Below are 103,558 nucleotides of genomic sequence, written 5' to 3'. Positions count from 1 at the left end.
GGGAAGCCATTGCCATCTCCGTAACAGGGCAGTGAGAAACCAGTCCGGCTGAATTTATTGGCGGAGGGGTTCACTGAGGCAAGGCTTCGGCGAATACTGAATCCAGATTTTGGTGCGATCGTCGTGTTGCTTCTCCTCTCCGTGGCAGTTCAAACAGTGCGTCTTGAGAAATGCAATCGGACCCGAGGTCTCGCCATCACCAGCGTCTTCCGAGGCCGAAGCGTTGGCACTGCCAATCAATGCAGCGCCCGCAAATGACACCAAGATGCCGAGTCTTCGTAATTCAATAGCCATAAAAAGCGGTTCAGATTTGCTAGTCATTTTCTAGGAGAAATTATCCAAAGTTCCTGTGCTCGTTCCGAATTGGTCAACCTCCAATCCGAAACGCTGAAGCATCGTCAAGTAGAGATTGCACGCCGGCGTCTTTGAGTGTTCCTTCGCCGAGTAAACCTTATGCTCTCCATGCCTGAAGCCTCCGCCCGCCAACATCAGTGGCAATTTCACATTCGAATGCGAACTAGCATTGCCCATCCCGGAACCTGACAAGACCATCGTTTGATCGAGCAAGCTCCGACCCTCCTCAACCTTGACGGCATCCAAAGATCTGATGAAATCCGCCTGAGCCTTGGCCAGGAAGTCCTCAACCTTTCGCAACTGAGACAAACGAGTCTCATCTCTCCCATGATGGGTGAGCGTATGGTATCCCTGATCGACACCGTCAATTCCCGAGGACCCATCCCATTCCGAGATGGCGTACGAAACTACTCGCGTCGAATCGGTCTGCAGCGCCAGCTTTATTAATTCGTAGTAGAGCGGAACCTTTTCAACAAAATGGATCGGCATCGGATCAGGCAACCGGAAGTCCACAACGGGTTTTGCGGTGTTCAGCCAATCCTCCGACATGTTCAGACGTTTCTCCACTTCCCTGATTGACGTGAAGTATTCGTCCAGCTTATCCAGATCTTTAGGGTTAAGACGCTTCTTCAATAAGGCCGCGTCATCCATCACCACATCAAGGATGCTGCTGTTCAATTTGTTCGAACGTGCCAAACGCTTTTTCTGGCTCTCGCTGGTTTCTTGAAAAAGCCCATCAAACACCTGCCGCAAATCAGTGATTGGAGGAGCCGGCACGCCGTTCCGCGTCCACGACATCCGCGTCCACGACTTGATTGACTTCGCCCCACCAATGTCCAACTGCAGCGAAGCAAACCGCGTATCGCTTCCCACATGATCTGCCGCCATTTGGTCGACCGAGACGTTGCGACCCGGGCGATCCTTGGCTTGATTTGCCAGCACTCCAGAAAGAAACGCATGCACGGCAGCATGACCGCCCTTCACGCCGGGATGGTCGAGATTGGAGAAGACCGTGAAGCGGTCTCTCATGTCCATGAACGGCTTCAGATAGCGTGTAGCGGTATAGTTCTTCCCGGCCTCGGAAGGGAAGAAGGCGTCGGGATTGATGCCGTAGTTGTAGCCGATGCACACCATCCGCATCTTGGAAGTTGCGGAAGCAACACTCGCCGCGTTGACGACAGGGCTCGCGATCGATTCAAGGAAAGGCAGGGCAATTGATGCGCCCGCACCTCGAAGGAATGTTCTCTTGTTGATTTTCATGATGGGCAAATTCTTTCCTGTCGATGTTTGACGACTTCGTCAATGACGGACCTGTCTTTCGCTCCCGCGCTAGCGAAAGTTGGACAGAAAGAATCACAGTTTTTGAAATTCGATCAAAAACTGGAGTAGTGGACGAGGCAACGAGTCCCCGCGTTTATGGACTCGTAGCCGCGTCCGCTACGTTTGCACAACTTGTACCTTTCTCACGCTCAAAGAAAGAATCTCAAGTATGGCGAACCATCCGAAATCCGACGCACCATCAACGCCAACTCGAGTAAATGGTAGTCACCCCACATGCTCGATTCGCTGTGGGAGACCTTCGAACCTTCGGGAACATGATCCCAGTGGTTGGGCCAGTGATAGATCGAGTGCAGCAAGAGCCCTTGATGATTCTGTTTCGTTGACAGATAGGGTTCAGCAAACAGAGTCTTTGCAACCGTCAATCCTGCTTGGTAATAGTTTCTACCCCTGTCAGTATTTCCAAGGTAGTTGCCCAATCGAATCAATCCTTGCGCCGCAATGGCGGATGCTGACGCGTCGACGGGTTCAAAATCGTTGTACGGCTCCGCTTCCCGACCACGCCAGTCTCCCATTCGCGACAATCCAGGTGCTCCGTCGTCCCAATAGGTGATTCCATCAAGCGTCGAGACGTCATGAATGTAATGATCGCAAGTTTCGACTGCGTTCCGCTCGTAGACTTTCATGACATCGGATTTGGCGATCCCGCAAGCCGATTGAAAGTCACTGGCGGGAATCGTTTCGAAGAACTCCAGTTCCTCGGCGAACCCCAACATCGCCCATGACAAACCTCGGGTCCAAGTACTGAAGGGACTGTAGCCCTGCTGCGTTGCACGCGAGCGAAACGCACCATCGATCCGATTGAATGTCCCTTCATGCGCGGTCCGACCGCGCACGTCATAGGTGTGTTCGCTATCGCCGTGAAAGACGATGCACTGACTGGTTGTCAAACCATGTAGAACGGATCGCTTCAAGAGGTTCGCCTCGCGATCCCCTTCATGCATCAATTTGTGACCAAGCTGCCAAGCAACCCCAAGGATTCGGGTGGTTCGCATCGTATCAATGAACAGCGAATGCGGCCCATTGAACGAGTAGATGTAGCCGAGCGCGGAAGCGTTAGCGGAGTGCTTTGATTTGACAGGAGGAGTGCCTGACCAACGCGATCCCTGGATCGCACCGGAGGCTGCAATCGCGTTGCTGTAAGTCATTTCTTCCCATTCGTCGGCGACGATTCGCGTCTCTTTGAGAAGTCGCAGTAGATTCCCGTAAGTCGATAGATTGTTGAAGCCATGGTCGTGAACCCCGACATGGGTCACGTGCGGGAGCATGTTGTCAATGGTGCGACGTTTGCCGAGCCCGATGAGCTTGTCGTCACCCAGGCCGTCACCCGCCAGAATCATGCAGCCGTATTGAAATCCTTGGGTCCATTCTGTCCAGCCCCGAGTCGCGTAGCTTCCATCGACCGTAAACACCGGGGTTCCCTTACTCGCATCCCACGTTCGATCGATCACTTCCGCTTTTTGGGCGGCAAGCTCCAGTACATGCTGGGTGTCAACGCGGAGGTCGGACGCAGTAAGTTGGTGATTAATCTGCATGTAGATTGATTACGCTGTCTTTCGTCGGCCTGCGATTGAGCGGCCCCGGTCGGGATTTCTCGCGGGAGGTATGTCGTCGAATGTTCGGTTGGGCGGTGCTGGCATGATCTCTCCTCCGCAGTCACTCAAATTGGACAGGAGCACGAGACAAATTTGAAAAAGATTTTCTTCGAAAGTCCAATTCCGACCAATGCGGGAGTGAACTGAGGGACAATGTCTTCCTCGAAATGCGATCCTGCATCGTTCCAACTATGTTCCGCGTACGCGGTGAACAAAGACAGCTCTGAATCAGGTTTTATGTCAACAAGAAAAATCCGATTGATCAGGCCGGTGCCACTTGCCGCGTTCCTGCTGCTTGCTTGCAACTATTCAGCCATGTTCGCCAGCGATCGCCCCAACGTCATTCTGATTATGAGCGATGATCAGGGCGTGGGCGATTACGGCTTTATGGGCAACACGGTCATACGCACCCCGGCACTCGATGCGATGCACGCGCGAAGCGGGTTTTTGTCGAGGTTTTACGTAAGTCCGGTTTGTGCACCGACTCGGGCGAGCCTCATGACGGGGCGATACAACTACCGCACACGCTGCGTCGATACCTACTTGGGCCGCGCAATGATGGACGCAGACGAAGTGACGCTTGCGGAGTGTCTACGAGACGCGGGCTATCGAACTGGAATCTATGGGAAGTGGCATCTGGGCGATAACTATCCCATGCGAGCCATGGATCAAGGCTTTCGAGAATCATTGTTGCACCGCGGTGGAGGAATCGGACAACCATCCGATCCGATCGGCGCGGAAGGCAAATACACTGATCCAGTGCTGTTCAAGAACGGCGAAGAAGTTGCGATGCAAGGGTACTGCACCGACATCTTTTTCGGCGCGGCAATGGACTTCATCTCCAACAGCGCGGCGTCGAACGAACCATTCTTCACTTATATCGCAACCAACGCTCCTCACGGACCTTTCGACGATGTTCCGACGGAATTGTACGAGGAATACAAAAACACCGATTTGTCGCCGCTGCTAGTCAGTCCGCTTCCCGAAAAGCGTCGCGAGGCTGAGTTCGACAAGCTGGCTCGGATTGCGGCGATGATCACCAACATTGATGACAACGTCGCGCGTTTGTTTGCAAAGCTCGACGAACTCGGAGTGACCGACAATACGATCGTCATCTACTTGAACGACAATGGCCCCAATTCGATGCGCTACGTTGGTGAAATGCGAGGCATGAAGACGCATGTTGACGACGGCGGCATTCGATCGCCCTTGGTGATGCATTGGCCGGCCAGGATTTCCGCGGGTACAATGTCGACCCAACTTTGTGCTCACATCGATGTGATGCCGACCATCCTCGACGCTTGTCAGGTTCCGTTACCAGCGTCACGCAAAATCGACGGTCGCAGCTTTCTTCCGCTGCTGACGAATGGGGACGCCGAGTGGCCAACGCGACAGGTCGTCTTTCAGGCACATCGAGGCAATGTCCCACAACGATTCAATCACTTTGCCATCCACGAAAATCCTTGGAAACTGGTTCATCCGAGCGGATTTGGAAGAGAACGAGTCGCGGGCGAAGCGAAGTTGGAGCTCTACAATCTCGAAGAAGATCCTCGCCAGTTGGATGATGTCGCGGCGAAGTATCCTGAGATCGCGCGACGCCTCACACAGGCCTATGAAGATTGGTTCGCGGATGTGAGTATGTCTCGCCATGACAACTTCGCGCCACCACGAATCGTTATCGGCACGGAACACGAACCGGAGACAGTGCTGACGCGACAAGATTGGCGGCACGTGAGCGGCCGACCTTGGGGAGGGGCCTCGAACGGGTTCTGGCTTTTGAACGCGTCACAGGCGGGTGAATACGAAGTCGAAATCATTCTCGATAGCGGCGACTATCCCAGTGGCACCGCGACCGTCACTGCGGGCAACGCGGTTGGCCAATGCGAGATCGTCGCCGGAAAACAACGCGGCCATCGAACAACCCTTGCCTTGCCCAAGGGAGATATTTCGCTTTCTGTTGAGCTGACGCTGGGCGAGCAAACGTTGGGGCCGCATCAAGTGGTGTTGACGCGATAGCATGATGTTTCCCACTGAAATCATCGCTCGTTTGAGACGCACACGCGTTGTTGCAGGATTTTCCGTTGATAAGGCCGAGCACGCGGTTCCGATCGCGAGGGCGTTGTTGGCCGGTGGAATCGATGCGATCGAATTGCTGCTGCGGACGCCTGACGGCTTGGCTGCCGTGGAGGCGATCTGTGCCGACGTACCCGAGATCTTGGTCGGTGTGGGAACGATCCTCACACCAGATACCATGAGAGACGTCAAGAACGCGGGTGCCGATTTTGGTGTCGCTCCAGGACTGAATGCAAACGTGATTCGTGCCGCAAGGGACGCGGGTTTGCCTTTTGCACCAGGGATCGCTACGCCCTCGGATCTGGAAGCTTCGATCGAATTGGGTTGCCGTTTCGTCAAGCTGTTCCCCGCCGAGTCTCTTGGTGGGATCGGTTATCTGCGAAGCATGTCGGCTCCGTACAGCCACCTTGGCATCGAATACTTCCCGCTCGGTGGAATTAACGCCGACAACATGTCAGCCTACCTAGCCGAACCAAACGTTGTGGCTGTCGGCGGGTCTTGGATTGTCAAGAAGGAACTGGTTGCCCAGGAAGACTGGACGGCCATCTCTGCCCGCGCCAAAGAAGTCACCCAAGCGGTCCAAATCGCTGACCAATGAAACACGTCCATTTTCAAGATTAACAAGCCACATGAATAACGTTGTCGTTACGTTCGGTGAAATCATGGGCCGTCTGGCCGCACCAGCCAATCTGCGTCTTCGACAGACGCGGCAATTCGATGTGATGTACGTCGGTGCGGAAGCGAGCGTTGCCGCGTCCATTTGCAACTTTGGTGGTGCCGCTCGGTTTGTGACGGCCTTGCCAAAGCACGCATTGGCGGATGCAACGATGGATTCCGTTCGTGCGTTCGGGATTGATACCCGGTATATCTTGCGAACCGACAAAGGACGCTTGGGTTTGTACTTTTTGGAAACGGGTGCCAATCAGCGTCCGAGCAACGTGGTCTACGACAGAGCCGATTCGGCGGTCTCGATGACCAGTGCGGATCAATATGATTGGGGCGCGATTTTTCAAGATGCCCAGTGGTTGCACCTGAGCGGCATAACCCCGGCGCTTTCAAGGATCGCGGCGGAAGCAACACTCGTCGCCGCGAGCAAAGCAAAAGACGCCGGCGCCACTGTGTCAATTGACCTGAACTTTCGCAGCAAGCTCTGGAAATGGGACGCGTCAAAGTCCCCTCGAGAATTGGCCCAAGAAACCATGAAGAGCATTCTGCCTTTCGTGGATGTCGTCATCGCCAATGAGGAGGACTGCCATGACGTGCTTGGGATCCAGGCGGGTGACACCGACGTGCATGCCGGATCGCTTGACACCTCTCGCTACCCCAACGTGGCACGACAAGTGGTCCAGATGTTTCCCAACGTTGGCAAAGTTGCAATCACGCTGCGGGAGAGTCTTTCGGCGACGCACAACAACTGGGGAGCGATGCTTCTGGATGCCGCGAGCGATCGCGCTGTCTTCGCGCCTGTCGATTCCAGCGGTGACTATTGTCCCTATGAAATTAAAAGCATCGTCGACCGAGTCGGTGGAGGCGATTCGTTTGCCGGCGGGCTGATTTTCGCGTTGACGACGCCTGAGCTGAGCGTGCCGCAAACAGCTCTGGGTTACGCGGTCGCGGCTTCCTGTCTCAAGCACTCCATTCAGGGTGACGTCAATCTTTCGACCCGCAGCGAAGTGGAGTTGCTCATGGGAGGCTCCGCCTCGGGACGGGTAGTTCGGTAGTGGACGAGGCCACGAGTCCTCCGTCAACGGACTCGTAGCCTCGTCCACTACAATTTCCAATTTTCTTCGAGAAAGTCTCAATCTTGTTGTCCAACTTCAAGTGGTCTGGGAGAGGACTTGGAGAATCCGTCCGCTCATCCATCGATATCCAGATCGCCGGATTGCGAACTCGTAGGGAATGAAAAGATGAAACGAATTGACCGACGCCAATTGCTGCGTGGTACCGGCGCGGTAGTCGCACTGCCGTTCCTTGAGTCGTTGGCGGTTACGAATCGTGCCATCGCGTCAGAAGGCGTAGCTGGTTCGACCGCCGATCAACCCCCAATGCGGATGGTATGCATCGGACTGGAATATGGCCTGTACCCAAATGACTTCTTTCCCTTGCAAACCGGACGCGACTACGAGTTGCCTCGGTTGCTGTCTCCTTTGGCAGCGTTAAAAAACGACTTCACAGTCTTCTCCGACTTGGACCATCCCGGCGTCGCTGGAGGCCACGCTGCGACGCATACGTTTTTATCTGGGATTCGCTCGGACCAAGCCAGCCAGTATCCCGAGGGTAATATATCGGTCGATCAAAACGCTGCCGAGTTCGTCGGAGCAGAAACTCGATATCAATCAATGCAACTGGGGCTAGGCGGTGGCGGTGTTTCTTGGACGCGAAACGGTGTGGAGATTCCAACCATTTCCAAACTGCAGACGATGTTCGACGCTCTGTTCTTGGAGACACCCCCGTCACATCGAAAGCAAAAAGCCAGCACTTTCGCTGTCAACCGAAGCATCCTTGATGTTGTTGGTGACGATGCGGCTGATTTGAGGAAGAGAATCAGTCACAGCGATTCGACGAAGCTTGATGAGTACTTCACTTCGATTCGTGAAGTTGAAAAGCGTTTACAGCAGTCCGAAGCCTGGCTGAATAGACCAAAGCCGAAGTCCGACTACAAGTTGCCCAAGCCTCTGCCGACCAGCTTCGCCGAGGAGGTTGCGCTCTACTATGACCTGATGAAACTCGCGTTGGAAACCGATTCGACTCGCGTCCTCTCGATGGCCATCCACGGATGGACAGGGGAATCCGGGCTCTCAGGTATCTCGATGGGATACCACAATCTGACGCACCACGGAAAAGACGAATCGAAACTTCAGCAATTGGCGGTGATTGAGCACTTCCATACGTCGCAGTTGGCAAGATTCTTGGAAAGCCTCAAGCGATCACAAGCTTCGCCAGATACGTCACTACTCGATCAGACCATGGTGTTGTTCGGAAGTGGACTCGGGAATGCGAGTTCTCATTCCAATCGCAAGTTGCCTCTGTTGCTGGCGGGTGGTGGCTTCCAACACGGCGAGCACAAGGCGTACCCAGAAGGCCATGGTTCGAAAGTACCCGCCTGCAATTTGTATCTATCAATGCTGCAGCGTTTTGGTATCGAGACAGATCGCTTCGGAACCTCGACGGGAACACTGGAGGGGCTGAGCTAGTGAGTTGGTCGCTTCTCTTTTGTAATCTGAAACGATTCGTCGCGATTGGTCTGGCGATCATAGCTTTGAAGCCTCACGTCAAAGCAGACGACACGCAGATTGACACGCTGGCTTACGTCAAGAATCACTGCGTGCGCTGCCACGGCGAGGAAGAACAGAACGCGGATCGCCGATTCGACACCTTGGTCGCGGACCTCTCGGAAAAGGAGACGGCCGAGCACTGGCAGGAGATACTGGATGTCGTCAATCTGGGTGAGATGCCTCCCGAGGATGAACCGCAACCATCCGACAAGGAAACCAAACAGTTCGTCGCCGCAGTCACACGGCAACTTGAACAAGCGCGTGAGTCACTATCAGGCATACACCAACAAGGATTTAGACGACTAAACCGTCAGGAATATCGCAACACGATTCGTGACCTACTAGGCGTGAATATCGAATCGTTCGATCCGACGTCGTCCTTCCCCGCAGATGATCGAGTCGACGGCTTCAGTAATCTCGGCGAGCACTTGGTTCTATCTGACTACCTGATGCAATGCTATCTGGAAGCAGCATCACAAAGTATCGACAAGGCAGTCCAGTCGCGGGCGGTTGTCGAACCCATCAACGAAATTCTGTCACCGAATGATTTCAGCAAGCGAAGGTTTCTGTTCCGCCCAGAGCAGAACTTCATCGTCAATCCAACCGGCCAATATGTCGATGTGGCGCACAGCCATCCAGATCGGGCAAGGCTTCATGCAAGACGTTTTCCCGGCGCTCCGGCCGACGGCTATTACACCATTCGCATCAAAGCCGAAGGTGTGAACCGCAAGCACCCCTATCCGCCGAATGAACTAAAGATTGATCCAGATGAACCAATCAAAATGGAGATCATTGCGACCGATCCGAAGTTGGCCCGACCCGGAGCTGGGCAGAACTCATCTGATCGCATCGTGGCAACCATTCCAGTTGAGGACCACGCGGCGAAGGTCTACGAGCTGCGGATGTGGTTGGACAAAGGATTCGTGCCCGTCATCCGCTATGCCAATGGGCCAATCGACTTCAGAGCATCCTTGGTAAGGCTGGTCAAAAAGTTCCACCCGGAGGCGAAGACCAGCAACTGGCTCGATGTTTTCTCAACGGAGCCCTCCGAGATACTCGACGTCTGGATATCCGACGCTTACGAAGGCCCTCGGTTGCGAGTCCACCAGATGGAGATTGCAGGTCCAGAACCAAGAGATGTCACGAAAGTTGACCTGTTGTCTGACCCAACTTCGAAATCCCTACCCCCTTTCCTTTATCTAGCCTTTCGTAGGCCGCCGCTGAATTCGGAGGTTGAACGTTACGAGGCTTTCTATCAATCTCGATTAGACGCCGGCGAGACTCGAAGAGTCGCGTATCTCACCACCTGCAAGGCCATCCTTTGCTCGCCGAGCTTTCTCTATATCGAGACACCGCCTGGAGCGGATGAGCGAGACGAGGATGACTATCGGCTCGCTTCGCGGCTCTCGTACTTTCTGTGGAGTTCGATGCCGGACGAACAACTGCTCCAAATCGCCGCCAACGGGACATTGCGCGATCCGAACGTGTTGCTTGCCCAGACTCGCCGCATGTTGGACGATCCCAAGGCTGAAGCGTTCATTGAGAACTTTACGAACAGTTGGCTGCATCTCAGCGAACTGGGATCAATGCCGCCCGACCCGCAAAAGTTTGAAAGCTATTATGACCGTCAGCTTGAGCCATTGATGCGGCGAGAGACTCAGCTATTCTTCGCGGAAGTTTTACAAAAGAACCTGAGCATCGATCATTTCATCGATTCCGACTTCACCTTCGCCAATCGTTACCTGGCGGCTCACTACGGTTTGCCGAAGGTCGCGGGGGACGAGTTTCGGCGAGTCCCACTACCTGAGCAATCATTTCGCGGAGGTTTACTCGGCCACGCAAGCGTGCTGACTGCAACTTCGAATGGAGTTGAAACTTCGCCCGTGACTCGCGGCATCTGGGTCTTGGAGAATATTCTTGGGTCACCACCTCCGCCTCCACCGCCGGATGTCGAGCCCTTGGAGCCAGATATTCGAGGCGCGACGACGATTCGAGAACAGCTCGCCAAGCATCGCAACGTTGCAACGTGTGCCGAATGCCATCGTAAGATCGATCCGATCGGCTTCGCTTTAGAGTCTTTCGATCCCATTGGCTCAGTTCGCCATCATTATTCTGGCAGCGATGGAGAGCCTACCAACAAGGTGGACACGTCGGGAATGTTACCGAGTGGCGAGTCATTCGCTGACATTGTCGAACTGAAGCAATTGCTGCTGAAGCAGAAGGATCAAGTCGCGAAGTGCCTAACGCAAAAAATGTTGACCTATGCACTCGGACGAGAACTTGGATTCCAGGACCGGCCAGTCGTTGAGTCTGTTCTGGACGCATTTGTCGAGCGAGACGGCGGACTCCGTGACCTTGTGGAATTGATCGTCACCAGTGACGTGTTCAAGGCAAATTAAGAAATCGAGTAATGACCTATGGCATGTAGCGCCCGTAACACGAAGAACCTCACCCCAGGGCTAAAGTACTGTCTTCTCTGTATTGTTGGGGTCCTCGCATCTTTTGCAGGTAATTTGAATGCAGAGGATTTACCGCCCAACATTGTCTTCATGTTCGCAGACGATCTTGGATTCGGTGATCTAAGTTGTTACGGACATCCCTATGCGAAAACGCCTAATCTGGATCGCCTCGCCAGCCAGGGTACTCGTTTTACCCAGTTTTATGTCACTGGAGTTACCTGCAATCCCAGTCGTACCGGATTGATGACGGGTTTGTTTCCGGCTCGATATCCGAAGTATGCCGCCGACTTTGGGTTCGGCGACCATGTAACGATCACGGAGCTGTTGAAACGAAAAGGTTACAAGACTGGACACTTCGGCAAGTGGCACATTGGGCCCGACGACTCGGACGGAACCTACGGCATCGACGATATCGAAACGCTCGGCAGTAGCCGCGAAAAATCGGAGGGTCGCGACACGATGCTCTACTCTGCTGCGATTGACTTTATTCGTGAAAACAAGGACGGGCCGTTCTATGTGAACGTGTGGGGCCACGCAACTCATTTCCCTGTCAATACACCGGATGCCCTTGCGGCAACGTTTGATGATGTGAAAGTCGAACGCGGTGATTTCTCGCCGACCATGCAGCAGAAATTCGAAGAGTGCATCCAGATCGGGGGCGATATTGATCGATCAATGAGGCAGTATCTAGGCGATGTCTACCAGATCGACCTCAACGTCGGTCGACTTTTGCAGACGCTGGACGAACTGTCGCTAAGCGACAACACGATTGTCGTGTTCTCGAGCGATCACGGTCCCGCACCAGTCATCCTCGCCAACAAGGGAGCGCGCAAATACTCCGACAACATGCTCGGCTACGCGGGAGAGTTTCGCGGAGGGAAGCACACGCAGTTTGAAGGCGGTACAAGAGTTCCTTTCATCGTTCGCTGGCCCGGCAAAGTGCCCGCCGGTCGAGTCGATTCGGGCAGCGTCTGCTCGTTTGTTGATTGGATGCCGACACTCGCTGCAATCGCTGGAGTCAGTGATCTACCCGAGCAGTTGGACGGCGAGGATATCTCTGACATCTGGCAAGGAGCCGAGCGGCAGCGTTCGAAACCCCTGTACTGGAGACTTAGCTCCCCCGGCGCAACGTCGACGATGCGTGATGGCAACTGGAAGCTGCACCTTCCACGGCAAAGGCGTGGGTCACCTGAACTGTATGACTTGTCAATCGATCCGTCCGAGAGCAATAACGTCGCCGAGGCCAATCCAGAAGTGCTAAAGCGTCTGATGCGACAACTACGCGCTTGGAATGCTGAACTCCCGACTGCCTACGAGAAGGCCGGTGAACGCGACAACGACGAATGATTTAAAGAATGCCAAAATAGACCCTCATCTCACAAGAAATCCCACGCATGAACGCAACACTTTTTAATCGAACTGCAAGCCTATCGTTTTCGCTTTTCTTGGCCATTTTCCTGTGCCAGTGTGCACGGGCTGAACGGACAGATTCGGGTAAGCCGAACATTGTGTTGCTTTTCATCGACGACTGGGCATGGAACGGAACGCCTGTAGCGATGGATGACGCACTAGGAAACTCGAAGATGCCGGTGCTCGAGATGCCAAACATCGAACGGTTGGCAAGGGAAGGCATGAAGTTTCGTAACGCCTATGCTTCACCCCAGTGCTCTCCTTCACGCGTTTGTGTTCAGACGGGGCAGTCGTCGCCGCGGAGCGGATACACGGTCTATATGAATTCGCGTGGGCAGGATTACTACGACGAAAGTCGAATGTACAAGAACTTTCCTGTGGTTGGCTGCGTCTCGGACCAGACAATTGATCCGGATACGGTAACGATTCCCGAAGCCTTGGCGCCACTTGGTTATGTCAGTGCCCATGTTGGCAAGTGGCACATGCGTGGTAATCCTGGGGATGAGGGCTATGTGCTGCACGATGGTAATACGGACAACAAGCCCGGCAATACGCTTGCCTCGTTCGCGAAAGAAGGGGAAGCAAAGCCACGACGAATACCCGAGAAACTGACCGATCCGAAGTTGATGTTTAGCACGACGGCGAAGGCGATCGGATTCATGGAACAACAGGTCGCCGCCGGGAATCCGTTCTACTTACAGATCTCGCACTACGCGATGCACGCCGGAAGTGAATGTTTACCGGCGACCCGTGAGAAGTATGCGAATCACCCACTCGTCGAAGATTGGTACAAAGCAAACAACAAAGACAAGGACACCGTCCGTTTAGGCGACGACCCCGCAGTTTGGCTTGGAATGGGCGAGGACCTCGACGGTCGAATCGGAGCCGTGCTCGAAAAGATCGAAGCGCTTGGCATTGAAGATAACACCTACGTGGTACTTGTATCCGACAACGGATATCGGCACAAAGAGCTGCTTCTCGATCCGGAGCTCAAGCAACCTCACCACGGTGCAAAGTGGTGGGTCTGGCAGGGCGGCATTCGGGTGCCGATGATTGTGAAAGGACCTGGGATCAAAGCTGGCTCGGAATTCAACGGCAACGTCGTTAACTACGACTTCCTTCCGACCTTTGTGGATTGGGCAGGCGGTGATTCGAGCATGCTGATGAACATCGACGGTGTTAGCCTTGCGCCGTACATGGCAGGGCAGCCGCCGACCGAGGCGTTCCTGAATCGAAATCTCTATTTCCACTACCCGCACTACCGTACGACCATGCCGCACTCCGCGGTTGTCTCCGGCAATCGCAAATTGTTGCATTTCTACGAGCGTCCAGACATCCCGATGCTCTTCGACCTGAGTGACGACATCGGAGAAGTCCACAACATTGCGGCGACTCACCCGGAAGAACATCGCCGTCTCTATGATGAGATGATGCAGTATTTCGACGAAGTTGGTGCCCGCATCCCGAAACGAAATCCGGATTACGACCCGGCGACCTACAAGGGATCGAAGGAATACTCAGCGCGCGTCCAATGGGGCCCATTTACAGGGAGCCGGCAACTTGAAGCGGACGAGAGATGAAACCACGCCAACGGCTTAAGACCGATGTCGTAAGTACGGCTGCGGCCGCTCATTGAACGTGCGCTACTTTGTGGATTCGATTTGGCGGATGCGGATGGATCGAAACGAAACGTGGCGAGCTTTCTCCGGTGACTTCTTTACGCCGTGCACCTGCAATGCGATCACGCCCGACGGATACTTTTCGTAGACTCCGTCATCCGTAACATCGGCAACTTGTTTGCCATTGATCCAAGATTGAATCCGCGGGCCAACAGCCAGCACTCGCAGTTTGTTCCATTCGCCGTTGGTCATCGTTTCATTCCGGATCAAATCTTCCTTGGGTGTAATCCAGGCACCATTGCCCTGGTTAAAGATATTGCCGGATCTGCCTGGCGATTTGCCTAGATCTACTTGGGGGCCATGAATGACGGGGCGAGCTTTGCCGGCGTCGTTTGTACGCGTCAGCTGAGTTCGAATTTGAATGCCCGAATTCAGGTCCGTGTCATGAAGTTTGACTTCGAGTTCGAGTTCAAAATCGCCGTACGTTTCAACCGTGTGAAGAAAATGAGTCTGGCTGGAACTCGTGCCAACAATGATCCCGTCGACAATCGCAAACTGCGTGTTGTCGCGTGACGGTAACCAGCCGTCGAGGTTCTTGCCATAAAACAGTGTGGTCCAATCGCCAGCAAGGGAGACGCCACAGCAGAAGGAGATCGCAACGAACACAATAGATGCGAAACACCGCCGTGGCGATCGATCAGCAAAAAAGAATGTACCGGAAAGCATTGGAGGTCCTGCGGCTAAACATTGGGAAGGGAAAACTCGGGACGTCGTTCTTTCGTCAGCATCGAATTAGCAGCGTCATCGTCGATGATCTGCTCGTTGGCAGCGTCCCAGTGGATCGTTCGACCAGTCTCGCGACAAATGTTGATCAAATGCGCAATAGTGGAAATCAGGTGACCGACTTCGACTGGAGCATTGGGATCCTCCCGGGTCTGAATGCAATCGAGCCAGTTGGCGACGTGCGATTCGGTTTGTGAACCTGTAAACGGTGCGAGCAGATTCGTTGGATTGCAAGCGAACCGTCCGCGATTGATTTCAATCTTGCCGTGCTCTCCAATAAAAATTCCACCGAACGCGGGTCCGCCGGTGCTTTCCAGCCGAATGACAGTGCCATCCGGGTAATACAGCCACACACCGCGATCCCAGTAGTCCTTCGCGTCAGTCGTCGGTTCGATCCGCGTCGGCGCGACTTGTTCCCACCCCATTGCAAGGTGAACCATGTCCAGCGCGTGCGAACCACGATCACAAATGGGGCCTCCGGTAAAGGCGTCGAAGCTCCGCCACCGACGTTGCAGCTGTTCGTGGTAGTCGAGCAACTTTGCTTGGTCACAAAAACGATTCCAATCCATGCCTTCGGGGATCAGTTGCTTGTCGAGACCCTTTGCAGGCCGAGAGCCTGAGTAGTTTTTAACGAGGATTGTCGAGACTTTGCCCAAGCCACCTCTCCGAACGAATTCACACGCATACTGATTGATTGGCGTGCTGCGTTGTTGTGTGCCGACCTGCAGCACTCGTTTGTGCTTTCGCACGGCTTTGACCAGTGCTCGTCCTTCCGGAATGCTGAAGCTGAGTGGCTTTTCGGCGTAAACATCCAGGCCTTTTGCACAGGCGAGGATTGCCGCCCGCACGCGGACGTGATCGGGTGTCGCGATCATGACGGCATCCAGATCCTCAGAATCGAACATCTGCTCGTAGTTCTGATAACGCATCCAGGAATCACCGGCCTTTGGATTCTTCTTTTCATCAGACGCGAGGGCATCGATCTGCGGAAGAAAGCAATCGCAGACGGCGACCAATTCGGCTCGATGGGATTCGCGGGCCAAGGCGCGAGTCAACCACTTGGCTCGATTGCCAGCGCCGATCAGCCCGACTCGCAACTTTTCATTCGCGGAGGTTGACGGTGCGGCGTAAATCAATGACGGCAACAGTCCGCTCGCTGTCAGCGCCGTGGTCGTACCAATCGATTTCAAAACAGTTCGACGCAATCGTAGGTTTTGAATTGAAGTGGTCATGATTGATCCTGTTGTTTGTGAAAGTTCATTCAGCCGTGGCGGCGGGCCGGAGGGTCTTCTTGAATTCAGATGCAAACATGTTCAAACGGCTCTTCATGCGGGCAGCGATGTCGGTGTGCTGATCAATCATGTTCTTCTCTTCGCCAACATCCTCGCGCAGATTGAAGAGCATCTCGACATCGCCTCGTTTTGCCTGCGCCGCTCTCGTCCGCTCCTTCACAAGTTCATTTCGCTGCCTGCGAGGCAGTTTTTGTTCTTCTGGAGAAAGCTCGATTTCAATCTTCGGCTGGACGTCCCTTGCCGGGACGTTCAAGTATTTCCAATCGCCCATACGGACACCGTTCACCGACCGGCCGCGCAGATAGTAGATTGCCTCATGCGGCGACTTCGCTCCGTTCTCGCCTGCCAGGACCGGCCAGATGTTCTTGCCGTCGATGATGCGATCGCTTGGGGCCGTTCCGCCCGCGAGTGTTACCAGTGTTGGCAGCAGATCCATGACCGCGATGGGTTCATCGGTCACGTGACCTGCGGGAATGTTCCCTGGCCAACGAGCGATGAACGGCACGCGAACGCCACCTTCAAAGGTCGAGCCCTTCGCACCACGAAGCGGTCCAGCACTGGCGCCCTGACCCAAATGTGGCCCGTTGTCGGACGTAAAAATCACCAATGTATTCTCATCCAGCCCGAGTTCTTTGAGCGTCTTCAGGATTTCACCCGTACTCCAATCGAGTTCCTGAATCGCATCGCCGTAAATTCCCAACTTGCTCTTCCCGACAAAGTCCGCCGAGGCATGCACCGGGATGTGCACCATGTTGTGGGCCAGATAGAGGAAAAACGGATGATCCCTATGTTCGGTGATGAAACGGACAGCCTCACGCGTATAACGTTGAGTGAACTGCGTCTGGTCCGCGGGGACTTCAATAATGCTGTTGTCCCGAATCAGCGGGCACTTCGCCTCGGGCATTTTGACGATACTCTCGCGGGTATATTCTTCGCGCCACACGCAATCTTCCGCGTACTGTTGGAGCGTCGGTTCAAAACCCTGGCTATTCGACGCCGGCGTCCCATACCATGAGTCGAACCCATGCTTCAGCGGATGGAACGTGGCTTGATTGCCAAGATGCCATTTGCCAATGATGGCGGTCGCGTAACCTTGCTCCTTGAGCAGCTCAGGAAGCGTCTTTTCTTCGGGATTTAATCCGTGGTTGTTCCTGGGGAAGAGAACGCCGCCGATCCCCACACGCTGGGCGATGCAACCTGTCATCAGTGAGGCGCGGGTCGGCGAACAGACTGGAGAAACATAGAAGCTCGTGAACTTCATTCCTTCTTCCGCCATACGATCGATGTGCGGCGTGGCCAAGTCCAGCACGCCATAACAGCCGAGATCGCCATAACCCAGATCATCCTCCAAGATCACGATCAAGTTGGGCTGTTGCGTAGTTTCGGCGGCAACGGATAAACCGCAGACAATCAAAAGAGCGCAAAGGAAGGAAGCGAGACGGTTCATTGCAGTATTGTTCATGGAGTGGGCGCAGTCGAATGTTGAGAAATGCGGCTATTTTGAACGTTCTGTTTTCGTCTCGCCCTTCTTACTTTTCTTCCTCTCGTTTTGGGTCTTCCGACGCTCCGCGGTCAGAGCAGATGGAACGGGCTGAGCGGTCTCTTCGAAACTCGGAACCAGGGTTCGGAGTTTTTTAACGATGGTGGCGTATTTCGGGTTGGAAATCTCGTTGGTCCATTCGTGTGGGTCTTTCGAGGTGTCGTAGAATTCCTCTTCGTCAGACCCGTATCGGGTATAGCGTCCGAGTTCATGACGGATGCTGACGTAGGCTAGGTCCGTTTTGCTTTTGTCGCACAGTCCGGTGATGGCCGTGCTTTCCCAGGGAGCCATCGGGTCTTTGAGCAGGGGGACCAGCGATCGTCCATCGATGGTCGCAGGAGGCGAAAGTTCGCAGAGTTCGGCCAGGGTGGGGTAGATATCCAAAAGAGAGACGAACCGTTCAGACACGCCACCGGCTTGGGTAACTCCCGGCGCACGAAACATCAACAACGTGTGCGTCCCCTCTTCCCAGAGAGTCGTTTTTTGCCAGTGATGTTTTTCGCCCAGGTGAAACCCGTGATCAGTCAGGAAAACGACAATCGTGTTGTCCTTGTACGGGCTCTTTTCAAGGGCATCGAGCACACGACCAAACTGAGTGTCGACATAGGTGGTCGTGGCCAAGTAGGCCTGCACCGCCTCTTTGTGTTTGCCGGACCGGATGACCTTGTCGGCAAAGCTCCCGAGCCCATCACTCACCGCTTTTGCAAGTGGCGGAAGGTCTTCCAAGTCGTCCTCCTTCAGCTCGGGAAGGACGATCTGATCCAAGGGATACATATCGAAATATTTCTGCGGTACGTACCATGGCATGTGAGGATTGAACGAGCCGTAGGCTAGGAAGAATGGCTTGTCGTGTTGTTCCTCTAGGACCGCGATGGCCTTGTTGGCTCCGAGGGTGTCATTCATTTGATCCTCGGTGAGATGGATTTTTCCCCAATCCTGCTCGCCTCTGCTCAGTCCAGCCAACGGCGCACCAGGAGGAGCCGGGTCTCGCTTGTGACCGACATGATCGTCCCAGTGCTGTTTCTGATCCCAGCCGTGAGTGATCTTGCCATAACCAAAGGTTGCGTAGCCGCTCTTCCTGAACAATCCGGCCAGTGATAACACCGCATCTTGATTCAGTGCCGTACTCGTGCTGATGCTCTGCGCGTTGTTGTAGATACCTGATTTCCAAGGGGCCACGCCGGAGAAGAAAGCAGTTCGAGAGGGGCTGCATACGGGTGCCGAGGTATAGGCGTACTTGAAATTCACACCGCTTTGAGCCAACGCCTTCAGGTTCGGGGCGATGACTCTTCCAACATAACGTTCTGGGTTTTCCAGCAGCCAAGAATTCAAATCGTCTGAGATCAACATCAAAACATTCATCGGCTTTTCCGCCGCTGCGTTCTGCGTGGAAAACACGCATAGGAACAGGAGAACCGCGAGCCTATTGATCACTTGTTGATTAGGTTTCATATCAATTCACTTGTCGCTTTTGTTCTTCCTGGTCTTTGTGCCAGGCTTTGCACTGTCCTTGTTGTCGCCTTCCAGTCGGCCGATGGGACGAGAGTGGTTTGCCAGTTCCTGCTCAAAGGCTTTCGCAGCAACGCGCAGACTCTGAACCACATCAGGATTTTCAGCGGCGACATCGGTGGTTTCGCTCGAATCGGTCTTCATATTGAAGAGCGTGCCTGCCGCCGTTCCCATCCGCTCGCCGCCATTTCTTCCGCCAGGCTTCTCTGCTTTCAGGAACAGCTTCCAGTCACCCATACGGATCGTCGAGCCGTCCATGATGACGCTGTCGCGCGGAGGAGTTGATTCTTGCTCGCCCAGCATCACGGGAAGAATGCTCACGCCGTCGAGCACGCGGTCATGCGGCGGTGCCACTCCAGCGATGTCACAGAACGTTGGCAGCAAGTCCCAGATTCCGGCGATCCGCTCGGTGGTCACATTCGCCGGAATGTGCCCCGGCCATCGCATGAGCCAAGGAGTGCGGATGCCGCCTTCGAAATTCGTCCACTTGCCGTCTCGAAGGGGAGCATTGGAGGGACCGGGGCTGTTCAGCGGGGCTCCATTATCGGAGCCGAAGATCACCAGCGTGTCCTGGCTCAGTTCGATTTCGTCGAGCTTCTGCAGGATGCGGCCGACTTCAAAATCCAATTCTTGAACGGCATCACCGTAGCGATTGGGTCGGGTCGACGTGCCAACAAACTTCGGGCTGGGATTCCAGCGTGAATGTGTGCCGCGGCTCGCATAGTAGAGCATGAAGGGCCTGGACCGGTTCTCCTCGATGAATCGCAGCGCGCCGTTGACTTCCTCGTGCTCGGTCTCGCCGCACTTCCGGTAGGTCTCTGATACCGTGGTTCGGTTCTCCATGAAGGCACCTTCCCTTTCGGCCGATTCTCCATCATCCGCAGCAACATGCCACGCGCCCTTGAAGTAGTCAAAGCCGTGATTTAGCGGATGAAAAGGTTCCCAGTCGCCGAGATGCCACTTACCGACGATCCCGCATGTGTAGCCGGCTTTCTTCAAAAGCTCCGGCGCGGTGATTTCCGCCGGGTTGATACCCATGCGATCTCGCGGATAGATCACTTTCGTCGTACCAACGCGGTGCGCGTAACAGCCTGTCATGAACGCAAGCCTGGAGGGAGAGCATCGCTGGTGTACGTAAAAGCTGGTGAACTTCATCCCGTCCCGCGCCAGTGAATCGATGTTCGGAGTGCGGATATCCGTCGCTCCGAAACACCCGAGGTCACCGTAGCCCAGGTCGTCCGCGAGGATAACGATGAAATTCGGCTTATGTTCCTGCGACCGGGCGTCCGAAAGCGGGATGGCCAGGCACAAAACAATCATTGCAAGGATAGGTCGATTCACTTGTCTTGCTGCTCCTTTATCGTTGATCGTCCGTCAACGCGATGTTTCTCAAGCAATCCGGCCAATCGCTCTGCAACGTCGGGATGCTTATCAATGAGGTTGTTCTCTTCGCCTGGGTCGTCGCGCAGGTTGTAAAGCTGAGGGTGAAGTTCGTCGCGTTGTGGAGTCCGCTTTAGTGTTGGGCTCGGCTTGCCTTCGATGTATTTCCATGCTCCGCTTCGAATCGCAAAGTTGCCGTTGGGGCTGTGCACGAGCATCGATGGCCGTAACGGTTCTTCGTACGAAGAGTCAAGAATCGCTGGCAGGACATTGAAGCTGTCCTCGGCCAGGTCTTCCTCTGCTCGAATAGGAAGATCGACCAACGCGGCCAGCGTTGCGTAGGTGTCGACGAGATTGATTGTTTCGTCGCAGACCGTTCCAGGCTGAACGCGCCCGGGCCAGCGTACGAGAAATGGAACTCGGAAACCGCCTTCGTAGATGCTGTGTTTACGTCCACGCCAGTCGCCGTTGCAACGAAAACCAGCTCGATACGCTTCCGCTTCGGGTCGTGGTCCCTCCGTCATCAATACGCCACCGTTGTCGCTGGTGAAGATGACGAGCGTATCATCGGTCACATTCATTCGTTCTAGCGTGTCTAAGATCCGACCGACGGAGAGATCCAACTCATGAATCCAGTCACCATAAAGGCCGATCCCACTGTCGCCCTTGGTCTTGTCTGATGGTGTGTAGGGAAAGTGGATTGCGACGGTTGCAAAGTACAGAAAGAAAGGCTGTTCGGCTGATTGATTCTCAAGCCAGTCAACGGCTTCCGTCGTCAGCTCATCCATCACGTGTTCATCAACGCGCTGCGGGGCATCGATCCCCATAAAGTCTCGACCATAGGGTGACTTACCAACCGAAATACTGCGGTCGGAACGCAAGCCGACGACATGCTGATTTCGGACGTAAATACCCGAAGCATCGCCGTGGTTCTGAGGCACGGCAAAGTGATAGTCGAATCCGAGGTCCAGTGGTCCGGGCGATAGTGGTTTCGTGAAGTCAGCCTTCTTGGTGCCATACCCAAGGTGCCACTTACCGATTGCGGCCGTACGATAACCCGTCGACTTCAGCAGCGATGCGATCGTCGAGCGCGACGTTTCGATGTGCAGTGGGTCGGTCGTGCTGATGACGCCATGCTTCTGATTCGTACGCCAATCATATCGCCCGGTCAGCAATCCATAACGAGTCGGTGAGCAGACGGACGACGGAGTATTCGCGTCGGTGAATCGCCGCCCCTCTTGGGCAAGTCGGTCGATATTGGGCGTCCGTATGTGAGAATCGCTCGCGCCGTAACTATTGAGACTGCCGAAACCTAAGTCATCCGCGAGAATGACCACAATGTTCGGCTTTTCGGCCGCAGAAATCGTAGTCGCCGAGACATTCAGCAGTACGACGAACAGGCTGAACCCACACTGGATCAAGCGTCTAAAGAATGTTTCTTTCATTTCGAGTTTCATTGCGATCTGGCAATCTCCTCTTGAGCGGTAAGGTACAGTGCAGCAACTTCTTCGTCGGTTAGCGCTCTGTCGAACATTGCGACTTCATCGATCCGTCCGTTCCACGCCCGGGTTGAGTTAGCATCGGTGCCGAACCAAAGCGTTTCGGAGTCGCTGACTGCCATGTCTACACAAGGCGTGGAATCAACGAGCTTCCCGTCCTCGTAAAGATGCAAATGATTGCCATCTGCAGTCGCCGCCACGTGCCGCCAGGTCTGTAATGGCAAGACGGAAGTGCCCAGTACCGTGTTCCGAGCAACATCGCTGCGAAGGGTGAACTCCAATATTCCCTGCGAACTAAGTGACAAGCCAAAGTTTCCACGCTTCCCGTCAAAGTTCGTGACAACCACTGCTTGGCGCGCAGGATTTTCTAAATAGACAAACACCGTCAATGAGAATTTCCCCGTACTCAAAGTCGGCGGCGAATCGACGCGTCCTCCACGGCCAGTAGAATCGACTCCAACCCTCAGTGAACCGCCAATAAACACACCGCACGCATGGGGCGGACGCTTGCCTTCGCCAGTAAGGACGACGCCAGAATATTGGGGTGGCTGAGCAACTAAGCCTCGGTCGCGGATTGGCATTCGGTAGTAAACCAAAGGCGATAACTGTTTGATCGCGCGAGCGTAATTGAGCCTTGGTTCGTCAAAGTTGCGAACAAACCTGTCGAATGCAACGGAGATGCCCTCGGGCTCCGTGAATCCATTAGAAATCCGCACAGCCTGAGACGCTTGTAGATCAATGGTTCTTGAGACATCACGTTGTTTGGATGCTCCGGGATGAACGCGCACCAGTCCATCGAACACGTGGACCTCGCTCGCCCCGCCTTCGACATCAACGGAGAACTCCGTTCCGAAGTCAACCACTTCCGCTTCGGGCGTTTCGACGGTGAAACCGATCCCTTCGGGAGGAACCTTGGCCGACATCCGGCCGCCGTGCAGAATCACACGCTTGTGATTGACCACAGCGAAGCGGGCAGGAGCCTCGACGTAGACCATCACTCCACCGCCAAACTGCAGATTTAATAGTCCTTGCTGCAATTCGTAATCACCTGTTGGAATTAGCTTTTCATTCCATTGCGAACCTTCTGCAGTGAGCACCCCGTTTACATTGCTCACGACGGTCGCTGCAAAAGCATCCTCAGAAGTCGGTAACCCGTCGCGTCGATACCACAGCAATGCGATGAAGACGCAAGCGGCAGTTGCAATCCCCGCCACGGTCAGCCGTAGTACTTGACGCGAGAGGACGACCGTAGCGGGGTGATTTACTGGCGATGATGCAGAGTCAGTAACGGTGCCATCTGCGTCTGATTCCAATGCGCGATTTTGAATGTATCGGCGGCGTAATGATCGCCGCAAATCCGCGTGCAACTCGGCACGGAGAGAAAACTGTTCAAGGTTTCCGGGAACCTGTAACCATGCCTGAAAATCCTTGGCGTCCTCTTCGGATGCGTCTCCTTCGAGAATTCGGTCGATTAACTCGTCTGCTTTCAACATCGGACATTCTCCATCGCGAGACGTCGCTCAATGCAACTAGCGAGAACGGTCCGGACGCGAGACAGAAGTACCCGAACCGAAGCTGCCGATGAGTCGAATTCCCGTGCGGCTTCTTCGGCGGATTGCTCCTCCACATACCTCAAATCGAGTAGCCGGCGCGACTTTGGCGGGAGTTCATCGAGACAGGCCTCGAGCGCCTCACGCCGCCCGCTGCGACCATCAGCCTGCTGGACAATCGTATCGGCGAGTTTGCCGAGTAATTCGTCCGAGAAAACAACCCGCTCGCGACCTTGGACCCGGTAAAAGTCAATCACTCGCGATTTGGCGATCCACAAAGCCCATGCAACGAATGGGCGACTTGGGTCGTACTCATCGAACCGGCGGGCCAGCTCCTGGGCGATCCGCTGAACAACATCTTCGGCATCATGGAATCTGGAAACCGACGCAAATACGTAGGCCGACACCGCCGGCTCAGCTTTGAGCCAGAATTCAGTGAATAGTTCTATCTTTTGATCTTCGTTCATTTGCACGGCCGGCATGAAAACCTGTGTGTCTACCGTATGCCGAACGTGGAGAGATATCGTTAACAAGAATCTCTCTAGAATTCACCGATCTTACCGTCGGGCAGCACGTGATGCGCCGAGAACGCTCGACCCAGATTCAATGCGCTTCATTGGCCCCGAAGCAAACCAGTTCCAGGCCGAAATGACAGAACGCACGGTCGCTACAGTCTGCAATTCTTCACGACATAGCAGAGATTATCGGACCTTCAAGCTAATCGCGATCGCTGCGACCGGCAGAACCGGTAAGCTTCTTGAAGCGTCGCCGCTGCTTCTCCCAGTTGGGTTCGGCGGCGATCGGGCGAATTTGACGCTCGGTGATGGGCGCTCGGCCATTGAAATAGGGCTTTTGGAAGAGCAGCTCTTCTTGAAGATCGGGGGCAAGGTTGCAGAGGTTCATGATCTGGCTGAGGCGAGCTCGTGTGACCGACCGACTTGATTCGCTTTCGGATTGGCTTGATTCGGAGTCGCTGCTGCTTGCCGATGAGGCGCTCGAATCGCCGGATGAGGAATCGGAACTTGATGCATCGGAAGAATCAGACTTTGAATCCGATGAATCTGACGAGTCAGAGGATGACGCTGAGCTATCACTGGATGACTGGCTTGACGAGTCCGAGGATCCGCTTGATGAACTTGATTGGCTGCTTTTGGGCGAACTTGAGCCACTTGATGATGAGTTGCTTTCGGATGAAGACGAGCTGGACGATGAGGAACTGCTGGGAGATGAGCTGGATGAATTCGATGATGAACTCGAGCTGGATTCCGACGAACTGACGGAACTGCTGGATGAGCTAGATCCTGATGATGACGAAGAGCTGCTCGATGACGACGAAAGCGAGCTTGATGAAGAACTGGAAAGCGAGCTACTGGAACTCGACGAAAGACTGCTCGAGCTGGATGATCCCAGGCTGCTCGATGAACTTTGGCTGGACGATGCGCTGCTAGAGCTACTGCCGGACGACGAGTCACTGGATGATGAACTACTCGACGAGGAGCTGCTTGACGATGAACTGCTGGAGCTTGAGCTACTGCCATCGCAGCAACGGCACCCAATCGTGAGGTAGGCCGATGTGTCCTCGTGAAAATGGCAAACGATCTGTTGTGACGCAAGCAGCGCGTAATCGCAGACGTTGTAGACCGAAACCTTGACGCCTACTGGCCGCCACTGTGTCCCGTCAAATCGCAGCTCGCGAGCCGTGCCCCAGGATTTCGCCTTGATCCGCCGGGTCGGTTTACAGAGTAGCGTTTGCTTGGGCGGGTCAAGCACCCACGACTGGTTGCCGTCAAAAGTGACCGAGAGATACTGGTCCCCGGAACCTTCGATCGGTCCGCGAATCCGCTGGGCCGAGTGATTTCGTGCAATGATGCGGACCTGTTCGCCGTCGACATCCAACACCGGTTCGATATTGCCGGATTGGTCTAGTCGGTGGAGATCACATGTCCCGCTGCCGGTCGTCGTTCCCTGGCGGGCGCTGATGCCGCCGACTGGAACCTTGACCAAATGTGTGATGTCGGTCGGATGACCAACCCGGACGACCGCCCACTGCAAACCGGTTTCCGTCGGATTTCGTCGCCAAAGGATCTGGGCCGATCCCTCTGGTTTGGATTCCAGATAGAAGCTCGGCGACAGTGATGCGTCGGCAAAGCCATGCCAGGTCTTGGTGATGTTGACTTGAGCCGCGACAACGCCATCGAAAACGACGCGACCAACCTTGTCTTCGCCGATCGGTTCGATCGCGACGCCCACTCGCCTCCCCGAGTGTAACCCCCAGCGTGAGACACTTCCGGGGTTCTCTCTTTCCTAAACCCTGACCCCAAAACAGCTTACGAAGCCAGAGGCCGTTCCGACCAAAAACGGCTCAAACGTCACTCGTAGGAACCAAAACAACAGCCGCGATTGGCAAGCTCCTGTTCCAACCCGCTAACCAACAACGAACGATTCGGGGCGACACATCCGCGAAGCGACTATCGCGTGTAACCACGATCGAACTGCCCGTGCCGGCCCAACTCACCCTCCGCCTCGGATTGGGAGGCAGCAGGCGTCCTGGTTGTTACATATCTTCGAAGTAGTCCGAGTCGATCTTCTTCAGCACAAAAGCCTGGTCTCGCGACACGCCTATGTCGTACTCGATCATGAGCTCCCCCAAGCGTTCACCGTCAATCAAAACCACCTTCTGTGTCACCGCTTCCGCGTACTCGATCGCTGTATTGCGAAAGCTGCTCGTCGTAATGAACACCCCTTTGCTCGCCTGCTTGCCGGCCAACGCGCCGACAAACGCCTGAATCTCCTTTCGTCCGACACTATCTTTCCAGCGTTTGGCTTGGACGTAGATCATGTCGAGACCGAGACGATCCTCGCTGATGATACCATCTATGCCCTCATCATTTGACGCCTTAGTGACCTTCGCTGCTTCCGCTCGTGAACCTCCGTAGCCCATCGCAAACAGCAAATCGATTACCAACTGCTCAAACTTGTACGGGTCCATTTCACGAACCTGCGCTAGTATGTCATCAGCAAGTTTGGCGTTTAATTCCGTGGTCAAACTAGCGATTTGCTCTTCAGGTGTAGACGTGCTGCCGCGTTGATCGCCGTCAGTGGATGCCGGAGATGATGGCCGTTTTTTGTGGTGCCACTCGTAGTGTTCAGCAAACTGATCAAGATCCTTAAGCGTCAGGCCATTGGGATGGCTTGACAGTGAATCTAGTCCACGTTGAGTGATCTTCATCACGCCGCGCCCCGTATACTCGATCAACTTGGCGTGCTTTAGGTGGGTCCGTGCCCATCCGACGCGATTGGCCAGGCGTCGTTGACTACCGCTAGACAACATCTCCTCTCGGTCTTGCCGCGTTAGATCCATCTCATCCGCAATCGCCTCGGTGACCTGCTTGATGGCATGCTCTTCCCCATCCGAGAGTACGCTAAGAAACGGAACGAACATCGATTGAAAGTCTGGAACAGCCATGCCAATAGAACTAGTTAGATAAGAACTCGTGAATGGCCGCATCGACAAAATCTCCCGAAGCGAGTGGAACCTGCGCATAAACACAAACAGGTTCACCTTCGAGTTTTGCTAACAGGTGGCCTTTGCCCAAAAGTTTCTCTGCTCCTTTTTCTCCAAGGGCGATTTCGGACGTGCCCTCGCCATCGACTCGTAGGATGAGACGGTTTCCTAGATTTGATCGAAGTTGCATGGGCATCACGTTGGCATCGGGTCTCTGGGCAGCAAAGATTAGGTGAATCCCCGCGGCTCGGGCTTTGACACCAAGACGCTGCACAGTTGTAGAGACCGCTTCTTTGTACTCTTCCACCATCATCCACTCGGCGAACTCGTCATGAATCAGCCAAATAGTTGGCATTCGGTCAGCAGTGTCGACCTTGTTGTTGTATGACGTTATGTTATTTGCGCGGGCTTGTCTAAATCTCGAGTAACGGGCATCCATTTCGACGACAAGACTTTGGAGACGCTCAATGGCTTTCTGGTCATCAGTTATGACGCCACCGCCGAGATGCGGCAGGTCCTCAAACTGGAAGTAGTCCACACCTTGCTTGGGGTCTATCAACACGATTTCGGCCTGCTTGACGGTATTAGTTGCAGCAATGCCCAACAAGATGTTCTGCATTAGTACCGATTTTCCACTGCCAGTTGAGCCGGCTATCAGCGTATGCGGAGCGTGCTTCTGGCCAGGGTCCAAGTAAAGTATAGATCCATCGTTTTCGCGAACGGCGATTGCTATGCTTTGGTTGCCATCGGATCGCGCGGGACTCCATCGCTTCCAGATCGCCGCGAGATTTACGACCTCACGCTCCCGGCGAGCAACAGCAATGGACACGATTCCTGGTTCCGGTTGAACAGAGATAATGTTAAGTCCATGTGTGGTCAGGAATTCAGACTGACGCTTGACTACCTGATCGACTGTGAGGTGAGAGCTGCCCTCGAACTTCAACAATGCCGCGTTTGGCGTCATCGTTTCGCTCTTCAATTTGGCTTGCAAATTGTACTGCTGCAGACCAGTTTTCGTTCGCTTCACAACCTCTTTGAGCCACTCGATGTCTGCTTCAGATTCCAGTCGTGTCTCCACGTGTGCTTCAATTACGCGTGACAATCCATCAAAAGCCCAGACACTTTCTTTGCTGGTGAGAATCCCCGCTTGATCACTGTTTTGGCCAGATTCTCTCGGGTTTATAGATTCTATCTTGTCCGAAGAAGGATCAATTTCGATTTCCGGCGATTCCGTATCGGTTTTGGCGTGACTCTGCTGGGAGCCAGCCTCGGTCGGTGGGACTGCACGATCAGGCGAATTAGGAAATCGCTTCACAATATCGCTTGAACGCCGTATGGCGGTTGGCGGCAGAAACTCATGTGGAGTATTTGACGGCGGGAAATCAAACTCACGGTTACGAACGGAGGTAGGATCATCATCCTTCCAATACGCTAACATTAGTTCGCGAAGCTCTTTTCGCGCGAACACTTCTTGGTGACAATTCTCGACTTGATCCAATGGAAAGGTGTTTGTATCGGAAGAATCCTGTGAATGTACGAAGACGTGCGAATATCCGCGCAGCATGATCTTGCAGCTGCCGCCTCGGATGTTGCGACGCCAATCGCTAACCTTAGGCGACTGGCCCGCGGAGAAGAGGACACCATCAAGAACCAGATCAGATAGACGAGCTAGCCACAATTCACGGTCAAGCCGATCTGGATTTCCGAACAACGCTTCGTGAACTCGACGTACCGTATCACGCAGTTGTTTCTGACTTTCCTTCTTCTTAGGCGCTAAGTTCGCTTCGTCGATGTATTTCGATTCGGAGACGATTATCGACAAAAGTAATCCATTTTCAGTTTGCTCGGGGCTCACAACCATCAAATCAGCGATCTGCTCTTCTTTCTGTCCCAGCCATTCCGCGTAGTCATCCAAGAAGTACCAACCGAAGTAACGGTCGCCAGTGAATTCATGCCGGATTAAGTACCGGCTCAAGACCACGCCCATCAACTCATAGGCACTACGCCCCCGTTTGGCAGCACGCAAAGCTAAGTCGCCCGAGATTGAATTTGCGTCTTCAATCAACTTCTCTGCAAGCTTCTGATACTCGGCATCGGTCAAATCGAGGTTGAGCCGCCTCAGCCGATTGATGAGCATTGTTCGCAACATGCCAGAGCTGGCAGTCGACGAGATAATAAGATTACGTCCTTGAGTTGCCGACTGTTTGTAACGAATGATGCGAACGCTTTGATTTTGCAGCTGTCGTCTATCGAGCAGTTCGTCGTAGTTTACAACCCAGTTCGCAAGGTTGTGTGTCTCTTCAAAAATCTGACGAGTTTCGTTGTTGCTGAAGTCAAGTTGGCGAACAGGTAGCAATCGCTTCTCAGGATTGCCATCCCAGTCACCGCCACCCTTTCTGAATGTTGTCACTGCGGTTAGGTATGCCCACGTCTCTTTACTTTGAACAGGGCAACAAAGATAGACGATCGACTTCAAATCGTCTTTGGCAGCCGGTCTTCGCCTAGACCAACGCGGTGGAATGAAATGCTCCAATTCTATCGGTGCGAAATCCTCAGAGCACCATTCCAATTCGGCATGTCGAGCAATCACGTCCTGCGAGAAAGAGATGTCGTGCGGCGGGCCGTCTTTTGGGTCAGGCGGTGCGGCTTGATCTACCAGGATGCCAATACGCAGCCTCGCAAGAAAATCTTGAGTTGCCTCGCTAGGGCTGTACGAATCCACATCCTCATCCGCCGACTCGATAATCTCTTGATAAAGATGCCTCAGCCGATTGGGGTTTGTGTGCCGTAAAATGATTTGACAATGAACTTCCTCGTCGTCTTCGTGAAGCGCAGCGATCTTGTCCACGACAGCCTGCGGCAAACGCGACGAATCACTGTTGAACAAAACCAACGATAAGTTGGCACGTTCGTGTGGGTGCAACCTGACGTACTGCCTCAGCAGTTCCATCACTCGCGCGGCGGCAGGACCGGGATTTTCGTTAGTTGCCGCGATTCGCTTTTTCTGCAGAACGGGTGGTTCGTGGAGGCTGTAGTCACCAACAGCGTCGGTGACCGACAAAATGTGAGCCTCGGATTCGGTCCAGCCGACGACGACTTCAGGATAGAAGGGATGCTCAAGCTCTCTAACCATCTCCTTGAAGTACAGTCTTTGATCACCAAATTCGACCTGCTTTTCTGTCAGCAGACGCTTGATTATATCTGCGACGAGCTGAGCTTTCTTCGCTATTGCAGCCATTCGCAACGGATGCCAAGGTGCTACGATGACTGTGGTCACATCAGAATCAATCTCGACAGCGCCTATCTGAAGAAGTGGGCGAAGTAGCAGTTGTCGATTTCGATCCCCTTTCGCGTTGGTGCAGATGGCGGAAAGCAAATCTGTGTAGGACTTAAGCTGCTTCGTCAGCGACTCACTGGTAACACCAACGTCAGGGAAGTGCTCAATTGCTTCGGAATAGTCAGCTGCGAAGTCGTCAAATTTCGACTTTAAGTCGGAAGCGACGGCCTCCGAAATGAAGCCATCTCCTTGCGCAATTGCCAAATTCCCTTGCCACTCAATCTGGATGTCGCGATCTTTCTTGTAGGTCGCGACAAACGAACCCTTTGTTCGATCATACGACGGCTGAAAAGTTTGTACGTCTGACAGACTGACTGTTTGATAAATTCCTTTGGAGCTAATCGGATCTAGGCCTGTTCGGCAGCGAACCAGAGGATGCTTTACCAATCGTCTCCAATCCGCAACAAAAGAACTTGTGACAGCGTTCACATCGTAGGTCCAGACAAGCTGGGTCGAGGTTTTGTCAATAGTTCCTTCGGTCGCCTCCGTCTCGACTTCAAGGAAGAATTTGAGTTGCAAAGCATTCTTAGCTTGCGACGTGTTCAGTCGGTCTAACTTTTTCTTGCTCTCTCGCCATTGTTCTACTAGTTCCGGGAAGTCGAACAGCTTACCCACTTCCCACTTTACGCGGTTGCCTAGCAATGATTTTAGGCCTGCGTAACGAGTTGCAAAATACTCGCCTGCGTGATAGTTCAAGTTTCGCAAGTCACGCTTGTTTGCGCTATCGCAGCGAATCAGCAACGTTCGCTTTTTCGCTTCGTCGACTTGATTGAATAGCGATTCAATACAAGCAGCAAGTCCAATAACAAAATCGGTGCATTCGCGTGGGCGACCATAGATGAACTTGTCCCATCCTGATCGAAGCTTGCGATCTTCTTTTATTTCGTTTCGGTGCGATTCATAAAACTGCTGATCTTCCTCGGTTGCTTCGCCAAGCTTCTTACGCGTAACAAGGATGTCCAAGTAGTCGTTATCAGTTTCACTAAGCAAATCGGGGTTCAATTCGTCATAAAACTGTCGGGTTTCTTCACCCAAATTCAGCTTTACGCGTCGAAGACCATCGAATAGCAAGCGAACATCTTCCCACTCACAATGCGCGAGCGCAGATGCCGCCTCGTTCCAGCCACTTGGGGCGTCAATGAATGTCTCGATCGTTGGGTGCAAGTGTTCGCCGATCTCCGATTTCACCTTATCGAAAGATTTTCTCAAATCGTCTTCGCTTAGGATCAATTGCGACGGCGTGCGTTTTTCGAGGAAGCATGCATTCTTGCCGTAGACTCGCTTGAATTCGCGATTCCAAGCTGATTTATGTGTTCGCGTTCGATCAGCAATTCGATCGAAGAATCCCGAATCCATCGGAAATCGCAGGGCGGGTAGTGATTGCCCCAGCGCCTTCCCGACAGGAAGGCCTTCATCCTCGATCAGCTCACGCGTTTTGACGACATATTCAGCCAATCGCTCGAGCGCTATAACTCGCAAGTCACACAGTCCAGCAAGTGCTTTCTCCCACCAGGTTTTGTGATCGTCCGTCAGCGCGATCCCGCTGCTGGCTGCGTCCACCCAGAGTTTGGGGCTTGCTTTCAGCTCGTCGGCACCAATGCGGACAAACTCTTTAAGCGATTGTTCTTCATCGTCCCCAGTTGCAGCAACAAGAAGAATTGGCCGATCGCATTTGCAATTTCGAAAGTAGGTAGCAGGGTCTGTGGTTAAGACCCTTTCGGGCAAATCAGATTCGCCAACAAACTCTTTGTTGATCTTGAGGTCAACCACGCCACTGAGCGAGCCGTGCAAGAGAATTGCCTTGGCGATAGCGACGGTTTGGCACGCCGAGAGGTGGTCAATCATCAGCCGGGCGGTACCTTCATCGCCTTCTATGTCGATGGATGAAGCCAGATAACGAGTGAATACTTCGCCAATCAGTTCAGTCGGATTCATCGACTCGCCTCGGAATATGGATTCAAGACATATGCGCAGGCGTCTGACAAACGCTTGACCATGCCAAGGCTGCTAAGTCTTTGTTCTAGTCTTGTAGCATTGGCTTGAAAGGACTTCTTGTCAAAGTCTGAGTCGTCCATGACCGTTTCGGCCTCGCGTTCTCCAAGCACGATTCCATACCGATCGAACAGCAAGCGGAGGAATGCTTTAAACTCCATACGGTCTTTTACATTAGCTAGGATTAACGCCTTCAGCAGCGAATCGTTTGGTGCGTATCGGAGCTTGTTCGTTCCCCGTTTGGAGATAAGTCCGACGGCGCGACCGTAAGTGCGGTGAACATTCCCTGCGTGCTGCCGGTGCTTCGTCATCGCCCGTTGACGCAGATTCTTTAACAGTGCATCCGGGTCAGGATTGCCACCATAGTTTGTCTCCTCTCTCGGCCAGCCGACCCTTCGATTCAGTATCTCTTTGCACTGCGGGTACGCATCAGTTGCTGACAATGCTTGCTTCCATTCGTCCGAAGCTGCGATGCGATTGATAAAAGCGGTAATGGCAAGTTCAGATAATTGACTGTTCTCTTGAAAACTTCGGATCGACAGTTCACGAACCAAGGTTTTTTGGGGGGCAACCATTTCACAAACGATGATTGGCCGCTTTGCCGCCGCTACCTCCCTGGCAATCGTCAGTTGGTAAAGCATGACATGGAATGCACCAAGCAGCGTGATGTGTGGATAAGCATCAAACCGTGGAAGGTTTAGATCAAACACGTGGAGCCAATCTTCTCCCAGCAAATCAAAAGTTGAGTGGCTCTTGTATGGGAGAAAGCTTTTTCCTTTGGCGTCGGTTTGGTCGGGTTTGCCAGGTTGCAGTTGTCCGACCAGTGCATTCCATGGATTCTTGCTAGTGACCACACCCGCCAAATGAGGAGTCAGGCTTTTGGATGACTGCGATCGGCAAAGCATTAAGTAGAGCAGTTCGCCTGTTCGGCCGAAATTAATGTATTCACGTGACGGTGTTCCCCCGGCAGTTACCCGCACATCTTCGAAAAGGCACTCTCGCCCAAATGGGAAGAGAAAACGTGAGGACCAACGTCTGTTCGATTCACTCTCGACAGTCGCTGATCGCAGCATCGCAACCAGCTTCGTGAACTCATCAAAGCTTCCAAAGCGTTTGGGAATATAGCTAAAGTCGCGTTCAACTATTCCTCTCGCGTTGTCGTTCATCCACTGCTGCCACTCTTTCCATGCTCTGTTATCATCTGGGAACTTGTCCAATAGGTAAGGCATGATTTGATTGTTGTAGAGCACGTTGCGAAGCATCATGCGTCTTTGCGGATGGAAAATAAGAGGGTAAAACTTTCCACTTTCATCCAGCAACTTGCCCGTGCTATGGGCATAATCGGCGATACCTAGCAGTTCCAGGAACATCAACCAAGGCGTCTGGTTGTCCCAGATGCGATGCCCCCAAATTTGCTCTTCAACCCAGTATTCCAATGAATGATCTTGGAACGCTTTCTTGATTTCTTCCTGTAGCTCATTCATAGATCTAGCTCCACCGTCTTCGGGCGTGGGTACCCCATCTCGTCCAATTCGACGAACCTAAACTCAGTTTGCGACTCTTCATCGTCCTCAGAGGCGTCTTTTCTCGAGTTAGCTGCTGAGAGCAGACGGGACTTGAAAGCGAGCATGTCTTCGTGACACTCCTTGGAAAAGCTGCCGGGAAGAACTCCTTCCGCTACGCGGCTCAGAAACTCGAATCGAGTAAGAGTCAACCTCAATTCGATGATGTTACTCTCGCTAAAAGAAACTCGCAGGACAGGAGAACCTGAGATGTCATTTGCGATATTAACAAACCGGTGGGAATCGCGTGCAACGGAAACACGGTCTTCCAGTACGACACTGACCTTCGCGTTCGACCCTGACAAACCAGTGGTTAGCCACAGTTCCTCATCGGACGAGACAAGCATACCAATAAAGATGCGGTTCAGACCTTGGACTAAGCGTGCGATGACTCGCTTTTCAATCTTCTTGCCGCGGCGAATTCGCTGTAGCACCCGCTCCAAATACTCGCCTGCGAATGTGAATACTGTTAGATCCCAGGGTGATAACTCGCGTTCGATTGATTCCGGAATTTTGAAGAATAGACCCCGACGCTGTGAAACCAAGACCTCTAGGAACTGCTCGGTCTCCTCACCGCCCTCTTCAGCACCTTCGATATACGCCGTCTGCAACGCTCGGTAGGCTTCGTTGGCGCCGTAGAACGTGTCGTCAGTCAAGAAGCGATCAAAGTGCTCTCGTAGTCCGGTGTCCGAATCACCATAGATAAGCAAATTGTCGATTCTGTTTGATGTTTCATGCCCGATTCGGAACCGCCCAAGTTGTTCATAGATATCGTGCGAGTTGCGACGGTGCTCCGTTAGATTGCCTCCAAATATGTTGTTGTAGATACTTGCCTTAGCAACCTGTTGCGATGCAATGATGCGTGGTACGTCCACAGCACGCATCAGTCGATCAGGAACCTTAATTCCACCTGCTTCATTTCCCGAGAAGCCGAGCACGGAATTAGCAAGCAGCATCAAAACTCGACGAATGGAAAGATGCGTGTCATTGTGGTCGCAAAGCTCCAGCAACGCTCGCAGTCGCCCGCGCACTTGGTCGGACTTCAGTAATTCATAATTGCGACGAATGGGGCAGAGACTCCCAAACAGCTGGTCATCTGCTCCTTCCTCGTCGATACAGTGCTGCCAACCTTCGTGTCTTACAAACGCCTCAGCGGCCCGATCAAACAACTCAGCTGACGAAATGCGGCTGAGGTTAAAGAGCTTAAGCCGACTGCCTTCTTCTTCACGCCGGTCATTGAAGAGCAGTTCTTCGAGCAACCTGCCCGTCTCATCGATTCGGTCATTTGTTTGGTTCAGTCGTGCCCACGTATCGACAAGCTGACCATCGTTAGCAGCAATCAGAAAAACGCTGCTTGATGATAAATCAAAAATGGTGTGCGCAAAGAACTCTAAAAGATCTGTTTTCGTCAGGAAGGCGCCGGTCTTCCCTGTTTCGGGAAGTCCAGTCAGGTCACGGACAATGTGAACGGTCGTTTCCCTCCCGGCAATGCTCGCATTGACGTGAAAGTAGACGTCGTCCGATTCCCAAGCTTCAGGGTCACCACCAAGCTGAATCCAAATTTGACGGCAAAGGTGGGTCTTCCCGTCACCGGCGGTGCCCGTGAGAATTACCGAGGTCGGCGATTCAGCATCCTGAGAGAAGAGCGGCAGTAGTTCGTCTTCAATTGGATGCTTGAACAGCAATGGATCGAGGTTGCTGCGAGCTGCCGATGCGCGGATATGCTCGTCGTACATGTTGTCGTTTCGCGCACTGGGGCCGTAGTGCCGCAGAAATCGAATCCACTGTGGTCCCTTGCTTGCCATTGCCCGAGCCTCCGATAATTTGGGCCGTGCGCAATCCGAACCCTTTGAAGCGCAGCGACGTGAAAACCCTTGGCTAAGGCCGCAATACGCAACACAAAGCCGGGTCATTTTGCTATCATCATCTCCAACTTTCTCCCAAATCTCAACTACACAGCCGAAAGGACTCGACGTGAGCGAACCCAACTACCGATTTAGCGGCCACGAATCCTTCACCTGCCGGTATGCGTGGCTTCCAAAGGCGGTTGAAGCCTTGTCCAGCAACCCGTCATTGTTCAGCGAAATCGACGAGGCGATGGTTCAGCTAGGACTGGGAAAGAACATGGTTCAGTCACTTCGGTTTTGGGTTCAGGCAATGCGAGTTGCCGAGCCAGGTGACGGAAATCACCTGCGGCTTACAGGGTTCGGAAAGAGTATTTTCGGGCGCGACGGACTTGATCCGTTCATGGAAGATTCAAGTACCCTCTGGCTTCTTCACTGGCAACTTTGCTCTCATCACGACAACCCTCTCTTTGCCTGGCACTTCCTATTCAACCGATACAACGAACCTGAGATAGTTCGCTCGGAAGTGCTCGAAGCCATCGACACAGAATCAAGGCAGTTAGCCCGTCCACTCGCAAAAGCGACTTTAGCTCAGCATTTTGACGTGTTCATGCATACCTACATGCCTACACGCGGCAAAAAGAATGAAATTATCGAAGATAACCTCGATTGTCCTTTGGTCGAGCTTGGCTTGATCGAGCGAACCGGTGAAAAGTTTAACAAGAAGAGCGTGAAGGAGCCGGTCTACGGATTCAATCGAGAGCCGAAACCCGATTTGACGATGGGCGTATTTGCTTTTGCGATCGATGATTTTTGGAAACGCTGCAAGTCGGATGAGCAATCGCTTTCGCTTAGCGAGCTGACTACTGGGATTGGCAGCCCTGGCCAAGTCTTCAAGCTTCCTGAAGACGACATCAGGCATCGGCTATCCACGATGGGCAGCTGGGGAGAAGACTATGAGTATCGTGAGTCGGCGATGTTCGAGCAACTAGTGCGAGTTAGAAACGCATACACGACGGAGGAGCTAATCGAATATGCCTATGAAGGAGATTTCGCCAATGTCTAGTGCCGCCAAAATCCAAACGGTACTTCAACCGAAACAGCGATTCTCACGATCAGTGCATTTGGAGCGTGACTTTCTTGATTCAACCGCCTTGGATCAATACGTTGTCACCGATCGGATTGAACAACTGAGCCGGAGGTTTGCTTCGGCGTTTGCCGAAGGCTCAACTGAACGAGCATGGCGAATCACTGGCGACTACGGAACCGGCAAATCCTGTCTTGCACTCGCCCTGGCCAGGATATGTGACCCTAAGTCCAAGGGTACTTATTCGCATTTGGGCAAATTGAAGAAATCGCTTTCCAGCGCGCAGGCATTGCCTGTTTTGGTCACTGGCACTCGCGAGCCGATCTCCACCGCGATTATTCGTGGTATTGAAACAACCTTGGGCCGATTAAGGACAAAGAGGCGACCACCGGAATTACGTAAGGCCAAGCAAATATTGCGTGACGCTAGTCCAACCGACCGAGATCGGTATGCGATTGAATTGCTTGAAGCCACAACGCGGTTTGTTAATGAATCGCGTCAATGCAACGGCGTCTTGCTAATTCTTGATGAGTTGGGCAAGTCACTCGAATTTGCGACGCAGCATCCCGAACAGCAGGACATAACGTTCTTGCAAGTTCTAGCCGAATCAGCGTCACGCAGCAACGAAACGCCATTGGTCGTTCTGGGTATCCTGCACCAGGGCTTTTCCGCCTACGCAGACCGAATGGAAGCCAACGACCAGCGAGAATGGGACAAGATTGGCGGACGATTTGAAGAACTTTTATTCGATCAACCGCTAGAGCAACTTGTTTCGCTCGTATCGAGCGCATTGGGCGTGAAAGTGGACCGGTTGCCGCCAGCGGTCAAGCGCGCCGCCCGGGAGAATATGGCCCACGCAATCGACCTGGGCTGGTTCGGCGCGGTAAGCAACAAACAGGCGCTAATGGATCAGGCGCCGTTGATTTACCCGCTCCAGCCGATGCTTTTGCCAGTCCTCGTTCGATTCTTCAGCCGCTTTGGGCAAAACGAACGATCTCTATTTAGTTTTCTGTATTCGGCAGATGCGGGTGCGTTGCGATCATTTGCCGAACAGCACAATGTCGGTGAAGGGTTCTTTGGAATCCATCAACTTTACGATTTCGTGCGACAGTCCATTGGCTATCGGTTGCACACCCGTGCCTTGTCGAGTCGATGGAGCCAAATCGAATCCGTAATCGACGCTTCGCTTTGCAGCTCTCCGCACGAGGTTGCCATGCTGAAGTCGGTGGGCGTTTTGAACATGCTTGACGACCAGAGATTGATCGCGAGTGAAGCGGCTCTTGAAGCGGCATTGGACCGGTCTTGCCTGCCTGGACGAATGAATTTTGACGCGACGTTAAAAACTCTTCGTCGTAAGAAACAGGTGCTGTACTACCGAGGAGCTGCTGGAGGCTACTGTCTTTGGCCATACACAAGCGTCAACTTGGAGTTGAAGTATGCCGAAGCTGAAAGAATTATCCGCAAGGAAGCGAATGTCGTTGACGCTGTAGCAGAGAATCTTGCTGAACGTCCAATCGTCGCGCGTCGTCACTACGTCAAGACCGGCAACCTACGGCATTTCGATCTTGTCTACGTCAGAGCAAGTGAACTGGGCAATGTGATCAGTCAATGGGAGCCAAACGACGCTGACGGTGCCGTCTTTGTACCCCTTTGCCAGACGAATGCAGAGCGGGCGCAGGTAGAAGAATCAGTTTCCAAACTGGGGCTACGCAAGCGAGATGAGATACTAATTGCGCTGCCACAGCCTTTGAGCGGATTCTCAGGGCTTGTGGCTGAGGTGCGAAGATGGGAATACGTCTCAAAGAACACGGAGGAACTTGCCGGAGATAAACACGGCCGAGAAGAAGTGTCCCGTCAAATCGCTGCCGCCAAGGCAGTCTTGCTTGATCGAATCAATCAAGTTCTTGACGTACGCTCGTTTCGACGTGGCCAAGGAATGACCTGGTTTCACAAAGGCAAAGTGATCGAGCTTGCAAACTCCCGTGAACTGTTTGGATTCGTTTCCACTATTTGCGACCGAGTGTTCCCCGAGTCGCCTGTCTTAAGAAACGAATTGTTGAATCGAAGACGCCTCAGCTCGGCTGCTGCTGCGGCGCGGATGCGACTGATCGAACGCGTGCTAGACAACGCAACCGAAGACTTGTTGGGAATGGATCCAACCAGGAAGCCTCCAGAAATGTCGATGTACTTGTCCGCACTCAAGCAGACCAATCTACATACGACGAATCGGCAAGGGTCAACGATTGCAATCCCAAACGCAGGCGACGACACCTGCAATCTGCTCCCCCTTTTTAATCGCTTACGGTCGGTTCTAACAGAGAAGGAAGGCAGCCGCATCCGTGTTTCTGACCTGTTTGCAGAACTAAGGAAGGCTCCAATAGGGGCGAGAGACGGCTTGCTGCCTTTGATGCTAGCCGTGTTTTGTGTTGCTGAATCACAGCACGTCGCACTATACGAAGACAACGTCTTTCTTTACGAGATCGGAGGTGCTGAGTTTCATCGGCTTTCAAAAGTACCTGAATCTTTCGAAATGCAGTACTGCAAGCTCAGTGGCGTTCGATCGGAGGTGTTCAACCAACTCCTGAATGTTGTCGGCACCGAAATCGATGACTCCCGCGCCCCCGACCTGATCGACGTAGTTCGTCCGTTATGTGAGTTCGCAGCCAGTCTCCCAGAGTACTCTCGCAATACGACATCACTCAGCGCGAAGACCCTAGCAGTTCGCGAAGCGTTATTTGACGCACGAGAACCATCAACACTGATCTTTGAGCAGCTTCCTGTCGCTTGCGGATTATCGCGGATCCCTGTGCGAAAGAAATCAGCAGCGACTGACACCAAGAAGTATGTAAGGGACCTTAAGAAGAGTCTTGGCGAACTTCGCAGCGTTTACCCATCGCTGCTTAGTCGAATCGAGAAGGCTGTTGCATCAGCCTTTGAAGTCGTGGCTGAGCATGACAAGTTGAGAAAGCAACTTGAGAAAAGCTCGCACGCCCTGGGAGTGTATGTGACCGAGCCGACGTTGAAGGCGTTTTGCCTTCGATTGGCCGATTTAAACCTAGGGAGAGATGCATGGTTGGAATCCGTCGGCAGTCTCGTCCTCGCGAAACCGCCCCGTCGCTGGCACGACTCCGATGTGCGAAGGTTTGAGGAAGCACTGCAAGACCTCGTCGTTCGCTTTACCAAGACAGCTAGCTTGGCTTTCACACAAGGAAAAGCCACCAATCAACAGTCATTGCGTATCGGCATTTTGAAGGCAAACGGCGAGGAAAACAGCTGCGTCGTACAGGTTCCAGACAACAAGAAGGCTGCTTCATTGAAGCGAAAGATGGAACGATTGTTTGACGAAAACCCAAGCTTGGCAATCGCAGTTGCATCGCAAGTAATGCTGATGCACCTCCCTGAGAACTCTAAGGATTAGAGTTTTATGCCATTCAAAGTTACAGCACGAACAATTCTTCAGCTTGGTGGGGAGTTAATTAGCTCCGACGGGGTCGCATTCTACGAATTGATCAAGAATGCGTTCGATGCGGGATCGAAACGAGTGATCGTTGACGTCGCCAACCGGCTGCCGATCGAGATTGTCGAGTCTCTACTTGAAGACATTTCGAGCGTTGGGGAAACCAAACAAGATAGATTACTGAAAGCGGTGAAGGAAAAGATTCATTACCACGCGGAGTCGAATGCAAGAGGGATCGTCGATTGGCTAAGAGAAGTAGATGCTGCAGCGAAACTGGACGAACTCGCGTCTCTGTTGCTTGATGCAAATACGATTAGCTTCACGGATTTCGGCCATGGCATGTCGCTGGCGGAGCTGGATGCCAATTATTTGACAGTCGGGACACCACACAGAAAACTCGAACGCCTAAACTCAACAAAGACAATTTTAGGTGAAAAAGGGATCGGACGGCTTTCGACGATGCGGCTCGGAAAGCACCTTTGGGTTCAAACAGCTACCGCGGAAGATACTCACTGGAATATTCTTGAAATTGACTGGGGCGATTTTGGCGACGAGATCGGCAAACTAATCGAAGATGTCGATGTCAGTCCCGTGAAAGGGGACATGATCGAAACGGAGGAGAAACGCGGAACCACCGTGTGGATTTCACGTCTCAACGAGAATTGGTCCCGCTCGAAGTTGGCGGAGATTGCCAACGATGACATCGCGAGACTTCTTGACCCCTTCGCAAGCAGCCGACGGATTGCTGTTACGTTGAAGTATAACGGTCAACGAGTTCCCGTGCCGCGAATGAGCGAAATTCTGACCGAACGAGCACACGGGATCCTTGAATCCCGATTTGAGCTTGCAAAAACCAGGAATGGCGGCAAGGACGTTCGATTTAGCGGAGATATTGAATATCTGGTTTCGAGTGCAACTGGCGAGAAGCTAGAAGGTCGGAGGACAAGCTTCGTGCACAATTATGACGACCTTTGTGGCCTGTTCAACGACCAAAAGTCGAGCGACTTCGACATCGATTTGGATACGCTTTACTCGCTGGGTCCATTTACACTCAAATGCTACTGGTTCAATCGCCGCTTGATAAAGAAGATCACGGTGAATGAAGAAGTGCTGGACCTCAAGTCGCTAATTAGACAGTGGTCAGGCGGGCTTGCTCTCTACCGTGACGGATTTCGTGTACCACCTTATGGCAGTGAAGAAGATGATTGGCTGGATCTTGATAGGCGTGCGCTCGCGTCTCAGGGCTACAAGGTAAATCGGGCTCAACTAATTGGCAAAGTAGATATTTCGGCGGCCGCTAATCCTAAGTTGGAAGATCAGACGAACCGTGAGGGGCTTCGGGATTGCCCCGAAAAACGTGCGCTGATCAATCTATGCAAGCTTGCACTAGAAAATGAATTCCGTGGTTATCTAATCGAAGTAGATGAAGAACTTCGGGCAAAAGGAAAACAGAAGGTCGATTTCGGCGAACTTTCTGATCAGCTGTCGGAAGTTGAAGAGAAAATCAATCAGTCACTCGACGCATTGTTGAATAAGCACGACCAAAAGCCGGAACTGGGGCTTGCTACGGTCGAAAAACGTCTCCGATCAGCATACGACACCGTCGTTGATGTTGTTGAAGAAATGCAATCTACCGTTGAAGCAACTGAAGACGAAAAATCGAAGTTGCTGCACTTGGCAGCACTTGGGCTTTCTGTTGAAAAACTGGCACATGAGCTAAACCGAACGACACGTCATGCGTTAGAAGCATTGCACGGAATTCAGAAGGGCAAGGACGCCGATTCGCTTCGAGAGGCTGCTGAAATTCAACTCGTGTCATTGCAAAAACGATTACAGAATCTCGACCCTCAACTTGGCCCCAAGCGCAATCGCAAAGAAGAGTTCGACTTAAGAGATTGCATACGACTTGCCGTCGGCGCATATGAAGGCAAGGCTAAGCGACACGGAGTAGAATTGTCTGTACAGTTTCATCCCAATCGTCCGATTAATTTGAAGACCGTCAAGGCGTGTGTTATTCAGGTCCTCCATAACTTACTGGACAATTCGTTTTATTGGCTCACGGCAAAACGGCGCAAGCACGATATTGTCGATGAACGGCGAAAAATCGAGATTATCGTAAACGCTCAAGATGGAACGTTCAAGTTTTTCGACAATGGGCCAGGCATCGCACCAGAAAATCGAGAACGTGTCTTTAGGGAGTTCTATACGCTAAAAAAAAGTGGCGAAGGCAAAGGTCTTGGGCTGTTCATCGCTCGGGAACTCTTGGAGCTGTACGGGGGCACAATCACGCTGTCTGAAGAGAACGTAAATGAGAATGGACGATTGACCACTTTTCTTGTTGACTTTTCGGGAATGAAAGCGTGAGTGATTTAGAATCGGCTAATGGCAAACCGGGTTTGCGTATCGGAGTCGTTGATGACGCGTTCGCTGCACCAGATCGTGATTCTGTTGAGCTTTCTGATCTAGAGATTTTTTGTGAGGCAGCGGGCGAACATGATGAGTTGAGCGGGCGACTGCTCGACACAACTGGTATTGCTGCGCACGACCCGTCCGCCATCACTGACAGTCAGGTCGCTGCCTTGTTTGAATCGCAGAATCAGTTTAAGGAAATCCAGGTCGAGTTGGAGAGCTTATTTGCCGACTTCAAACGTCGACGTGCGGACCTCGATGCGATTGTGGAAGGAATTAAAAAGTTCCCTGGAGTCAGCGTAGAAAGGTTTGCTTCGAAGAAGGAACTAGAAGGGGTGAATGAGCTAAGTGTCGTCTTCCTAGACTACAATCTCAAAGATGGAAAGAACGAGTCCAAGGCTGTTGCCAGAGACATCTATAAGGCCCATCGTGCTTTCATCGTTCTTATGTCTGACAAACCAGACGCTGAGCAGGACGAAGAGAACTTTCGCCGGGAGACTAGACTCCTGCGAGGATTCTTTCGATATCTCCCCAAGCGCGAACTGGTTAATTCGGAGACCGTCTATCGGACGCTACTTTTTGTTCCCGAGAATTCCGAAGTTTGTCACACTATTCACGACCTTATAGACGCATTGGAGGCAACACTTGGCGGCAACATCGAAGAGTTGGAACGCGACGAGCTACCAGATAATCCTGTAGTTGGCCAGGCGATACGTCGATTCATGAATGTACTGCGGACGCTCCCACTACAAGATTATGCCATACTTTGTGAACTCACATTGTCTGACGAAGGCCACCCACTTGGCGACTACATACGAAGGCTCTTTGGATCTCATCTAGTTCATCAGGTATTTGCCACTCAGGATGTTGCCGGAAGCCTTAGAAAGCTCGACCAATTGCGATTCACAGAGTTTCTACCGGTAGCCTCTGATCCTTCAGATTCATTGAAGGAGTTATATGCGGCGTCGCTAGTGGAACCCATCACAAATCCTTGGGGCGAACATCCTTGGGAAAACGAGAGCACTGACGGGGGGAGTGATGAGTGACGTCCCGGCCGAAGATGGTTATAAGAACGTCCTTCAAACGCTGGGGATGGTCGATGACGCGGAAGAAAACTTACCGTTCGTGCAATTGGGGGACGTTTTTTTTCATAGCAGAGAATGCCTTCTATTTGCGGTTGTGAATGCGTCATGTGACTTGCAGTATGTTCCAAATCATATTTGGCGAGCACGTAACGTAAAACCAAGAGATGCACGGATACGTGATCGGCTCGATTCAATTTTGCTGGTACCCGGAGCGTTTCGCATCGCGACTCATCAACCATCTAGCAAGCTCACAACTGGATTGATCCAAATCGACGCAGAATGGTTGGCAATTGATTGGTTTCCGCAGCAATTGATTTCCGTACCTCATGGCGCGATACGAAATGTTTTTCAGGAACGTGGCTATCGACATGACTGTCGTTTGCAAATGTCACGAGCACTCGAATTGCAGCAGGCATGTTTCTCGCATCACAGTCGCGTCGGTTTGGAAGTGCAGCCACCGCTGCATCGCGACGTCAGGATTAGGCTCTTCGCGAATGTGGGCGGTGCCTTAGCCGAATTCGGGACTGAATACAATATTGGAGCGATTGCATTTCATTCACGGCAGAACCGCGTCGTGGTCCTCAAGTATGATGCATTATCGCACTTGCGTGATGCGGTTGCAGTAATGACTTCAGTTGCAGCTGCAATGAGCGAATTACAATCTTGCTTTTTTCAGCTCCACAAATCACCAATCGTTATCCCCGAGAAGGTAGTTGTCACTGAATCAGTAAAGACAAATGTAACTGCGCTGAAGATTTTGGTAGGGAATTCGTCGAACGCAATTTCTCATTTTGGCATATCACATGGCGAGCCAATTTCTCGGGACAAATTAAATAAAAAATTTTCCGTTGTGCTAGCAATCAACGAAGAGTAGCCTGATGAAAGAAACACGACACATTCTTAGCTTGTCGGGTGGCAAGGACAGCGCGGCTCTCGCGATCTACATGCGTGATCGCGTGCCGGAGATGGAGTACATCTTCCACGATACGTTCAAGGAATTGGACGAAACGTATGAGTATCTTGACCGTCTAGAAGCGATCCTTGGAAAGCCAATTCTCAAAAGCAATCCAGATCGTGGTTTTGATCACTGGTTGAAGGTATATCGCGGGATGATCCCGTCGAATATGCGGCGATGGTGTACCAAGAACCTGAAGCTGAAGCCGTTTGAAAAGTGGATTGGTGATGACCCGGTTGTGAACTACATCGGGTTACGTGCAGACGAAAGTCGCTCAGGGTACATCAGCGCAAAGCCAAACATCACGACTGTGTACCCTTTCCGCGAAGACGGCCTTGTCTACGAGGATGTGATTCGCATCTTAGAAGAATCAGGCTTGGGATTGCCGAAGTACACCGACTGGGGACGAACCCGTTCTGGCTGCTTCTTCTGTTTCTATCAGCAGAAAATTGAATGGGTTCGTTTGAAGCAGACTTATCCAGACTTGTTCGAGCAAGCCAAGGCTTACGAGTTCGACCAGCTGAAGTACAACAAGGATGGCAACGCATTTTACTGGTGCGGTGACGAGACACTTGAAGAACTGGAGCAGCCGGAACGAATGGCTGAAATTGAGCGACAATGGGAAGAGAAGAAGGCCAAGAAGCGAAAATCTCCCAAACTCGTTCAGATTCTCACGGACGTCGAATTTGAAGACGATCCCGGTCGCGAGGACGGCTGTTTAATCTGTCAATTGTAAGACGCATGTTTATTCATGAAGCTGCTGAAAAAGCTCTACGCGAGAAGGGCGTTCCGACGCATGTGTCATCCTTGTGTCGCCACATTGTAGACAAGGGGTATTACAAATTCGGGGCCCAAGAACCTGAAAACGCCCTTGCAATCCAACTCAGTCGCAGATCCAGCAATGTCGATAGAGCAATTGTCAATTGTTGTGTTTTGAAAAATGATCAGGCGGCGACTTGCTCCTGCATGATTCCGTCTTTGAAGGGCCGTCCTTCGATGACGTAAATGATCTTGTCGTGGCTGTTGAGTCGTCTCCATTTCTTGGACGCGGACTGCGCGAGTTTGAACATCATTGCCAGACTCGCACGTCGAGTTCCGTTGCCCTTCGTCCTCCGGTGACGCAGGCGGATCGTGGCGAAGGTGGACTCGATCGGGTTCGTTGTGCGAAGGTGACTCCAGTGCTCGGCCGGAAAGTCGTAGAACGTCAGAAGGACGTCACGATCTTTCTTTAAGCACTCACACGCCGGCGAGTACTTGGCCTCGAACTTTTCAAGGAATTCATCGAACGCTTTCTCCGCATCAGATCTTGTCTCTGCTTGCCAGATTTCATGGAGCGATTGCTTGGCCTTTGGCTGAACGCTCTTGGGCATCTTGTTCAAAACGTTTGCTGTCTTGTGGACCCAACAACGTTGCTCACGGGTCTGCGGAAAGACCTTCCGAAGCGCCTTCCAGAATCCAAGTGCACCGTCGCCGATCGCCAGCTTGGGCGCTTTTGTCAAACCGCGTTGTTTCAAGTCCAAGAGCAGTTCACTCCAGCTTTGTTCGCTTTCGCGGTAACCGTCGAGCACAGCGATTAGCTCTTTCTTCCCGTCGGCCGTTGCACCCATTATCACCAATAAACACTGCTTTTTGTTGGCGTCATCCTCAAGCCGGACCTTCGCGTAAATGCCGTCGGCCCAGATGTAGACGTAGTGCTTGCCGGACAGATCCCGCTTGCTCCATTGGTCGTACTCATCGCACCACTGATCTTTGAGTCGAACAACAACGTTCGCGCTGAGCCCACGAGCCCCTTCGCCGACAAGCGACTGCAAAGCTTCGGCGAAGTCACCCGTGGAGATTCCTTTGAGGTAAAGCCAAGGAATCAGTTCTTCGATTGCCTCAGTCTTGCGAAGATAGGCTGGCAGCACGCTGGGGGAGAAGACGACTCGCCTATCAGGGTCTTTCGTGTTGTCCCGAACGCGTCCCTGCTTCACCGGAATGGCTCCAGCGCCGGTCAGGATCTCTCGCTCTGGAAGGCTTCCATTCTTGACAACCAGGCGTCTTCCCTGCTCGTCACGTCGATCATCATGTTGGTCGATGAATGCTTCGACCTCGGCGTCAATCGCGGACTGCAGCATCCGTCTGGCCCCCTCTCGGACGAGTTCGTCTAGCGGGCTTTTCTGGTCCACCTGCGATGGAAAAGAAACGACGTTCGATTCGTCTACTGGCACGTCGAGCCTGTCTGTCATAGTCTTGTTCATGGCGTATTCCTTTGCCCACTTCGGGCCGTTGGAGGGTTGAAGTTCCAACAGGATGCGCCACCTTTTTCATTCGCTCAAGAACACGACTTTTGACAATACCTCATGTCGATATTGGACATTCAAGTCCTGACAAGCGATTCTATAGAGCGTCGCCAGCAACGTATGGACTCATTGAATGGCTGGAAACGGGCAACGAACTAAAGGGTAATTCTGACCGTTCTTCAGAATTGGACGACGATGTATCCGAAATACTTGGCGGCGAGCAAACGCCAACCGAGAAAGAGCAGCTGGTGCTCGCTCGCGTGGGACAGGGGCAATTTCGAAGTGGTGTTCTGTTACTATGGAGCAACCGGTGTGCAGTGACCGGGACGAGATTCGCTGTTAGGGCGTCACATATTAAACCATGGCGAGATTGCAGTGACGCCGAGCGTCTCGACCCAAATAATGGACTGCCACTTGTTGCGACGCTTGATGCACTTTTCGATTCACACCTTATTTCGTTCAACACTAACGGCGAAATCATGCTTAGCAATAGTTTGCCCGAACACGAGCAGACGGCCCTCGGGATCGCCACTGACATGCGTTTGCTAACTAAGCCGACGTTGGAGACCGAACGATATTTGCAGATGCATCGGGAGTTCCTGCTCACCTAATACGTGGATTCTTATAAGCTTGCTCGGAAATGCTCGACAGCACGGCAGATTGCATCTGCCGCCGAGCGAGTTTCTTGCTCAGTGTTCCCTTTTCCGAAACCGAATCGCAGGGAACACTCAGTCGGCTTGGGATCTACCGGCAACGCATCTAGGACATGGCTCGGTGCGAAATCGGATACGTGGCAAGCAGAGCCAGTACTGGCAACAATTTCCGGCAGCATTGTCAGTAACCCTTCGTCATCCGTTTCGTAGAACGCAATGTTACTGATATGCGGCAATCGATTATCTCTGTCACCATTGATCGAGATATGTTGGAGACGATCGAGAAGTATCGACTCAAATCGATTTCGGAGCGCTACAACTTTGTCGTGCCAACGCTGTTGATGTGCAGCGGCAAGTTTGCAAGCTGCCCCCAATCCAACAATGCACGGCACATTTAGTGTTCCAGCACGAAGTGATTTCTCCTGGCCGCCACCGAACTGGCGTGGTGAAATCATCTGTTGCTTGTTCAGGTCGCGTACAAAGAGGACACCTACGCCTTTCGGTCCGTAAAGCTTATGAGCCGAAAACGTGAGCATCGAAATCGCGACTGCTTCTAGGTCGACCACAATCTTTCCAACTGCCTGTGCTGCGTCGCAATGAAACAGAATGCCGCGAGCAGCGCAAAGTCTCGCGATATCGGCCACGGGTTGAATCGTGCCAATTTCGTTGTTGCCCCACATGATCGACACCAATGATGTGGCATCGGTGATCGCGTTTTCGAGTTGCTGAAGATCGATCAACCCCAATTCATCCACAGACAAATAAGTTACTTCCCAGCCTTTAGACTCCAAGTGACGGCATGGTTCCAATACTGCCGAATGCTCTGTCACTTGAGTAACGATGTGTCGCCGTCCTTCAGGCGTCTGCTCTGCGAGCCCGAGAATGGCGAGATTGTTGGCCTCGGTCGCGCCGCTGGTCCATATCAACTCGTTTGGTCTGCAATTGACGAGCTGAGCAGTTTCCTCGCGTGCTTCCCGAACTGCACGCTGCACAACACCGCCTACTGATGGGTGGGGAGTTCCCGGATTCCCGAATGACTCTCGCAGGAATGGAAGCATCGCATCCAGTACATTTGGATCGAGTGGTGTTGTTGAACAGTGATCGAGGTAGATTAGTTGCGATGATCGGTTTGGGAGTTTGGCTGAATCGTTCATGAGAAGCGGTACTGTTCGGCTTTCCTGGCTTGCGGAGTCCTGTATCCTAGCGGTTTATGCGATCTCCACCCACAACCCCGCGTATCAAGCGTCACAAAGCCGCTATCAAACGGTCGGACTATTCTCGTCCGCTCAAGTGCCTTTGGCGAGACCGCATGATCACGCCAGAGCGTAGTTTCTTCGACTACGGCTGCGGACACGGTGATGATCTCGCAGCTCTTCGCGAAGATGGAGTGGCATGCGACGGTTTCGATCCAAAATTCCGCCCTAACGTAGATCCTCAACCGTCAGATATAGTGAATATCGGTTACGTGATCAACGTGATCGAAGACGTTGAGGAACGAAGGTTGACGCTCCAGAAAGCATGGGCTATCGCGGATCGCGTCCTCTGTGTCGCTGCCCGAGTCGTGATGGGGGAGTCCAGCGGTCGAGAAGTCGAATTTGGTGACGGGCTCGTCACGTCAATTGGGACCTTTCAGAAGTACTTCACGCAAGCGGAACTCCGAGAGTACATAGAAGAGTCACTCGGCTCGGAAGCATATCCGGCTGCACCAGGGGTCTTCTACGTTTTTCGGGACGAAGAGCTTAAGACCCAGTTCCTGTCCGATAGAGTTCGCCGGTCGATTACAGCACCGCGTAAACGAATCGCAGAGGTTCGTTTCGAAGAGCACAAAGCAATTCTTGAACCGCTTGTTGAGTGTGTCTTGTCGCTCGGGCGATTGCCAGCGGAGGATGAATTCGAGTTGACCTCTGAGATTGTTGATGCCTTTGGCTCGTTGAAGCGAGCGTTCGCCCTCATTAAGAAAGTTACTGGCGAGGAAGACTGGGAATCGATCCACGTCGCTCGTGTCGAAGATTTGACTGTGTACATTGCTTTGGCAAAATTTGCGAACCGACCACCGTTTTCGCGGCTGCCAAAGCGGACACAAAGGGACATCAAGGCATTCTTCGGTTCATACAAGAACGCCTGTGACAGCGCGGATGCGATTCTCTTCGAAACGGGTGATGCAACCGCCATCGATGCGGCTTGCGTCAATTCCGCTGTCGGTAGACTGACGTCAAATGCTCTGTGGGTTCATCGCAATGCTGTTCCGTCCCTTTCTCCGATTCTCCGTATCTACGAAGGTTGTGCACGGGCTTATGTGGGTTCCTTGGACGACATGAATATAGTGAAGTTGCATCGCTTTTCCGGAAAAATCTCTTACTTGTCATGTGGCTCATTTGATTACGAAGCCCATCCTCCTCTGACGGCAACCGTCAAAGTAGCTTTGCGGACACTGCGGCTTGACTATTTTGAGTACGCTGCTGCTAAAGATCCGCTACTACTCGATCTGAAGGATTGCATGGTGCCAGCTGACTACCCGTTCCGGGCGAAGTTTGAGCGCCTTTCCAAGCAAGAACTGAAGCACGGAGTGCTGGAAGGTCACAACGACCTTCAATCAAGACTTCAATGGCAGTCAACACTTAGTTTTCTTGGCTTCACTCACCGTGGTCACCGGCTGATCCGAAAAAGGTCATAGTTATGTCACCAGCGGAATCAAAAGTGAAGCTGCCAAGGCGGTCAATTAAGTTTGGCGTGGGAAAAGAGATCGGTGGCAACGTATATCTCCATCGAGATTTTGAGTCGGTGATAGGTAACGAACTTGAGAGTGCCAAGCGAAGCTTGCCAACGGACTTTGGCTACACAGTCGTGAAGCTAAACTTGAATACGCACGCAATCACGTTTACACAGTCGCCTGACTTCGACACTGTTCATGAGCCGATTGTTGGAAAACAGCTACTAGTCCGGGAGGACGGATCAATCAGCATGCGAAAGCCGCCTTTAGATCCGTACATCTATCACCACAAGTGGCTCTTCGTTGACGATGCATATCAAGGATTCGACGTCGAAGAGAGCAAGACGCGATCGTCCGAATGGATGGCTTTGCCTGACGTGGACAGATCACTGATCGGCCGAGCAAGCTATTGGAACAGAGAAGTGGTCCCACGACTCAATCAAATAACCACAGAAAGCTGGCTTCGCAGTGAGGAGGTCCGGAAACGTTTTGGATGGACGACTTGCGAGCTTGCTCATCAACGAGACGCAGGGAACATTCCCTTCAAAAAAGTCGGCAACGCGTTCCTCTATCGCATCGATGACGAGAATGCCTCCAAATGAAGATTTGGTTTATTTCAGACACCCACAACGAACATCTTGGCCTGCAAGTACCCGATGTCGACCTGGTCATTCATTGCGGAGACGAAGCGACTCATGGTAATGCTTGGATGAATGAACCCGAAGCAAGGCGGTTCTTCGATTGGTATTCCACGTTGGAAATCGCAACCAAGGTGTTCGTTCCAGGCAACCATTCAACGGCGGTCGAACAAGGTTTGATCCGAGCGGAAGACTACCCGGCAGTTCACTTCCTGATCCATGATCAGATGGCGTGTCATGGATTGAAGATCTTCGGATCGCCTTGCACGCCACGGTTTCATGATTGGGCTTACATGAAGAAACGTGGCAAGCTGGATCTTGTTCGGCAGTCAATTCCCGACGACATCGCCATTCTCATTACGCATGGGCCGCCCAAGGGTGTCCTCGATCTGACGCACGACATCGAGTCACACGCAATTGTTCAAGTCGGCTGTGCCGCCCTTCGCCGGCATGTCGACGAACGAATCCAACCACGTATTCACGCCTTCGGGCATCTGCATGACGAGAAGGGAATTAGCAACTACGGAATGTTCACCCGCGGTGCGACCCAGTTCATCAACTGCACATGTTGTGATCTCGCAGGCAAACTCAAGAACAACGGTATTGTCGTTGAGGTTTAGCCGAGCAGTTTGCGCATCGCAGATGCGACGCCGAGGGTGACTTCGGTCATCCTGGGATAGTCGAGCGTGTCTGGTGTGTCGGTGGCTTGGTGATAGTTTGGATTGCGCAAGAAGCTGGTGTCGGTGAGCATCAGGGCGGGATAGCCTTGGTCCCAGAATGAGCTGTTGTCGCTGAGACGGATCTCGTGGATCTTTTCGGGTAAGCAGATCGAGAACAGCGGCATGCGGCGCGTGCCGCGTTTGAATCCTCGCCGGAATCTCCAGCACAACTTCCAGGATGGCATGTTGCCGACGGCTGCCAGAAAGTTGCCACGTTGTGGAAAGAATCGGTGCATCCATTTGGGAATTCCCGGCGGAACCGTCTGCGAGCCTCTCGTCAGACTGTAGTAACCGACCATCTCCAGGCACAGCATTCCAATGATGTTGTCGCCGCGCTCGCGTGAGAGGCGGGCGTGGTGCTGGCTGCCCATGGAATCCATGTTGAAATAGGGCGGCTCCTCGCAAGCGAACGCGACGAATCGGACGGTCCGCTTTCCACTGTGCTCGCGCAGTAATCGGCTGACTTCGATCAATACCGCGACGGCGGAGGCATTGTCATCGGCACCAGGTGTGCTGAAGACAGTGTCGTAGTGGGCGCCGAGCAAAACGATCTCATCGGCTCGTTTGGTACCAGGACGCTCGACGATCAAGTTAGTCGCCTCATCGCCCATGGCGTCGTAGCATTCCCGCGAATGACTGTATCCCATCCCGGACCACTGACTTTCGACGTACCCGATCGTGGCCTGAATCGTTTTCGGCTTGCTTAAGGTGCGCGGACCGATCAATCCCGCAAGCCGATCGACATGCAGTCGCAGATTCTTCTCGATCGTGTCGCGGTCGATAGACATCAGTAAGGTGGAGCAAGTCGGCGGAAGCCGTGAAAGAGAACGACGAATAGGAACAGCAGATTGCGGAAAGGCACTACGACTGGATTGACGGTGGGCGAATTCACCAAATGGTCACCAGCGAGCGAGTTAGCCAGAGCGTCACCGAGTCGCCGCATCCAAGAAACACTGCGTGGCCAATCCCAAATGCCGTCGAGCCATTCGCCTGGGATGCCTGCTCGCCCGACACCAGCGCCCACGATGCTACCGACGATCGCGGCGGTCGTGTCCGCGTCGCCACCGCACTCGATGATGCTTGTCACCGCCTTGCGAAAGTCTTTCGGGTTGGACAGCCATGCGTGGATAGCAACCGGAACGGTGTGGTAGGTGTATCCGGTCACGCCTCGATCAAGCCCAAGCGAACCTGCGAACGTCTGGGTTGTTTCGCCGGCAGCAACGCTTTGAATGGCTTGGCGGAGCAAATCAATCAATTCCGCTCCGCCTTCTCCCACCGCATCGACAACTTCGTCGAGCCAAAGGTTCGCATCGACGGTTGTATTGTCGCGTGAGTGTTTGGCTGCCAATGCCACGGCGATCGCACCGTACTCTGCTTTCGGGTCACTGTGAGTTAACCGCGAGGAGGCCCGAACGAATTCCAGGATCGACGGAACGTCGTTCAAGGCAGCTCCGAAGATCGCTGCACGCATGGCAGGACCATTCCCGGCTGAGAATACACCTGACCTCTCGGGACTTGCCCGGAGCCACAACTTGATCCCCGACCGCGCCGTCGCTTTGCCAACCCCGGCCGGCAATGCCAGAATCCACCACCGCAACCGTCTTGCAAAAGTACGCGTGAATTTTGGAACTTCGCCACCCGCGTCAATCAACGATTGAGCGACCATGCAGGTGTGTTCGGTGTCGTCGGAGATCATTCCGCGACGAAAGAAGAATCGGTACCGATCGGGTGGACCAAGCAGCCTAGCAGCTCGCTTTGGCGATACGCCTTCATAGGGTAGACCTAGCGCATCCCCGACCGCAGTCCCCAGAATGCATCCACCGATCGCATCTCGCTTCATTCATTGGCCCCCACCTACAGTCATCTTCAAAAAAACGAATTACTATGCATTCAACCGTACTGAAGTTTCTAATTCCCTCGCGATTCAACGTAAGTTGAAACGAATGACTGCGTCATAACCATGCAGCACTGACGAACCAACTCGGTTTCGTGATTGATGCCGATGAGTTTTTCCTTCAAGTGGTTAACGACAAAGGCGAGGACTGCATGCTCCTGGAATTTCTTCCACTGAGCCTGCGACAATCGCTGGATCTCGCGGGGAGACTCTTCGTCGTAGAATCGAATCATCGCAGCATATTTTTCAAATGAATCCTGCACCGTCTTTTGGCTTACCGTTGGCATGGCTGGGGCAACAGCTTCAAATAGTTCAAAGAGAACCAGTAATACGTAGAGACTCTCCTCGACCAATTCCATTGGCACTTTCAGCGAGCCAAGCTGGACGGCAGCGCCCATCACATTGCCTTGCTTGGCCGCAACATCATCAAAACGACTGATTCTTTGTTCGGTCGAATACGCATTCACCTTTTTGATCGCGGTGGCGACATCGTCGACTGTGATTGTGAAATTAAATTGAGAGAGATCAGGAGTATCCATCAGCCAATCATTCTGTAAAAGTCAGGTAGATCGGTGGGACGGCGTCGACGAGCCAGACTCCGTTGGCGGAGAGATAGAATTGGTGGCCGTCACGATGCATGGTTTCGGCTGCGACTCTCAAGATGATGGGCTTGCCTCGCCGCGATCCAACTTTGGTCGCGGTTTCTTCATCGGGCGAAAGATGGACGTGGTGACGTGATCGCTTTTGCAGACCGGTCGCTCGAATGCTGTCGAGAAATGCCGCGACAGTTCCGTGGTAGAGAACCTCGGGAGGCGTCTGCTGTTCGAGGTTGAGTTCGACACCGGAGACCGAGTGACCCTGGCTGGCGCGGATGCGCAATCCATCGTCGCTCAAGGCGAAACGCTTCTTGTCGTTCGTCGCAACCACTTCGTGAAGCAGTTCCAGCGTTAATGCCTTTCCATGGGAGTTTGCTTGGGCAATCAATTCGTCGATCGCGAGCCAACCTTCAGGGTCTAGCTTTGCACCAATCACTTCGGGCCGATGCCGCAGGACCAAGCTGAGGAATTTGCTGGTGGAGACGAGTTTATCTTTAGATTTCATGACTGAGATTGTACCGTGAGCAAGCGATAACGAACCGCACACAATTTCACTCTCCCTCGAGGGAGAGTCGAGCCTAAGCGAGGAGAGGGTGCCCTCCCCGGCCGCTACCGCGTCCGACCCTCCCGCAAGCGGGCGGGTGATGTAACTTTCACGGATCGAAGGAACTCGTCGCCTCGTCCACTACGAGAAAACGCCCGCGACAGAGATCTCCGTCACGGGCGTTTTGCTATTTAGCCTATCGTCCTACAGTTCAACGGCTTCGACCTCGCGGACGAAACGGTTGGTGTCGGACTCTAGGAAGTTACTAACGACGTTGAACACTGCGTCGCTGAAGCCTCCGATGTTCAGGATGTCCTGGCGATCGGGTGCTTGCGTGTTGCCGTATGGGGCGATGTCGATGCAGACCAACTTCGGATCGGTGGTGCCGTGGCGGCGAGCGTTCGTGACGAACTTCTGCCACTCGGTCATGACGCCAGTCGAACCGCCTCGGCCGTATTCGTTGACACGTCCCGAGTTGATCCAGCTTTCGTTGTCGCTGACCAGGACGATTCCAGCAAACGTACGCTTTGCGTATCGCTTGTTGGCCTCGACCAACGGCAATGACACATCCGTTCCGCCGCCTCCGTACTTTGACAGCCGTGCCGACAGGCTCAGGATCGAATCACTTGGATCGATCTTTGCCGTGTAGGCTTGCGTGTCGAACGGAATGACGACGCTGTCCGGGTTACGACGCAGGATCGCTGCGGCGAACAACGCGGCGACGTCAACGCAACGCATCTTCGACGTGCGGCCTCGACCTTGCCAACCCGTCACCGAGCATCCCATCGATCCAGACGTGTCCAGACCGATGATGACCGGCGCCGGCAACTGCGGGATGTTGCCACATGCAATCTCCGCCGCGTCATGCAACGCTGACTTGATCTTGTGTGGAACCTCGTCCGCAGCGTTCAGGTACGCCGCCAAGAACTGGTATGGGAACTGACGTGAACGTCGAATCGCCTCCGGATCCGCGATGCGGCCGGCAACGTAATCGATCATTGCATCGTCAGGCTTGTTACCGTTCTTGAAAACGTCGTGACGCAACAGCGTGTTCAGGTTCATGCGCAGAGCCTGCGGTCCCATCTGTCGGGCAATTGCCTTCCAGACAATCGGACCCTTGGCTGAATCAGCCAGCAAGTCCCATCGAACTTGCAGGTCGCCCGCGATCAACGCCTGAGCCTCTTCGGTCTCCACAGCACGGAACGCCTTCAGTGACTGAACCTCGGCCGGCAAGTCAGCTTCCGTTGCCGGAGCCCACTTGTCGACTTCCTTATCGGTCAGCCAACCAAACAACGCTCGACGAGCGTCATCCTTCGGCGTCGGACGTGCCATTCGCAGGACGTCGCGCAGGCTCGGATCGTTACCGATCGAGCTTGACAGCAACTTACCCGTCGAAGCCTCGTTCAGCCAACGCTGGAACGCACGCTGAAGCGAAGACGACAGACCCTTGCGACCGAACTGTCCTGAACGAACCATCTGGAACACCGTGCGCAGAACGCGGCCGTTGTCAGCAACTCGGTCAAAGACCTTGTGCATCAGAGCCGTGTCGCGAGTCGACAGCGTGACGAGCAGCGCCGCCGGCATGTCCTTCATGTAAGCACGCTCACGTGAGTAGACAGCCAGCTTTGCCAGGAACTCGTTGTCGCCGACGTCGTCGATCAGCTTTCGCAGTTGGTCAAGCTGATCCGAGGCCGTCGCGTAGAACACGTTTCCGAACGTACCGGTAGCCGCCAGCTGCGCGAGCGCATGCTTTGCCGGGAACTTGTACGCCGGACCGCCGGCTTCGTTGACAGTCGTCGCCCGTGGTAGAACGCTCGTGATGCTCGAAAACAGACTCTTGTTGGCCATCTTGACCTCCTACATGTGATGGATGTTGTTCAACATCCGGGCAGCCGGGGATCTTTAACAAGATCCACGGCGAAGAAACTTGTGTGAGATGAGCATCCGACTTGTCAAATATTGACAGGCCTGATGCTTATCCCACTTTGGTGATTTGGAAAAAGCATTCGACGAAGGTATGGGCAGAGATCCGGCCCGATTGAAATCAAGTCAGCGGGCCGGGCGGGAATCGAACCTGCAAAGCCATGTACTCCACTCCGGCAGTCGAATGTGTTCGGTTATTAGTTGTGATGCATTTGGAAAACAAAACGCGATCGACGAAGTTGTGATCAGAGACTTTATGGTGCTCTGCCACTGAGCTACGGCCCTGCTTTGGTTAAACAGTTGGGCCGGTGAGATTCGAACTCACGACACCCGGGGTATGAACCATGTACTCCGAATCGGCAGTCGATCGTGTGCGCTTGCTATTTCCGTTTCTTCTTCAAGTTCTTCCGCAATCGCTTCCACACCTTGCGACCAGTGCCTCGGTCGAGCCGGACAAGCTGGTGTTTGCGGATGTCGAAGATCGCGGTACCGCCTCTCGCTTGCTTGGTGTAAACGAACGGCAAGCAGACGGTGATGACTTTGCTGGGCTGGCCAGCGTCACGGGCTTTGTAGACCGATCGAACTGGTTCGTCCGCCGCGAGCGTGCTGCTTGTGCAGCACCACAGGAACGATGGCAGTTCGTAGATCTCTGTCAAAGCGGTGACGTAGTCTCCTGGTTTGATGTCTTCTCCAGCGACGCGTGCTGCCACGTTCGTCGCGAAGTTGGTTTCGGTTGTGGTTTCCATGATTCATATCGCTTGATGAAAGTAGTTTTGAATGTGCAGACAGTCTTCGCTCGACGTCCGATTACTCGGCGCCGGATTTCGTAATGGCGAAGAATTGAAATTGCACACGCATGGTTACTCTCAACGAGCAAATGAAAATGAAAACGGCTGACGAAGTGATGTGTCAGAGATAAGCTCTCCCAATTGAGCTACGGCTCGGCTTGGCCAAACCGACGGGACTCGAACCCGCATCCTTCGATTAAAAGTCGATGTACTCCAACTCGGCAGTCAGTCGTGTCTTGTTTGAGCGGGCCACGCTGGGCTTTCGCTCATGGATTTGCAAATACGATCAACGAAGTTATCGATCAGACAGTTCGATGCTCTACCCACTGAGCTACAAAGCGAGCCAACGGTTCGCTTTGGCGGGATTCGAACCCGCGACCGTCGCGTGATGTAGTCCAACCTGGCAGTCAATCGTGTATGGTCGGCGACGAGGTTGTCGTTCAGAAGCATCAGATAGACGACCAGCGATGCTGGACGGGACTCGAACCCGCTTCTCGTGCAGGCACGTGTCTTAATCCATGTATTCCAAACTGGCAGTCGCCATGTTCGTGTTCAAAAGCAACCGACGAGGTGTTGACCAGAGGCTTTTTTCCGCGTGTCTTCCAATTTCACCACTACGATCGTGGATCGCAGACGGGATTCGAACCCGCAAGGTCTTTCGACCACAGAACCCTATGTACTCCGAATCGGCAGTCAGTTGTGTATGGTTGGCGACGAGGTATTGGTCAGATCACAAACGTGTGGGAATCGAACCCACCAACGACGCGAACGTCGTTGCCAGACTCACTGGACGGCACATTGGTTAGCATGTATTCCGAACCGGCAGTCGCCGTGTTTTATACTTGAACGAGGTGGTTGTTGAGTCGTTTAAGAGCGTCCGTTCTCGGCTTTCGCCGATCGTTGACTGGCACCTTTGTCTGCGAGAGACTCCGGTGACGTTCACTAGCCGGTCGCCCGGCATCGCTACCTTAGGCTCCTCATATGTAGACCCAAACGGCAGTTCAAGCATTGTTGGTTTGCGACGGATCGACGAGGTAGCAGCTCAGATGGGTCACATTAGCAATATGTAATCCAGGCCTGCAGTCGATTCGTCAGAAACGCTGGTGGGAGTCGAACCCACTTCGACCGGGTTGCAGCCGGTTGCCTGGCCATCTGGCTCCAGCGTTTTGTTGTCCGCCGATGCGACGGACATGTTTCAATCCTTGTCCCTAAAAGTAGTCGTCTCGATTGGAGCCATCAAAAGTGGCCCGATTTGAGGCAACATCGTTTGAATCGCAGGCCGCTTCCGCATGGGCAGGGATCATTGCGTCCAAGCTTTTCTTCGAGTGTTTTGTCGCCGTGGACGATTCGCAGTCCACACTTGACGTGAGTCTCCGAGGGGAAGCCGCGTCGGCGTTTACTCATCGGCTCGAAAGCAATGGTCTTCGTTGTGCTCATTTTCGTATTGCATCGGTCCGCTCCAAAATCTGCGATTGGCTTCGGATGTAAACAAGTTGACGATTAAGACTCATGGCAAGCGATTGGGTTCGCTAATTTCCACCACGGCTCAACTGATCGACTCGCTTCAATATTGTTGGAAGTCGATGTGGGCCATGCATGGCACCTATATTCAACACTGCTTGAGCGATTGGGATGCCCACGGCCGTAACGTAGAGCGGCCGATCGCTTGTGCCTCTGCGGAGCTCAGTGGCGTGGTCCGTTTCTTTGAACGGATTCTTCGCCACGCCGATGATTGGAATCTTGCGATCAAGCGTCTCGTAGAGGTGAGCACCCAATCCCGGACGGTCATTTCCATCCAGCCAAACGTAGCCGTCGACCACGATGCAAGTCGGTGGTTGATCGAGTTTTGCCAGCACCACTTGGATGCACGGCAGTTCTCGACGATAGAATTCGCCGGGCTGATACTCTTTCAGCTCATGGATTTTCGCCACATGTTCGGCGACTGGGCGTGAGGCTCGCCAATTGTCGATCACAACGCACGCAGCTCGCGCTGCACTATCCGTGTAGCCTACATCGATACATGCAATCGTTTGGGTTTGCGTCGTGTTCTCCATTTGTATTGGCGTCAATTATATGTGCAAAGCGTCCTCGCCAGGAATCGAACCTGATCTACGACCTTCGGCACATCGCGGAGCGATCCTCAGGATCGACGTCGTGTGCTGTCCGGCACACTCCAAGGACGAAAATCCGCAGAACCGATGAACGGGGCACCGGTCCTGCTTGAATCGGATACACGATTTGCTTCCATCACGAATCGTGCTTTCCAGAATCCGTTCCGTTTAGACTGACTCGGTCGAGACCGAGGTACAGTCGAGCGTTGCCGTTCTTGGCCAGTTCACGCAGCGTTTCGAGTTCGGCCAGTCGCAGCAGTGCCGGGTGGCCTTCCAGCGCCTCGGCTGCCTTGAGACGTTCCGCGTACGCTTGCGTTTCGGCTTCCGCTTTCGAACGCGTTGCTTCCGCTTCGGCCTGCTCACGCAGTCGTCGTGCTTCGGCATCTGCCTGGGCATCGCGTCGCGTGATTTCAGCTCGAGACTCCGCCTCGATCTGCTCGACCTCCGCACGCGTTCGTGCTTCGACCAGCTGAGCCTGGCTGTGTCGTTCGGCTGCCAGAACGCGGTTCATGATCTCCTGCAGGTTTCCCGGGAAGATCAAGTCCTTCACGTCGGCTCGTCGGATCGTCACACCGTAGCTGCCAGCCGATTCGGTGACGTCGGACAGAATATCCTCACTCAGCCGGTTTCGGTTCGTCAGGATTTCCTCCAGCGTCATCGACGCCAGTGAACGTCGCGCTGCTAGCTGCACGTCGCTGTAAAGTCGGTCCTCAAAGCTATCGACCGTGTGGATCGCAGCCTTCGGATCGGTCACACGGAACTGCACCAGAATGCTGACTCGGATAGCCACCTTGTCAGCCGTCAAGATTTCCTGGCCCTTGATCGTCAGCTCTCGCTCACGAACGTCGACCAGCATGCACTCGACGGTCGGTAGCTTCTTGAAGAATCGCTTTCGCGGCGGAATCTTGTAGTGCCCCGCCTCGAGGATCTTCGTCAGCTTACCGTCTTCGTAGTACAAACCGCGGTGGGTGTCCTTAATGATGAACTCTCGTCGAGCACCGCTAATCATCATGATGCACCTCCTGTCGGTTTGCGTGATTGATGATTTGAAATGGTTAAGTGAATGGAGCCTCGGAGCGGAGTTGATGTGAAGTACGAGCTGTCAGATCAGGACAATCTGAGCGATCATTTCGAATGGTGAACGCAGGATCCATTTGTTCGCTCGCTCCTAACGCCGCCGAGGCAAGTAACCCGCCCAGGAATCGAACCTGGTCCGACAGTTTCGAAGACTGTCATGCTATCCAGCACACCCGCGAGTCATGTAACTAAGCGTCCTCGCCAGGAATCGAACCTGGTCTACGACCTCCGCAAAGTCGCGTGCGAATCCGGCACACTCCAAGGACGAAAAAATCAGAGCCGACGACTGGATTTGCACCAGCATCAACCGCTTTACAAGAGCGGTGCCTTTCTCAGTCGAGCCACGTCGGCGAGTCGTCAGGGTGACCGAAGGGATTTGAACCCTTACCTCTTGCTTCACAGGCAAGTGTGCACAAACCGAGTACACCACGGACACCGTATGAAACGGCTCGCCACCGTGGTGGAGAGCCGCGGGTTAATCGGTGAACGCGACGTGTCGCATTGCAATCGATTCGTTTTCTGTGTTCATCAAGACTTGGTGCCATCCGTTCAAGATGATCGTCTTGTGATCCGGATGACGCACTCGTCCACGAACGAACACACTTGGGTTTCGTCGTTGAGCCACCCAGTGCAGATGACGAAGTTCAGGTCGACGACTTATCATTTGTCGACGCTGGATCTCGGTCACACCGTTTGGGTATTGGTTGCTGACGTAAACCAGTTGTCCTCCCTGCCGAACGACCTCTTCGCACATGTGTGGCTTTCCGCTGCCACGTGCAATTGGCTCGTTTCGCAATACCAGTCGCTTATCGACAAAGCTCGGGTTTTCGACGGGAACGAAGAACCATTCACCTTGACGGATAAACGCTTCGTTACGTCGACGGTTTCGCTTTCGCGGCTTCACGCCGAGACGGTTTTCGAGTGCTCGCACCGCCGTCGGCTTGAGCGCGTCGAACGCTGTCTTGACCGAAGAAACCGAGGCTCGCTCTGGAACGGCCGCGACGAACCAGTGACGTTCATCGTGTCCGCACAGGAACTTGTGCTTTCCGTCGTCTTGACGCGACATCAACAGCAAGTGCCGCATTGAAGGCTGTACGTCGATGACTTGCGTTTCAGCGACCAACTTGGGCTGAATCGCAAGATCGAAGAACTCGCCCTCGGCGTCGTTGCCGATGTCGATCGAAACTTCGGGAGGTGTTCCCCAGCGTCTGGCGATCGGAGGGTGGACTTTTGCTCGAGCACCAATCCGCGTGAATTGACGCTCGATACTCTGCATGCTCATGACAATGCCTTTCAAAAGTGTCAAAGAAGCGGAATGATGCCGGCAGCCAACGTGACCGCGATATTCGGCAGTAGCCCGACCAGGAATCGAACCCGGAACTTCTGGTTAGAAGCCAGAGATGATGTCCGTTTCACCATCGAGCCGTTACAAACAAGCGGAAGGAGAGGGAGTCGAACCCTCAAGGCACCATCAAGATGCTCGCCCGGCTAGCAACCGGATACCGTCGCCGATCGGATTGCCCTTCCGTTAGTGAGTGGACCGGAAGGGAATCGAACCCTCCCACCGATCTTGCAAGAATCAGTCGCCCCCTTGGAACATGCCAGCCCATATCAGAGGTCCGTCCGGGAATTGAACCCGGTCTTCGTCCATACCACAGACGCGTGCTGCCGCAACACTTACAGACCTTGTGAATCAGTGATCGCGGATGGAATCGAACCATCGATCTTCTGCATGTCACGCAGACGTCTTCGCCGCTGGACCACGCGATCGTTTTCTAACCAGTAGTCGAGATAGGAGTCGAACCTACAAAATCACAAGCCTCTCATGCTTGCCGCTTTGCCTGTTTGCGTACTCGACCTTGGAAGTAGCGGATCCGGGGGTCGCACCCGGCGGTCCTGGCTTATGAGGCCTGGCTGAGCACTGGCCCATCCGCGTCGTTGTTTGCACTGAAGTTGCAGGTCTCGGTATCGAGCCGAGCACACCGACCTTATGACGGTCAGTTGGACACCTGTCGCACCTGCAATGATGTTCTTGAAAAGTAGCCAAGGCGAGAGTCGAACTCGCACGCCGCGATGGGCACGATCGTCTGAGAATCGCGTGTCTACCGGTTCCACCACTTGGCTGTTTTGGAAGTAGCGCGGGAGGGAATCGAACCCACAGACATTTCACGGAGGTTTGAGCTCCGCCGCTTTACCGGTTTGCGTACCGCGCCGTTTGGATTGAAAAAGCGTCCCCGATCGGATTTGAACCGACGACCTCTTGCGTGACAGGCAAGCGAGCACTCCGCTGCTCCACGAGGACGATTGAATTGGAAAGTACGGGTACTCGGATTCGAACCGAGACTAATTGGTTGGAAGCCAATCGTGCTGGCCGTTGGACACTACACCCGTATGATGTTTGCAGTAGCTCGAGTGGGATTCGAACCCACAGCATCTCTGGTTCTAAGCCAAAGTGGTCTTCCGGTTGCCTACCGAGCCGTTTGAATCAACTAAGTGGAGCACCGGGGAATCGAACCCCGATTTTCTGCTTGCAAAACAGACGTCTTCCCGTTGGACGAGCGCCCCATGTGTTTCGTGTTTGAAGAGTACAATGCTTGGCTAGTGGTTCGCCTCTTTCATAAGTTTTCAGTACCCAGAGCAGGGATCGAACCTGCAAACACTCGGGTTTAAGCCGAGTCGCTCTGCCGATTGGCGTACCTGGGCATGCAAGTAGTCCTGGATGGAATCGAACCATCGTTTCCTGTGTGTAAAACAGGCGTCGTAGCCGTTGGACCACAGGACTGTGTTTGTCGATCCGGAGAGCACGTCCCCAAGGATTTGAACCCTGACTTACTGGTTTGGAATCAGCAGTGCTACTGTTACACCAAGGACGTGAGTGAAGTGGGAACGCAAGGAATCGCACCTCTCGCCGACTACCACACAATTAAAGGCAGAAGGGTTACAACCTCCCGTGTGGAAACGCTCCCAAGTTGAAGCGGAAGCCGTGGGACTCGAACCCACAACGGTTTAACCCGCAGCTGTTTTCAAGACAGTGTCCTCATCCGGCCGGGTGACTTCCGAGTGTTGCGATCGCTCGCAGCGACGTGAGCGGGAATCGAACCCGCGAACTCCTGGATGAAAACCAGACGATTCTGCCAACAGAATCTACCACGCCGTTTAATTGCTTCATTCGAAGCGAGTACCGCATAGGAGTATCGATCTCCTTCCTGTTGCCTGAGAAGCAACTGACCTAGCCAGTAGTCGAATGCGGCGTTGAAAGGGTGACCAACCGGAATTGAACCGGCGACAAACTCATTCACAGTGAGTCTCTGGAAACCAGCACCAGATCTGGCCACAGTCGGGTATCAGTGAGTCGCACACTGTCCATGCGTGGTCCCAAACCACACCGCTTACTCCAAGCTATACCCGCAAAATTTCAACAAGCGCCGAGGACAGGAATCGAACCTGTGTTTGCCTGGTTCAGAGCCAGGTGCAACGACCAACAGTTGCCGCCTCGGTGTAAATCGAACTTCAGCACTCCGTCCGGGAATCGCACCCGATCAGCGGGCTTCAAAGGCCCACGTCGCGTCTACGCGCCGGAGAGAATTGCAATACTGCAAGCTCCGGTGGATGGGCTCGAACCATCAATCGTCTCCTTAACAGGGAGCCGCCCTACCGATTGGGCCACACCGGATTCTTAACTCAACAGTCAGGATGGCTGGATTTGAACCAGCGTTCTCGTGCACCCGAAGCACGCGGATTGCCAAGCTTTCCCACACCCTGATAACAAAGAGCGCCCAGTGGGAGTCGAACCCACACTTCCGCCATGGCAAGGCAGCAGGCTACCGCTACATCATGGGCGCAAAATTGCATCACAACCAAATTGTCAAAGATCAGGGATGCACGAAGCATCCAAAGAGCACCGAGTCGGAATTGAACCGACGTCCCCTCGTTACGACGGAGGTATCTTGCCGCTAGACGATCAGTGCTTGTTGTACTTCAGTGGGACCGGTGAGAATCGAACTCACATCGTTCGGTTTAAGAGACCGATGCATTACCTTGTCTGCCACAATCCCAAATTACTTTTCGTTGTTCCGTTTCAGTCGGCGTGGCGGGAATTGAACCCGCGACCGTCGCCTTATAAGGACGCCGCTCTCACCCCTGAGCTACACGCCGTGGGTAGCAAGTGGGGCCGGAGAGGATCGAACTCTCACCGAACGGATTAAAAGTCCGTCATGCTGCCAGTTACACCACAACCCCAAGAATGATTCGGGGTATGCGTTTCAATCGCTGAAGCATGTTTGGTTCTCCTTCGTGTTCGTTGTCATAAGTGGTAGCCCTGGGAATCGAACTCAGCGCAACTCGGTTATCAGCCGTGTTTGGGCAACCAGCCCTCGACTACCGTTTTGTTCCCATTCAAGTCGGACACCTGAGAGTCGAACCGCCGTCGCGGAGCGACCCACAAATAAACGCAGTCTCCTGCTCCCAAAGCAGGCGTGCTTCCATCTGCACCTGTATCCGATGTGTTTTGCCGATTCCGTCGGCGCATATCTTCCTTGTCAGTGGGCCGGGAGGCGCTCGAATCCTCGTCTGCGGTTCTTCAGACCGCCGCTAGACCGTCTCAGCTACCAGCCCAAGTTGGCTTGTTGGGTTCGTCCGGCATGGACACGAAAAAAGGCTCGATGTCTGCGTGACACCGAGCCTTCATATAGAAAGCAGTTCGCTTAGAGCGAGTGTCACGTGAGCAATCGATACGGGGAATTACCGGGCAGGAACGTACTGGCTAAAGACCAATCGCTACCGCCGAAGGCAATCCCTTCGTGTATCCGTTCGAGTTGATTTGATTGCTGTTTGGTAAACATCAGAAAGCTCTGCTCGCTTCTCTGGGTGTGACTTTTGTGCTCCGGCTTGGCCGGTTCTGGGGTAATAGACGCTATGGGATCTGAATGGTTCGCGAAAAAACTCGCTTTCACAAAACTAGATGCGCTAGGTCGCGAGATTATTTCATGCTCGCAAGAAAAACTTTGCCATCTCTCGCACGAAAGTCAAACGATTCGTCCATGCTTTTGTACTCGCAGTTCGCGAGATTTTATCTGTCGGCCAATTAAGCAGACTGATCGTGTGCTCGAAGATGTCGGAGATGGTGAGCAGCATGAGCTGTGTGGATTTCCAGAATCTTCTCGCGTGGCAATCGGCCGAACCCTGGATGCGGAGCGAAGCTGCCGGAGTGATTCAGCAGTCGTGTAACACTTGCCGCAAAAGCTTCCACCTCGGTTGCATCTTCCAAGTTATCGGGCGGAACGAACATTGGAGCCGTCCGTATCCCGCGAGGAGAATCACCGCTCAGCACTTTGGGCAACAGCAGTTGTCGCACCAAAGGTCGCAATGGCGCAAAGAGCGACATCCAAATCGGATAGCCATCGACGCTGGGATCTTGAACCAAAACCAAGTGCCGACAGATCTGCCCAAGCGACCAATTTGCGTGCCGGACATGACCGCTGGCCAACAATTGCCGAGCGTCATCAACGGCGGCTTCAAGATTGTTGAACTGCAATTGACGGAGGTTACTCATATGTCTGCGGCATCTCGGTAGAATCTGAATCTTTCGAGGCACATTATGGGCGACACGCCTGAAGATTGACACCAGCGATGAATTCCCACGCCATTCAAGTCCGACCGGCTCGCAGCGATGATCGTGATTGTATTCTTGTAGTGCATCTGAATGCATTCGGCGGGGACGAAGGTCCTGCGATAGTGAGCTTGCTACAAGAGATGCTCGACGATCCGACAGCGAAACCGATCCATTCATTCGTTGCCGAGTCAAATGACGAGATTGTCGGTCACGTGCTCTTCACGTCTGTAACGATCAAGTCGGCCAGCGTCTCTACCGATGCTACGAATGCCCAAATCTTGGCGCCCTTGGCTGTACCCAGCGAACTGCATGGCAAAGGTATCGGCACGCATCTCGTCAAAGAGTCATTGCAACAACTTGCCGCAGTCGGCGTGCAACTTGTTTTTGTGCTCGGTTACCCAGGCTACTATTCTCGATTTGGTTTCGTGCCCGCCGGTGCTCGCGGTTTGCAAGCTCCTTATCCGATACCTAGGCTCTGTTTGAAAACGCCTACTGACATGTAGTTTTCAGGAATCGCTCAATCATCGCCATCTTGATCATACCGCAATAGTTGATGGCTGTTTTCTCGAAACGGGAGAAGACGCGACGGCATTCCTTCAACCAACCGATCGATCGTTCGACAATGTTGCGATTGCGATAGCTCTCGCGATCAAACTCGATTCCGCGTGCGTCCCGGTCTTCATTCGACTTGCAGGGAATGACAGGATGAATGCCAAGCTCCGCAAGATGCTCGTCGATCCACGCCGCCCGATAACCTTTGTCGCCAGCCAAGTTCACAGGCCATGCGATTGGATCGCCTTTGCCGTCACGAAGATTCTCGTCAGCTGCATGGAGAACCGCCTCAAACGCGGTTGCCTCGTGTGCTTGGCCACCAGTGATAACAAAGGCAAGGAGATGGCCCAGCCCGTCGACCAAAAGATGAATCTTCGTCGAAAATCCCCCGCGGGATCGTCCTAACGCATGGTCAGCTGGTTCGTTCGGATCCCCTTTTTTCCACCCCCTCCGGCACAACGATGTGCACGAGTGACGCTTCCGTCGATGCACCAAAGGTCATTGTCGATCACCTCGCCATCGATATGGGCCGTGCGAAGACGGTCGAGAATCGCGTCGAGTGTGCCATCGCCATTCCACTTGTCGAACAACCCGTAGATCGTTCTCCAATGGCCAAACTCTTCAGGCAAATCTCGCCACGGCGAACCCGTGCGGAGAATCCAAAGGATACCATTGAAGGCAACCCGCGCGTCTGTTGGTGGCCGCCCAGTTGCTTTGCGTTCCGGGAACAGGTCCTTAATACATTCCCATTGATCGTTGGATAGACTGTGTCGCGCCATCGATTCCTCCTTGATCGGCGATCAAGGAAACATCGCAGATCAAGGCGAAACAGCCAACACCAGTTTTCAAACAGAGCCTAAGAAGAACGCAGACGCTTGGATGGTTCTGGAATTGGAAGCTGATGCGGCCAAATCGTTCGACGGCACGGTCAAGTGCTGCGAAGCTTTGAACCACCAAAAATACTGGGTCGAGTGATGGGCGGTGCTGCATCACTACAGCTTAGACCGTTCAGACCACAGGACGCAGAAACGTGCTTGGCATTGTTTAGGGATTGCGTCCATCGTGTTAACTCACGTGACTACACGCCCGACCAGATCGAGGCGTGGGCTTCACGAACGGTTGATCTTGAAACATGGCGTGCACGGTTCCATGATCGTTTCGCTTACGTTGCAACCGAAGATGGTTGTATCGTTGGCTTCACCGATATGACACGAGAAGGACATCTCGATCGCTTGTTTGTATCCGCCGACCATCAGGGCCGCGGGATTGCTCGTGGACTTGTTAGAAGACTCCTGAAAGACGCGAACGATCATTCAATCGAAGAGATCACGACGGACGCCAGTATCACCGCAAAACCATTCTTCGACCGAATGGGCTTTAGCGTCGTGCGCGAGCAGTCCGTCGAGTGCCGCGGAGTGTGGATGACCAACTATCGAATGCAGCGAGCCGTTAAAGCCGAAGCTAGTTGACCCTGCAAGTTCCATCGTCGCAGCGTCCCGTCCATCGCAAGCGGTTCTTAGCAAAGACGCGATAGCCGAACTCGAGGCCGTGCGAGATGCCGGGCAAGCGAGTGAGCGAGACAATCGGCTTCAGGCCAACGGCAGCATACAACCGACGAAAGACCTCGACGCCTGTGATCCACTCGCCACTGGGCAACCGACCTTGGATCTCATCCATGAAATCGTTCGTGGTCATCCCGTAGCTTGCCGAGCTGAACGAAGGATCGGCGATGTCGGTAAAACGGATTCGATGCTTCCGATCGAGTCGACGAAGCAGTTTGATCTCGCGCAGGCAAAGCGGACACTCGCCGTCGTAGAAAACTTCCACCTGCCAGTCGTTGTTCATTTCGCTGCTCATGAGTCCTGCGCCGTCTCACTGCTAGATTCCGAATCGCCTTTCTCGGTTTCCTCAACCGACGTTTTCAGGCGGATCAGGATCTCGTTCCGGCGGAGTGCTGCTGGAGTGAACGGCGGATCGTAGCCAGCCGCCTCGGCCGACTCCTCTCCTTCCAGGCCTTGACTCTTCATCCATTCTCGCAGCTCGGTTTCTTTTTCTTTGGCGAGCTTAGAATCGAGCTTGCCGGGAAAGCGAACCACGGCGAACCGGCCGCCCTTTCGCTCTCGCAGTTTCACGCCTTCACCCTTCGGATCGGGAGCTCCCTTTGCCGCGACGTCCTTTGGCATCACAAAACCCATCGAGACATCCGACTTGCCGATTTCGCCTTCCATGAAAACCGGCGTCGTCATCGCGATCTTCTGCTCGGCTTCGTTGGCCCCACTGATGTACTGGAAGAGTCGCATGAAGCTGCCGTCCCGACCTTGAGAGTCCATCTTAGAATCGGTCGCGACCAGCATCAGGTCCGGGTATTCGCGGACTTCAAAGCTGCCGTCCGACTCGATCACTTTGTACTCCGCTGACTCGTACCCCGCTCGAGTGGTCATCGCCAGGGCGAACGTGCCGACCAGAGCGACTCCGAGGAATCCCGCGAAATAGATCATTGCTCGTTTCATCCGTCCCAACTCCATCGTTTTGAACTTTCTTGACTGTGTTACTGTAGGCACTCGGCTAGCAACGGCCATGCTGCCATTGACACTTGCCAATCCTGCCCTGGAGCAAATCGTTTGGAGTCCGAAGTCTTTGGAGAAACATTGATCGGCGAAGGCCAACCCGAACTATCGAGGGGCGAGATCGATCGTGTCATCATGATGGCCTGGGAAGACCGCACCAGCTTTGACGCCATCCAGGACCAGTTCGGCCTGTCTCCAGGCGACGTCATTAAGTTGATGCGTCGCGAGATGAAGCCCAGTTCCTTCAAGCTTTGGCGGAAGCGAACTCAGGGGCGAGTCACCAAGCATGAGGCCAAGTTCGCCAAAACCGTGAACGGCGACGAACTCCGGCGGTTCCGAGCGTCGTCTCAGCGAGGATAACCACGTTGGCGAAGATCAAACGAGTCAGGACAAAGCCCTGCGGTCGCTGCAATGAAACCAACGATGTTCTCTACCGGGTTCGCGTCGAGGAAGACGGCGACTGGATTTTCGTTTGCCCGACCTGCCTCGGCAAAGTCAAACCTGACAATCCACACTATCAATACGGTGGAACCTGGAAGAGCAAGAAGCGTCATTGACTGGTGAAGCTTCCATCTCCAGTCGAGCCTTCCGGTTCATCCGGTACCGGGTGAACGACTGGATACGGCGGCATGCCAGGATAGTACTCACCGGGGTGACCGGGCGGCAGGTTGTCCGGCGCGGAGTAGCCAGGCGGTACGTGGTACGGATGGTCGGGCGGCAGTCGCGGCCAAGTGTGGATCGGCGGCGGGGCTTCGATCACGACGGGTTCTTCGGGTTCCGGCGGCCACGGCCAATCCTCGGGCCACCAGTCGGGCCGCGATCCCGAGCTGGAGGTTTCGTCGTCGGTGCTGGAGCCTTCCGGCGGATCGGGATCGGCGGGCAACGATGGCGACTCGCTCCCCGGCGGATCAAACGGTGGAATGAATGGAGGCGGTGGCATTTCGGGTTCGAAGGAATCATGTGGGGTCATCGCAGGGCACTCCGTTGCAATGGATTTGGATGAACAAACATGGTGCGGTTCGCTGGACACAGGCCGCACTGGGGGATCGCTTTCGTTTGCAAGAACCGGCGAACTTCATCGTCGCTCGCGTCGGGCGGGCAGGCTTGGTAATCGCGGAACGGTTGCCACTGAGGCAGATGGTGCAAACTCAGCTTTGCTTCGAGTTGCGCGTAGTACGCGAGCGCCGGACATTTCCAAAGCTTCCCTTGATAAAGTTGCGTGCATGTCTTCTGCATACATACTCGATAGGCCGATTCCGGTTCTGAATCGAAGGGAACCGGCTTTCCGTCTTCAACGTTGTATTGCCGCATCCAACCGCGATGCGACTGGCGGATCTTGATCTGAATGCCGGGATACTCTTCACGCCATCGCCAAACAGTCTGTTTCACCTCGCGGAATCGTTCGAGGTATGTCTGGTGGGTACCATGCTGACTGACCTCAAGCCGGCAATTGATTTCGACAAGAGTTTTGGGAAGCTCGGGATGCCGAGCAAAGAAAAACCCGTTGGTTACCAACATCAGATCTGAGTGAGGCCAACACTCGCGAGCCAGCTGCAAATGCTCGATTAAGTTTGGGTTCAACAGCGGTTCGCCACCGAGCAATGCGAATCGCTTCGGTAGGATGCGATGATTCCAGACTTCGTATTCCGCTTTCGCATCCGCGGGCGTTGGCATCGTGCCCGCCAAACGAAAATTGCTGTAATGACTGCACTGCTGACACGATAAATTGCAACCGTGTGCGAGGTGATACTCCAACGCCGGTAGTTCGATCATCGCCAAATCACCTGTTCCAAACCGTGTTTCTCCAGCCCGCGTTTGAGGAATTGCGGGCGATGTCGCTGGTAGCCGGGCGGATCGATGTGTTCATGCTTGAATGAATGGGAGACTTCGCAGGCCACATTGACGCCAGCGACTTTGCATCGCCAAAAGAAGTCCCAGTGCTCTTCAACTTTGAGCGATTCGTCCCAACGGATCGCCTGCAAAATATCGCGGTAGGCGACGAAGCAATTACCGACGTAGTGGCACCAGCGAATCGAGCCTCGTTGTTTCAAAACGCCGCGATGGATACGGAGACGACGACCGTTACTTCTCAGTAATCGCGGACGCTCTTCATCGTTGCTCAGGGCCGCGAGCAGATCGATGTCGTTGTGCTTATTGAGCTTGGCGACAAGTTCCGGCAGTTTTGTCCGCTGGGTCACCAAATGGTCATCATCGGTGAAGACGACGATTGGCGTCTTGCCCGCGTCGAGCAATCGATTGCGCCCGGCGGATAATCCAATGTCGAAATCTGTCTCGATCAATTGGTCCACCATTGCCGCTTCAGTCGGGCAATTGGAGGAAAATCGCAGTTCCGGCTTGCCATCGTCAAGCACATGGATCGCCGGGCGATTGGTTCCGTAGTTTTCGTGGATGCTCCTCACGAGTGCGGCACAGCACTGCGGTCGATGAATGGTCTTGATACAGAAGGTGACTTGATCACGCATGGACGATGCCGCCTCCGGGATATCGCATTGAATGGAATCCATGTTTGCGAAGGCCGAGCTTCCTGAACTTTGGCCGACATCGCAGATCACCGTAGGGTTTCGCTCCAACGTGGGCATGAACGACCATGCAGTCCTCCGCGACGGCGATTTTCAGCTCCTCCACGTGGCTGGCCCGATAGAAGAACTCCCAGTGTTCGTACGTCTTGATCTCGGGATCCCATCGCAGCTTGGCGATCGCGTCCCGACGGGCGAGAAATGCGTTGCTGGACATGTCGCACCAGGCCAGCGGGCCAATGCGCCGGTGTTCGCCTCGGAACATCCAGATTCGCCGGCCATTCATCAGGGGCGCAAACAATAGTGGCCGACCGCCAGCGCCCTGTCGGACGCCGAGGATATCGATGTCGTGCTCCTGAAATCGATCGTAAACTCGATTGAAGTGCAGATCCGGAGTGACGACGTGATCGTCGTCGAGTAAGAAGATGAGCTCGGTTTCTGCGGCGTCGATCGCCGTGTTGCGGCCAACGCCAACTCCGACGTCGTGCCGGTCGAGGTTGATCACATGGCAGTGCTTGGCCATGTCGGAATATTTTTCCGAGAATCGCAATTCTGGCCGGCCGTCATCGACGACCACGATCTTGGGCTGGTTGAAGTGCTTTCGTAGCGACTGAACCAATCGATGGCATGCCCAAGGACGATGGATCGTCTTGATGCAAAAGGTGATGTCGTCGGGCGTGAATGGTTTTTCTGCGGCCATTGGCTCACCCGTGCTTTCGAAGGTCTGGGTTGACGTGCGCAATGGCCGAGGCGATTTCGTCCTCGGTCGGTTCAATGCCGAGGAATTCAATCAATTCGCCAATGATGCGATCTGGCTCAGCAGTCAGGTCGGCGAACTCGATCTTGAACACCGGAACCTCCGGATGCGATTCAACGAATCGATCACGATGTTCAAGAAGACTCCGCTGCAAACGTTCGCAAGACTCATCGTCGGCAGCGAACCACTGACCGGCGTGCTTGCGGGATCGATCTTGCAAACTGCGAATAGAGGCTTCAATGTCTCGGTTCACGACGATGATGCGGAGTGAATCGCCGAGTGCCGTGTGCAGATGCTCCGCGAAACGGCAGAGATGCGGATACTTCCCGCCGGCAACAGTTTTGTCACGATTGGCTTCTGACTTTCTCGTGACAACCCAAGATTTCAGTTGCTGGGTGAGTTGCTGATCACTGATCACCGGGTCTGTCGCCGGAAACCGCATGGCTTTCTCGCATAGCTGCGCAAGTCCAACGGCTTCGCCGCCGCCGGTCGCCTCGTAGCCACCGAGTTGGTTGCCCATGTGAACGCCCAGATGATGCATGACCATCGCAACACATGAAGTGCCCGCACGATGCGGCCCGAGAACAGCAAAGAATGGTGCGTCAGAATGGTCAGCGTTTCGGGCGTCGTTGAAGAACCGCGTCTGATTCCACTTGCGACCACAGATATTGGACTTGGTTGGCAATTGCCCCACCATCCAACGGTCCGGCGTATAAACCGCGATTGATTCCTTTTGAATGTTCTTGCCCTGGACCAGCGCTTCGTATCGGCGTTGAATGAAGCGACCGAGGTGATGATCGATGTGGTGTTTATGATGCCAATCGTTCCATGTCAGGTGCCGGTACAAACCTTTCATGTTCTCGCGACCGCGGACCATGAAGGCGTGAGTGCGATTGACGTTGTAGGGACGATAGACATGTTCGCTGACCTTCTGTGGCGGATGCTTGCCGGCGTAGAGGTGTTGGCCGCCTAGGTAGGCCAGACCCCAATCGGCCGGCAACTCATCGACGAATGCGGTGAAGCGTTCAGCAAAGTCGTCGGTGAATCCCGCGTCGTCTTCGAAGACTACATACGAATCGATGTGTTCGGTCAGGCACTTTTCCAAGATCAATAGGTGCGAGCGATAGCAGCCCCACGCTCCGTTGCCGGCTCGCCATTGCGGCGGTGTGGCGACGTGCCGGCCATCAATCGCTGGGAATCGCTCGGGTTCGGGCAATGGCCACGGATCGGGCAACTGTTCGAGCCATTCCCGCAGGCGATCTGTCCGGCGATCAAGGTTGATCAAAAAGCAGCGATCAACGATCGACTGTGTCTTCAAGATCGTCGTTCGGCTCGGATGGCCCTTCGGGGAACTTTTGTTCGAACTTGCGGATGGCGGTGTTGACGAGTCCGCGGGCGATTCGAGCCGTAAACCTTCCATGGGGCAGACCTCTTAATTGGGCTTCTTCAAGTAACCAGTCGACGATGGTGTCGATGTTGCGGCGACAGCCTTCCGCACCCCAGTCGTTCATCGTGTCGACCCGGGTTTCGCAGTTGCAGGTTTCGCTGGGTTTGGCGAACCAGGCCAACATGCGTTTCAGTTCGTTGCCAGGACCGGGGCGAAAACGATCGATCTTGATCGTCTCGGGTTCATCACGCTCCGGTAGATAGTTGCGAAGCAGTGACTCGAGTTCGCGCGTGTCCTGTTTGCGGCGTTTCTTGTTGACCAGCGCCATGCCGATCGTGACCAAGTTGATTGCCCTCGGGTTGTCATTGGCTTGGCAGGCGTTGCAGGCTGAAGGTGTCGTTCGAACCTTGCAGCCAGCCATTTGCCCTGCGACTTCGCAGGCGTTGTCTTGGGTCAAGTGAGGACAGTGAATCATGCGGTCATCCCTGCAACTTGACCGTCGTAGGCTCCGGAATTGCTCGGTGGCTCGCCGGGATCTTCGCAGTCGCTATCGACTAATTCCCAACCGCAGGACCAGATCCAGGTGCTGTTGCACGGTTCACTCGATCCGCTGCTATCCTCGGACGGCGGTTCACTGTCGCTGTGGCTCGGTCGTTCGGATCCTTCGCTGGATTCAGATCGGCTTTCGCTCGGGCGATCGGAACTGTGGTCGCTGCTATGGCTCGGTCGATCGGAGTCGGAAGTTGATTGATGGCTTTCTGACGGTGGTTCACTATCGCTGGCCGATGAATCACCGACGCTGGGATCATCAATGCTGTCGCTGGGGCGGTCGCTATCGGAGGCGGATTGCGATCCGCTTTCTGATTGCGATTGTGAACGGCTGTCAGACGCTGATTTGGAATCACTATCTGACTCGGATTCACTCGTTGATTGCGAGGCGGAACCGCTAAGTGAACCGGACTCGCTTTGAGATCCACTGACGGATGCCGAGCCGCTCCCCGAGTCGAACTGGCTGTAGGAATACGACTCGCTGGAGGACGATTCTCGCGAGTAGCTTGGTTCGCTTATCGATTCGCTTGTTGATTGCGAATGCGATTCACTCTCTGATTTGGATTCCGATTGGCTTGATTCCGATTTACTGTGACTGCTTGCTGAATCGGAGTAAGAACGTGAATGGCTGGGCTGAGAATACGATTCGCTTGTGGAGACACTGTGTGAGTCGCTTCCCGACTCGCTTGATGCGGACTTGGACCCAGATGACGCAGAGACCGACTCACTGACACTCGATGTCTCGCTTTCACTGGCTGAGCTGTCCGAGTCGCTATCCGAATCACTCGAGTCCGATCCCGACGAACTCGCCGACTGAGATCCGGAAGATGAGTCGGATGAGTTTGATGAGGAACTACCGGAAATCGAAGGTCCTGAGTAACTCGGCTCGCTGTAGGAGCGGCTCGAATCGCTTTCGCTTTCGGATTGGCTTGAATCGGAGTCACTACTACTTGCCGATGACGCGTTCGAATCGCTGGATGACGAATCGGAACTCGAGGCATCGGACGAATCAGACTTCGAATTGGATGATTCTGACGAGTCAGAGGATGACGCCGAGCTGTCGCTGGATGACTGGCTCGATGATTCTGAGGATTCGCTTGATGAACTCGATTCGCTGCTTTTGGACGAACTTGAATCGCTAGATGATGAGCTGCTGTCAGATGAGAACGAACTGGATGATGAGGAACTGCTGGATGACGAGCTTGATGAACTCGATGACGAACTCGAGCTGGATTTAGACGAACTACTGGAAGAGGAACTGCTGGATGAACTGGGACTTGATGATGACGAGGAGCTGCCGGATGACGACGACGAAAGCGAGCTTGATGAAGAACTGGATAGCGAGCTACTGGAACTCGACGAAAGACTACTCGAGCTGGATGATCCCAGGCTGCTCGATGAACTTTGGCTGGACGATGCGCTGCTAGAGCTACTGCTGGACGACGAGTCACTTGATGATGAACTACCCGACGAGGAGCTGCTTGACGATGAGCTGCTGCTGGAGCTCGACGATGAACTGCTGGAGCTTGAACTACTGCCATCGCAGCAACGGCACCCAATCGTGAGGTAGGCCGAGGTGTCCTCATGGAAATGGCAAACGATCTGCTGCGATGCCAAGAGCGCGTAGTCGCAGACGTTGTAGACTGAAACGTTGACACCGATCGGTCGCCACTGCGTCCCGTCAAATCGCAGCTCGCGAGCCGTGCCCCAAGATTTGGCTTTGATTCTTTTGGTTGGTTTGCAGAGTAGCGTTTGCTTGGGCGGGTCAAGCACCCACGATTGGTTGCCGTCGAAGGTGACCGATAGATACTGGTCCCCGGCACCCTCGATTGGCCCGCGGATCCGCTGGGCCGAGTGATTCCGAGCAACGATGCGGACCCGTTCGCCGTCGACATCCAACACCGGTTCGATGTTGCCGGATTGGTCTAGTCGGTGGAGATCACATGTCCCGCTGCCGGTCGTCGTCCCCTGGCGGGCGCTGATGCCGCCGACCGGAACCTTGACCAAATGTGCGATGTCGGTCGGATGACCAACCCGGACGACTGCCCACTGCAAACCGGTTTCCGTCGGATTTCGTCGCCAGAGGATCTGGGCCGAACCCTCTGGTTTGGATTCCAGATAGAAGCTCGGCGACAGTGATGCGTCGGCAAAGTCATGCCAGGTCTTGGTGATATTGACTTGAGCCGCGACAACGCCATCGAAGACGACGCGACCAATTTTGTCTTCGGCGATCGGTTCGATCGCGACGCCCACGCGACCCGTGGAAGCACTCGCTCCAGGTTTGCCAACTTTGATTGTCGCATCACGGACGAATCGAGCGAGTTCGACCGGACCATCGAGCGGGTCGGTCAGTGGCTGAACGAATCCAGCCGCGCCACCAATCGGAATCGTCTGCGTTGTGATGTTGTGAACGCGAACCGTCGCCGCGTTCTGCAGGTATGTCCGTGGTCCGCCTCCACCGGGCAACCGATTCTTGTGCAGTGCATCGGCCGCCGCCAACAGCCGGTTGTACTCGGTGGCGGTGATATTGTACTGGTCGCCGGGGCGAACTCGTCGTGTCATCAGTTGATGCCCAGCGCGTTAAAATTGCCCTCCGGATAGACTTGCTCGACGTAGGCCGCGGCCGGACGGCGTAGAACGCGATCGCCGACCACCTCTTCATCATGCCGGACCCACAAGTAGTCCCATCCCCGCTTACTGATTCCCGAGATCGCGCCGACGGACAACGCCGGTTGGTTGGGACGCGCGGCGAAGTGATAAGTGATGTCGACCCAATTCTGTTCGTCTTCGCCACCGTCGGCTCCGAGAAACAGAGCTTCGCCGGGAGCGAAAATGGACCAGTCGGTCGAGTTCGTGCGGCCAGTCATTGCCACAACGGCCAGCAAATAGGCGGTCGAAACCCACTCGAACTTCTTTCGCACCGAGAACTCGAATGCCGGTACGGTCACGTCGACGCCTTCGACACCGGAATCGCTGACGCCGATCGCGCCCTGGTAGATCGGAGCGACCTTGCCCGGTGCGGGATAGATTCCGCGGGTGCCGAGGGATTGATTGAGGTGCGTGGTTGCTCCGGTCGTGTTGAACGAGACCGGATCGAGCTTGGTCTTATTGATGGTGACGCTCACCAACGCGTGCTTGGCGTTGATGAACTCGGCGTCGATCTGCAAATACGGAATCAGGTCCGGGAAGTTGGCTTTGTAATAGCCGTAGGCGGCGCTGGCAGCCGCCGCCGGATCGACTGCGCCACCGTTGGTCGCAACATAGGCGACGAAGTCCGAATGCGATTTTCCTCGCGATGCCTTCTCGGAGAGCGCCGCGGTCTCGAAATTGTATCCGCCGGCCGAAAAGGTCATCAGCTAAACACCAAGCCTCCGGACTTCGATCGTTCGACCAACCGACGTGTGTTCTCTGCGGTCGCGATGATCGCCCGTTTCATGTCCTCCGTAATGCCATCGCCGGACGAAACGGGGAGTTGCAAGCGAGACGTGGCACCACTGAGTGCCAGGTCGAATTCGGTGAGCGACTGACGGACCGAGGCGAAAGCTTCGTTGATCGACGCAACATCCAGTGCCGGTTCGTCAGCTTCCGGCTCCACTTCTGCCAATGCCTCGACGACAGGTTTATCTTCCTCCGGAATTTTCAGCTGCGGCGCCGCGATTACCTCCTCGTCCAACGGTTCGATTGGATCCAGTTTCAGAGGTTCCAGCTTTCTCGCACTGCTGCCGAGTCCCAGTCCTCGCGAATCGAAGTTGCCTGCCGACTCGACTTGCGCCGTGCTGTCGGGACCATCCGCGAATCGATCGATTGATGCTTGAGCATCAGGATCGATTCCGAGCTTTAGATCCTTAGGGTTCGGAGGCTGCAATTCGGGATCATCGATCCCGGGGAGATCGACGGGGGGAATATCGACCTCATCAGGATTGACCAGTTCAGGCAACGCCGGCGGTTTCGGCGGCTCGGCAATGTCAGGTGGGGAACCAGGTTCATCGGTACGGTCGGATGGTGCGGTTGCATTGTTTGCACGATCAATGGCGGCCTCGAAGTCGGCTTGCGCTGCGGCAACCTTCTCGTCTCGTTTCCGCTGGCGATCGCCTAGCTCATTCGCACGTGCTGCCTCACGAGCCGCCTTGGACTCCGCCCGCATTTGGTCGAGGGTAGATTGGACGCCGGCCGTAGTGTCGTCGATCAGTTGCTGTCGTCGAGCCTGAGCCGAATCGTTTTCCCGGAACTGTTGCTGTTTCGACTGATCGACGACCGTATTCTTAGCATCGGTCTCCGCGTCGATGGCTTGCATTTCTGCATCGAGATCACGACCTTCACGGGCTTTACGCCGTGCTTCGAGTTGAGCCGCGATGCCCTTTTGCATCTCGATGCGGTTGGCTTCGATCTCCTGTTTCCGTTTCGATCGTCGCTGTTGCCGCTCAATGATTGCCTGGTTGCGACGTTGTTGCTCCGCCACCTCGGCCGCGCGGGTATCGGCGTCGATCTTGGCCATTTCGACGTCGACATTGATATCGTCGTCGAACAGAGCTTTGAGTTTGATCCAAGCCTTCTTGAGGAAGCCGACCGTCGAATTCCACATCGACTTCACCTGCCCGACAAACACGGTCCACGTGTCGGCCAGATAGTCGACCGTTTCGACCCACGCTTTCTCAACGCCGGCAAGAGCGTTGATCAGTACGCCACCGATTTGCACGGCGACGTCACCGGCGATATCGACCAGTTCATGAAGCTTGAGAAATCCCTTCTTCAAAAAACCGATCGTATTGTTCCAGCCTTTCTGGACCGCGGACGTCAGAATGGTCCAGCCGTCTGCCATGAATCCGAGCGTTTCGTTCCACACGCCCGCTAATCCAGATAGTGCACCGATCAGCACATCACCAATGGCATAGGCCGAGTCCGCCCAGACATCCGCAATGTACTGAGTGAACTCGCCCCATTTGGTTTGCAGAAAGGTCGTGCCTTTGATCCACTGCAGTTTCAGATATGACCAGAGTACGTCGGTGGCCGCGGTGATATCACCAGCCGCCAGCGCGTTGGCGATTGCACCGAAGGCGGCCAACGTTTCCGCTTTAAGGACTTCAAAGACGCTGCCCAGATACTCAATAGCCTTGCCAGCGATGCCGGTTGAATACAGGAAATAGCCACCGAGGGCCGCGATAGCAGCGACGACCAGCCCCAGCGGTGTGAACAACATCCCGACGGCACTGACAATGACGCCGATGGAGGCACCAATGAAACTAAAGATGCTGGCCAAGCCTCCAACGGCGAAGGATGCCGCGGCGGCAAACGAACCAAGCGTGAACAGTGCGGCGCCGATTCCGATGATGGCGACCGCACTTGCCGCCGCAATCTTGACAATCTTTTGATTCTTATTGATCCACTCGATCACCCCTGAAGCAGCGCGGCTAAACGCATTGACCATGTTGGTGACGCTGCCTTCGAGCGATTCACCGATTGCGATGGCGACGCCTTCGATCGAAGACTTGAGAATCCGAAATGCGCCGCCCAGACCGCCTTCCATTTCCTCGGATGTCTTCGCCGCAATCCCGCCAGCGTTCTGCAGTTCTTGGTAGAGCTCACGCGTATCAGCAACCGACTTCCCGATGGAACTGGCGGCCGTGATGCCCAGCAACCCGAAGACTTCGTTGAGCTTTTCCGCCTTCTCGGCCGTGCCCATGTTCGCGGTGGCCGCAGCGACTTCGCCCAGGATGTCGACCAGCGATCGGGCGTTTCCTTTGGCATCCTTGGTTGCCACACCGAAGACGGCTTGAAACTTCTCCGATTCCGCAGCGCTGATCGTCAGCAGGCGACGCATCGCGTTACCGGCCGATGAGCCTTGGATGCCCATGTTGCCAAGCGTTCCAAGCACCGCCAGAGTTTCTTCCAGACTCATGTTGGCATCGGCGGCCACGGGGCCGGCATAGGACAAGGCTTCGCCGAGCGACTCCACCGTGTTGAACGACTTGTTCGCCGCGGCGGTCAATCCATCGGCAACGCGAGTTGCTTCGCCGGCTTCCATGCCAAATTGCCGGATGGTGGCGGCCATGATGCCGGATGCCTGCGTGGCATCGGTGCCGGTCGCGCGAGCCATATTCATCACCGCGGCGGTCATTCTCTCGATCTGTTCCGGCTTGAAACCGGCACGACCGAGTTCCGTCATCAGGGAGGCAACTTCGCTGGCAGAGTAGCTGGTTGTTGCACCAAGCTTTTTGGCGGTACTGCGTAGCGACTCCAGCTGTGTTTCCGTCGCCTGTGTGATCGCCGCGACACCCCGCATGGCATCGTCGAAGTTGGAGAATATGGCAACGCTACCTCCCAGAGGGGCCGCCGCGGCGGTGCCGAGTCCCATGAGTTTCGTGCCGAGCAAGCGAGTTGATTGCCCGAACGATTGCAGTCGCTTTTGAGCCGATCGAAGCCCCTTCACGAACGCTGCATCCTTGGTCAGCAGTTCGACGTAGGCGGCTCCGGCTCTGACTTGCGACATGGGTGGTAAAATCTCTTCATGGACGTTCTGTCAAGACCGACCAGTCTTTGCCGTTGGTAGTGACGATCCAGAACCTTCGTTTTGATCCATTGCGGATTCTGGTGAAGCCGACCTTTTTCACGCCAAGCTTCCAAGCTTCATCGCGAATCGCATGGCACATGGCTTTCGTCACCGGCTTATCAACACCGATGACTTCCATCGTTTCGCAGTCGATCCACCGGCAAGTTGCTGACCAGTCGTAGGGATCACCGTAAACGGAGTCTGGCTTGGACCAGACGCGTAAGCATGCCGCGATCGGTTCGATATGAACTTTCATGGGTTCATGCGGGATTCAGCGGTCTCCCGAGAAGGCTTGCCAGTTGCGGCACGGTGATGGGAGCCGGCTTCGTAGTCACCCGAACCAATGGATTGAAGTCGTCGGGCTTGAAAGGTTTGCGACGGCGCCGACGATCGCGGTTGATCTCGGCAGTCAGCGCCATCACGCTTGAAGCGATGTTCCAATCATGTCGCCGACGCGCGTCGGCCATTTGGATTAGTTGGCGGAGGGTGAGCGGTCCTGGGTCGACTCCGACAATTCCGGCGAGTTCGATGACGATCCGTTCGACATCGGCACCCCGAGTTTTTGTTCCAGATCGCTGACGATCGAGTCCACCAGCGTCGGATCGTCCAGCCTCCGTTCGATCGCTTCCAGTCCCCGGGTCTCGATCATCCGCTGTTTCTCGGCCGCCTTCCGTAGAAGACGGCGACGGGACTCCGGGAAGTAGGCCACCAACGCATCAACGACCGCCTTGCAAGCTTCATCGATCGCGTCGCCCGCCAAGCCTTCAGCAAACGCTTCATCGTCAACGTCTTGCTGGTCCGCCTGCGGTTTGCAGATCGCGAACAATACGTCGCCGAGCAGCAATGGATCGGTTGCCAGCCGATTGATCAAATCGCCATCGATCGCATCGAGCAAGCGAACGTCGGTGAGTGTTTTTACGCGGCGAAGCGTCGTGTTGTCGATATCGACGATCCAAACCCGGCCGCGGCGATCAATGAATTTCTGCATGTGTGTATTGAGTTGAAGAGTTCGGAGCGAGTAAGCAGAGCCGAAGTGCGATTGCGATGCTTAGGTAACGACCGGGACGTTGATTCCGCCACCGGTTGCCGATTGGGTAGGTTTAAGCGTCACGTCTGCCGAGACCACCTCTTCAAGGTTTTGGTTGACATTGAAGTTCATGACTTCGCAGGTCAGCGTGAGAGAACCACCGGCATCACTGATATCGACGTCGCAGGGTGTGCCGCTGCTCCACAGTCCCTGCAGCATGCCGAACGAGGTATCGCCGTTTTTGTTGAGCACGGTGAACTCGATCGAGGCATCCTTCAGCGTCCCCACGGTGGCCCGCCAACCGTTGTTGGCTCGCGTTGATGCATCCGCCTCGGCCTTCTCAAGATTGACGGTCAGGTCTTTGACGTTCTTGATCTCGGCACCATCGATGGTAAGGACGGCGTCGAGACCGAGGACTACTTCTGCTGACATATTGATTCTCGCGAGTTACTTCACACTGTCACGCCAAAACTTGGGCAAGCGTGACTGATTGGCTTCGAGGGCGGGCCGCATAAATGGGCGTTTGGGATAGCGACGCGGCTTTGAAGCGCCGCGCCTCTCGTTTTCTGCTTCGATCAGTCGGGTGGCACGGTTGGCTTGGGCTCCGGTCAGCAACCTCGTCCGAGCAAACGTGCCCGGCCGGATGACTCGGATCGGACCGTGCTGGCCAACCCGGAAGCGATGGCGTTTGAGTTTGCGGCGTTTGTGGGAAACGCCACCGAACTCGTGCAGGTTCCAAAGTCGGCCAGCAATCTCGTTGACCGGCCCAACGACGGCTTCTTCGCGATCGCGATTTACCTCGTAGCGAATCACGCGACGAAGCATGCCGGTCTGCGTGTGAGGTGGCGATCCGGGGCTGGACGGTTTCTTACGTTTGCGGATCGACCGTTTGGCAGTCAGTCGAATCGTTCCGGCCGCGTGCCCGAGCGATCGAAAGTTGGCGGCCTGGACCTTCTTTTGAAGCTGGGCGTGGTTGAATCGGACACGTGTCCGGATCTGGATCACTTCGCCAATTCAAAGGTGAGCGTCAGCAGACTGGTGAATTGGTTCAGTTGCGTCCAGTGTTCGACCGAGTACAGCACCGCGTTTTCGACTTTCACGCATCGGGCGGCGACGAACGAGTTGAGTCGCTTGAGGCGGAAGTAGTCGGCCAATTCCTCGACGAAGAAGACGAGTGGGTCGATCTCTTTGGCGTCGCCTTTGGAAAACTTCTTCTGGACCGCCACGTCGATCGTGGCATGAAATTTGTTGCTGGCTCGGTCAAGCGGTAAGTACTCCACTTCGCGCGGCACCACGGTGACTCGCAATTCCTTCATGTCCTCGAGATCGAAGTTGGGAACGTAGAGTCGTTGGGCCGCCAGATTCGTTTTGCTGAAGTCGCCGGCGTTGATTTCGGCGACAACGCTCTCGGCGATTTGTATGATGGTGGCGGGAGTCGCGGTCATGAAAGGGTATCGACCAGTTTGGTGTGGATGCGGAGTTTGACCCGAAAGGGATCGCTGTATCGCCACGGCGGTTCATTGCCGATTGACATCAACTCGTAAACGAACGTCGTATCACCGTCCGTTTCAAGAATGCGGTCACCACGGCGAGGCCAGGTGCCGATGTCGCTGCTGAGCAGGTCTTTGGAATTGATCAAAAAGTCACGGACTTGAGCGCGGGTGATAATCCCTTCGCCGTCGTCCTGCTCGTATTCCGACTTTCCGATCGTGGCCGCCAACTCGACGGATAGCTCGTCGCGTTGATAAGTCACCAATCGTGATGCGTGCTTGGTCAGATTGTCCGACAGCCAGGCTTGACCACGCTGCAGCAGGTCGCTCACGATTTGGAAGACCGTGATGTGGTTGCGGGCTTCGACTTGAGCAGCGTCGCTGCCTTCTCGCCCAACTCTTCACGCCACGCGTCGTCGGCCCGCCTTTGATATTCGTCGGCAATCGCCTCGGCTTCTTCGTTGAGCTGTTGTTGCCGGAAGTTGGTCGGCCGGACGAACGGCTGGGTGAAGTTGAGATTGTTACCATCTCGGTCGCGTTTCTTTGTCGGCAGCAAGGCCACGGCAACGAGCACCAGGACGACAACAGTTGCAATTCCAAGAATCATGAGCCTTACATGCCTCGCTTGATGAGAATGAATCCGAGCAGAATGACCGCGACGACAATCAACGCGAGCGTCGCCAATTCGCCAGCACCTGCCCAAATCAGGGCTTTTCGGCCGTCGGAATCACGGTCAAACAGTGGCTCGCGATCACGGTCTCGATCGAAGGGCCGCCATGTGGGCTCGGTCGGTTCGATCGGACAATAGCCGTCTGGGCAATCTTCGGGAGAGAGTTGGAGCGTTGGCGAGATTGCTGAGTCCCAGGAATAGCCACGCGACTTGAGGGCACCAGTCTTCTGAGCTTGCCGCGTTTGCTGATAGAGTTCGTAGCCGTAACGCAGATCGTCATAGAGTTCTGCCGGAGTCGATGGCAACATCGTGTAGCCAGCCGCGTGAACATGACCGCCGCTTGAATCCTGGAAAAGAACGACAGGGAACTGGCTGGCGGGAACGATGTCGGCAAAGCGGGTCTTGTAGAGAGCGTTGCTCTGGGTGTAAACCTGGAACTCGCAGCTTTGCCGGAGTTTCGAGAGCTTGGCATCCTCATTGAACCAGTCCAGCAACTGCTGGCTCCTTGCGTCATTGCCGACGAACAAAGCGATCTGGTATCGTTTCGACGTAGTCTCGGGAACCGCGCTACCGCTTGGATTGGAGGGCGTGACAATGATCGGCGCCGGCACGGTGGGCGCAGGCACGGTCGACGGCGTGGGAGTGGATGGCTTAACGGCCGGCCTGGTGGGAACGACGCGATACGGTCGAATCGTGGGCCGAACAACCGGTGGACAAGACGGCGGGCAATAGCCAGATTGCTGTTTGAGTTCGCCTTGAGCTTCCAGGTTCACCTGAGCCGGTTCGGGCAGCTTTTCGATTTGCCGTCCAACTTGTGGAGTCGGCCGCGCTGTCGGTAGTTGCCACTCGTCTTTCGGCTGTGGCTTGGGTGTCCGATGCAGCGCAGAGAATACTGCACCGAGCAGGACCGCATGCAGCACCGCGACAACGATCAGGCCGACGCTCAGCCGGATCCGAATTTCATCCTTCATATTTCACGTTGCTCCAAGCAGAAAAAGTGTATTGCCGATCGTTGGTTGCACGACGCTCGACTTAATACGCACCGTCGAGAATTTCGTAACTTCGGTAGGGCAAGGAACTGGCCGGGTCTTCCATGACGGTCAGGGCAAATCCGCCGTAGCCCGCCCAGAGTCGTACGAATTGTTCTCGCGGGGTGAGTTCAAACCTGCCGGGATAGTTGTTGTCAAGAATCGCGGCGTACTGTTGACCGTTGCGTTCGACCCAGCCGACGAAGGTGCAACAGTGAGCCGGCTTCCACCACAGAATCGCGCCGCGACGCGTTGCATTGGCCCAGTCCAGAAACCTCGGGTCGGCTTTGACCGTGTAGCTGTAGTCGATGTCGGCAGCATCGAGTCGGTTTCGCAGCCGCGTGTCCCACTCGCCATCGCTGTAGGTCGCGCGCCAGCGTTCGCCAAGCTCGTATTCGTTGAGCCAACGCAGGTGATTGACCAGCGACGCATGGACGCAGCTGCCTTGATTCAGCCGGCCAGTCCAGTTGCGTTGGTGCAGCTGCGGCGGAAGATTGGCGACAGGTCGTTCCGCCGGTGGTGCAGGTAGAGGACGGACCCGTACTGACTGCTCCGGCAAACATCCCGTCAGGAGTAGAAGCAAAAATGCAGCGGCAATCGCATGCTGAAAACCTTTCACTCGGCTTTCCTCTTCAATGGGCTCGAGGACTATTGCGTCAGCAGAACGCGAACGTAAGAACTGCCCGGGGCCGCCGGCAAAATCGACTTACCAAGCAGCGGGTGTTCGCTGGCCGTCTTGACCACATGCCAACTGACGGTCGACCAATAAAGTCGCGTACCGACGGCGATGTCGGTCGACGGATCTTTCAAAACGTCAAAGACACCGCGGACAGCGATCGCGCCGGTACGACCTGCGGCAACGAAGAATCTGCTAACACCAACAAGTTCCTCCAATACAACGATCGAACCGGCGGGCACGTCCGCAGCAGGGACGAAGTCAACGGTCGATCCGTTGTGCAGGAAGGCTGCGGGCATCGCGTGTCAGCGTCCTATCGCTATTGGCTCAGCCGGACACGCACGCTTTCATCGCCGGCTGCAGCCGCCAACACCGCCTTGCCGAGTAGCTTGTTTCCGGTCGCTGTCGTCTGCGGCTCATTGCTTCCGTCAACGTAAACCTTTTGGCCGGCGGTGAAGGCAACCGCAGCGACAGGATCTTTGGGCACGTCAAAAACACCCTCAACGGCAATCGATCCGAGCGTGTCCGCTTTGATTGCACGCCGGGTAATGCCGACAAGATCGCCCTGCACCACGATCTCTCCTGTTGCAAGGTCGGCGACGGGTGTGTGATCGATGGCCGATCCATCGTGAACAAACTCTGCTGCAGACATAGGAACCTCAAATAAATTTAATCGCGTAATTTGCTACTTCGGGAAAGACAAGGCCGCCAGGGATTACGCTTCGCCGGTGACTTTCACCGCTGCGCGGTGGTCTTGGCTGTTGACGCCGAAGTCGATGTAGGAGCGGAAGCCCATGCCGAGCGTGTTCGGCGGCATCTCGACACGTTCGATCACCGGCGTGCGGCGGCCGTTGAGGAACACGATCTCGAACGCCGGCAGGACTCGCGGATTGGCGAACAGATACCAGGCTGTGCTAGACGCACCTTGGTAGTACGAGTCCGACAGATGCGGCGTTGAAATGATGCGGTATTTGTTGCGGTGCGGGTTGTCGACCGGAATTTTGGTCGGGGACCCTTGCGCGTCGATCATCAGCTGGGCCGAGCCCATCAACAGTTCCGCTTCGGTTTCCAGTTCGACCGGCACAACCAGGTACTCGGGACGAATGTTGATCGGCTTCTGGTCTTTCGGCTTGCCGCCCGGGCCAGCCTTCTGCTTGCGGAAGGTCGTCTTGGCAACGGTGAGGCTGTCTGGCCCGAACTTGGTGTCGACCCCTTCCAGCAAGTTCGCGTTACCCGACGAGAAGAAGCCAGAATTCTTCAGCAGCAGCGTGAAGAACAGGTCATCGATCGACTCAGCGCCGCTACGTCCCATTTGGCGTGGGATGTCCATGAAAGCGTTGAGATCATCGTTGATGATGTCGTGCCGAGTCAGTGTGAGGATCTGACCGTAGGTGTCGGCCTTGTTCGTGAACTTCTGGTCCGACAGTTTGCCATGCTTCAACTCGCCGTCGGGAGCAACCTGTTCAAAGCCGCCGGTGCCAAGCAAGCGATAGCGTGACACCTCTTTGAAGTCGGAGACGGTGCCGACACTGCAAAGATCGAAAGCGGCAATCGGAGTGTTCTGGTAAGCCGCGAGCAACGTCTTGTTCATGACGTTTTCCATGATGCTCGGCAGGCTCATGGATGAGAAACCGGCGCGGATGGTTTCGGTGCCGTCGCCGAAGACGCGCGGCACATCAATGCCTTCGCTGCGAGCACACTCAGCGACCAATTCCTTCAGTCCAATGTGGCGGAGTGGGTTGGCGGCTTCGAGTGTTCGCTCGCCATAGCTGGCGAGCAGTGTCTTTTCGTCGATACCAACCGACAAACAAGCGGCCGCTTCGAGGACTTCGCGGTTGTATCTTGGCGAGTGTTGCGATTGATCGGGAGCTTTGGGGCGTTCGCTGCGTAACACGGTGAGCTCCGTTTTCGTGACCGACCAGCCTTGCTCGATCGCGTCGGCTTCGATGGTGGGATGCTTGTCGCCGCAGAGTTTGCGAATGCCGGCGATACGACGTGATTCGGCGGCGGCCTCGGCACGCATCTGTTCGACGGCCGAAAGCGATTGAGATTGTGGTTTGGCTTTCGGCTTCGTGGTCATTTCGAGACTCGCGTTGACAGGTTCGAGGTTGACGGCGGTTTCGTCATCGCCGGTTTCCGGATCGTCCTCATCGGCTTGGCCGGCGGCAACGCGAGCTTCGGTGTTGTCGTCAGCACCGAGAGCGACAAAGGAGACTTCGCCAAGGGTGGACTTGCGAGCAATGTAGAGTGGGCCGTTGTGATCACGCCCATTGGCTTTGGCTGTTTTGCCTTCTGGAATGAAGACAACCTTGTCGGCACTGGCTCCGAGCGACGCCTGCCAAGGGAAACCGTTTTCACTGGTTGCAATCACTTCCTGAGCCGTCGCGCCGACTCCCGAGATGACACCTGCAACCTCAAGTGATCGATCGCTGATCTTGATGTCGTCGGTGTGACCGACGATTGCTCCTCGGTCATGGTCTTTCAGAATCGGGCGTGACTTTCGAGTCACACGGAGACCAGCCAAGTCAACGACAACTGGATAAGGCCAACCGCCCAATCTCATCGCGCCGCCTGTGTAAGCCACCATCGAAAACTTGCGAAGCGCCGGCTTGTCGTCGCCTTCGATCGGCGGATCAGCCGCTGCGAGCGTGATCGTCGCGGCATCATCGCAGACGATACGCAGCGAACTGGGGACGGATTCGGCTTCCGCTTCAAGCGGTTTGGGGTTCAGCGTCTTCGGCATGGTCTTCCGTGACTTCGGGTTCGGATGAAGAATCAGTTTCGGACTCGATCGTCAGACCGAGGTCACGCATCTGGGCGATTTCCTTCGCACGTTGTTTGAGTTCCGTCTCCCAGTCACGCCCCTGCCGCGCAAATTCGATAGCCAGAGTTGTCGTATGACTGGCGAGACGGATCTTTTGGGCATTGGCTTCTTTGGCGGGATCGACATGTTCGTGTCCGTCCCAGAACCATTGGTGCTCGAACGTGGAGTCGAGCGTGCGAAGCGAATTGGGCAGATAGCCCTCGATGAGAATGGCTTCGCGAAGCCAAGCGTGCAGGATGCGGTCGAGCACCACGCGAGCGAGTTGCGACTGCTCGACACGAATCGATTTGAAATAGGTTTGATGGTCGAGTCGCCCGCTGGCGTAGTTGTAGCCCGACGAATTCCCAGCAGCGACATTGAACGGCATGTTCAAGCAACGCGCGATCTCGTTGAGGATTTCTTTCTTGAACTCCGCGTATGTGGTCGATGGCTGCTCACTCTTCATTTGAGCCATCTTCCATCCGCCGGGCATCGTCAGCAGCATCCGTTTTTCAAGCTCGATCGGCTCAAAGGGTTCGGCCGCATCTGCTTCGCCATTCGCGGGTGCATCCGTGTAGAGAATGCCAGCGAATTCAGCTGCCGTTTCCGCTGCGGCGAGCACCGCAAGGGTGAATCGTCTCAGTTGTGCGAAAAGTGGTAATGCCGGCGTGATGTCTGGGATGCCGCGAATCTGTCCGGGGCGATCGCAGCGATAATAGTGGACGACGTCGGCGGCCGGCACCGTGTCGTATTCATCATCAAGGATAAAGAAGCCATCGCCTGGATGGTTCTTCAAGACGTCGTATGTGATCGGATTGCCGTCGGCGTCGAATTGGATGCCATCGAGGTAGCGACGTGTGTCGGGTGCGAGCGTCGGCGAAGCAACTTGATCGGCTTCGATCAGACGCAGATCCAGATTCACCGGAGTCTCCAGTCGCCCATTGCTCGTAAGCAACCCGAACGATTCACCATCTGCGACCCGAGCCAATCGCATGGTTCGCAGCTTTTCCGAAAGACCGACCGCTTCGCACCAAGCGAAGAACTCTGCCTCGACAAACCGATTCGCCGCATCATCTGCGGTGAGCATCTGCAGTCGCGGTCCGGTACCAACGACATCGTTGGCGAGTGTCAGTGTGATACCACGTGCGTAGCTGTTGTTGGCGACTTCGTAGCGCGATCGATTGCGAAGTGTTCGTCGGACATCGGGACTGTTCGCTGCGGAGGCTGACAGTCCGTCAGCTCGCGACCAATGTTTGAGATTGTCGAGTGTCGTGTTTGCTGCGTCGTATTTGGCACGCAGGCGAGAAAAGAAGGGCTGCCGGGGCGAGCGTCCAGAGGCGACGGAGCGATGGAGTCCTCCGCCGCGCAATTGCTCGATGATCCCTGACAAACGTTTCAGCATCCGTGCTGTTTCCTGTTGCCGTCCCCGGCAGCCCTTGTGGATGGGAGATCGAAAGAACGATCAGCCAGCCGCCGGCGGCACGATCTTGTTAAAGCGAAGCCCACGATGCGGCTTGGCAACGGCATTTTTGCCGGCGAGATGTTTGTCCGCCGCAATCTGATCGGTCAGCTTGTGCTGTTCCACCGACCCAGCATCACCCGAAGCCTTCGCCGGCCCCGAGGCGTTCTCACGAATCTCATCTTGAAGGTCATCCGCCACAGAAGTCTCACTAGGAAAGACATGTTTCTTCTGCGAATACACCTACCCGGTTGAATCCCTTGCCGACGATGTTGTCCTAAGATTTTCGGGACCTAACAGCATTCCCACACGCATTGGGAACTATAAAAACCGCACAGCGACGGATCATCCGAATGCGTACGAGAGCGTTAAACGCCTTGCCGCCTCCACTACTCGCGTCCAAAATCATGGTCTCAACACAAATTCAACTTGTTCCGAGACATGTCAGATGAAAGTCATCGTAGATCTGTGCGTCGTTCCAATGGGCGTGGGCGTTTCTGTCAGCAAATACGTCGCTGAATGCCAGAATGTGCTTCAGGAAGCAGGACTGGAGCACCAACTTCATGCGTACGGAACCAACATCGAAGGCGATTGGGACGAAGTGTTCGCCGCAATCAAGCTTTGCCACGAACTTGTTCACGCGATGGGCGCACCGCGAATCACGACTAGCATCAAAGTTGGTACGCGCACGGATCGGGAACAATCGATGCAGGAAAAGATCGACAGTGTCGCATTAATGTGAAAGCCACACTCTGGAAACGGCGTTTTCAGATTTTCGAGAATAGGGTACGACGCGTGTCCCCCGGAGTCGGCCGCCGGAGCTCAGTAGGGCCAATAAACTTTAACCCTTCGGTCTCGTTAATCTCAGAAGTTGTTTCGGTCTTGAAGAAGGCACCAGCTGCAGGTCTTCGCTTGGCAGCATGACGAGATCCACCGCGATACAATGTTTTCTCTAAACCTAAAACCATCGATCTTCCGTATGATCACGCATGACGCCGGAATCGCACGCACGGCACACAAAGGTGTCAGTCGGGACTTCGCGCTGCAGGTCTCTTTGGCGCACCTGAAGAACCAGCGTTTTCAGAAGATCGACTACATTACCTTCAGCATTGCCCACATAGGCGCAGGCCGCATTGCAGGTTTCGACTTTCCCTTATCGCCAGTGGATGAGCAGTTCGAAATCGTACGCGTCGTTGAAGAGCGGCTCACAGCGATCAAACAATGTGAAAAAATACTTGAAAGTGAACCTTCGCCGATCAAACCAACTGTGGCAGACGATCCTTAAGTCAGCTTTCTGTGACCATTTGCCTGAAACAGGATGCATGTCAAACGCCGCAACGCAAGTTGTTTGCAAATTGAGAGATTAAGAAATGAGATTATTACCGTCCGACCCTGATATTCAGACCATTGTTGGTCGTATCAGGCATGGAGACATTGACCTTCAACCGGACTTCCAACGAGGTGAAGTCTGGAGCGTTATCAAACAGCAAAAGCTGGTGGATAGCGTGCTTCGTGATTGGCATGTACCGCCAATCCACCTTGTTGAGCATTTTGGCAGTAAGAAAACCGACGTTCTGGACGGTCAACAACGACTCGTGGCGATATGCGATTTTGTAGACGGCCACTTTCCGGTCAACGGCCACACGGAACCATACGATGAGCGAATAGCATCGTTAGACGGATTGACGTACGACCAACTGCCCCCGGATAGTCGGCGACAATTCGGGCAATTCACAATTCGCATGTTTCGGATCGTTGATTTCCTGCCGGATGAACCTGCCGAGTTGTTCTTTCGGTTGAATCAGGCCGTTGCGCTGACGTCTGCCGAACAACGAAACGCATTCTTTGGCCCCGTACGCGACCAAGTTAAGGAAATCGTAGATCTGTTTGCTGGTGCACCAATTGGATTTAGCAACTCAAGAATGTCTTACGACGACGTCGTAGCGAAACTCTGCCTTAGTGTTGAATGGCGAACAATCCGAGAGAAAATGTCTAGCGGCCAACTTGCTGACAAGTATAGGTCAAGAGAGCCGTTTTCTGCTGAAACGATGGATCGCAGCGCTCTTGGTGTCAGGTGTTTTGCCAGGAGCGCAGAGAACTGGGGGTCAAAGGTGAAGCTAAACAAGGCAACGCTCTATAGCTGGTTTTGGCTATCTGTGAACTCAGCAGTCTATGATGAACCAGCAACTATCGAATTACTGTCAGAGAGTGTTCCGATGGTCGAATCGTTCCGTCGGATTAAGCTTGAAGAGCTACCACATTCCATCGAAACTGCCAAAGGAACAACGTTACCTTTAGACAAGTTCTTTCCGCTTGTACAGATGTACTACGATCGCAGTTCTTCGCGCGTATCTGATGTTTCGTCTGTGGTGGGTCGCGACTTTTTTCTCTGGCTCAACCTTTCAATCGTGTCGAGCAGCAGGTGCATAAAGTTCAATCATCCGGCATTCACGGACCTTGAGGGCCACTTAAAGGAGTATCTCGCCGACGAGGAATCCGACACGAGTGATCTGCTGCACGCGCTACTTGAGGAAAGCGAATGGGGGCATTTAGCGTGAAACGCATACGTGCCTCTGACCACTGGAGACGCGTCGTCGCGCCCAGGAACAACAGGCCATTGCGCCTGATTTCACTTGAGTATTCTGGTTTGCTCGGTCTTGGCGACGGGAAAATTCCGCTGCATCCAGTGTTAACCGTAATTTGTGGCGCGAACGGCGTCGGCAAATCAACTCTCTTGACTGCATGTCGTCTATGCATTGATTTTGAGAACGCGGCAACTCGGTCAAAATCTCGTCATGGTTCCTGCAAGATCGAGCTATCGCTCGCTGTATCAAATGGAAATCAGCACAATTTCAAATTGGACACGGGGATTCATACCAAGCCAGATGACATTGAGTTTCCGGTCTACCGAATTGATGCGGGTGAGGAATGGTTTAGGATCAAGAACCTCGTGCGAAACGAAGAAAACTGGCAAGAAGTTTTGGACGCAGTCGACCCGCGTGTCTTAAATCCAGGAGACCTAAATCGTCTATCGTATCTCACGCAAAAGACCTACTCAGAGTGTCTTGTTTATGAGATTGAGGATTTTGCTGGCCTACCTACGTTTCCTTACGTTGAGGTAAAAGTCAACGGAACGCAGTACAAGTTTGAGGAAATGGGAGCAGGCGAAGGTGCTCTATTCTTGATGTGGTGGCATTTTGATCGTATCCAACATCCTTGCGTTGTCCTTCTAGAAGAGCCCGAAACACATACAACCGGGCATTCTCAACGAGCACTAATGGATTGTCTGGCGGAGCAATGTGAATCACGAGTATGCAGTATCGTAACAACACACTCTACCGAAATAATTTCTCATGTACCTAAAGAGTGTTTGCGTTTGTTTGTGAGGAATGGAAACAACGTAGACGTAACACAGTCGCCGAATAATTCTCTTCTTGGCATGACACTCGGAGTAGATGTCAGAGCTGAACTGCTTGTCCTAGTAGAAGACCGATGTGCTCGAGAGCTGGGCAAAGAGATTCTGAGGCGATATCGACCGGATGTGTTAAGCAACGTCGTTTTCAAAGATGTCGGCTCAAACGATGTCGTGTGTGCGAATGGAAAAGTGTTTCCGCCCGTTGAATTCTTAAATATCCTTTGCCTCTTGGATGGAAATGAACGGGGGAATTTTGACATTTTGGACGGTGTGAAGCGTCCGGTGGAGTTTCTGCCATCGAACCTCGCGCCAGAGGAGTTCTTGTGGCAGTATTGCGAATCAAAGAAAGCCCAGATCGCCGAAGCACTCGATTCGGATGCAGCGACTGTCAACGCCATCCTCGCGTCAATTAACGGCTTCGATCACCACGACTGGTTTTGCGATTTGGCCTCGCGACTCGGGATCAGCTACGAACGACTGTTAGCTGTGTTACTCAGGATTATCGTCAGCGTAGAAGCTGAGATTGCCGAAGCGTGTCAGGAGCTTGCGGATGGTATAGCTCTTCATGTGAAATCGAATTAATGCCTGATCCCAAAAAGATCGTCGACAAAACTTGGAACTTGGTCCCTGTCCTGCGTGATTATGGCCAAGTTTTTTCGTGGCCGAGGTTCCTTCGTTTGATGCAGATTTCAACGTGCGAGAACTCGCGTATGCGAACTGACCGACGCGACTCCGGCTTCATCGACCGGATGTCCCGCTGCTAGCTGCGTTTCCTCCGCTGTAGATCCCGAAAGCTGACGCGTTCGCGTTTTGGTAAAGTCAACATATCGGTACCAAAAAGTAACGCGCCTTGCATTGATGCTGCGACCGCGGAGCCGACGAGGCAGTCGAACCAGTGGTTGTCGGGTTGTTCGGGGCGGGCCTTCCATTCGTCGACCGTTCGGCCGCGGCCTTCGGTGTGGACGTAGTACTCGGCGGTGACTTGCTCGGCGAACATGCGGTGTTGGTCGGGGCGGTCACCGAAGATGGAAAGGCAGCCTCGGTCGCCCATGGCTACGGCTAGCCGCGCATGCGTGAAAGACTTCCACCAGTTCGTGTCGTAGATCACGTGGCGGATGGCTCGTTTTCCGTGGATGGTTGGGACTCGCCAGTTGAGTCCAACGCGATCACCGGGCCGGCGTTTGTATTCGCTGAAGGGGTTGGACGAGGCGCCGACGAACCGGCCGTGCGATGGCAACAGGATCGAAGCGTGGGAGCTTTGCCGGCAGAATTGGTATACGACGTTGGTCGAGTGTCCCCAGTTGGCATCGATCAAGCAGCGACCGATTTTCATGGCGGCGCCGTCATCGCGTTGCCACTCGCGACCAAGTAGCTCGTTCGTCAAAGATTCGAGGCCGGCGTAGATGCTGCCTTCGAGTCCGGTTCCTTCGGCGGCCGTAGCCAACGTGTAGCGCGCGTCGCGGAGCGTGAAGTAGGTTCGTTGTTGATCGGGGTAGGTTCCGTAATCGACGATGTAGCCAGTGAAATCGTCTTCCCAAGCGGCGACGACGTAAAAGAGTAGTTTGCCTTGGACGTCGATGAACGCTGTTAGATGATTGCCGGCGATCGGGACTCGGTTCCGCGGCATGTTATTGATTTTGGCGGCGACTTGGTCCGCGGTCAGTTGATCGGCGCCGACGGTTTCTTCCGGAAGCGGTTCGTTTTGGTATTCGGCGAAGAAGGCGGCTTCGTCCTGAAGCTTCAAGTTCATCGCATGTTGGATCGCCGATAGTTCATCGTGGTTGAAGCGTTCTTTCCATGAGACGTCTGCGCCGGCATCCATGGCTTCACGGTTCTGACGATAGAATTCTGTGCCGGCCGCTCCGCCATCCCCGGCACGTAGACCTTCTGCACGGATTTCGGCGTAGCGCTGCCAGAGCGTTTCGTTGGCCGGAAACGTATTGACCATGCGAGTCCGCTCGCCGTTCCATTCCGGGTGAAGGTCACGGTTGAGAATATTGTCGGCCATGTCGCCAGGACGAATGACCGTGCAGGGCATGATGCCGGAGATTTTCTTGCCGGGGCCTGCCAGTCCGAGCACCGCGCCGGCGAGGATTGCTTCGCGGTTGGCGCATTGCGACAGCGATCGAGCGGATTCGTCGGTTTGCGGGTCATCGAGGACGACTAAGGACGGTCGGACCGTTTTGCCGTCCGGACGCTTGAACTTCATGCCGCGGATGCGACCGGTTAGCCCGGCGACCTTGATGATCGCGCCACTGGCTTTACTGCCGGCGATGGTTGGCAGGACGATTTCTTTGGCGGTCCATCCGATCTGTGTTCGCTTACCTTCGAAGAGCTGCCCGTTTGCTCGGTTAGCGATTCCATCGAGGGCCTGGATCGGAAAGCAGACTTCCGGGTAGTCGGCGGCAAGCAGATCGTTACTATCGAGTTCGGTCTTGATCGAGTCGAGCATGTCGCAGGAGTGTCCTTCGTCGCTGCCGATCAAACAAACGAAGTCCCGATACCCGTTCAGCACCGCCCAGATGCAAGCGACTTCGGCGAGCGAACTTTTGCCGGAGCCGCGAGCCATGGCGAGCGAGAAAAGGCCGCCACGAATGACGGCTTCCTCGATCTTGTTGATCACCTTCAAATGGTCCGGCGACCATGAGAGATGAAACGTCAAGCGGAAGTACGCCTCGCAGAATGCTCGGAATGAACCGGCAGCCGCAGCTTTGCGTTCAGCATTCTCGACCGCCGGCAATTCTCCGATATCGCGACCGGCAAGAGCGATGGCGGCGTTGCGTGCGCGGGCACTCTCTTTGAGCTTTGCATACGGATCGACATCGGAAACCGGTTTCGGTGTGTGCCGTTTCTCATGCAGCCAATCGGCGTACGCCAGTAGATCAACATGCCGGCCGTCTCCGATGCGGTTACCCGCTTCGACTCGGTGCCGATGCAATTGCCGTTCATTGATGACGGTACCGAGCGGCGTCGAGTTGAGTAGCCGGCAGCACTCACTGGGCTTTAGTTTGCGCGGATCATTCGCCACGACCGGCCTCCTTCAGCATCCATGCAGTGTAGTTCAACAGGTTCAAGCGACCGGCGGCGTTCGTCGGCGCACCGGCCTCGATATCGGCTTCAATCTCGGCAACTGGGACCTTTCGCTGGCGCAACTTGGAGAACAGCGCGGCCGTTTGTTCGGCGGTCATCGCATTCGGGTTCAGTTCTTCGTTACTGCCTTCCATGGCGGGCTCCGTGGGTGGGATTGCGACTGCGCAAACACGTCGGCGACTGTCGCGAGCATGTGCATGTTTGCGGTCCGCGGCCGCATGTTTTCGGCGGCGACGTGGGGCCAAAACTGGCCGCCTGTGGGCAAGAAAAGAAAGCTGCGAATTACTGGAACATTACTTTCGAACTTCGCTTGAGGTGTCTCAAAACGCATGGCTCATGTGTGTCAACGCAAAACGAATTCCACGCTTTTCGGAGACACAAACATGCACGCCAACGACATCGCCTTCGGTATCGAAATCGAAACCCACATGCCCGGACACGACCGTACGCCGATTGGCGGCTACCACAACGGCCTTCCGGTTTCCTGGCTACCCGCGGGTTGGAAGGCGGAACGCGACGGCAGCATCCGCACGCCGGCCGGCCGCAAACCTTGCGAGTTTGTTTCACCGGTCCTTCGCGGACGCGAGGGTCTGCAAAACGTCGAGACCGCGGTCGACGCGATCAAAGAACGCGGCGCCCGGGTCAACGAATCTTGCGGGCTGCACATCACCATTTCTTGGAACGGCGACGCGGCGGCCTTGGCCCGACTGATTTCCTTGATCGCCAACCACGAAAAGGCCATCTACGCATCGACCGGAACGCGACGCCGGGAACGAAACCAATGGGCGAAGCAAATCAAAACCTACGGCAACAAGGACGCGGCGAAGACACGCTGCGAGGCCGACCGCTACCATCTCTTGAACCTGACGCACCTGGCTCGCGGGCGACAACGGATTGAGATCCGGGCCTTCGCCGGAACGCTTAACAAAACCAAATTGATCGGCTACATCCAAATGATCCTGGGCTTGGCCGAACTCGCGATGAACCAAAAACGATGTGCGGGCTGGGACTACGCGAAGAAGCCGGGAACGAAATCTTGCTGGGACCGACCGGACGCCGGCCACGGTGAAACGGAATTGAACCGGCTCTTCTACCGGCTGGGTTGGACGAAGGGTTGGTACAAGGGCGAGCTTCGCAACAGACGATTCGGCGAACTGACCACCGGCGAAAACGGATGCGACTTTCGCCCGGTCAAAAAGAAGCTTCTCGACTTGGCCCGCAAATACGACCAGGCAAGTTGATTGCCGGCCAACACTTGCCCACCAAACGCCGCGAACTACCCCGCGGCGTTTCCTTGTTTTGTGGCCGCGACACTCGCCGTTTGTGGGCGATGTCGGGTAGGTCAAACGTAGGTGGCCATCAATATCGCTGTCGCGACAGGGGCGGTTTGTGGGCGACGTCGGCGAACCGTTGAAACATGGAAAAACCCTGCGAATTACTGGCTGGATGCGCTTGCTGAGTTCGGAAACGCATGGCTCATGTGTGTCATCGGAAGACGGTTTTTCATTCACCCCAACGGAGAAACAAACATGACCCTCGGCGAACTGATCGGCTTGCTTGAAGAGTATCGCGACGAGCACGGCGAAGACTGCGAAGTGCGGTTGATGACGCAACAGAACTGGCCCTTTGAAAACCGCATCGCCGGCGTAACGAGCGGCGCGGAAATGAACGAAGCGGAGCACGACGATCCGCACGAATTCGCGGATGACCAAGACGTCGCCGAAGACGCGATGGTTTACATCGTCGAAGGCGGGCAGCTTTGCTACGGCAGCAAGCGGGCATGGGAAACCTGCCGCGATTGCTAAACACGAATCAACACGCTGGCGGCGCGCGATCGCGCCGCCGGCCGGCTCTTTCACCAGAGATGAGGATAAACCTTGAATCAACAGCAGACCCTTGAAGAAGCCTATATCGCCGCCCATGCTCAAGCGGTGCAAGCGGCGGAAGCCGTCCGGCAGATGATTGAAGACCAACCGGCTCCGGATTGCGAAACACGGATCGGTTGGGATCACGTCGGAACGCTTCGCCACTACGCCGCGCGACTTGAGGAATTGCTTGAATCCAATGAGCCGGAAGACAACGGCAGCTAGTTCGTAAAGCGAACTCTTTCGCCCACACGCCGCGACGTTCGCAACCTGTCGCGGCGTTCTCTTGTTTGCGGGTTGTTTGCCGCATGCCCATGGAACGGCGTCTTGCGCCGAACGTCGCCGGCCAACCAAAAGCTGCAAAAAGACAGCAGATTCTCTCCAAACTTCGCTTGCTGTGTGTGAAAACGCATGGCTCATGTGTGTCACCGATACGGGTTTCATTTCCTTCCCCAACGAAGACACCACCATGGCCAACGCAACTGCCCGCCCAACTTCCGCAGACCTTCTTTACCTGCACACGCAAACGCTCGAGTTGATTGAAGAGTTGCACGCTGCGGTCAAGGACTTGCCGCTTGCTGCGGCGTCCGACGACGCAAAGTTCGATCGTGTCTTTGGCGAACTCGATGACCTGCACGACGCCATCGACGGGCTGGCCGCGAAACTTCGCCGCAACATGGCAGACTGACATCGCCTGAGTAGCGGCATTATTCGCAGTCCTTGAAGAACCTTTCAAAAGACTGCGAATTGCTGCCGGACTTCGCTTGATGTGCTGCGAAACGCATGGCTCATGTGTGTTAACGCCGACAGGGCGAACCAAGAACCACGACCTTCTACCGGAGACAAAACCATGGCCAAAGAAATCAAGACCGCCGACCTTCGCAGCGCCATGCAACAACTCGACCCGACGACCTACCAAGAGATTCGCGAGAGCTACTACCGCATTGCCGACAACTTGAAACCGCTGGCCGACGCTTTGGAGAAAGCCGACGCCGACCAAGGCGGCAACGCCGGACCGCTGCTCGACGAACACTTTCTTTTCCTGCAAATGTACGACCTGCTTCGCAAGAGCAGCCTTGGCGTAGTGGTTTGAACCGAAAGCCGAAACGCCGGCCCCTTTCCTCGATTGAATCGGGCCGGCGTCGTCGCGGGCGGTTCCCGCGGCCTGACGATGGCAGCCAACCACACGAACCCAAGCATTGGAGACGGACGAATGAAGAAGGCAGATGTAAAGATCGGTGGCGAGTACTACGCCAAGGTGACAAACAAGAAGGTCGTTGTGCGGATCGACGCAGAGAACACATCGGGAGGTTGGGACGCAACCAACCTCTCGACGAATAAGAAGGTCCGCATCAAGACGGCCGGTCGGTTGCAAGGACCGGCCCGGACGACAGAAGCGGCTGCGGAGCCCGCCACGCGAGCAAAGAAGCGAGTCGCCAAGAAGAAGTCCGACACCAGCACCGTCGGCGAGAAAAAGCTTTCCTGCGTGAAAGCCGCCTTGCAGGTTTTGGAATCCGCCGGCGAGCCGATGAACACGCAGGAAATGATCGCTGCGATGGTCGACCAGAATCTTTGGGAAAGCCCCGGCGGAAAGACTCCTCACGCGACGTTGTACTCGGCGATCCTTCGTGACTTGGCGAAAGGCGACGAAAGCCGATTCGTGAAGACGGAACGCGGCCGGTTCACGGTTCGCACTTAGGAGGCCAGCGAGATGTTTATCGGAGGCGTTCGACAAATCGAGGACCTTGCGGAAGGGGAAACGGCAACGCCGGAACCCGACATGGGATACGAACTGCGGACCGCCAATGGCGACCGCTTTGAACGCGGCACGGTGGAACACCTGGTTCGACGCGGCGACACGATCATCGCCAAAACAACCGCCGGCGAAGAATTCTCGGTGGTCGGCCGGAACTCGCACGTCTTGGTCCCCCTCTCTTTCTAACTTCAACACCTTCTATCCCCGGCGAACACTTCGCCACACACGCCCGACGTTGGCCACGGTCGGGCGTTTTGTCGTTGGTCGGCTACTTGGTCCCGCGATTTCACGAGGCCACACGCGGCAACGACGGCCGCGATTTCTTGAAGCCGAAAAACATGGCGAATCTCTCCGCCTGTTTTCCAATGTTCGCTTGCTGTGTTGGCGAACGCATGGCTCATGTGTGTTAACGCAAACGCCATTTCTTTCTACGAACACGGAGACCCCGAATGAACAAAGTTCAAACACTCAATCCTCGGCCGATCGAGCCGGCCCCGGCTTATGAGAACGGTCACCAAATCGCTCGCGACTTGCTGCGACACATTGAATTGCAACTCGATCGCATGCAGCGACCTGATTCCAAAGACCTGCGTTGGCATCACGTTCGAGCGGTCAACCTCATCAACGCTCAGCTATCCGAAGTCGCAACGCTACTCGACGAAACCAATGGAGTCCGTAATTGATGAAACGTAAATGCAACCTCAAGGCGGGCGACCGCGTCCGACTGATCGAGATGGGCGATGACCCCGATCCGATCCCAGCCGGCACGACAGGAACGGTTGCCGGCGTTTATCCGCAACACGATTGGTTGCAACTCGATGTCGACTGGGACAACGGCCGGTCACTGATGCTTTCCATTCCGCCGGATCGAGTCGAACGGCATTCCGGCGGCAGTTCCAAATCCAATTCGTCAAGCCAAGGAAACTGAACCATGTCCACACGAGCAATAATTGCCACGCAGACTTACGATCGAGGAATCCTCGCCACGTACTTGCACTTTGATGGCTACCCGGAACACGTCCTACCAATTCTGGTCGATGGGTACTTAGATCCGGACGAAGCCATCGAGTTGATTGAAGGCGGCGAACTGCGATCGCTTCAACCTCGCCCCGCTGAGCCTGAGTATTTCGCGACCAGTCGGCAAACCGAGGTGTTGAAAGACGAATCGGAATTGGATCGGCTTGCCCGGTAGTTAAATGCAGAGCACATTTACTTCTACGAAGACATGTGGCGACACAGAAAGGTTTGATCGCTCCGCTCATCGCATGTTCTCCTCGCGAGCACCGACGGGGATCGGTGACTTGCCGGTCCGCTCGAGCACCGCGGCTTTGCCGGTGAACCGCTGATAGCGATCCACAATCACGTCGCAGTACGGCGGATCGAGTTCCATCAAAAACGCTTTGCGGCCTGTCTGCTCGGCGCCGATCAACGTCGAACCGCTGCCGCCAAAGAGATCGAGGACGTTGTCGCCGCGCCGCGATGAATACTGCATCGCCATCACCGCGAGTTCGGCCGGTTTGCCGGTGAGGTGTTCCAACTGCTGTGGCGGAATCTTCTTGACGTGCCACAAGTCCGTCGCATTGTTCGGTCCAAAGAACTTGTGGCCGGCGCCTTCTTTCCAGCCGTAGAACGCCCATTCGTGAGCGCCCATGAAGTCCTTGCGAGTCATCACGGGATGCATCTTGTCCCAGATGATCGCCTGCGAGAAATACAACCCGGCCTTGGCCAGCACAGGCGGATAGTTTGCGATATTGGAGAAGCCTCCCCAGATGTAGAAGCTGCGGCCGGGTTCGAGAACGCGAGCGATGTTGCCGAACCAGGCTTCGAGCAACCGGTTGAACTCTTCGTCCGAAACGAAGTCGTTTGCGAGCGGCCGATCCTTAGCTCGCATCTTCTTCGGACCGTCTTTCGATTTGCCTTTGCCGGCCTCAAAGGAGCTGTTGCCGGCGGCGATCGCGTTCTTGCTGCGCGGTTCAACCTTCACGTTGTACGGCGGATCTGTATTGCACAGTTGAATCTTCGCACCATTCAACAGCCGGTCGAGGTCTTCCACGCTGGTCGAGTCGCTGCACAGCAATCGGTGGTCGCCGAGGATCCAAAGGTCGCCGGGTTGCGTGACCGGATCGTCGGGAGGTTCTGGGATGTCGTCGGGATCGGTGAGCCCCGGTTCAACACCTGGATCGAGGAGCTTGGCCAGCTCGTCGCTGTTGAAACCTAGCAATTCGCAATCGAATCCAACGTGCTGCAGTTCGCCGATTTCGAGCGGGAGCAGATCGAAGTCCCACTCAGCGTTCTCGCCGGTGCGGTTGTCGGCGATGCGATAAGCCTTCACCGCCTCCGGCTCAAGGTCTGTCGCAACGTGAACTGGCACCTCGGCGAGGTTCAGTTGCTTGGCGGCTTTCCAACGGGTATGGCCAACGATAATGACGCCGTCGGGATCGACAACGATCGGCTGCCGGAAACCGAACTCGTTGATGGACTGGACGACCGGAGCAACCGCGTCGTCATTGATTCGGGGGTTCTTTTCGTAAGGCTTAATTCTATCAAGCGACCACATTTCGACCTGCATATGCACTGGCCCTTCCAAGGCGAGGAGAGAAACGGAAGGGTTCGGTCGGTGGTTGGGTGGCTGGTTGGGTACCTGGATGGCAGACAAAAAATAGTTGGTCTATATTTCGACCTTAATTTCAGACCTAGAGAATATGAAAATGGAAATTGGCAATCTAATTCAGAAAGCAGCCGAAGAGGCATTGCGTGAACGCGGTCACGCGAATGTTCTTATTGCGGGACGATCAGGTGTTGGAAAGAGCACTCTCATTAATTCAATTTTTCAGGGCAACTTTGCAACCGTAGGTCATGGTCGGCCTGTCACTCAGAACACGAGAGAGATTTTTCGAGAGGACATCCCACTCACCATTTTCGACACTC

At 54.5% G+C, this 103,558-nt stretch carries 99 protein-coding genes, 29 tRNA genes and 1 other RNA gene (1 of these 129 cut by a window edge); 43 read left to right on the top strand and 86 right to left on the bottom strand.

The window, feature by feature from the left end:
• Positions 1 to 324: 324 nt before the first annotated feature.
• The gene (locus tag Mal15_RS31495) at positions 325 to 1,614 is read right to left on the bottom strand and encodes a DUF1552 domain-containing protein (RefSeq protein WP_147871359.1); all 1,290 of its coding nucleotides are present in this window, start codon (positions 1,612 to 1,614) and stop codon (positions 325 to 327) included.
• 209 nt (positions 1,615 to 1,823) lie between these two features.
• Entirely contained in the window at positions 1,824 to 3,227 is a 1,404-nt protein-coding gene (locus Mal15_RS31490) for a glycosyl hydrolase (protein WP_147871358.1), read from the bottom strand.
• A 297-nt stretch (positions 3,228 to 3,524) separates the two neighbouring features.
• Between Mal15_RS31490 and Mal15_RS31485 the strand changes: the two genes are divergently transcribed.
• The 7 genes from Mal15_RS31485 to Mal15_RS31455 all read left to right on the top strand — a co-directional run bounded on the left by Mal15_RS31485 (position 3,525) and on the right by Mal15_RS31455 (position 14,084).
• The gene (locus Mal15_RS31485) at positions 3,525 to 5,303 is read left to right on the top strand and encodes an arylsulfatase (protein ID WP_147871357.1); all 1,779 of its coding nucleotides are present in this window, start codon (positions 3,525 to 3,527) and stop codon (positions 5,301 to 5,303) included.
• A 1-nt stretch (position 5,304) separates the two neighbouring features.
• Positions 5,305 to 5,958: a bifunctional 4-hydroxy-2-oxoglutarate aldolase/2-dehydro-3-deoxy-phosphogluconate aldolase gene (locus tag Mal15_RS31480; protein ID WP_147871356.1), complete on the top strand. Its 654-nt coding sequence runs from the start codon at positions 5,305 to 5,307 to the stop codon at positions 5,956 to 5,958.
• A gap of 31 nt (positions 5,959 to 5,989) precedes the next feature.
• Complete coding sequence (locus tag Mal15_RS31475) at positions 5,990 to 7,081, top strand: sugar kinase (RefSeq protein ID WP_147871355.1); 1,092 nt, start codon at positions 5,990 to 5,992, stop codon at positions 7,079 to 7,081.
• 186 nt (positions 7,082 to 7,267) lie between these two features.
• Positions 7,268 to 8,554, top strand: a complete 1,287-nt coding sequence (locus tag Mal15_RS31470; protein ID WP_199773770.1) for a DUF1552 domain-containing protein — start codon at positions 7,268 to 7,270, stop codon at positions 8,552 to 8,554.
• On the top strand, positions 8,554 to 11,034 hold the full coding sequence (locus tag Mal15_RS31465) for a DUF1592 domain-containing protein (RefSeq protein WP_233903137.1): 2,481 nt from the start codon (positions 8,554 to 8,556) through the stop codon (positions 11,032 to 11,034). The genes Mal15_RS31470 and Mal15_RS31465 overlap by 1 nt, the downstream gene beginning before the upstream one ends.
• Positions 11,035 to 11,148: 114 nt before the next feature.
• Positions 11,149 to 12,441: a sulfatase family protein gene (locus Mal15_RS31460; protein ID WP_261344567.1), complete on the top strand. Its 1,293-nt coding sequence runs from the start codon at positions 11,149 to 11,151 to the stop codon at positions 12,439 to 12,441.
• Between the two features lie 47 nt (positions 12,442 to 12,488).
• Positions 12,489 to 14,084 (top strand): sulfatase, encoded by a 1,596-nt coding sequence (locus Mal15_RS31455; RefSeq protein WP_147871353.1) that lies wholly within the window; start codon positions 12,489 to 12,491, stop codon positions 14,082 to 14,084.
• A gap of 63 nt (positions 14,085 to 14,147) precedes the next feature.
• Here Mal15_RS31455 and Mal15_RS31450 read toward each other — a convergent pair whose 3' ends face one another.
• The 9 genes from Mal15_RS31450 to Mal15_RS31410 form a co-directional block, all read right to left on the bottom strand.
• A complete protein-coding gene (locus Mal15_RS31450; RefSeq protein ID WP_147871352.1) occupies positions 14,148 to 14,849 on the bottom strand; it encodes a 3-keto-disaccharide hydrolase in 702 nt (233 codons plus the stop codon).
• 14 nt (positions 14,850 to 14,863) lie between these two features.
• Positions 14,864 to 16,138, bottom strand: a complete 1,275-nt coding sequence (locus Mal15_RS31445) for a Gfo/Idh/MocA family protein (RefSeq protein ID WP_147871351.1) — start codon at positions 16,136 to 16,138, stop codon at positions 14,864 to 14,866.
• A 25-nt stretch (positions 16,139 to 16,163) separates the two neighbouring features.
• On the bottom strand, positions 16,164 to 17,660 hold the full coding sequence (locus Mal15_RS31440) for a sulfatase family protein (RefSeq protein ID WP_233903136.1): 1,497 nt from the start codon (positions 17,658 to 17,660) through the stop codon (positions 16,164 to 16,166).
• Between the two features lie 33 nt (positions 17,661 to 17,693).
• A complete protein-coding gene (locus Mal15_RS31435) occupies positions 17,694 to 19,190 on the bottom strand; it encodes a sulfatase (protein WP_233903135.1) in 1,497 nt (498 codons plus the stop codon).
• A 6-nt stretch (positions 19,191 to 19,196) separates the two neighbouring features.
• Positions 19,197 to 20,567, bottom strand: coding sequence for a sulfatase-like hydrolase/transferase (locus Mal15_RS31430; RefSeq protein WP_147871350.1), 1,371 nt, complete (start codon positions 20,565 to 20,567; stop codon positions 19,197 to 19,199).
• Positions 20,568 to 20,584: 17 nt separating this feature from the next.
• Entirely contained in the window at positions 20,585 to 22,084 is a 1,500-nt protein-coding gene (locus Mal15_RS31425; RefSeq protein WP_147871349.1) for a sulfatase family protein, read from the bottom strand.
• The gene (locus Mal15_RS31420; protein WP_147871348.1) at positions 22,081 to 23,619 is read right to left on the bottom strand and encodes a LamG-like jellyroll fold domain-containing protein; all 1,539 of its coding nucleotides are present in this window, start codon (positions 23,617 to 23,619) and stop codon (positions 22,081 to 22,083) included. Before Mal15_RS31420 ends, Mal15_RS31425 begins: the two co-directional genes overlap by 4 nt.
• The gene (locus Mal15_RS31415; protein WP_147871347.1) at positions 23,613 to 24,143 is read right to left on the bottom strand and encodes a sigma-70 family RNA polymerase sigma factor; all 531 of its coding nucleotides are present in this window, start codon (positions 24,141 to 24,143) and stop codon (positions 23,613 to 23,615) included. The genes Mal15_RS31420 and Mal15_RS31415 overlap by 7 nt, the downstream gene beginning before the upstream one ends.
• A gap of 250 nt (positions 24,144 to 24,393) precedes the next feature.
• Positions 24,394 to 24,579 (bottom strand): hypothetical protein, encoded by a 186-nt coding sequence (locus Mal15_RS31410; protein ID WP_147871346.1) that lies wholly within the window; start codon positions 24,577 to 24,579, stop codon positions 24,394 to 24,396.
• Between the two features lie 22 nt (positions 24,580 to 24,601).
• Here Mal15_RS31410 and Mal15_RS31405 point away from each other — a divergent pair, with 22 nt between their 5' ends.
• A complete protein-coding gene (locus Mal15_RS31405) occupies positions 24,602 to 25,243 on the top strand; it encodes a hypothetical protein (protein WP_147871345.1) in 642 nt (213 codons plus the stop codon).
• Between the two features lie 987 nt (positions 25,244 to 26,230).
• Here Mal15_RS31405 and Mal15_RS31400 read toward each other — a convergent pair.
• Genes Mal15_RS31400 through Mal15_RS31385 form a run of 4 tightly spaced genes read right to left on the bottom strand, consistent with a single transcriptional unit; the run spans position 26,231 to position 35,808 of the window.
• The gene (locus Mal15_RS31400; RefSeq protein ID WP_147871344.1) at positions 26,231 to 27,142 is read right to left on the bottom strand and encodes a restriction endonuclease; all 912 of its coding nucleotides are present in this window, start codon (positions 27,140 to 27,142) and stop codon (positions 26,231 to 26,233) included.
• A 10-nt stretch (positions 27,143 to 27,152) separates the two neighbouring features.
• Positions 27,153 to 32,453: an FtsK/SpoIIIE domain-containing protein gene (locus tag Mal15_RS31395; RefSeq protein WP_199773769.1), complete on the bottom strand. Its 5,301-nt coding sequence runs from the start codon at positions 32,451 to 32,453 to the stop codon at positions 27,153 to 27,155.
• Positions 32,450 to 33,994: a hypothetical protein gene (locus Mal15_RS31390; RefSeq protein WP_147871343.1), complete on the bottom strand. Its 1,545-nt coding sequence runs from the start codon at positions 33,992 to 33,994 to the stop codon at positions 32,450 to 32,452. The genes Mal15_RS31395 and Mal15_RS31390 overlap by 4 nt, the downstream gene beginning before the upstream one ends.
• Positions 33,991 to 35,808, bottom strand: a complete 1,818-nt coding sequence (locus Mal15_RS31385; RefSeq protein WP_147871342.1) for a hypothetical protein — start codon at positions 35,806 to 35,808, stop codon at positions 33,991 to 33,993. The genes Mal15_RS31390 and Mal15_RS31385 overlap by 4 nt, the downstream gene beginning before the upstream one ends.
• Before the next feature lie 238 nt (positions 35,809 to 36,046).
• Between Mal15_RS31385 and Mal15_RS31380 the strand changes: the two genes are divergently transcribed.
• From Mal15_RS31380 to Mal15_RS35215, 7 genes are read left to right on the top strand one after another with little or no spacing between them, the layout of a single operon-like run.
• On the top strand, positions 36,047 to 36,982 hold the full coding sequence (locus Mal15_RS31380; protein ID WP_167547167.1) for a DUF4007 family protein: 936 nt from the start codon (positions 36,047 to 36,049) through the stop codon (positions 36,980 to 36,982).
• Complete coding sequence (locus tag Mal15_RS31375) at positions 36,957 to 40,421, top strand: hypothetical protein (protein WP_233903134.1); 3,465 nt, start codon at positions 36,957 to 36,959, stop codon at positions 40,419 to 40,421. Before Mal15_RS31380 ends, Mal15_RS31375 begins: the two co-directional genes overlap by 26 nt.
• Before the next feature lie 6 nt (positions 40,422 to 40,427).
• Positions 40,428 to 42,824 (top strand): ATP-binding protein, encoded by a 2,397-nt coding sequence (locus Mal15_RS31370; RefSeq protein ID WP_147871339.1) that lies wholly within the window; start codon positions 40,428 to 40,430, stop codon positions 42,822 to 42,824.
• Positions 42,821 to 43,915, top strand: a complete 1,095-nt coding sequence (locus Mal15_RS31365; protein ID WP_147871338.1) for a hypothetical protein — start codon at positions 42,821 to 42,823, stop codon at positions 43,913 to 43,915. Before Mal15_RS31370 ends, Mal15_RS31365 begins: the two co-directional genes overlap by 4 nt.
• Entirely contained in the window at positions 43,908 to 44,828 is a 921-nt protein-coding gene (locus Mal15_RS31360) for a hypothetical protein (RefSeq protein WP_147871337.1), read from the top strand. The genes Mal15_RS31365 and Mal15_RS31360 overlap by 8 nt, the downstream gene beginning before the upstream one ends.
• 4 nt (positions 44,829 to 44,832) lie before the next feature.
• The gene (locus Mal15_RS31355; RefSeq protein ID WP_147871336.1) at positions 44,833 to 45,645 is read left to right on the top strand and encodes a phosphoadenosine phosphosulfate reductase family protein; all 813 of its coding nucleotides are present in this window, start codon (positions 44,833 to 44,835) and stop codon (positions 45,643 to 45,645) included.
• A 5-nt stretch (positions 45,646 to 45,650) separates the two neighbouring features.
• Positions 45,651 to 45,914 (top strand): HTH domain-containing protein, encoded by a 264-nt coding sequence (locus Mal15_RS35215; protein WP_147871335.1) that lies wholly within the window; start codon positions 45,651 to 45,653, stop codon positions 45,912 to 45,914.
• On the opposite strand, the gene Mal15_RS31345 is transcribed toward Mal15_RS35215, so the two are convergent.
• Positions 45,854 to 47,137, bottom strand: a complete 1,284-nt coding sequence (locus Mal15_RS31345; RefSeq protein ID WP_233903594.1) for an IS256 family transposase — start codon at positions 47,135 to 47,137, stop codon at positions 45,854 to 45,856. The two genes, Mal15_RS35215 and Mal15_RS31345, sit on opposite strands and share 61 nt — an antisense overlap.
• 101 nt (positions 47,138 to 47,238) lie before the next feature.
• Between Mal15_RS31345 and Mal15_RS31340 the strand changes: the two genes are divergently transcribed.
• Positions 47,239 to 47,802: an HNH endonuclease gene (locus Mal15_RS31340; protein ID WP_167547166.1), complete on the top strand. Its 564-nt coding sequence runs from the start codon at positions 47,239 to 47,241 to the stop codon at positions 47,800 to 47,802.
• A gap of 11 nt (positions 47,803 to 47,813) precedes the next feature.
• Here Mal15_RS31340 and Mal15_RS31335 read toward each other — a convergent pair whose 3' ends face one another.
• Positions 47,814 to 48,998 carry a cysteine desulfurase family protein gene (locus tag Mal15_RS31335; RefSeq protein WP_147871334.1) on the bottom strand — a complete coding sequence of 395 codons (1,185 nt, stop codon included), beginning with the start codon at positions 48,996 to 48,998 and terminating at the stop codon, positions 47,814 to 47,816.
• Between the two features lie 56 nt (positions 48,999 to 49,054).
• On the opposite strand from Mal15_RS31335, the gene Mal15_RS31330 reads away from it, so the two are divergent.
• The 3 genes from Mal15_RS31330 to Mal15_RS31320 are packed head-to-tail and all read left to right on the top strand — an operon-like array spanning position 49,055 to position 51,812.
• Entirely contained in the window at positions 49,055 to 50,518 is a 1,464-nt protein-coding gene (locus Mal15_RS31330) for a DNA phosphorothioation-associated putative methyltransferase (protein ID WP_147871333.1), read from the top strand.
• 2 nt (positions 50,519 to 50,520) lie between these two features.
• Positions 50,521 to 51,156 carry a hypothetical protein gene (locus tag Mal15_RS31325; RefSeq protein ID WP_147871332.1) on the top strand — a complete coding sequence of 212 codons (636 nt, stop codon included), beginning with the start codon at positions 50,521 to 50,523 and terminating at the stop codon, positions 51,154 to 51,156.
• Positions 51,153 to 51,812 (top strand): metallophosphoesterase, encoded by a 660-nt coding sequence (locus Mal15_RS31320; RefSeq protein ID WP_147871331.1) that lies wholly within the window; start codon positions 51,153 to 51,155, stop codon positions 51,810 to 51,812. The genes Mal15_RS31325 and Mal15_RS31320 overlap by 4 nt, the downstream gene beginning before the upstream one ends.
• Here the strand turns inward: Mal15_RS31320 and Mal15_RS31315 are convergent.
• From Mal15_RS31315 to Mal15_RS31120, 40 genes are all read right to left on the bottom strand, one after another.
• Positions 51,809 to 52,699 (bottom strand): M28 family peptidase, encoded by an 891-nt coding sequence (locus Mal15_RS31315; RefSeq protein ID WP_147871330.1) that lies wholly within the window; start codon positions 52,697 to 52,699, stop codon positions 51,809 to 51,811. The two genes, Mal15_RS31320 and Mal15_RS31315, sit on opposite strands and share 4 nt — an antisense overlap.
• On the bottom strand, positions 52,699 to 53,751 hold the full coding sequence (locus Mal15_RS31310) for an ADP-ribosylglycohydrolase family protein (protein WP_147871329.1): 1,053 nt from the start codon (positions 53,749 to 53,751) through the stop codon (positions 52,699 to 52,701). Before Mal15_RS31310 ends, Mal15_RS31315 begins: the two co-directional genes overlap by 1 nt.
• Before the next feature lie 68 nt (positions 53,752 to 53,819).
• Positions 53,820 to 54,344 carry a hypothetical protein gene (locus Mal15_RS31305; RefSeq protein ID WP_147871328.1) on the bottom strand — a complete coding sequence of 175 codons (525 nt, stop codon included), beginning with the start codon at positions 54,342 to 54,344 and terminating at the stop codon, positions 53,820 to 53,822.
• A 7-nt stretch (positions 54,345 to 54,351) separates the two neighbouring features.
• Positions 54,352 to 54,906 (bottom strand): RNA 2'-phosphotransferase, encoded by a 555-nt coding sequence (locus tag Mal15_RS31300; RefSeq protein WP_147872739.1) that lies wholly within the window; start codon positions 54,904 to 54,906, stop codon positions 54,352 to 54,354.
• A 243-nt stretch (positions 54,907 to 55,149) separates the two neighbouring features.
• On the bottom strand, positions 55,150 to 56,793 hold the full coding sequence (locus tag Mal15_RS31295) for a TROVE domain-containing protein (RefSeq protein WP_147871327.1): 1,644 nt from the start codon (positions 56,791 to 56,793) through the stop codon (positions 55,150 to 55,152).
• Positions 56,794 to 57,248: 455 nt separating this feature from the next.
• On the bottom strand, positions 57,249 to 57,614 hold the full coding sequence (locus tag Mal15_RS31290; RefSeq protein WP_147871326.1) for a hypothetical protein: 366 nt from the start codon (positions 57,612 to 57,614) through the stop codon (positions 57,249 to 57,251).
• A 201-nt stretch (positions 57,615 to 57,815) separates the two neighbouring features.
• Positions 57,816 to 57,970: transfer RNA gene (locus Mal15_RS31285), tRNA-Lys, on the bottom strand.
• Positions 57,971 to 58,751: 781 nt separating this feature from the next.
• Positions 58,752 to 58,822: transfer RNA gene (locus Mal15_RS31280), tRNA-Cys, on the bottom strand.
• Positions 58,823 to 58,892: 70 nt separating this feature from the next.
• Complete coding sequence (locus Mal15_RS31275) at positions 58,893 to 59,060, bottom strand: SEC-C metal-binding domain-containing protein (RefSeq protein ID WP_199773768.1); 168 nt, start codon at positions 59,058 to 59,060, stop codon at positions 58,893 to 58,895.
• Positions 59,061 to 59,185: 125 nt separating this feature from the next.
• Positions 59,186 to 59,710: an endonuclease V gene (locus Mal15_RS31270; RefSeq protein WP_147871324.1), complete on the bottom strand. Its 525-nt coding sequence runs from the start codon at positions 59,708 to 59,710 to the stop codon at positions 59,186 to 59,188.
• Positions 59,711 to 59,903: 193 nt separating this feature from the next.
• Positions 59,904 to 60,779: a slipin family protein gene (locus tag Mal15_RS31265; RefSeq protein ID WP_199773767.1), complete on the bottom strand. Its 876-nt coding sequence runs from the start codon at positions 60,777 to 60,779 to the stop codon at positions 59,904 to 59,906.
• Positions 60,780 to 60,954: 175 nt separating this feature from the next.
• Positions 60,955 to 61,026, bottom strand: a tRNA-Arg gene (locus tag Mal15_RS31260).
• A 95-nt stretch (positions 61,027 to 61,121) separates the two neighbouring features.
• Positions 61,122 to 61,195 (bottom strand) — tRNA-Thr (locus tag Mal15_RS31255).
• Positions 61,196 to 61,204: 9 nt separating this feature from the next.
• Positions 61,205 to 61,281 (bottom strand) — tRNA-His (locus Mal15_RS31250).
• A gap of 38 nt (positions 61,282 to 61,319) precedes the next feature.
• Positions 61,320 to 62,126: a hypothetical protein gene (locus Mal15_RS31245; protein WP_167547165.1), complete on the bottom strand. Its 807-nt coding sequence runs from the start codon at positions 62,124 to 62,126 to the stop codon at positions 61,320 to 61,322.
• 71 nt (positions 62,127 to 62,197) lie between these two features.
• Positions 62,198 to 62,269: transfer RNA gene (locus Mal15_RS31240), tRNA-Arg, on the bottom strand.
• A 12-nt stretch (positions 62,270 to 62,281) separates the two neighbouring features.
• Positions 62,282 to 62,371, bottom strand: a tRNA-Ser gene (locus Mal15_RS31235).
• A gap of 170 nt (positions 62,372 to 62,541) precedes the next feature.
• Positions 62,542 to 62,614: transfer RNA gene (locus Mal15_RS31230), tRNA-Val, on the bottom strand.
• Between the two features lie 13 nt (positions 62,615 to 62,627).
• A tRNA-Leu gene (locus Mal15_RS31225) sits at positions 62,628 to 62,703 on the bottom strand.
• A gap of 181 nt (positions 62,704 to 62,884) precedes the next feature.
• Positions 62,885 to 62,968: transfer RNA gene (locus tag Mal15_RS31220), tRNA-Leu, on the bottom strand.
• Positions 62,969 to 62,978: 10 nt separating this feature from the next.
• Positions 62,979 to 63,057 (bottom strand) — tRNA-Leu (locus tag Mal15_RS31215).
• A gap of 16 nt (positions 63,058 to 63,073) precedes the next feature.
• A tRNA-Asp gene (locus tag Mal15_RS31210) sits at positions 63,074 to 63,146 on the bottom strand.
• Positions 63,147 to 63,161: 15 nt separating this feature from the next.
• Positions 63,162 to 63,235, bottom strand: a tRNA-Gly gene (locus Mal15_RS31205).
• Between the two features lie 13 nt (positions 63,236 to 63,248).
• Positions 63,249 to 63,322: transfer RNA gene (locus Mal15_RS31200), tRNA-Leu, on the bottom strand.
• A 16-nt stretch (positions 63,323 to 63,338) separates the two neighbouring features.
• Positions 63,339 to 63,409 (bottom strand) — tRNA-Ala (locus tag Mal15_RS31195).
• Positions 63,410 to 63,473: 64 nt separating this feature from the next.
• A tRNA-Leu gene (locus tag Mal15_RS31190) sits at positions 63,474 to 63,547 on the bottom strand.
• A 7-nt stretch (positions 63,548 to 63,554) separates the two neighbouring features.
• Positions 63,555 to 63,626: transfer RNA gene (locus tag Mal15_RS31185), tRNA-Val, on the bottom strand.
• 20 nt (positions 63,627 to 63,646) lie between these two features.
• Positions 63,647 to 63,717: transfer RNA gene (locus Mal15_RS31180), tRNA-Trp, on the bottom strand.
• A gap of 102 nt (positions 63,718 to 63,819) precedes the next feature.
• Positions 63,820 to 63,902, bottom strand: a tRNA-Ser gene (locus Mal15_RS31175).
• 21 nt (positions 63,903 to 63,923) lie between these two features.
• Positions 63,924 to 63,998, bottom strand: a tRNA-Glu gene (locus tag Mal15_RS31170).
• 105 nt (positions 63,999 to 64,103) lie between these two features.
• Positions 64,104 to 64,179, bottom strand: a tRNA-His gene (locus Mal15_RS31165).
• 265 nt (positions 64,180 to 64,444) lie between these two features.
• Positions 64,445 to 64,517, bottom strand: a tRNA-Asn gene (locus tag Mal15_RS31160).
• A 15-nt stretch (positions 64,518 to 64,532) separates the two neighbouring features.
• Positions 64,533 to 64,606: transfer RNA gene (locus Mal15_RS31155), tRNA-Pro, on the bottom strand.
• A 9-nt stretch (positions 64,607 to 64,615) separates the two neighbouring features.
• Positions 64,616 to 64,686 (bottom strand) — tRNA-Gly (locus tag Mal15_RS31150).
• A 55-nt stretch (positions 64,687 to 64,741) separates the two neighbouring features.
• Positions 64,742 to 64,812, bottom strand: a tRNA-Thr gene (locus tag Mal15_RS31145).
• 14 nt (positions 64,813 to 64,826) lie between these two features.
• A tRNA-Lys gene (locus Mal15_RS31140) sits at positions 64,827 to 64,899 on the bottom strand.
• A gap of 27 nt (positions 64,900 to 64,926) precedes the next feature.
• Positions 64,927 to 64,999, bottom strand: a tRNA-Ile gene (locus Mal15_RS31135).
• 11 nt (positions 65,000 to 65,010) lie between these two features.
• Positions 65,011 to 65,083, bottom strand: a tRNA-Lys gene (locus Mal15_RS31130).
• Between the two features lie 303 nt (positions 65,084 to 65,386).
• Positions 65,387 to 65,458: transfer RNA gene (locus Mal15_RS31125), tRNA-Phe, on the bottom strand.
• Between the two features lie 469 nt (positions 65,459 to 65,927).
• Complete coding sequence (locus Mal15_RS31120) at positions 65,928 to 66,395, bottom strand: DUF1569 domain-containing protein (protein WP_147871323.1); 468 nt, start codon at positions 66,393 to 66,395, stop codon at positions 65,928 to 65,930.
• Positions 66,396 to 66,472: 77 nt separating this feature from the next.
• Here Mal15_RS31120 and Mal15_RS31115 point away from each other — a divergent pair, with 77 nt between their 5' ends.
• Positions 66,473 to 66,958, top strand: coding sequence for a GNAT family N-acetyltransferase (locus tag Mal15_RS31115; RefSeq protein ID WP_147871322.1), 486 nt, complete (start codon positions 66,473 to 66,475; stop codon positions 66,956 to 66,958).
• On the opposite strand, the gene Mal15_RS34815 is transcribed toward Mal15_RS31115, so the two are convergent.
• Positions 66,945 to 67,499: an IS5 family transposase gene (locus Mal15_RS34815; RefSeq protein WP_261344555.1), complete on the bottom strand. Its 555-nt coding sequence runs from the start codon at positions 67,497 to 67,499 to the stop codon at positions 66,945 to 66,947. The two genes, Mal15_RS31115 and Mal15_RS34815, sit on opposite strands and share 14 nt — an antisense overlap.
• Positions 67,409 to 67,786 carry an IS5 family transposase gene (locus Mal15_RS35210; RefSeq protein WP_147871278.1) on the bottom strand — a complete coding sequence of 126 codons (378 nt, stop codon included), beginning with the start codon at positions 67,784 to 67,786 and terminating at the stop codon, positions 67,409 to 67,411. The genes Mal15_RS34815 and Mal15_RS35210 overlap by 91 nt, the downstream gene beginning before the upstream one ends.
• Positions 67,787 to 67,796: 10 nt before the next feature.
• Here Mal15_RS35210 and Mal15_RS31100 point away from each other — a divergent pair, with 10 nt between their 5' ends.
• Complete coding sequence (locus tag Mal15_RS31100; RefSeq protein WP_147871321.1) at positions 67,797 to 67,982, top strand: hypothetical protein; 186 nt, start codon at positions 67,797 to 67,799, stop codon at positions 67,980 to 67,982.
• On the top strand, positions 67,982 to 68,476 hold the full coding sequence (locus tag Mal15_RS31095; RefSeq protein ID WP_147871320.1) for a GNAT family N-acetyltransferase: 495 nt from the start codon (positions 67,982 to 67,984) through the stop codon (positions 68,474 to 68,476). The genes Mal15_RS31100 and Mal15_RS31095 overlap by 1 nt, the downstream gene beginning before the upstream one ends.
• Here the strand turns inward: Mal15_RS31095 and Mal15_RS31090 are convergent.
• The gene (locus Mal15_RS31090) at positions 68,469 to 68,864 is read right to left on the bottom strand and encodes a thiol-disulfide oxidoreductase DCC family protein (RefSeq protein ID WP_147871319.1); all 396 of its coding nucleotides are present in this window, start codon (positions 68,862 to 68,864) and stop codon (positions 68,469 to 68,471) included. The genes Mal15_RS31095 and Mal15_RS31090 overlap by 8 nt on opposite strands.
• Positions 68,861 to 69,517, bottom strand: coding sequence for an SOUL family heme-binding protein (locus Mal15_RS31085; RefSeq protein ID WP_147871318.1), 657 nt, complete (start codon positions 69,515 to 69,517; stop codon positions 68,861 to 68,863). Before Mal15_RS31085 ends, Mal15_RS31090 begins: the two co-directional genes overlap by 4 nt.
• 111 nt (positions 69,518 to 69,628) lie before the next feature.
• Here Mal15_RS31085 and Mal15_RS31080 point away from each other — a divergent pair, with 111 nt between their 5' ends.
• Together Mal15_RS31080 and Mal15_RS31075 are read left to right on the top strand one after the other, a co-directional pair.
• Positions 69,629 to 69,934, top strand: coding sequence for a TIGR03643 family protein (locus Mal15_RS31080; protein WP_233903132.1), 306 nt, complete (start codon positions 69,629 to 69,631; stop codon positions 69,932 to 69,934).
• Positions 69,935 to 69,939: 5 nt separating this feature from the next.
• A complete protein-coding gene (locus Mal15_RS31075; RefSeq protein ID WP_199773766.1) occupies positions 69,940 to 70,131 on the top strand; it encodes a hypothetical protein in 192 nt (63 codons plus the stop codon).
• On the opposite strand, the gene Mal15_RS31070 is transcribed toward Mal15_RS31075, so the two are convergent.
• Genes Mal15_RS31070 through Mal15_RS31045 form a run of 6 tightly spaced genes read right to left on the bottom strand, consistent with a single transcriptional unit; the run spans position 70,125 to position 74,730 of the window.
• On the bottom strand, positions 70,125 to 70,544 hold the full coding sequence (locus Mal15_RS31070) for a hypothetical protein (protein ID WP_147871317.1): 420 nt from the start codon (positions 70,542 to 70,544) through the stop codon (positions 70,125 to 70,127). The two genes, Mal15_RS31075 and Mal15_RS31070, sit on opposite strands and share 7 nt — an antisense overlap.
• A complete protein-coding gene (locus tag Mal15_RS31065; protein ID WP_167547164.1) occupies positions 70,541 to 71,347 on the bottom strand; it encodes a radical SAM protein in 807 nt (268 codons plus the stop codon). The genes Mal15_RS31070 and Mal15_RS31065 overlap by 4 nt, the downstream gene beginning before the upstream one ends.
• Complete coding sequence (locus Mal15_RS31060) at positions 71,344 to 72,057, bottom strand: glycosyltransferase (RefSeq protein ID WP_147871315.1); 714 nt, start codon at positions 72,055 to 72,057, stop codon at positions 71,344 to 71,346. The genes Mal15_RS31065 and Mal15_RS31060 overlap by 4 nt, the downstream gene beginning before the upstream one ends.
• Positions 72,050 to 72,811 carry a glycosyltransferase gene (locus Mal15_RS31055; RefSeq protein WP_147871314.1) on the bottom strand — a complete coding sequence of 254 codons (762 nt, stop codon included), beginning with the start codon at positions 72,809 to 72,811 and terminating at the stop codon, positions 72,050 to 72,052. The genes Mal15_RS31060 and Mal15_RS31055 overlap by 8 nt, the downstream gene beginning before the upstream one ends.
• A 4-nt stretch (positions 72,812 to 72,815) precedes the next feature.
• Positions 72,816 to 74,186, bottom strand: a complete 1,371-nt coding sequence (locus Mal15_RS31050; protein ID WP_233903131.1) for a glycosyltransferase family 25 protein — start codon at positions 74,184 to 74,186, stop codon at positions 72,816 to 72,818.
• Positions 74,164 to 74,730, bottom strand: a complete 567-nt coding sequence (locus Mal15_RS31045; protein ID WP_147871313.1) for a hypothetical protein — start codon at positions 74,728 to 74,730, stop codon at positions 74,164 to 74,166. The genes Mal15_RS31050 and Mal15_RS31045 overlap by 23 nt, the downstream gene beginning before the upstream one ends.
• 726 nt (positions 74,731 to 75,456) lie before the next feature.
• On the opposite strand from Mal15_RS31045, the gene Mal15_RS34315 reads away from it, so the two are divergent.
• The 3 genes from Mal15_RS34315 (at position 75,457) to Mal15_RS31035 (ending at position 77,405) form a co-directional block, all read left to right on the top strand.
• Entirely contained in the window at positions 75,457 to 75,621 is a 165-nt protein-coding gene (locus Mal15_RS34315; RefSeq protein ID WP_167547163.1) for a hypothetical protein, read from the top strand.
• A gap of 204 nt (positions 75,622 to 75,825) precedes the next feature.
• Complete coding sequence (locus Mal15_RS31040) at positions 75,826 to 76,374, top strand: hypothetical protein (protein ID WP_147871312.1); 549 nt, start codon at positions 75,826 to 75,828, stop codon at positions 76,372 to 76,374.
• A gap of 584 nt (positions 76,375 to 76,958) precedes the next feature.
• Positions 76,959 to 77,405, top strand: a complete 447-nt coding sequence (locus Mal15_RS31035) for a hypothetical protein (protein WP_147871311.1) — start codon at positions 76,959 to 76,961, stop codon at positions 77,403 to 77,405.
• On the opposite strand, the gene Mal15_RS31030 is transcribed toward Mal15_RS31035, so the two are convergent.
• From Mal15_RS31030 to Mal15_RS30955, 16 genes are all read right to left on the bottom strand, one after another.
• The gene (locus Mal15_RS31030; RefSeq protein WP_147871310.1) at positions 77,366 to 78,157 is read right to left on the bottom strand and encodes a hypothetical protein; all 792 of its coding nucleotides are present in this window, start codon (positions 78,155 to 78,157) and stop codon (positions 77,366 to 77,368) included. The two genes, Mal15_RS31035 and Mal15_RS31030, sit on opposite strands and share 40 nt — an antisense overlap.
• The gene (locus Mal15_RS31025; protein ID WP_147871309.1) at positions 78,157 to 81,291 is read right to left on the bottom strand and encodes a phage tail tape measure protein; all 3,135 of its coding nucleotides are present in this window, start codon (positions 81,289 to 81,291) and stop codon (positions 78,157 to 78,159) included. The genes Mal15_RS31030 and Mal15_RS31025 overlap by 1 nt, the downstream gene beginning before the upstream one ends.
• Positions 81,292 to 81,307: 16 nt before the next feature.
• Positions 81,308 to 81,490 (bottom strand): hypothetical protein, encoded by a 183-nt coding sequence (locus Mal15_RS31020; protein WP_147871308.1) that lies wholly within the window; start codon positions 81,488 to 81,490, stop codon positions 81,308 to 81,310.
• Between the two features lie 333 nt (positions 81,491 to 81,823).
• Positions 81,824 to 82,339, bottom strand: a complete 516-nt coding sequence (locus Mal15_RS31015) for a hypothetical protein (RefSeq protein WP_147871307.1) — start codon at positions 82,337 to 82,339, stop codon at positions 81,824 to 81,826.
• 60 nt (positions 82,340 to 82,399) lie between these two features.
• A complete protein-coding gene (locus Mal15_RS31010) occupies positions 82,400 to 82,810 on the bottom strand; it encodes a hypothetical protein (RefSeq protein WP_145215412.1) in 411 nt (136 codons plus the stop codon).
• Between the two features lie 15 nt (positions 82,811 to 82,825).
• A complete protein-coding gene (locus Mal15_RS31005; protein ID WP_147871306.1) occupies positions 82,826 to 83,383 on the bottom strand; it encodes a hypothetical protein in 558 nt (185 codons plus the stop codon).
• Positions 83,380 to 83,823, bottom strand: coding sequence for a hypothetical protein (locus tag Mal15_RS31000; protein WP_147871305.1), 444 nt, complete (start codon positions 83,821 to 83,823; stop codon positions 83,380 to 83,382). Before Mal15_RS31000 ends, Mal15_RS31005 begins: the two co-directional genes overlap by 4 nt.
• Positions 83,820 to 84,200, bottom strand: a complete 381-nt coding sequence (locus tag Mal15_RS30995; RefSeq protein WP_147871304.1) for a hypothetical protein — start codon at positions 84,198 to 84,200, stop codon at positions 83,820 to 83,822. Before Mal15_RS30995 ends, Mal15_RS31000 begins: the two co-directional genes overlap by 4 nt.
• Complete coding sequence (locus tag Mal15_RS30990) at positions 84,197 to 84,430, bottom strand: hypothetical protein (RefSeq protein ID WP_147871303.1); 234 nt, start codon at positions 84,428 to 84,430, stop codon at positions 84,197 to 84,199. The genes Mal15_RS30995 and Mal15_RS30990 overlap by 4 nt, the downstream gene beginning before the upstream one ends.
• A 50-nt stretch (positions 84,431 to 84,480) precedes the next feature.
• A complete protein-coding gene (locus Mal15_RS30985; RefSeq protein WP_147871302.1) occupies positions 84,481 to 85,509 on the bottom strand; it encodes a hypothetical protein in 1,029 nt (342 codons plus the stop codon).
• 61 nt (positions 85,510 to 85,570) lie between these two features.
• Complete coding sequence (locus Mal15_RS30980; protein WP_147871301.1) at positions 85,571 to 86,185, bottom strand: hypothetical protein; 615 nt, start codon at positions 86,183 to 86,185, stop codon at positions 85,571 to 85,573.
• A 29-nt stretch (positions 86,186 to 86,214) separates the two neighbouring features.
• Positions 86,215 to 86,541 carry a DUF2190 family protein gene (locus Mal15_RS30975; protein WP_147871300.1) on the bottom strand — a complete coding sequence of 109 codons (327 nt, stop codon included), beginning with the start codon at positions 86,539 to 86,541 and terminating at the stop codon, positions 86,215 to 86,217.
• Positions 86,542 to 86,561: 20 nt separating this feature from the next.
• Positions 86,562 to 86,894 carry a DUF2190 family protein gene (locus tag Mal15_RS30970; RefSeq protein ID WP_147871299.1) on the bottom strand — a complete coding sequence of 111 codons (333 nt, stop codon included), beginning with the start codon at positions 86,892 to 86,894 and terminating at the stop codon, positions 86,562 to 86,564.
• Positions 86,895 to 86,957: 63 nt separating this feature from the next.
• Positions 86,958 to 88,985 carry a phage major capsid protein gene (locus tag Mal15_RS30965; protein ID WP_147871298.1) on the bottom strand — a complete coding sequence of 676 codons (2,028 nt, stop codon included), beginning with the start codon at positions 88,983 to 88,985 and terminating at the stop codon, positions 86,958 to 86,960.
• Positions 88,954 to 90,447 (bottom strand): phage portal protein, encoded by a 1,494-nt coding sequence (locus Mal15_RS30960; RefSeq protein ID WP_147871297.1) that lies wholly within the window; start codon positions 90,445 to 90,447, stop codon positions 88,954 to 88,956. Before Mal15_RS30960 ends, Mal15_RS30965 begins: the two co-directional genes overlap by 32 nt.
• A gap of 60 nt (positions 90,448 to 90,507) precedes the next feature.
• A complete protein-coding gene (locus Mal15_RS30955; protein ID WP_233903130.1) occupies positions 90,508 to 90,747 on the bottom strand; it encodes a hypothetical protein in 240 nt (79 codons plus the stop codon).
• A 205-nt stretch (positions 90,748 to 90,952) separates the two neighbouring features.
• On the opposite strand from Mal15_RS30955, the gene Mal15_RS30950 reads away from it, so the two are divergent.
• From Mal15_RS30950 to Mal15_RS30935, 4 genes are all read left to right on the top strand, one after another.
• A complete protein-coding gene (locus Mal15_RS30950) occupies positions 90,953 to 91,246 on the top strand; it encodes an MTH1187 family thiamine-binding protein (RefSeq protein WP_147871296.1) in 294 nt (97 codons plus the stop codon).
• A gap of 237 nt (positions 91,247 to 91,483) precedes the next feature.
• A complete protein-coding gene (locus Mal15_RS30945) occupies positions 91,484 to 91,789 on the top strand; it encodes a restriction endonuclease subunit S domain-containing protein (RefSeq protein ID WP_147871295.1) in 306 nt (101 codons plus the stop codon).
• Between the two features lie 85 nt (positions 91,790 to 91,874).
• Positions 91,875 to 93,062: a DUF262 domain-containing protein gene (locus Mal15_RS30940; protein ID WP_147871294.1), complete on the top strand. Its 1,188-nt coding sequence runs from the start codon at positions 91,875 to 91,877 to the stop codon at positions 93,060 to 93,062.
• Between the two features lie 59 nt (positions 93,063 to 93,121).
• Positions 93,122 to 94,501: an ATP-dependent nuclease gene (locus tag Mal15_RS30935; protein WP_167547162.1), complete on the top strand. Its 1,380-nt coding sequence runs from the start codon at positions 93,122 to 93,124 to the stop codon at positions 94,499 to 94,501.
• A gap of 178 nt (positions 94,502 to 94,679) precedes the next feature.
• Here the strand turns inward: Mal15_RS30935 and Mal15_RS30930 are convergent, their stop codons facing one another.
• Positions 94,680 to 96,947: a terminase gpA endonuclease subunit gene (locus tag Mal15_RS30930; RefSeq protein WP_147871292.1), complete on the bottom strand. Its 2,268-nt coding sequence runs from the start codon at positions 96,945 to 96,947 to the stop codon at positions 94,680 to 94,682.
• Positions 96,937 to 97,143, bottom strand: coding sequence for a hypothetical protein (locus tag Mal15_RS30925; RefSeq protein WP_147871291.1), 207 nt, complete (start codon positions 97,141 to 97,143; stop codon positions 96,937 to 96,939). Before Mal15_RS30925 ends, Mal15_RS30930 begins: the two co-directional genes overlap by 11 nt.
• Before the next feature lie 249 nt (positions 97,144 to 97,392).
• Here Mal15_RS30925 and Mal15_RS30920 point away from each other — a divergent pair, with 249 nt between their 5' ends.
• The 11 genes from Mal15_RS30920 to Mal15_RS30870 all read left to right on the top strand — a co-directional run bounded on the left by Mal15_RS30920 (position 97,393) and on the right by Mal15_RS30870 (position 101,822).
• Entirely contained in the window at positions 97,393 to 98,250 is an 858-nt protein-coding gene (locus Mal15_RS30920; RefSeq protein ID WP_167547161.1) for an amidoligase family protein, read from the top strand.
• 288 nt (positions 98,251 to 98,538) lie between these two features.
• Positions 98,539 to 98,814 (top strand): hypothetical protein, encoded by a 276-nt coding sequence (locus Mal15_RS30915; RefSeq protein ID WP_147871289.1) that lies wholly within the window; start codon positions 98,539 to 98,541, stop codon positions 98,812 to 98,814.
• 72 nt (positions 98,815 to 98,886) lie between these two features.
• Complete coding sequence (locus Mal15_RS30910) at positions 98,887 to 99,099, top strand: hypothetical protein (protein WP_147871288.1); 213 nt, start codon at positions 98,887 to 98,889, stop codon at positions 99,097 to 99,099.
• A 244-nt stretch (positions 99,100 to 99,343) separates the two neighbouring features.
• Positions 99,344 to 99,562, top strand: coding sequence for a hypothetical protein (locus tag Mal15_RS30905; protein WP_147871287.1), 219 nt, complete (start codon positions 99,344 to 99,346; stop codon positions 99,560 to 99,562).
• Between the two features lie 162 nt (positions 99,563 to 99,724).
• Positions 99,725 to 99,967: a hypothetical protein gene (locus tag Mal15_RS30900; RefSeq protein WP_147871286.1), complete on the top strand. Its 243-nt coding sequence runs from the start codon at positions 99,725 to 99,727 to the stop codon at positions 99,965 to 99,967.
• Positions 99,968 to 99,973: 6 nt separating this feature from the next.
• An RNA gene (locus Mal15_RS30895) (hammerhead ribozyme type II) lies at positions 99,974 to 100,058 on the top strand.
• A 29-nt stretch (positions 100,059 to 100,087) separates the two neighbouring features.
• Entirely contained in the window at positions 100,088 to 100,573 is a 486-nt protein-coding gene (locus Mal15_RS30890; protein WP_167547160.1) for a winged helix-turn-helix domain-containing protein, read from the top strand.
• Positions 100,574 to 100,585: 12 nt separating this feature from the next.
• Positions 100,586 to 100,816, top strand: a complete 231-nt coding sequence (locus Mal15_RS30885) for a hypothetical protein (protein WP_147871284.1) — start codon at positions 100,586 to 100,588, stop codon at positions 100,814 to 100,816.
• Between the two features lie 263 nt (positions 100,817 to 101,079).
• Positions 101,080 to 101,313 carry a hypothetical protein gene (locus Mal15_RS30880; RefSeq protein WP_147871283.1) on the top strand — a complete coding sequence of 78 codons (234 nt, stop codon included), beginning with the start codon at positions 101,080 to 101,082 and terminating at the stop codon, positions 101,311 to 101,313.
• Positions 101,313 to 101,558, top strand: coding sequence for a DUF4314 domain-containing protein (locus Mal15_RS30875; protein ID WP_147871282.1), 246 nt, complete (start codon positions 101,313 to 101,315; stop codon positions 101,556 to 101,558). The genes Mal15_RS30880 and Mal15_RS30875 overlap by 1 nt, the downstream gene beginning before the upstream one ends.
• A gap of 3 nt (positions 101,559 to 101,561) precedes the next feature.
• A complete protein-coding gene (locus Mal15_RS30870) occupies positions 101,562 to 101,822 on the top strand; it encodes a hypothetical protein (protein WP_147871281.1) in 261 nt (86 codons plus the stop codon).
• 66 nt (positions 101,823 to 101,888) lie between these two features.
• Here Mal15_RS30870 and Mal15_RS30865 read toward each other — a convergent pair whose 3' ends face one another.
• A complete protein-coding gene (locus tag Mal15_RS30865) occupies positions 101,889 to 103,187 on the bottom strand; it encodes a DNA modification methylase (protein ID WP_199773765.1) in 1,299 nt (432 codons plus the stop codon).
• A 145-nt stretch (positions 103,188 to 103,332) separates the two neighbouring features.
• On the opposite strand from Mal15_RS30865, the gene Mal15_RS30860 reads away from it, so the two are divergent.
• Positions 103,333 to 103,558: the 5' portion of a GTPase gene (locus tag Mal15_RS30860; protein ID WP_147871280.1), read on the top strand. It continues 170 nt past the right edge of the window; 226 of the gene's 396 nt are visible here — the first part of the coding sequence; the start codon lies at positions 103,333 to 103,335; its stop codon lies beyond the right edge, outside the window.

Source organism: Stieleria maiorica (assembly GCF_008035925.1).
GTDB classification, from domain to species: domain Bacteria; phylum Planctomycetota; class Planctomycetia; order Pirellulales; family Pirellulaceae; genus Stieleria; species Stieleria maiorica.
Note: the sequence above shows the minus strand (reverse complement) of the source record. Positions and strands in the feature narration are given on the sequence as shown.

Excerpts from the sequence above, each read along its gene's own strand:
- Mal15_RS30875 (WP_147871282.1), top strand. The coding sequence starts at position 101,313 with ATGAAACGTAAATGCAACCTCAAGGCGGGCGACCGCGTCCGACTGATC.
- Mal15_RS31475 (WP_147871355.1), top strand. The coding sequence starts at position 5,990 with ATGAATAACGTTGTCGTTACGTTCGGTGAAATCATGGGCCGTCTGGCC.
- Mal15_RS30975 (WP_147871300.1), bottom strand. The coding sequence starts at position 86,541 with ATGCCCGCAGCCTTCCTGCACAACGGATCGACCGTTGACTTCGTCCCT.
- Mal15_RS31390 (WP_147871343.1), bottom strand. The coding sequence starts at position 33,994 with ATGAATGAGCTACAGGAAGAAATCAAGAAAGCGTTCCAAGATCATTCA.
- Mal15_RS31330 (WP_147871333.1), top strand. The coding sequence starts at position 49,055 with ATGCGATCTCCACCCACAACCCCGCGTATCAAGCGTCACAAAGCCGCT.
- Mal15_RS31470 (WP_199773770.1), top strand. The coding sequence starts at position 7,268 with ATGAAACGAATTGACCGACGCCAATTGCTGCGTGGTACCGGCGCGGTA.
- Mal15_RS35210 (WP_147871278.1), bottom strand. The coding sequence starts at position 67,786 with ATGGCGCGACACAGTCTATCCAACGATCAATGGGAATGTATTAAGGAC.
- Mal15_RS31300 (WP_147872739.1), bottom strand. The coding sequence starts at position 54,906 with ATGAAATCTAAAGATAAACTCGTCTCCACCAGCAAATTCCTCAGCTTG.
- Mal15_RS31445 (WP_147871351.1), bottom strand. The coding sequence starts at position 16,138 with ATGACCACTTCAATTCAAAACCTACGATTGCGTCGAACTGTTTTGAAA.
- Mal15_RS30880 (WP_147871283.1), top strand. The coding sequence starts at position 101,080 with ATGAACAAAGTTCAAACACTCAATCCTCGGCCGATCGAGCCGGCCCCG.
- Mal15_RS30985 (WP_147871302.1), bottom strand. The coding sequence starts at position 85,509 with ATGAAGGATGAAATTCGGATCCGGCTGAGCGTCGGCCTGATCGTTGTC.
- Mal15_RS30960 (WP_147871297.1), bottom strand. The coding sequence starts at position 90,447 with ATGCTGAAACGTTTGTCAGGGATCATCGAGCAATTGCGCGGCGGAGGA.
- Mal15_RS30965 (WP_147871298.1), bottom strand. The coding sequence starts at position 88,985 with ATGCCGAAGACGCTGAACCCCAAACCGCTTGAAGCGGAAGCCGAATCC.
- Mal15_RS31245 (WP_167547165.1), bottom strand. The coding sequence starts at position 62,126 with ATGAGCATGCAGAGTATCGAGCGTCAATTCACGCGGATTGGTGCTCGA.
- Mal15_RS31425 (WP_147871349.1), bottom strand. The coding sequence starts at position 22,084 with ATGAAACTCGAAATGAAAGAAACATTCTTTAGACGCTTGATCCAGTGT.
- Mal15_RS31355 (WP_147871336.1), top strand. The coding sequence starts at position 44,833 with ATGAAAGAAACACGACACATTCTTAGCTTGTCGGGTGGCAAGGACAGC.
- Mal15_RS30925 (WP_147871291.1), bottom strand. The coding sequence starts at position 97,143 with ATGGAAGGCAGTAACGAAGAACTGAACCCGAATGCGATGACCGCCGAA.
- Mal15_RS31305 (WP_147871328.1), bottom strand. The coding sequence starts at position 54,344 with ATGGATACTCCTGATCTCTCTCAATTTAATTTCACAATCACAGTCGAC.
- Mal15_RS31410 (WP_147871346.1), bottom strand. The coding sequence starts at position 24,579 with ATGAACCTCTGCAACCTTGCCCCCGATCTTCAAGAAGAGCTGCTCTTC.
- Mal15_RS31335 (WP_147871334.1), bottom strand. The coding sequence starts at position 48,998 with ATGAACGATTCAGCCAAACTCCCAAACCGATCATCGCAACTAATCTAC.
- Mal15_RS31265 (WP_199773767.1), bottom strand. The coding sequence starts at position 60,779 with ATGATGATTAGCGGTGCTCGACGAGAGTTCATCATTAAGGACACCCAC.
- Mal15_RS31440 (WP_233903136.1), bottom strand. The coding sequence starts at position 17,660 with ATGAACAATACTGCAATGAACCGTCTCGCTTCCTTCCTTTGCGCTCTT.
- Mal15_RS31095 (WP_147871320.1), top strand. The coding sequence starts at position 67,982 with ATGGGCGGTGCTGCATCACTACAGCTTAGACCGTTCAGACCACAGGAC.
- Mal15_RS31375 (WP_233903134.1), top strand. The coding sequence starts at position 36,957 with ATGAAGGAGATTTCGCCAATGTCTAGTGCCGCCAAAATCCAAACGGTA.
- Mal15_RS31315 (WP_147871330.1), bottom strand. The coding sequence starts at position 52,699 with ATGTCTATCGACCGCGACACGATCGAGAAGAATCTGCGACTGCATGTC.
- Mal15_RS31035 (WP_147871311.1), top strand. The coding sequence starts at position 76,959 with ATGCCAGGTCTTGGTGATATTGACTTGAGCCGCGACAACGCCATCGAA.
- Mal15_RS31325 (WP_147871332.1), top strand. The coding sequence starts at position 50,521 with ATGTCACCAGCGGAATCAAAAGTGAAGCTGCCAAGGCGGTCAATTAAG.
- Mal15_RS30970 (WP_147871299.1), bottom strand. The coding sequence starts at position 86,894 with ATGTCTGCAGCAGAGTTTGTTCACGATGGATCGGCCATCGATCACACA.
- Mal15_RS31485 (WP_147871357.1), top strand. The coding sequence starts at position 3,525 with ATGTCAACAAGAAAAATCCGATTGATCAGGCCGGTGCCACTTGCCGCG.
- Mal15_RS30865 (WP_199773765.1), bottom strand. The coding sequence starts at position 103,187 with ATGTGGTCGCTTGATAGAATTAAGCCTTACGAAAAGAACCCCCGAATC.
- Mal15_RS31400 (WP_147871344.1), bottom strand. The coding sequence starts at position 27,142 with ATGGCTGTTCCAGACTTTCAATCGATGTTCGTTCCGTTTCTTAGCGTA.
- Mal15_RS31395 (WP_199773769.1), bottom strand. The coding sequence starts at position 32,453 with ATGAATCCGACTGAACTGATTGGCGAAGTATTCACTCGTTATCTGGCT.
- Mal15_RS31295 (WP_147871327.1), bottom strand. The coding sequence starts at position 56,793 with ATGGCCAACAAGAGTCTGTTTTCGAGCATCACGAGCGTTCTACCACGG.
- Mal15_RS31010 (WP_145215412.1), bottom strand. The coding sequence starts at position 82,810 with ATGTCAGCAGAAGTAGTCCTCGGTCTCGACGCCGTCCTTACCATCGAT.
- Mal15_RS31320 (WP_147871331.1), top strand. The coding sequence starts at position 51,153 with ATGAAGATTTGGTTTATTTCAGACACCCACAACGAACATCTTGGCCTG.
- Mal15_RS31055 (WP_147871314.1), bottom strand. The coding sequence starts at position 72,811 with ATGGCCGCAGAAAAACCATTCACGCCCGACGACATCACCTTTTGCATC.
- Mal15_RS31430 (WP_147871350.1), bottom strand. The coding sequence starts at position 20,567 with ATGATTGTTTTGTGCCTGGCCATCCCGCTTTCGGACGCCCGGTCGCAG.
- Mal15_RS31270 (WP_147871324.1), bottom strand. The coding sequence starts at position 59,710 with ATGGAGAACACGACGCAAACCCAAACGATTGCATGTATCGATGTAGGC.
- Mal15_RS31120 (WP_147871323.1), bottom strand. The coding sequence starts at position 66,395 with ATGAGTAACCTCCGTCAATTGCAGTTCAACAATCTTGAAGCCGCCGTT.
- Mal15_RS31495 (WP_147871359.1), bottom strand. The coding sequence starts at position 1,614 with ATGAAAATCAACAAGAGAACATTCCTTCGAGGTGCGGGCGCATCAATT.
- Mal15_RS31065 (WP_167547164.1), bottom strand. The coding sequence starts at position 71,347 with ATGATCGAACTACCGGCGTTGGAGTATCACCTCGCACACGGTTGCAAT.
- Mal15_RS35215 (WP_147871335.1), top strand. The coding sequence starts at position 45,651 with ATGTTTATTCATGAAGCTGCTGAAAAAGCTCTACGCGAGAAGGGCGTT.
- Mal15_RS31480 (WP_147871356.1), top strand. The coding sequence starts at position 5,305 with ATGATGTTTCCCACTGAAATCATCGCTCGTTTGAGACGCACACGCGTT.
- Mal15_RS30885 (WP_147871284.1), top strand. The coding sequence starts at position 100,586 with ATGTTTATCGGAGGCGTTCGACAAATCGAGGACCTTGCGGAAGGGGAA.
- Mal15_RS30870 (WP_147871281.1), top strand. The coding sequence starts at position 101,562 with ATGTCCACACGAGCAATAATTGCCACGCAGACTTACGATCGAGGAATC.
- Mal15_RS30900 (WP_147871286.1), top strand. The coding sequence starts at position 99,725 with ATGGCCAAAGAAATCAAGACCGCCGACCTTCGCAGCGCCATGCAACAA.
- Mal15_RS31450 (WP_147871352.1), bottom strand. The coding sequence starts at position 14,849 with ATGCTTTCCGGTACATTCTTTTTTGCTGATCGATCGCCACGGCGGTGT.
- Mal15_RS31060 (WP_147871315.1), bottom strand. The coding sequence starts at position 72,057 with ATGCGTGATCAAGTCACCTTCTGTATCAAGACCATTCATCGACCGCAG.
- Mal15_RS30890 (WP_167547160.1), top strand. The coding sequence starts at position 100,088 with ATGAAGAAGGCAGATGTAAAGATCGGTGGCGAGTACTACGCCAAGGTG.
- Mal15_RS31490 (WP_147871358.1), bottom strand. The coding sequence starts at position 3,227 with ATGCAGATTAATCACCAACTTACTGCGTCCGACCTCCGCGTTGACACC.
- Mal15_RS31115 (WP_147871322.1), top strand. The coding sequence starts at position 66,473 with ATGAATTCCCACGCCATTCAAGTCCGACCGGCTCGCAGCGATGATCGT.
- Mal15_RS31015 (WP_147871307.1), bottom strand. The coding sequence starts at position 82,339 with ATGCAGAAATTCATTGATCGCCGCGGCCGGGTTTGGATCGTCGATATC.
- Mal15_RS31030 (WP_147871310.1), bottom strand. The coding sequence starts at position 78,157 with ATGACCTTTTCGGCCGGCGGATACAATTTCGAGACCGCGGCGCTCTCC.
- Mal15_RS31090 (WP_147871319.1), bottom strand. The coding sequence starts at position 68,864 with ATGAGCAGCGAAATGAACAACGACTGGCAGGTGGAAGTTTTCTACGAC.
- Mal15_RS31290 (WP_147871326.1), bottom strand. The coding sequence starts at position 57,614 with ATGGAAACCACAACCGAAACCAACTTCGCGACGAACGTGGCAGCACGC.
- Mal15_RS31020 (WP_147871308.1), bottom strand. The coding sequence starts at position 81,490 with ATGGAAGTCATCGGTGTTGATAAGCCGGTGACGAAAGCCATGTGCCAT.
- Mal15_RS31370 (WP_147871339.1), top strand. The coding sequence starts at position 40,428 with ATGCCATTCAAAGTTACAGCACGAACAATTCTTCAGCTTGGTGGGGAG.
- Mal15_RS30945 (WP_147871295.1), top strand. The coding sequence starts at position 91,484 with ATGATCACGCATGACGCCGGAATCGCACGCACGGCACACAAAGGTGTC.
- Mal15_RS30950 (WP_147871296.1), top strand. The coding sequence starts at position 90,953 with ATGAAAGTCATCGTAGATCTGTGCGTCGTTCCAATGGGCGTGGGCGTT.
- Mal15_RS31070 (WP_147871317.1), bottom strand. The coding sequence starts at position 70,544 with ATGACCCCACATGATTCCTTCGAACCCGAAATGCCACCGCCTCCATTC.
- Mal15_RS31275 (WP_199773768.1), bottom strand. The coding sequence starts at position 59,060 with ATGAGTAAACGCCGACGCGGCTTCCCCTCGGAGACTCACGTCAAGTGT.
- Mal15_RS31310 (WP_147871329.1), bottom strand. The coding sequence starts at position 53,751 with ATGAAGCGAGATGCGATCGGTGGATGCATTCTGGGGACTGCGGTCGGG.
- Mal15_RS31360 (WP_147871337.1), top strand. The coding sequence starts at position 43,908 with ATGAGTGACGTCCCGGCCGAAGATGGTTATAAGAACGTCCTTCAAACG.
- Mal15_RS31435 (WP_233903135.1), bottom strand. The coding sequence starts at position 19,190 with ATGAAACCTAATCAACAAGTGATCAATAGGCTCGCGGTTCTCCTGTTC.
- Mal15_RS31000 (WP_147871305.1), bottom strand. The coding sequence starts at position 83,823 with ATGACCGCGACTCCCGCCACCATCATACAAATCGCCGAGAGCGTTGTC.
- Mal15_RS30905 (WP_147871287.1), top strand. The coding sequence starts at position 99,344 with ATGGCCAACGCAACTGCCCGCCCAACTTCCGCAGACCTTCTTTACCTG.
- Mal15_RS31420 (WP_147871348.1), bottom strand. The coding sequence starts at position 23,619 with ATGTTGAAAGCAGACGAGTTAATCGACCGAATTCTCGAAGGAGACGCA.
- Mal15_RS31385 (WP_147871342.1), bottom strand. The coding sequence starts at position 35,808 with ATGTACGACGAGCATATCCGCGCATCGGCAGCTCGCAGCAACCTCGAT.
- Mal15_RS31345 (WP_233903594.1), bottom strand. The coding sequence starts at position 47,137 with ATGACAGACAGGCTCGACGTGCCAGTAGACGAATCGAACGTCGTTTCT.
- Mal15_RS30940 (WP_147871294.1), top strand. The coding sequence starts at position 91,875 with ATGAGATTATTACCGTCCGACCCTGATATTCAGACCATTGTTGGTCGT.
- Mal15_RS30920 (WP_167547161.1), top strand. The coding sequence starts at position 97,393 with ATGCACGCCAACGACATCGCCTTCGGTATCGAAATCGAAACCCACATG.
- Mal15_RS30915 (WP_147871289.1), top strand. The coding sequence starts at position 98,539 with ATGACCCTCGGCGAACTGATCGGCTTGCTTGAAGAGTATCGCGACGAG.
- Mal15_RS31455 (WP_147871353.1), top strand. The coding sequence starts at position 12,489 with ATGAACGCAACACTTTTTAATCGAACTGCAAGCCTATCGTTTTCGCTT.
- Mal15_RS31045 (WP_147871313.1), bottom strand. The coding sequence starts at position 74,730 with ATGATTCACTGTCCTCACTTGACCCAAGACAACGCCTGCGAAGTCGCA.
- Mal15_RS31415 (WP_147871347.1), bottom strand. The coding sequence starts at position 24,143 with ATGAACGAAGATCAAAAGATAGAACTATTCACTGAATTCTGGCTCAAA.
- Mal15_RS31085 (WP_147871318.1), bottom strand. The coding sequence starts at position 69,517 with ATGAAACGAGCAATGATCTATTTCGCGGGATTCCTCGGAGTCGCTCTG.
- Mal15_RS31025 (WP_147871309.1), bottom strand. The coding sequence starts at position 81,291 with ATGTCGCAAGTCAGAGCCGGAGCCGCCTACGTCGAACTGCTGACCAAG.